Origin of the sequence: Paenibacillus tuaregi (assembly GCF_900086655.1) — a bacterium.
In the GTDB taxonomy this organism is placed as follows: Bacteria; Bacillota; Bacilli; order Paenibacillales; family Paenibacillaceae; genus Fontibacillus; species Fontibacillus tuaregi.
This window is the reverse complement of sequence record NZ_LT575476.1, coordinates 1413615-1528957: the sequence shown is the minus strand read 5'-3', so window position 1 is coordinate 1528957 and position 115343 is coordinate 1413615. Positions and strand designations below refer to the sequence as shown.

At 49.1% G+C, this 115343-nt stretch carries 103 protein-coding genes, 9 tRNA genes, 1 rRNA gene, 2 pseudogenes and 4 other annotated features (1 of these 119 only partly in view); of the genes and pseudogenes, 13 read left to right on the top strand and 102 right to left on the bottom strand.

The features are described 5' to 3' along the window. Window positions 1-189: 189 nt before the first annotated feature. The 8 genes from ptsP to BN6628_RS07045 all read right to left on the bottom strand — a co-directional run bounded on the left by ptsP (window position 190) and on the right by BN6628_RS07045 (window position 10761). Window positions 190-1902: a phosphoenolpyruvate--protein phosphotransferase gene (ptsP, locus tag BN6628_RS07080; RefSeq protein WP_068615940.1), complete on the bottom strand. Its 1713-nt coding sequence runs from the start codon at window positions 1900-1902 to the stop codon at window positions 190-192. After that, the gene (locus tag BN6628_RS07075) at window positions 1895-2170 is read right to left on the bottom strand and encodes an HPr family phosphocarrier protein (protein ID WP_068622054.1); all 276 of its coding nucleotides are present in this window, start codon (window positions 2168-2170) and stop codon (window positions 1895-1897) included. The genes ptsP and BN6628_RS07075 overlap by 8 nt, the downstream gene beginning before the upstream one ends. Before the next feature lie 72 nt (window positions 2171-2242). Beyond that, window positions 2243-4348, bottom strand: a complete 2106-nt coding sequence (gene ptsG, locus BN6628_RS07070) for a glucose-specific PTS transporter subunit IIBC (RefSeq protein ID WP_068615938.1) — start codon at window positions 4346-4348, stop codon at window positions 2243-2245. A gap of 238 nt (window positions 4349-4586) precedes the next feature. Beyond that, on the bottom strand, window positions 4587-5429 hold the full coding sequence (glcT, locus tag BN6628_RS07065; protein ID WP_068615936.1) for a glucose PTS transporter transcription antiterminator GlcT: 843 nt from the start codon (window positions 5427-5429) through the stop codon (window positions 4587-4589). A gap of 265 nt (window positions 5430-5694) precedes the next feature. Then, the gene (locus BN6628_RS07060; RefSeq protein ID WP_068615934.1) at window positions 5695-6858 is read right to left on the bottom strand and encodes an iron-containing alcohol dehydrogenase; all 1164 of its coding nucleotides are present in this window, start codon (window positions 6856-6858) and stop codon (window positions 5695-5697) included. 111 nt (window positions 6859-6969) lie between these two features. Next, a complete protein-coding gene (locus tag BN6628_RS07055) occupies window positions 6970-8580 on the bottom strand; it encodes a UDP-glucose--hexose-1-phosphate uridylyltransferase (protein WP_068615933.1) in 1611 nt (536 codons plus the stop codon). Window positions 8581-8590: 10 nt separating this feature from the next. Further along, window positions 8591-9580 (bottom strand): UDP-glucose 4-epimerase GalE, encoded by a 990-nt coding sequence (gene galE / locus BN6628_RS07050; RefSeq protein WP_068615931.1) that lies wholly within the window; start codon window positions 9578-9580, stop codon window positions 8591-8593. Window positions 9581-9582: 2 nt separating this feature from the next. Then, window positions 9583-10761: a galactokinase gene (locus tag BN6628_RS07045; RefSeq protein WP_068615929.1), complete on the bottom strand. Its 1179-nt coding sequence runs from the start codon at window positions 10759-10761 to the stop codon at window positions 9583-9585. Between the two features lie 286 nt (window positions 10762-11047). Here BN6628_RS07045 and BN6628_RS07040 point away from each other — a divergent pair, with 286 nt between their 5' ends. Beyond that, window positions 11048-11923 carry an AraC family transcriptional regulator gene (locus BN6628_RS07040; RefSeq protein WP_392397628.1) on the top strand — a complete coding sequence of 292 codons (876 nt, stop codon included), beginning with the start codon at window positions 11048-11050 and terminating at the stop codon, window positions 11921-11923. Window positions 11924-12051: 128 nt separating this feature from the next. On the opposite strand, the gene mgrA is transcribed toward BN6628_RS07040, so the two are convergent. The 4 genes and pseudogenes from mgrA to BN6628_RS07025 form a co-directional block, all read right to left on the bottom strand. Beyond that, window positions 12052-13044, bottom strand: a complete 993-nt coding sequence (gene mgrA / locus BN6628_RS07035) for an L-glyceraldehyde 3-phosphate reductase (RefSeq protein ID WP_068615925.1) — start codon at window positions 13042-13044, stop codon at window positions 12052-12054. Between the two features lie 161 nt (window positions 13045-13205). Further along, window positions 13206-13733, bottom strand: a complete 528-nt coding sequence (locus BN6628_RS27025) for a Sir2 family NAD-dependent protein deacetylase (RefSeq protein ID WP_454188889.1) — start codon at window positions 13731-13733, stop codon at window positions 13206-13208. A gap of 18 nt (window positions 13734-13751) precedes the next feature. Continuing rightward, window positions 13752-14255, bottom strand: a pseudogene (locus BN6628_RS27020) (NAD-dependent protein deacylase); the annotation flags it as partial. 57 nt (window positions 14256-14312) lie between these two features. Further along, window positions 14313-15086, bottom strand: coding sequence for an HAD family hydrolase (locus BN6628_RS07025; RefSeq protein ID WP_068615921.1), 774 nt, complete (start codon window positions 15084-15086; stop codon window positions 14313-14315). A 183-nt stretch (window positions 15087-15269) separates the two neighbouring features. Between BN6628_RS07025 and BN6628_RS07020 the strand changes: the two are divergent. Both BN6628_RS07020 and ilvD read left to right on the top strand, forming a co-directional pair. Further along, window positions 15270-15524 (top strand): annotated as a pseudogene (locus tag BN6628_RS07020) (KGG domain-containing protein); the annotation flags it as partial. Window positions 15525-15766: 242 nt separating this feature from the next. Next, complete coding sequence (gene ilvD / locus BN6628_RS07015) at window positions 15767-17437, top strand: dihydroxy-acid dehydratase (protein WP_089153598.1); 1671 nt, start codon at window positions 15767-15769, stop codon at window positions 17435-17437. Between the two features lie 183 nt (window positions 17438-17620). Here ilvD and BN6628_RS07010 read toward each other — a convergent pair whose 3' ends face one another. The 15 genes from BN6628_RS07010 to BN6628_RS06940 form a co-directional block, all read right to left on the bottom strand. Next, the gene (locus BN6628_RS07010; RefSeq protein ID WP_068615915.1) at window positions 17621-19030 is read right to left on the bottom strand and encodes a polysaccharide deacetylase family protein; all 1410 of its coding nucleotides are present in this window, start codon (window positions 19028-19030) and stop codon (window positions 17621-17623) included. A gap of 70 nt (window positions 19031-19100) precedes the next feature. After that, window positions 19101-20894 carry a peptidoglycan D,D-transpeptidase FtsI family protein gene (locus BN6628_RS07005; RefSeq protein WP_068615913.1) on the bottom strand — a complete coding sequence of 598 codons (1794 nt, stop codon included), beginning with the start codon at window positions 20892-20894 and terminating at the stop codon, window positions 19101-19103. A 136-nt stretch (window positions 20895-21030) separates the two neighbouring features. Further along, window positions 21031-23181 carry a methyl-accepting chemotaxis protein gene (locus BN6628_RS07000; RefSeq protein ID WP_068615911.1) on the bottom strand — a complete coding sequence of 717 codons (2151 nt, stop codon included), beginning with the start codon at window positions 23179-23181 and terminating at the stop codon, window positions 21031-21033. A gap of 231 nt (window positions 23182-23412) precedes the next feature. After that, window positions 23413-24747 (bottom strand): peptidase U32 family protein, encoded by a 1335-nt coding sequence (locus BN6628_RS06995; RefSeq protein WP_068615908.1) that lies wholly within the window; start codon window positions 24745-24747, stop codon window positions 23413-23415. A gap of 14 nt (window positions 24748-24761) precedes the next feature. After that, window positions 24762-25697, bottom strand: a complete 936-nt coding sequence (locus BN6628_RS06990) for a peptidase U32 family protein (RefSeq protein WP_068615907.1) — start codon at window positions 25695-25697, stop codon at window positions 24762-24764. A gap of 17 nt (window positions 25698-25714) precedes the next feature. After that, window positions 25715-26767: an endolytic transglycosylase MltG gene (gene mltG / locus BN6628_RS06985; protein WP_068615905.1), complete on the bottom strand. Its 1053-nt coding sequence runs from the start codon at window positions 26765-26767 to the stop codon at window positions 25715-25717. A 113-nt stretch (window positions 26768-26880) separates the two neighbouring features. Beyond that, window positions 26881-27183, bottom strand: coding sequence for a DUF1292 domain-containing protein (locus BN6628_RS06980; RefSeq protein ID WP_068615903.1), 303 nt, complete (start codon window positions 27181-27183; stop codon window positions 26881-26883). Next, entirely contained in the window at window positions 27176-27490 is a 315-nt protein-coding gene (locus BN6628_RS06975) for a DUF1292 domain-containing protein (RefSeq protein ID WP_068615901.1), read from the bottom strand. The genes BN6628_RS06980 and BN6628_RS06975 overlap by 8 nt, the downstream gene beginning before the upstream one ends. A gap of 12 nt (window positions 27491-27502) precedes the next feature. Then, window positions 27503-27919 (bottom strand): Holliday junction resolvase RuvX, encoded by a 417-nt coding sequence (gene ruvX / locus BN6628_RS06970; RefSeq protein ID WP_068615899.1) that lies wholly within the window; start codon window positions 27917-27919, stop codon window positions 27503-27505. A 39-nt stretch (window positions 27920-27958) separates the two neighbouring features. After that, window positions 27959-28219 (bottom strand): IreB family regulatory phosphoprotein, encoded by a 261-nt coding sequence (locus tag BN6628_RS06965; RefSeq protein WP_068615897.1) that lies wholly within the window; start codon window positions 28217-28219, stop codon window positions 27959-27961. 131 nt (window positions 28220-28350) lie between these two features. Next, window positions 28351-30978, bottom strand: coding sequence for an alanine--tRNA ligase (alaS, locus tag BN6628_RS06960; RefSeq protein WP_068615895.1), 2628 nt, complete (start codon window positions 30976-30978; stop codon window positions 28351-28353). A gap of 354 nt (window positions 30979-31332) precedes the next feature. Continuing rightward, a complete protein-coding gene (locus BN6628_RS06955) occupies window positions 31333-32400 on the bottom strand; it encodes an AI-2E family transporter (protein WP_068615892.1) in 1068 nt (355 codons plus the stop codon). 195 nt (window positions 32401-32595) lie between these two features. Next, window positions 32596-32805, bottom strand: coding sequence for a hypothetical protein (locus BN6628_RS06950; RefSeq protein WP_187386117.1), 210 nt, complete (start codon window positions 32803-32805; stop codon window positions 32596-32598). 13 nt (window positions 32806-32818) lie between these two features. Next, window positions 32819-33340 (bottom strand): PRC-barrel domain-containing protein, encoded by a 522-nt coding sequence (locus BN6628_RS06945; protein ID WP_068615888.1) that lies wholly within the window; start codon window positions 33338-33340, stop codon window positions 32819-32821. Window positions 33341-33433: 93 nt separating this feature from the next. Further along, a complete protein-coding gene (locus tag BN6628_RS06940) occupies window positions 33434-34585 on the bottom strand; it encodes a cysteine desulfurase family protein (protein ID WP_068615886.1) in 1152 nt (383 codons plus the stop codon). Window positions 34586-35115: 530 nt separating this feature from the next. Here BN6628_RS06940 and BN6628_RS26580 point away from each other — a divergent pair. Further along, window positions 35116-35220, top strand: a complete 105-nt coding sequence (locus tag BN6628_RS26580; protein WP_068615884.1) for a dihydroorotate dehydrogenase — start codon at window positions 35116-35118, stop codon at window positions 35218-35220. Between the two features lie 142 nt (window positions 35221-35362). On the opposite strand, the gene cymR is transcribed toward BN6628_RS26580, so the two are convergent. Beyond that, window positions 35363-35782 carry a cysteine metabolism transcriptional regulator CymR gene (gene cymR, locus BN6628_RS06930; RefSeq protein ID WP_068615882.1) on the bottom strand — a complete coding sequence of 140 codons (420 nt, stop codon included), beginning with the start codon at window positions 35780-35782 and terminating at the stop codon, window positions 35363-35365. A gap of 233 nt (window positions 35783-36015) precedes the next feature. On the opposite strand from cymR, the gene mnmA reads away from it, so the two are divergent. Next, the gene (mnmA, locus tag BN6628_RS06925) at window positions 36016-37155 is read left to right on the top strand and encodes a tRNA 2-thiouridine(34) synthase MnmA (protein ID WP_068615881.1); all 1140 of its coding nucleotides are present in this window, start codon (window positions 36016-36018) and stop codon (window positions 37153-37155) included. 306 nt (window positions 37156-37461) lie between these two features. Here mnmA and BN6628_RS06920 read toward each other — a convergent pair whose 3' ends face one another. After that, entirely contained in the window at window positions 37462-38790 is a 1329-nt protein-coding gene (locus BN6628_RS06920; protein ID WP_068615879.1) for a replication-associated recombination protein A, read from the bottom strand. A gap of 622 nt (window positions 38791-39412) precedes the next feature. Between BN6628_RS06920 and BN6628_RS06915 the strand changes: the two genes are divergently transcribed. Next, on the top strand, window positions 39413-39748 hold the full coding sequence (locus tag BN6628_RS06915; RefSeq protein ID WP_068615877.1) for a CD3324 family protein: 336 nt from the start codon (window positions 39413-39415) through the stop codon (window positions 39746-39748). A gap of 380 nt (window positions 39749-40128) precedes the next feature. Here BN6628_RS06915 and BN6628_RS06910 read toward each other — a convergent pair whose 3' ends face one another. From BN6628_RS06910 to BN6628_RS06850, 13 genes are all read right to left on the bottom strand, one after another. Beyond that, on the bottom strand, window positions 40129-42273 hold the full coding sequence (locus BN6628_RS06910; protein WP_068615875.1) for a HelD family protein: 2145 nt from the start codon (window positions 42271-42273) through the stop codon (window positions 40129-40131). A gap of 135 nt (window positions 42274-42408) precedes the next feature. Further along, complete coding sequence (locus BN6628_RS06905) at window positions 42409-43065, bottom strand: YdeI/OmpD-associated family protein (RefSeq protein WP_068615873.1); 657 nt, start codon at window positions 43063-43065, stop codon at window positions 42409-42411. Next, on the bottom strand, window positions 43062-43811 hold the full coding sequence (locus tag BN6628_RS06900; RefSeq protein ID WP_068615871.1) for a tRNA threonylcarbamoyladenosine dehydratase: 750 nt from the start codon (window positions 43809-43811) through the stop codon (window positions 43062-43064). The genes BN6628_RS06905 and BN6628_RS06900 overlap by 4 nt, the downstream gene beginning before the upstream one ends. Before the next feature lie 26 nt (window positions 43812-43837). Then, window positions 43838-45616 carry an aspartate--tRNA ligase gene (gene aspS, locus BN6628_RS06895; RefSeq protein ID WP_068615869.1) on the bottom strand — a complete coding sequence of 593 codons (1779 nt, stop codon included), beginning with the start codon at window positions 45614-45616 and terminating at the stop codon, window positions 43838-43840. Between the two features lie 629 nt (window positions 45617-46245). Then, complete coding sequence (gene hisS, locus BN6628_RS06890; RefSeq protein ID WP_068615867.1) at window positions 46246-47490, bottom strand: histidine--tRNA ligase; 1245 nt, start codon at window positions 47488-47490, stop codon at window positions 46246-46248. Between the two features lie 766 nt (window positions 47491-48256). After that, window positions 48257-48724, bottom strand: coding sequence for a hypothetical protein (locus BN6628_RS06885; RefSeq protein WP_068615865.1), 468 nt, complete (start codon window positions 48722-48724; stop codon window positions 48257-48259). Window positions 48725-48768: 44 nt separating this feature from the next. Further along, window positions 48769-49278, bottom strand: a complete 510-nt coding sequence (locus tag BN6628_RS06880) for a type 1 glutamine amidotransferase domain-containing protein (protein WP_068615863.1) — start codon at window positions 49276-49278, stop codon at window positions 48769-48771. A 230-nt stretch (window positions 49279-49508) separates the two neighbouring features. Then, window positions 49509-50636 carry an ROK family transcriptional regulator gene (locus BN6628_RS06875; protein ID WP_068615861.1) on the bottom strand — a complete coding sequence of 376 codons (1128 nt, stop codon included), beginning with the start codon at window positions 50634-50636 and terminating at the stop codon, window positions 49509-49511. 61 nt (window positions 50637-50697) lie between these two features. After that, window positions 50698-51912, bottom strand: coding sequence for an MFS transporter (locus BN6628_RS06870; protein ID WP_068615859.1), 1215 nt, complete (start codon window positions 51910-51912; stop codon window positions 50698-50700). Window positions 51913-51958: 46 nt separating this feature from the next. Further along, window positions 51959-53089 carry a Gfo/Idh/MocA family protein gene (locus BN6628_RS06865; protein ID WP_068615856.1) on the bottom strand — a complete coding sequence of 377 codons (1131 nt, stop codon included), beginning with the start codon at window positions 53087-53089 and terminating at the stop codon, window positions 51959-51961. Between the two features lie 36 nt (window positions 53090-53125). Further along, window positions 53126-53971, bottom strand: coding sequence for a sugar phosphate isomerase/epimerase family protein (locus tag BN6628_RS06860; RefSeq protein WP_068615854.1), 846 nt, complete (start codon window positions 53969-53971; stop codon window positions 53126-53128). Window positions 53972-54247: 276 nt separating this feature from the next. After that, on the bottom strand, window positions 54248-54697 hold the full coding sequence (dtd, locus tag BN6628_RS06855) for a D-aminoacyl-tRNA deacylase (protein ID WP_068615852.1): 450 nt from the start codon (window positions 54695-54697) through the stop codon (window positions 54248-54250). A 16-nt stretch (window positions 54698-54713) separates the two neighbouring features. Beyond that, window positions 54714-56888: a RelA/SpoT family protein gene (locus BN6628_RS06850; protein ID WP_068615850.1), complete on the bottom strand. Its 2175-nt coding sequence runs from the start codon at window positions 56886-56888 to the stop codon at window positions 54714-54716. Between the two features lie 246 nt (window positions 56889-57134). Between BN6628_RS06850 and uraA the strand changes: the two genes are divergently transcribed. Beyond that, window positions 57135-58424 carry a uracil permease gene (gene uraA, locus BN6628_RS06845; protein WP_068615848.1) on the top strand — a complete coding sequence of 430 codons (1290 nt, stop codon included), beginning with the start codon at window positions 57135-57137 and terminating at the stop codon, window positions 58422-58424. 317 nt (window positions 58425-58741) lie between these two features. Here uraA and BN6628_RS06840 read toward each other — a convergent pair whose 3' ends face one another. From BN6628_RS06840 to BN6628_RS06815, 6 genes are all read right to left on the bottom strand, one after another. Then, window positions 58742-59254: an adenine phosphoribosyltransferase gene (locus tag BN6628_RS06840; protein WP_068615847.1), complete on the bottom strand. Its 513-nt coding sequence runs from the start codon at window positions 59252-59254 to the stop codon at window positions 58742-58744. A 51-nt stretch (window positions 59255-59305) separates the two neighbouring features. Then, a complete protein-coding gene (recJ, locus tag BN6628_RS06835) occupies window positions 59306-61717 on the bottom strand; it encodes a single-stranded-DNA-specific exonuclease RecJ (protein WP_068615845.1) in 2412 nt (803 codons plus the stop codon). Window positions 61718-61854: 137 nt separating this feature from the next. Continuing rightward, the gene (locus tag BN6628_RS06830) at window positions 61855-62814 is read right to left on the bottom strand and encodes a cation diffusion facilitator family transporter (RefSeq protein ID WP_068615843.1); all 960 of its coding nucleotides are present in this window, start codon (window positions 62812-62814) and stop codon (window positions 61855-61857) included. Between the two features lie 97 nt (window positions 62815-62911). Continuing rightward, window positions 62912-63823 (bottom strand): protein translocase subunit SecF, encoded by a 912-nt coding sequence (secF, locus tag BN6628_RS06825; protein ID WP_068615841.1) that lies wholly within the window; start codon window positions 63821-63823, stop codon window positions 62912-62914. Beyond that, window positions 63813-65069: a protein translocase subunit SecD gene (gene secD / locus BN6628_RS06820; protein WP_068615839.1), complete on the bottom strand. Its 1257-nt coding sequence runs from the start codon at window positions 65067-65069 to the stop codon at window positions 63813-63815. The genes secF and secD overlap by 11 nt, the downstream gene beginning before the upstream one ends. A gap of 97 nt (window positions 65070-65166) precedes the next feature. Next, window positions 65167-65424, bottom strand: a complete 258-nt coding sequence (locus tag BN6628_RS06815; protein ID WP_068615837.1) for a post-transcriptional regulator — start codon at window positions 65422-65424, stop codon at window positions 65167-65169. A gap of 266 nt (window positions 65425-65690) precedes the next feature. On the opposite strand from BN6628_RS06815, the gene spoVB reads away from it, so the two are divergent. After that, window positions 65691-67268, top strand: coding sequence for a stage V sporulation protein B (gene spoVB, locus BN6628_RS06810; RefSeq protein WP_068615835.1), 1578 nt, complete (start codon window positions 65691-65693; stop codon window positions 67266-67268). 18 nt (window positions 67269-67286) lie between these two features. On the opposite strand, the gene BN6628_RS06805 is transcribed toward spoVB, so the two are convergent. After that, on the bottom strand, window positions 67287-67490 hold the full coding sequence (locus BN6628_RS06805; RefSeq protein WP_068615833.1) for a YetF domain-containing protein: 204 nt from the start codon (window positions 67488-67490) through the stop codon (window positions 67287-67289). Window positions 67491-67676: 186 nt separating this feature from the next. Between BN6628_RS06805 and BN6628_RS06800 the strand changes: the two genes are divergently transcribed. Both BN6628_RS06800 and BN6628_RS06795 read left to right on the top strand, forming a co-directional pair. Further along, complete coding sequence (locus tag BN6628_RS06800) at window positions 67677-68069, top strand: TIGR04086 family membrane protein (protein ID WP_068615831.1); 393 nt, start codon at window positions 67677-67679, stop codon at window positions 68067-68069. Between the two features lie 102 nt (window positions 68070-68171). Further along, window positions 68172-68999 (top strand): phosphatase PAP2 family protein, encoded by an 828-nt coding sequence (locus tag BN6628_RS06795; RefSeq protein WP_089153538.1) that lies wholly within the window; start codon window positions 68172-68174, stop codon window positions 68997-68999. Window positions 69000-69089: 90 nt separating this feature from the next. On the opposite strand, the gene yajC is transcribed toward BN6628_RS06795, so the two are convergent. The 9 genes from yajC to BN6628_RS06750 all read right to left on the bottom strand — a co-directional run bounded on the left by yajC (window position 69090) and on the right by BN6628_RS06750 (window position 77933). Beyond that, window positions 69090-69413, bottom strand: a complete 324-nt coding sequence (yajC, locus tag BN6628_RS06790; RefSeq protein WP_068615829.1) for a preprotein translocase subunit YajC — start codon at window positions 69411-69413, stop codon at window positions 69090-69092. Between the two features lie 29 nt (window positions 69414-69442). Beyond that, window positions 69443-70582 carry a tRNA guanosine(34) transglycosylase Tgt gene (gene tgt / locus BN6628_RS06785; protein ID WP_068615826.1) on the bottom strand — a complete coding sequence of 380 codons (1140 nt, stop codon included), beginning with the start codon at window positions 70580-70582 and terminating at the stop codon, window positions 69443-69445. Between the two features lie 24 nt (window positions 70583-70606). Beyond that, on the bottom strand, window positions 70607-71635 hold the full coding sequence (queA, locus tag BN6628_RS06780; protein WP_068615824.1) for a tRNA preQ1(34) S-adenosylmethionine ribosyltransferase-isomerase QueA: 1029 nt from the start codon (window positions 71633-71635) through the stop codon (window positions 70607-70609). 9 nt (window positions 71636-71644) lie between these two features. Then, on the bottom strand, window positions 71645-73750 hold the full coding sequence (locus BN6628_RS06775; RefSeq protein WP_068615822.1) for a SpoIID/LytB domain-containing protein: 2106 nt from the start codon (window positions 73748-73750) through the stop codon (window positions 71645-71647). 39 nt (window positions 73751-73789) lie between these two features. After that, complete coding sequence (ruvB, locus tag BN6628_RS06770) at window positions 73790-74791, bottom strand: Holliday junction branch migration DNA helicase RuvB (protein WP_068622050.1); 1002 nt, start codon at window positions 74789-74791, stop codon at window positions 73790-73792. A 33-nt stretch (window positions 74792-74824) separates the two neighbouring features. Beyond that, window positions 74825-75439: a Holliday junction branch migration protein RuvA gene (gene ruvA / locus BN6628_RS06765; RefSeq protein ID WP_068615820.1), complete on the bottom strand. Its 615-nt coding sequence runs from the start codon at window positions 75437-75439 to the stop codon at window positions 74825-74827. Further along, a complete protein-coding gene (ruvC, locus tag BN6628_RS06760) occupies window positions 75436-75939 on the bottom strand; it encodes a crossover junction endodeoxyribonuclease RuvC (RefSeq protein ID WP_068615818.1) in 504 nt (167 codons plus the stop codon). The genes ruvA and ruvC overlap by 4 nt, the downstream gene beginning before the upstream one ends. Before the next feature lie 146 nt (window positions 75940-76085). Next, the gene (locus BN6628_RS06755) at window positions 76086-76775 is read right to left on the bottom strand and encodes a BofC C-terminal domain-containing protein (protein WP_068615816.1); all 690 of its coding nucleotides are present in this window, start codon (window positions 76773-76775) and stop codon (window positions 76086-76088) included. Between the two features lie 96 nt (window positions 76776-76871). Beyond that, window positions 76872-77933 carry a Gfo/Idh/MocA family protein gene (locus BN6628_RS06750; protein WP_068615814.1) on the bottom strand — a complete coding sequence of 354 codons (1062 nt, stop codon included), beginning with the start codon at window positions 77931-77933 and terminating at the stop codon, window positions 76872-76874. 427 nt (window positions 77934-78360) lie between these two features. On the opposite strand from BN6628_RS06750, the gene BN6628_RS06745 reads away from it, so the two are divergent. Next, complete coding sequence (locus tag BN6628_RS06745) at window positions 78361-78879, top strand: spermidine/spermine N(1)-acetyltransferase (protein ID WP_068615812.1); 519 nt, start codon at window positions 78361-78363, stop codon at window positions 78877-78879. Window positions 78880-79586: 707 nt separating this feature from the next. Here BN6628_RS06745 and BN6628_RS25900 read toward each other — a convergent pair. The 4 genes from BN6628_RS25900 to BN6628_RS06730 all read right to left on the bottom strand — a co-directional run bounded on the left by BN6628_RS25900 (window position 79587) and on the right by BN6628_RS06730 (window position 81357). After that, window positions 79587-79730 (bottom strand): type II toxin-antitoxin system HicB family antitoxin, encoded by a 144-nt coding sequence (locus tag BN6628_RS25900; protein ID WP_187386116.1) that lies wholly within the window; start codon window positions 79728-79730, stop codon window positions 79587-79589. A 28-nt stretch (window positions 79731-79758) separates the two neighbouring features. Next, complete coding sequence (locus BN6628_RS26930) at window positions 79759-79842, bottom strand: type II toxin-antitoxin system HicA family toxin (RefSeq protein ID WP_082926821.1); 84 nt, start codon at window positions 79840-79842, stop codon at window positions 79759-79761. A 452-nt stretch (window positions 79843-80294) separates the two neighbouring features. Next, the gene (locus BN6628_RS25520; protein WP_328586955.1) at window positions 80295-80453 is read right to left on the bottom strand and encodes a helix-turn-helix domain-containing protein; all 159 of its coding nucleotides are present in this window, start codon (window positions 80451-80453) and stop codon (window positions 80295-80297) included. A 160-nt stretch (window positions 80454-80613) separates the two neighbouring features. After that, a complete protein-coding gene (locus BN6628_RS06730) occupies window positions 80614-81357 on the bottom strand; it encodes a hypothetical protein (RefSeq protein ID WP_068615807.1) in 744 nt (247 codons plus the stop codon). Between the two features lie 723 nt (window positions 81358-82080). On the opposite strand from BN6628_RS06730, the gene BN6628_RS06725 reads away from it, so the two are divergent. Together BN6628_RS06725 and BN6628_RS06720 are read left to right on the top strand one after the other, a co-directional pair. Beyond that, window positions 82081-82848 carry a hypothetical protein gene (locus tag BN6628_RS06725; RefSeq protein WP_068615806.1) on the top strand — a complete coding sequence of 256 codons (768 nt, stop codon included), beginning with the start codon at window positions 82081-82083 and terminating at the stop codon, window positions 82846-82848. Window positions 82849-82916: 68 nt separating this feature from the next. Further along, a complete protein-coding gene (locus tag BN6628_RS06720; protein ID WP_068615804.1) occupies window positions 82917-83372 on the top strand; it encodes a hypothetical protein in 456 nt (151 codons plus the stop codon). Window positions 83373-83567: 195 nt separating this feature from the next. Here BN6628_RS06720 and BN6628_RS06715 read toward each other — a convergent pair whose 3' ends face one another. The 40 genes from BN6628_RS06715 to BN6628_RS06520 form a co-directional block, all read right to left on the bottom strand. Then, window positions 83568-83912, bottom strand: coding sequence for a YolD-like family protein (locus BN6628_RS06715; RefSeq protein ID WP_068615802.1), 345 nt, complete (start codon window positions 83910-83912; stop codon window positions 83568-83570). Between the two features lie 4 nt (window positions 83913-83916). Continuing rightward, a complete protein-coding gene (locus tag BN6628_RS06710) occupies window positions 83917-84204 on the bottom strand; it encodes a hypothetical protein (RefSeq protein WP_068615800.1) in 288 nt (95 codons plus the stop codon). Window positions 84205-84261: 57 nt separating this feature from the next. Beyond that, on the bottom strand, window positions 84262-84669 hold the full coding sequence (locus tag BN6628_RS06705) for a site-specific integrase (RefSeq protein ID WP_068615798.1): 408 nt from the start codon (window positions 84667-84669) through the stop codon (window positions 84262-84264). A 187-nt stretch (window positions 84670-84856) separates the two neighbouring features. Beyond that, window positions 84857-84935: transfer RNA gene (locus BN6628_RS06700), tRNA-Leu, on the bottom strand. A gap of 19 nt (window positions 84936-84954) precedes the next feature. After that, window positions 84955-85031: transfer RNA gene (locus BN6628_RS06695), tRNA-Arg, on the bottom strand. Window positions 85032-85037: 6 nt separating this feature from the next. After that, window positions 85038-85112: transfer RNA gene (locus BN6628_RS06690), tRNA-Gly, on the bottom strand. 5 nt (window positions 85113-85117) lie between these two features. Next, window positions 85118-85201: transfer RNA gene (locus BN6628_RS06685), tRNA-Leu, on the bottom strand. A gap of 37 nt (window positions 85202-85238) precedes the next feature. After that, window positions 85239-85314: transfer RNA gene (locus tag BN6628_RS06680), tRNA-Lys, on the bottom strand. Window positions 85315-85357: 43 nt separating this feature from the next. Further along, window positions 85358-85434 (bottom strand) — tRNA-Asp (locus BN6628_RS06675). Window positions 85435-85505: 71 nt separating this feature from the next. Continuing rightward, window positions 85506-85579: transfer RNA gene (locus BN6628_RS06670), tRNA-Met, on the bottom strand. Window positions 85580-85607: 28 nt separating this feature from the next. Further along, window positions 85608-85683: transfer RNA gene (locus BN6628_RS06665), tRNA-Val, on the bottom strand. Between the two features lie 133 nt (window positions 85684-85816). Then, a tRNA-Glu gene (locus BN6628_RS06660) sits at window positions 85817-85891 on the bottom strand. 6 nt (window positions 85892-85897) lie between these two features. Beyond that, window positions 85898-87645: a sequence feature (23S ribosomal RNA rRNA prediction is too short), on the bottom strand. A gap of 352 nt (window positions 87646-87997) precedes the next feature. Further along, a 5S ribosomal RNA gene (gene rrf / locus BN6628_RS06655) occupies window positions 87998-88113 on the bottom strand. Between the two features lie 224 nt (window positions 88114-88337). After that, window positions 88338-88591 (bottom strand) — a sequence feature (23S ribosomal RNA rRNA prediction is too short). Beyond that, window positions 88532-88882, bottom strand: a sequence feature (most likely nonfunctional fraction of RNA operon). Its footprint overlaps the feature before it by 60 nt. A 470-nt stretch (window positions 88883-89352) precedes the next feature. Then, window positions 89353-90855 carry a LysM peptidoglycan-binding domain-containing protein gene (locus tag BN6628_RS06650; protein WP_068615796.1) on the bottom strand — a complete coding sequence of 501 codons (1503 nt, stop codon included), beginning with the start codon at window positions 90853-90855 and terminating at the stop codon, window positions 89353-89355. A 168-nt stretch (window positions 90856-91023) separates the two neighbouring features. Further along, window positions 91024-91905 (bottom strand): branched-chain-amino-acid transaminase, encoded by an 882-nt coding sequence (ilvE, locus tag BN6628_RS06645; protein ID WP_068615794.1) that lies wholly within the window; start codon window positions 91903-91905, stop codon window positions 91024-91026. Beyond that, window positions 91905-92795 carry a prephenate dehydratase gene (gene pheA / locus BN6628_RS06640; RefSeq protein ID WP_068615792.1) on the bottom strand — a complete coding sequence of 297 codons (891 nt, stop codon included), beginning with the start codon at window positions 92793-92795 and terminating at the stop codon, window positions 91905-91907. Before pheA ends, ilvE begins: the two co-directional genes overlap by 1 nt. After that, window positions 92792-93769 (bottom strand): homoserine kinase, encoded by a 978-nt coding sequence (thrB, locus tag BN6628_RS06635; RefSeq protein WP_068615790.1) that lies wholly within the window; start codon window positions 93767-93769, stop codon window positions 92792-92794. The genes pheA and thrB overlap by 4 nt, the downstream gene beginning before the upstream one ends. Window positions 93770-93794: 25 nt before the next feature. Then, window positions 93795-95081 carry a homoserine dehydrogenase gene (locus tag BN6628_RS06630; RefSeq protein ID WP_068615787.1) on the bottom strand — a complete coding sequence of 429 codons (1287 nt, stop codon included), beginning with the start codon at window positions 95079-95081 and terminating at the stop codon, window positions 93795-93797. A gap of 47 nt (window positions 95082-95128) precedes the next feature. Further along, the gene (locus tag BN6628_RS06625; protein WP_068615784.1) at window positions 95129-95566 is read right to left on the bottom strand and encodes an ACT domain-containing protein; all 438 of its coding nucleotides are present in this window, start codon (window positions 95564-95566) and stop codon (window positions 95129-95131) included. 139 nt (window positions 95567-95705) lie between these two features. Then, the gene (gene obgE / locus BN6628_RS06620; RefSeq protein ID WP_068615782.1) at window positions 95706-97019 is read right to left on the bottom strand and encodes a GTPase ObgE; all 1314 of its coding nucleotides are present in this window, start codon (window positions 97017-97019) and stop codon (window positions 95706-95708) included. 21 nt (window positions 97020-97040) lie between these two features. After that, complete coding sequence (locus BN6628_RS06615; RefSeq protein WP_235847592.1) at window positions 97041-97655, bottom strand: Spo0B domain-containing protein; 615 nt, start codon at window positions 97653-97655, stop codon at window positions 97041-97043. A 243-nt stretch (window positions 97656-97898) separates the two neighbouring features. Next, window positions 97899-98210 (bottom strand): 50S ribosomal protein L27, encoded by a 312-nt coding sequence (gene rpmA, locus BN6628_RS06610; protein WP_068615778.1) that lies wholly within the window; start codon window positions 98208-98210, stop codon window positions 97899-97901. Between the two features lie 18 nt (window positions 98211-98228). Then, on the bottom strand, window positions 98229-98561 hold the full coding sequence (locus BN6628_RS06605) for a ribosomal-processing cysteine protease Prp (protein ID WP_068615776.1): 333 nt from the start codon (window positions 98559-98561) through the stop codon (window positions 98229-98231). A gap of 13 nt (window positions 98562-98574) precedes the next feature. Beyond that, window positions 98575-98886 (bottom strand): 50S ribosomal protein L21, encoded by a 312-nt coding sequence (gene rplU, locus BN6628_RS06600; RefSeq protein ID WP_068615774.1) that lies wholly within the window; start codon window positions 98884-98886, stop codon window positions 98575-98577. A gap of 13 nt (window positions 98887-98899) precedes the next feature. Then, window positions 98900-98978, bottom strand: a sequence feature (ribosomal protein L21 leader region). A 79-nt stretch (window positions 98979-99057) separates the two neighbouring features. Continuing rightward, complete coding sequence (locus tag BN6628_RS06595; RefSeq protein WP_068615772.1) at window positions 99058-100287, bottom strand: Rne/Rng family ribonuclease; 1230 nt, start codon at window positions 100285-100287, stop codon at window positions 99058-99060. A 72-nt stretch (window positions 100288-100359) separates the two neighbouring features. Continuing rightward, window positions 100360-101214, bottom strand: coding sequence for a M50 family metallopeptidase (locus tag BN6628_RS06590; protein ID WP_068615770.1), 855 nt, complete (start codon window positions 101212-101214; stop codon window positions 100360-100362). After that, window positions 101207-102112 carry a M23 family metallopeptidase gene (locus tag BN6628_RS06585; RefSeq protein WP_068615768.1) on the bottom strand — a complete coding sequence of 302 codons (906 nt, stop codon included), beginning with the start codon at window positions 102110-102112 and terminating at the stop codon, window positions 101207-101209. Before BN6628_RS06585 ends, BN6628_RS06590 begins: the two co-directional genes overlap by 8 nt. A 172-nt stretch (window positions 102113-102284) precedes the next feature. After that, a complete protein-coding gene (gene minD, locus BN6628_RS06580; RefSeq protein WP_068615762.1) occupies window positions 102285-103079 on the bottom strand; it encodes a septum site-determining protein MinD in 795 nt (264 codons plus the stop codon). Between the two features lie 3 nt (window positions 103080-103082). Then, window positions 103083-103745, bottom strand: a complete 663-nt coding sequence (gene minC / locus BN6628_RS06575) for a septum site-determining protein MinC (RefSeq protein ID WP_068615760.1) — start codon at window positions 103743-103745, stop codon at window positions 103083-103085. Between the two features lie 81 nt (window positions 103746-103826). Then, window positions 103827-104354, bottom strand: coding sequence for a rod shape-determining protein MreD (gene mreD, locus BN6628_RS06570; protein WP_068615758.1), 528 nt, complete (start codon window positions 104352-104354; stop codon window positions 103827-103829). Further along, a complete protein-coding gene (gene mreC, locus BN6628_RS06565; RefSeq protein WP_068615756.1) occupies window positions 104351-105229 on the bottom strand; it encodes a rod shape-determining protein MreC in 879 nt (292 codons plus the stop codon). The genes mreD and mreC overlap by 4 nt, the downstream gene beginning before the upstream one ends. Before the next feature lie 48 nt (window positions 105230-105277). Continuing rightward, complete coding sequence (locus tag BN6628_RS06560) at window positions 105278-106312, bottom strand: rod shape-determining protein (RefSeq protein WP_068615754.1); 1035 nt, start codon at window positions 106310-106312, stop codon at window positions 105278-105280. 38 nt (window positions 106313-106350) lie between these two features. Further along, window positions 106351-107040, bottom strand: a complete 690-nt coding sequence (gene radC, locus BN6628_RS06555) for a RadC family protein (RefSeq protein ID WP_068615752.1) — start codon at window positions 107038-107040, stop codon at window positions 106351-106353. A 38-nt stretch (window positions 107041-107078) separates the two neighbouring features. Further along, a complete protein-coding gene (locus BN6628_RS06550; protein ID WP_068615750.1) occupies window positions 107079-107696 on the bottom strand; it encodes a Maf family protein in 618 nt (205 codons plus the stop codon). Between the two features lie 149 nt (window positions 107697-107845). Further along, a complete protein-coding gene (locus BN6628_RS06545; protein ID WP_068622048.1) occupies window positions 107846-109096 on the bottom strand; it encodes an SPOR domain-containing protein in 1251 nt (416 codons plus the stop codon). Window positions 109097-109165: 69 nt separating this feature from the next. Then, on the bottom strand, window positions 109166-110275 hold the full coding sequence (locus BN6628_RS06540) for a hypothetical protein (protein WP_068615748.1): 1110 nt from the start codon (window positions 110273-110275) through the stop codon (window positions 109166-109168). After that, window positions 110272-110940, bottom strand: a complete 669-nt coding sequence (locus BN6628_RS06535; protein WP_068615746.1) for a 5-bromo-4-chloroindolyl phosphate hydrolysis family protein — start codon at window positions 110938-110940, stop codon at window positions 110272-110274. The genes BN6628_RS06540 and BN6628_RS06535 overlap by 4 nt, the downstream gene beginning before the upstream one ends. Then, the gene (locus BN6628_RS06530) at window positions 110937-112562 is read right to left on the bottom strand and encodes a VWA domain-containing protein (protein WP_068615744.1); all 1626 of its coding nucleotides are present in this window, start codon (window positions 112560-112562) and stop codon (window positions 110937-110939) included. The genes BN6628_RS06535 and BN6628_RS06530 overlap by 4 nt, the downstream gene beginning before the upstream one ends. A gap of 129 nt (window positions 112563-112691) precedes the next feature. Continuing rightward, window positions 112692-114017, bottom strand: coding sequence for a UDP-N-acetylmuramate--L-alanine ligase (murC, locus tag BN6628_RS06525; protein WP_068622046.1), 1326 nt, complete (start codon window positions 114015-114017; stop codon window positions 112692-112694). A 59-nt stretch (window positions 114018-114076) separates the two neighbouring features. After that, window positions 114077-115343, bottom strand: the 3' portion of a protein-coding gene (locus tag BN6628_RS06520) for a bifunctional folylpolyglutamate synthase/dihydrofolate synthase (RefSeq protein WP_068615741.1). Its footprint extends 98 nt past the window's final position; 1267 of the gene's 1365 nt are visible here — the last part of the coding sequence; its start codon lies off the right edge, out of view; it ends in the stop codon at window positions 114077-114079.

The following is a 115343-nucleotide window of genomic DNA, read 5'->3' as shown; positions in this document are numbered from 1 at the left end:
CTCGTCCTCTCCGCTAAGACCGGTTAAGTCAAAAGTTCATTTTATATAACACTATCTTACAATATTAATACATAAATCAGCGCGCTAAAGCAAAAAAAACCGGTATCCGAAGATACCGGCCGGGTAACTACCCAGGTATATAGATGTTGGAAAAAGATAATAAACAGATACCGCCCGTTATAAACGGAATTAAGCCTGAATACTTTGAACCAATTCCACAACCTGTTCTGCGGTTTGCAGATCCAGCGCCTTAGCGGCAAGCTCCTGCATTTCCGCCTTGGAAAGCTTGGAGATCAATGAACGTGCCGGCAGGATCGAGGTTGCGCTCATGCTGAATTCGTCCAGACCCAGTCCAAGCAGAAGAGGAATCGCTGTCGTGTCGCCGGCCATCTCGCCGCACATTCCCGCCCAGCGTCCTTCTTTGTGAGCTGCATCGATCACCATCTTCACGAGACGGAGAATCGCCGGATTATATGGCTGATACAGATACGAGACACGTTCATTCATACGGTCCGCAGCCATCGTATACTGGATCAGGTCATTGGTTCCGATACTGAAGAAATCCACTTCTTTGGCAAATTGGTCAGCCAGCACGGCAGTGGAAGGAATCTCCACCATAATTCCAAGCTGGATGTTCTCCGATACTTCGATTCCTTCCGCCTTCAGCTTCTCCTTCTCTTCTAGGAGAAGGGCTTTGGCTTCACGGAATTCACCCAAAGTGGCGATCATCGGGAACATGATCCGCAAGTTTCCATACACGCTTGCCCGAAGCAGGGCGCGAAGCTGGGTACGGAAGATGTCTGTACGGTCCAGACATAGACGCACAGCACGGAAGCCCAGGAACGGATTCATTTCCTTCGGCAGATCGAGGTAAGGAAGCTCCTTGTCTCCCCCGATATCAAGCGTACGAACGACAACCGGCTTGCCTTCCATTTTCTCCAGAACAGTCTTATATGCATTAAACTGCACGTCTTCCGAAGGAAGCTTGTCACGGCCCATATACAAGAACTCCGTACGATACAAGCCGACTCCCTCACCGCCGTTATCAATGACGCCAGCGACATCGTTAGGCGTACCGATGTTGGCAGCAAGTTCCACATGAACCCCGTCTTTGGACATGGACGGCTGATCACGCAGCTTGTTCCACTCCGCACGCTGCTCTTGATACTTCGCCTGCTTGGTTCGGTACTCCGCAACAACCTCGTCTGTCGGGTTAATAATGACTGTGCCGTCAAGACCATCCACGATAACAAGATCACCTTTGTTCACCTGTTCAACCACGTCTTTGGTTCCCACTACAGCAGGAATTTCCAAGGAACGGGCCATAATCGCGGAGTGGGAAGTCCGTCCGCCGATGTTTGTTGTAAAGCCAAGCACATATTTACGGTTCAACTGTGCGGTATCCGAAGGAGTCAGGTCTTCTGCGATGACAATGACTTCTTCGCTGATCTCTGCCGGATTGACATAAGTCAACCCAAGCAGATGAGTCAGCACACGCTTTGTTACGTCGCGCATATCCGCCGCACGCTCTTGCAGATAGGCGCTCTTCATGTTCTCGAACATGGAAATGAACTGGGAAGCTGTCTCATTCAGAGCATATTCCGCATTGACCTGTTCGTCACCAATCATGGCGCGAACAGGATCAATCAGTTCAGGATCACTTAGAATCAGCAAATGGGATTCGAAGATCTCCGCTTTCTTGTCGCCTAGCTCAGCGCGGGTACGCTCTTTAATCGCCTCAAGCTCCTTTTGGGAGGTAACCAGGGCCTCGTCAAAACGGGCAACCTCTGATGCCGTGTCTGCAACAGACTTCTTGTTGATTGTAAAATCAGGGTGCTCAAGCTTGAAGGCGCGGGCGATTGCTACGCCTGCTGATGCTGCAATACCCTCAATCTTAATCATTAATTTCCCCTAGCCCTTCACTTACCATAATGTCGGACAGCGCGTTAAGAGCCGCTTCCGCTTCTTCACCTTCAGAAATCAGTGTGATGCTGTCGCCTTTTTCCAGACCCAAAGACAACACGCCCAGAATTGATTTCAAAGTTACTTTTTTGCCATTGGCTTCAGCAAAGGATTCTGCACCTTTGAATTTGTTAGCTGTATTCACCAGGGCAGTTGCCGGGCGAGCGTGGATACCATCTTCATCAGTAATTTTAAAGTTTCTTTGCATGTTCATACAACTCACTTTCTTTGTTAGAATATAATTTTATATTAAAAGATTAAATAAGCAAAAGCGAATTTGTTATTTAATCGTGATAATGTTCTCTTCCCCGCTCTTGACTGTACCGGATTTATTGAGCGTTACCGATGAGCCCTCAGGCAGGTTCGAGAAAATAATCGGCGAAATGATGGAAGGCGCATTGGCTTTCACATACTCCAGATCAACCTCCATGATCGGCTGACCCGCAGATACGAGATCCCCTTCCTTGACCAGCACATTGAAGCCCTGTCCTTTCAGCTTCACGGTATTCACACCGATATGAACGAGCACTTCCTTGCCGCCGTCAGACATGATGCCAATGGCATGCTTGCTTGGGAACACATTAAAGACTTTACCGTACACTGGAGAACAGATCGTTCCATCACTTGGCAGGATTGCAAAGCCATCACCGGTCATTTTCTCAGAGAACACCGGATCAGGAACCTTCGTAATATCCATCAATTCCCCGTTTGCCGGAGCCACGATGTCTTCCTTAATCAGCGCATCGCCATCCTGAGCCGCCTGCTGCTCGACTTGAGCCGGTTTGTCTGCCGCTGTCTTCGGTTCATCGAAGTTGGTGGCCCGTTCCCCGACACTATCGGCACTTGGCACTGAAGCAGCCGCCTTGCCGTTCATGATATCTTGAATTTGCGACTTGATGGTGTCTGAACGGGTTCCGAAGATCGCCTGTACGTTGTTCCCCACTTCCAGAACCCCGGAAGCGCCAAGCTTCTTCAGCCGATCCTTGTTCACACTGCCTTTGTCCTTGACTTCTACACGAAGACGGGTGATACAAGCGTCCAGATGTGCAATGTTCTCTTTACCGCCCAAAGCGGTCAGAATGTTGCCTGGGAGATCTCCTGATCCCACTGGCCCACTCTCTTGCACTTCTGTTTCCTCTTCCGCCGCATCCTCTCGTCCCGGTGTCTTCAGATTGAATTTCCGGATAATAAAGCGGAATCCGAAGTAGTAGATGACCGCAAATACGGCGCCCACGATAATCACCAGATACCAAGGAGTCCGGTTAGGGATTACACCAAAGATCAGGAAGTCAATCAAACCACCGGAGAACGTCATCCCGATTTTGACACCCAAAAGCTGCATCGTCATGAAGGACAGACCCGCAAATACACAGTGAACCGCAAACAGGATTGGAGCCAGGAACAGGAAGGAGAACTCGATCGGTTCCGTAATCCCTGTCAGGAACGAAGTCAATGCGGCCGAACCCATAATCCCGGCCACGTACTTCTTATGCTCTGGCTTCGCCTCGTGATACATCGCAAGCGCAGCCGCCGGAAGACCAAACATCATGAACGGGAATTTACCTGTCATGAAGGTACCCGCTGTGAACGGTACACCGTCACGCAGCTGGGACATAAAGATATGCTGGTCACCACGAATCACTTGTCCCGCCTTGTTAACGTATTCCCCGAATTCGAACCAGAACGGAGAATAGAAGATATGATGCAGACCAAACGGGATGAGTGCGCGTTCTACAACCCCGAAGATGAACGCTGCAAGTGTCCGGTTAGTGTCGATCATATTGTGGGACAGATAGTTCAAACCATGTTGGATCGGCGGCCACACAATCACCATCAGCAGGCCGATCACCAGGGATGTAGCGGCTGTCATGATTGGGACAAAGCGCTTACCTGCAAAGAATCCCAGATAAGACGGCAGTTCGATGTTGAAGAACCGCTTATACATGGCCGCTGCCAGAATCCCGACAATAATACCACCGAACACCCCGGTAGCAAGTGTCGGAATGCCGAGCACACTCGCATAGGCCTGATTATGACCGATCATTCCAGGGGTAACCCCGATCACAGTTCCCATCGTTATATTCATAACGAGGAAACCGACAATGGCCGCGAGACCTGCAACCCCTTCACCACCGGCCAGCCCGATCGCTACCCCGACAGCAAAGAGAAGGGACAGGTTATCAAATACAATTTGACCCGCGTTCATCAGAATGGTCGCTACGGCATGAACCCCTTGATTATCCAGTGCAGGAACAAGCTTAAGGAAATCCTCACTAATAAGCATGTTACCGATTCCCAGCAATAGCCCCGCCGCTGGCAGGATCGCTACCGGCAGCATGAGGGCCTTACCTACACGCTGCAGTACACCGAAGAACTTCTTAAACATTAAGTACCCTCCTTCTTAGCGCAAATAAAAAAGCATGAGCAATGAAAGTATCAAATTGTATGTACTCTCTTATAGGGTATAATACCCCGCAAAAGTCCAATACAATCAAATGACTTTCATCAACTCATGCCTGATCGAATCAGTTACACATTCTGATGATATTCGGTTTTATTTGCTGCTTACGAAAGGTATTATAGCACCGCCTATTATAGAGTGCAATACCTTACATAAACAAAATTTATAGATTTTTTGGAGCCACTCTGTGCAAATGCATGGTCAGATAAGACACTTCCGCTTGATATACTGGCTTCCGAAGGCGCTGCTCCATCATCTTGGTTAATTTCCAAGCAAGCGAATACAAATGCGGGTACTCCTGCTTGAGCAAGTCCTCAAGCTTATCCGGTTCGCTGACCTTCTCCCCCTGCCGCACCCGCTCAATCGCAAACCTCAGGTGGGTAAGCAGCCGGGAGTAATCGAGGGAGTTCCGGTTCAGGCTGATTCCAAGCTGCTGCTCAATCAGATTGACCAGATCCGATATAAGCTGGGAATGCTGCTTCACCTCAGTTATATCCTGATTTGTCATCGCACTATGAATATGCAGCGCAATGAATCCGATTTCATCTTCGCCAAGATCAATCCCCATCTTCTCACCGATGATTCTGATCGCATATTCTGCCAGTTCATATTCGAGCGGATAGATCTCTTTGGTCTCAAACAAAAAAGGATTATGAATCACAATATTCTGTTCCATCCGTTTGATCGCAAATGAAATATGATCGGTTAAAGCAATATGGATGTGTTCATTCAAAGGCTCATTGCAGCGTTTGGAAATATACAGAATCACATCATTAATAGCCTCAATCAGCTTCTCATCAACTTGCGGGACAAGCTGCTTATATTGCTCCTGCTCATGCGCATTTTTCAGAATAAACATTTTTTCAACAGACTGCAGCGGAATGAACTCTCCCGTCTTCCGGTTAAACCCGATTCCTTTGCCAATGACCACCACTTCACCATTCTCGGGGTGCCTGGCAATAATGACGTTGTTGTTTAATACTTTAGCAACTTCTAAACTGCTCACCTTCGCACCTCTTCACCAGGGGCCATTAATCAATCCAAGGAACTGCCCAATCATTAATAAGGACATTTAATTATATTATATTCCATCCAGGAGTCAAGAGCCAGCCATTCCAATCATGTTGCAAAAAGGGTAAATTAGCATCTGCATGAAGTCCCTTAGTTTCTCACAATTCCCCTAGATACTCTGCCACCGCAACAAGTCCGAGCCATTTCTGAGCAGTTAAAAACGCTCCGGTAACCGGAGCGTTCCATATCACGTTCACAATTTAGAGCGAGGCGCGATAAATTTCAAGCACGTCTTGTTTATCAAGCTTGGTAAAGTTGCCGAATGGTCCGAACTTCACCGCTTTCTCAGCCATCACATCAAGCTGGCTGTCATCGATGTCATAGTCCTTTAGACGGCTTGGCGCACCGATAGAAGACCAGAATGCACGAAGCGCCTCGATACCTTCGAGAGCGGCTTCCTCATCCGTCTTGCCCTCCGGATTCACATTAAATACATTAACTGCAAGCCGCTTGAAGCGGGACACATCCACCTTCAGATTATGTTTCATCCAATTCGGGAACAAGATCGCCAGGCCCCCGCCATGTGGAATATCATACACCGCGGATACCGCATGCTCGATATTGTGGGTTGCCCAGTCTCCCCTTGTACCCATATTCAAAATCCCGTTAAGCGCCATAGTTCCACAGTACATAATCGTCTCCCGGTGCTCATAGTTCTGGAGATCATCAACCAGCTTAGGCGCAGTTTCAATAACCGTTCTAAGCACCGTCTCACAGAATCCGTCCTGTACAGGGGAATTGGTTGGCACGTGGAAATAGTGCTCCAGGACATGTGACATCATATCAACGATTCCATAAACCGTCTGGTCCCTAGGCAGGGAGAAGGTATGCTCGGGATCAAGGATAGAGAAGGCAGGGAAGGCATACGGGCTGCCCCAGCCAAGCTTCTCCTGGGTTTGATCATTGGTAATGACCGATCCGGCATTCATCTCTGAGCCCGTAGCAGCCATGGTCAGAACCGTAGCGAGAGGAATCGCATCGGTAGCGACAGCCTTACGCTCCGCGAAGTCCCACATGTCGCCCTCGTATTTAGCTCCCACGGCGATCGCCTTGGCACAGTCAATTACACTGCCGCCGCCCACAGCCAGAATCAGCTGAATATCATTTGTCCGGCACAGGTCTACCCCTTTATGTACCGTGGACAGGCGTGGATTCGGCTCTACGCCGGCAAGCTCGGTCACTTCTGACCCAATTTCCTTCAGTATATGAATAACACGGTCATACAGCCCGCTGCGTTTGATGCTTCCACCACCATAGACCAGCAGCACTCTGCTGCCGAACTTGGGAACTTCCTTCTTCAGGCTTTCTAGTTGACCTTTTCCGAATATTAGCTTCGTCGGATTACGAAATTCAAATGCTTCCATTTCTGTAAGTCCCTCCGTCCATATTGGTAAATTGCAAATAATGAATACACTAGGATTATACTGCCTTGAAGCAGCGGAAACAAATTCGCCCGCATACAAAAAGCCGTCCTATCAGGACGACTTCTTATAACCGCAGCGGTTCAGGAACTCATGAAGTGCTTCCTGTCCCTCATCTGTCTGCTTGAATACACCCGCTTGCCCGAGGATCTCCGCAAATTTACCGCCTACCTCTTCACGCAGAATCTCTTCTACCTTCCCAGACTCAAGGCCGGTTCCATAGTTATGGACAAGCTCATCAATCCAGGCCGCATGGGTGGTCAGCTCAGGAACTGCGCCTTCCTTCACCTGTGTATATAAATTATGATCTCCAGCAAGAATCTGAGCTATTCCTGTAAGCTCCTGTTTCAGCCTTCCAGGCAGAATGGCAAGACCCATAACCTCAATCAGGCCAATATTCTCCTTCTTAAGATGATGCATTTCCCGGTGGGCATGGAAGATCCCTTCCGGATGCTCCTCGCTCGTCCGGTTGTTTCGCAGCACAATATCGATTTCATAATCCCCGTTAGGCCGGCGTCTCACCAGTGGAGTAACGGTGTTGTGGGGAATACGCTCTCCCCCTTGTCCCGTAGAGTAAGCGAGAATGTCCAATTCTGGCTTGCTATAGATTTTCCACGCTTCATACAGCTCGTTAGCAGCATCAAGGAGCTCCTCCGGGTTGCTTGAGCTCAAACGCAGAACGGACAGCGGCCATTTTACGGGACTCAGATTCACCGATGTATATCTTGGATGCTTGAACGCCTCCACCTCTGGCGCCTTCTCAAGCGGGAAGACGTGCCGTCCCGCCTGGAAATGATCATGAGTAAGAATCGATCCCCCCACAATGGGAAGATCGGCATTTGAACCGATAAAATAGTGTGGGAATTGACCCACAAAATCAAACAGGCGCTTAAACGTGCTGCGGGTCAGCTTCATAGGCACATGGTCATGATGAAAAACAATCGAATGCTCATTATAGTACACGTATGGGGAGTACTGGAAGAACCATGGCTCCCCATTCAAGGTTAGTGGGATCACCCGCAGATTCTGTCTTGCAGGATGGTTGAGCCGTCCGGCATATCCTACATTCTCCCGGCAAAGCTGGCATTTCGGGTAGATCGGCGGTGGCAGCAGCTTGGCGGCGGCAATCTCCTTCGGATTCTTCTCCGGCTTGGACAGATTAATGGTAATCTCCATCTCTCCAAATGGAGTATCCTTCCTCCAATACACATTCTCGGCAACTCTGTCCATACGGATGTAATTGGAGTCTACCGACAGCTTATAAAATGAGTCCGTTGCGGCGGAAATCCCTTGTGCCGCTTCGGTCTCCCGGAAGCTCCGGATGACCTCTGAAGGTCTTGCCAAAACCAAACCCATGATTCGCGCATCGAGCAAATCCCGGTAAGTTACCGTATTCTCAGGAATCAATCCAATCTCATAGCCGTACAAGATCAGTGTATTCAGAATGAGAGGAAGAGGAGGGATTGCCCCTTCCTCCACAGGGTCCTGGATCGCTTCATCCAGCTGGAACAGCTCGAGCAGCCGGTTACGGGTATAATCTATATCATATGGTGTAATAAGTCCCTGCTTAGTTGAGTAAAAGACAAGCTGTTCAATCGCAAGTTTCACGTTGTCCACCGTAATCTGCTGATTTTGATTGCCCGCCTGCTTATCCTGCTCCTTCATTTTCTGTCCCTCACTTTGTGTCATATCCCTGCGGATTGGCGCGATGCCAGTCCCAGGCCGACTGAATGATATGGTCAAGCTGGCTTCTGCCCGGCTTCCAGCCAAGCACGCTTTGGGCCTTCTCTGAAGAAGCGACCAGCACCGCAGGATCACCGGCACGTCTCGGATGCACCGCAACAGGGAAATCTACCCCGGTCACCTCTTTGACTTTGGCAATAACCTCTTGTACAGAGAAGCCTTGTCCATTGCCTAAGTTAAAGATATTGCTGTCTGATCCATTTCTCAGGTACTGTACAGCCAGGCAATGCGCATCGGCCAGATCACTGACATGAATATAGTCGCGGATACAGGTTCCATCAGGGGTTGGATAATCAACACCGAACACTGCGATTTCCTTGCGCTGGCCCAGAGCCGTCTGAAGGATTAGCGGAATCAGGTGGCTCTCCGGCCGGTGGTCTTCTCCAATCTTCCCGCTTTCATGAGCTCCGGCTGCATTGAAATATCTTAATGACACATATTTGATTCCTAGAACCTGATCGAACCATTTCATCATCCGCTCCATGGTGAGCTTGGTCTCCCCGTAGACATTGGTTGGCTCAGTCCGGTCCGTCTCAAGAATCGGCACCTTTTCCGGCTCCCCGTAGGTCGCAGCCGTTGAAGAGAATACGATGCGGCGGACACCCGCCTGCTCCATGGCTTCCAGGAGACAAAGTGTGCCGTATACATTGTTGTCATAATATTTCACAGGCTTCTGCATACTCTCGCCTACAAGAGAATTTGCCGCAAAATGGATGACCGCATCGATTGGATTCTCTGAAAACACTTTAGCCAGCAGTTCCTTGTCCCTAAGGTCCCCTTCATACAGCTTGCCGCCCAGCAAAGATTCCTTGTGCCCCGATTGCAGATTGTCTATCACGACTACCTCTTCGCCTCGTGCAAGGAGCTCAGCCACAGTGTGTGACCCGATATAGCCAGCCCCCCCAGTTACAAGAATTGCCATCTTCAGTTCCCCTCCTTGAGTTCATTTACTCCGTTACCTACGCCGCACACATAGAATTCTCCTTGGATCCCTGTACGCCGCTGGTACTCCTCGCCTACCTGTTTCACAAACAGGTCCACATCATCCTCGTGAACAAGCGATACGGTACAGCCTCCGAATCCGGCTCCGGTCATCCGGGAGCCTAAGGTTCCGGGAATCCGGCGGGCTTCTTCCACCATAACATCAAGCTCATCACAGCTGACTTCATACAGGTCACGCAGAGAATCGTGGGATTCGTTCATGTACTGTCCGAACGAGATAAGGTCGTTGTGGCTTAGAGCCTCAACCGATTTCAGCACGCGTGAATTCTCTTCAACTACATGTTTTGCCCTGCGGTAAAGCACATCATCCTGAAGAACAGACCCGGTTTCCGCGAACTGTTCAAGCGTCAGATCAGCCAGGAATTTCAGCTCTGGGAACTTCACTTGCAGCCCGGCCAGCGCCTGGTCACACTCGGTCCGGCGCTCGTTGTATTTCGAATCAACCAATCCTCTGCGCTTGTTTGTATTTCCAATCACTAACTTATAGGAGCCTGTCACAAAAGGCACCCGTTTATATTCGAGTGTGCCGCACATCAGCAGAATGGCATGGTCCACAGCCCCGTTAGCCACAGCGAACTGATCCATAATGCCGCTGTTCACGCCAACGTATTGGTTCTCGGCACGCTGGGACAAGAGGGCAATCTCCACAGTATCACGTTCATGCTCCTCCATAGTTAAGAGTGCGTAGGCGGTCACCACCTCAATCGAAGCGGAAGAAGACAGCCCGGCTCCGTTCGGAATTTCGCCATGAAAGAGCAGCTCATAACCTGAACTCAGGCCAGTTCCTAGCTTGGCTAGCTCTACAGCAACACCAACCGGATAATCCACCCACTCGCCTGTCTTGGAGGCTCCAAGACCAGAAAGCGCGATGGAGGACTCATAAGGAAAATTCAAGGATTTGAATACGACCAAATCATCCTCCCGGCGGCGGATTGCCAAGGTTGTTCCAAATTCCAAAGCAGCGGGAAGGACATAACCTCCGTTGTAATCAATATGTTCTCCAATCAGATTCACACGGCCAGGAGCCTGAAAATACCGAATCGGCTGCCGGCTCTCACCATAGGCAGAGATAAATGACTGTTTCAAATGCTGTAGACTCAATTGAGCTCACCCATCCTTATTCGTAATTTTATGAGCTATGTGATTGAACCAAGACGGCCCGAACAAGCTCCTGGCCTCTATTATCCAAGGCTCTAACGCAGCGTATTCCCCTGGTTCCTTTGATTCAATTATAAAAGACAGCGGCTATCTCTGATAATGCAACAATGCGTGTTTTATATGGACTTATGTGACTTTCCACGATACACTGATTGTATCAAATTCAAGGCTACCCTGCCTTAAGCTTTCGCTAATCCACGTAATGACATTTATAAGGAGGGGCTGTATCTTGACTGCAGAAACCTACATGGCTGCGGGGAACCCTGCATATTCCGGTGCGGATACGCTTCATGTCCTATTCGCAGGAGCCAGCCAGACGAGGCCTGATCACCGGCTTGGCCCCAAGGTATACGACTTTTACCTGTTTCATTTTGTGGAACAAGGCCAAGGGATCTTCCGTACGGAATTTGACACTTATGAGCTGAAGGAAGGGGACGGCTTCCTGATCCACCCGGATCAGCTGGTAAGCTACGCCTCCAACCCCTCTGAGCCTTGGCGCTACCGCTGGGTTGCTTTTACTGGTGTTGGGGCTTCCGAACTCGCCGCCTCAGCGGGCTTCCATTTAGAGAGACCCATTCTGCGTTCCTCCGTAACAAAAAGCCCCATTCCCGGACTTCTCCGCTCTATTCTTGACGTGTTCCGTGAGAACCGGACGAGCGCCCATCTGTCCTCATTGGGCAGTCTCTATATGATAATGGCGGAAGCTGAGGAGAAGCTGAGGGAGCAGTCGGGATATGCGGGAGGGAAATCCGGGGTACAGCAGGTCGTCAAACAAATGGTCCAATATATGTCGAGCCAGTACGCCTATCCTGTATCGATCGAAGAAATGTGTGCCAGCATGGGTTATAACCGGGCCTATCTATCCCGAATTTTCAAGAAACAGATTGGGATTTCACCTGTTACCTATTTATTGAGACTGCGGATCGATAAAGCCCGCGAGCTGCTGCGGGACCGCCCCGAGCTGTCGGTCGAACAGGTAGCCGCATCGGTCGGATTGCCCGATGCCCTGTATTTCTCACGCCAGTTCAGCCGTCTGCAGGGCGTATCTCCGAGCGGCTACCGCAGGTCTCTTACACAGCAGATGGACCTCTCGACTCTGGATTAGGGCAGCTCTTTAGATAGACAACTCTTTAGATAAAAAGCTGCAATAACAAAAAAACAAGCCATCTCCCGCCGCCCGGGGAATGGCTTGTGTAAGCTTGCATGGAATGCAAATATGATTCCAATTGTTATTTAGGCTTTCAGAATCGTCTCGATCCGGCTTAATTCCTCATCGGAGAAATCGAGCTGGTTCAGTGCCGCCACATTCTCTTCAATCTGGCTGACACGGCTTGCACCGATCAGCGCAGAGGTGACCTTGCCGCCGCGGAGCACCCAAGCCAGGGCGAACTGGGCAAGGCTCTGCCCCCTTGCAGCGGCAATCTGATTCAGTGCGCGGATTTTCCGCAGAACTTCAGGCGTAATTTGATCCTTCTGCAGGGACCCGGTAGGACTTGCCGCGCGGGAGCTGTCCGGAACGCCGTTCAAATACTTGCTGGTCAACAGCCCTTGGGCCAGCGGGCAAAAGGCGATGCTGCCTACTCCGTTCTCCTCCAGAACATCCTGCAGGCCATTCTCGATCCAGCGATCCAGCATCGAATAGTTCGGCTGATGGATCAGCAGCGGAGTCCCAAGCTGTCTTAGGATCGCGACCGCTTCCGCTGTCTGCTCTGCGGAGTAGCTGGAAATTCCCGCGTACAGCGCCTTGCCTGAGCGGACAATATGATCCAGCGCCATCATGGTCTCTTCAAGCGGTGTATCCGGGTCGAAGCGATGTGAATAGAAAATATCCACATAGTCGAGTCCCATCCGCTTCAGACTCTGATCGATGCTTGCAACGAGATATTTTCGCGAACCCCACTCCCCGTAAGGTCCCGGCCACATATAGTATCCGGCCTTGGAGGAGATGACCAATTCGTCACGGTAAGGACTAAGATCCTTGCGCAGCACCTGCCCAAACATCTCTTCCGCGGATCCTGGAGGCGGGCCGTAGTTATTGGCTAAGTCAAAATGTGTAATCCCGAGATCAAACGCCCTTAAAACCATCTCGCGGCCGTTCTCAAATTTATCCACGCCGCCAAAGTTATGCCAAAGACCAAGAGAAATCGCCGGAAGCTTTAGGCCCGATCGGCCTACACGGTTATATTTCATGCTCTTGTAGCGGTCTTCAGATGCAGTGTATACCATGCTTTTCTCCTACCTTTCTGTTGGTAAGCTCACTTAACAATCCTGAAAACAAATTGAATTCTTATTCATTCCTTATAAACTAGATCATAGTCCTTCACTGCCGCTTTGGCAAGAAACCGTTTTCTTAGCCCTTGAAGTTTTATTTATTCGCTGCTCCTTAATTAAATCATCAAATTCAAACGGGCGGCAACTTCAGCCATCACTGCACCGATAGGTTCGGTGACCAGCAGGCCCGCTTTGTGATCATAAGGCGTTGTAGAAATATTAATCAGCACACTGCGGCTTCCCCCGAAATAACCCACTAATCCGGCTGCCGGATGAACGGTCAGCGAGGTCCCCCCAATTATTAGAAGGTCCGACTTCTCTATGGCCTCTATGCTCTCATGAATGACTTTATCATCCAGCATCTCCCCGTAGAGGACCACATCCGGCTTGATAACCCCGCCGCAAGCCGTACACCGGGGAACCATGTCCTTACTTCCCATAATGTCCGAAAGAGCGAAGGATTTGCCGCAGTCCAGACAGTGGTTGCGGTGAATGGAACCGTGCAATTCCTGCACCCGTGTGCTGCCTGCCTGCTGATGAAGTCCGTCAATATTCTGGGTGATGATCATATCTAGTTTGCCTTCCCGCTCAAGAGCCGCCAGCAGCCGGTGTGCCGGATTCGGGGCCGCTTCTGGGTGCAGCATTTTAGATTTGTNCCCCCCGTAGAGGACCACACCCGGCTGGACACCCCCGCCGCAAGCCGTACACCGGGGAACCATGTCCTTACTTCCCATAATGTCCGAAAGAGCGAAGGATTTGCCGCAGTCCAGACAGTGGTTGCGGTGAATGGAACCGTGCAATTCCTGCACCCGTGTGCTGCCTGCCTGCTGATGAAGTCCGTCAATATTCTGGGTGATGATCATATCTAGTTTGCCTTCCCGCTCAAGAGCCGCCAGCAGCCGGTGTGCCGGATTCGGGGCCGCTTCTGGGTGCAGCATTTTAGATTTGTAGAAATCGTAGAACACTTCAGGATGACGGTCAAAGAACTGCCGGCTCAGAATCTCTTCAGGGGAATATGGAGAGTTCACTTCCATCTGATAAATCCCCGCAGCCGAGCGGAAATCCGGAATCCCACTTTCCGTGGAGATTCCCGCTCCGCCAAAGAAAACAATCTGTCTGCTGTCGTTGATCCATTCGGTTAAGGTTTCCAACTGATGCTTATTCATGCTCATCGCCTCCACTTCCAAGTTCATTTCATCGTTATATGAAGTTTTGTCCCTTATTCATGTATCCGGCTCCAAAGAGATTTGCGTATAACTTGTGATCCGGACATCGGCATCGGTAAGATAAGCGCCCTCGTCAGCGGTTTGTGAATAACCGATCGTCAGCGCGGATTTGGCGGATTTTCCCATTTGCATATCGGCATTGCTGTCTCCGATGACTACGCACTGTTCAGGCAGTACACCTAACTCCCGGCAGGCCAGTCGAACCATATCGGGTGCAGGCTTTCCTCTCCGTACCTGATCATGCCCTATGATACTGCCGAAATAGCCCTCGATGGACATGGCACGTAGGTGCTCCCTGGCATTCCCTGATCCGTCGGTGGTCACCACTCCGAGCCGGATTCCCAGCTCCCGGGCTTTCTCAAGCAGGGGAATGAGATCTGCCATAGGCTGAGCCTGCCCATCTCTTTTTGCAGCCCGCATAGCAGTCGCCGAAATCTCCCTGACCTTTACGATGGCCTCGTTCCAAGGATCTCCTGCCTGGTAGAGCTGCCAAGCAAGCAGCCCAAGCGTCTCCTCCTCTGATCCCATGGCAAGAGGGCCTGTTCTATCATACCCGGTTACCTTTCCATTCTCATCAAGACAGGTTCCGAGCAGTCCTTCGTCTCCTCCAAGAAGAGTGCCGTTCAGTTCTTGAACCCTCATTTTCATCTGCCGGGTTACCATCTCAGCCCAAATTCCCCACAGCTTCATGAAATCCAGGAGTGTACCGTCCTTATCAAATAAAATGGCTGCAATGGGCAGTTTGTGACCAGCCACACGGATTACAGGCACAACCATGCCTCCTATCAATATTGATATATCTATTTTACAGCGCTTACAGCATGAAGATAAAGATAAGATTTTCAAACTAAAATACTTTTTCCATTTTTAAGGATTTTATGTTTCAGTTACCAAAAAAGTGGTAATTAGAACATAACGCACAGTAACTAACTATATTATGAGGAGTGATTTTTGATGGCACGTAACAACAAAGGTAAGCTGAGTCGTGAAGAAGCAGGACGTCTAGGAGGCGAAGCTACAGCCAAAAATCACGGTAAAGAATTTTACCAGGAGATTGGACAAAAAGGTGGACAAGCCACCTCCAGGAATCACAGCCGTGAGTTCTATCAGGAGATTGGACAAAAAGGCGGGGAAGCTACATCCGGCTCCCACGACAAGGAGTTCTACCGGCAGATCGGTAAAAAAGGCGGAGAAGCCCGCAGCAAATCAACAAAATAAGTTTCAAGTTTCCCATATCCCATACTCGGACAAGTCAAAGCACTTTTCCAATTCAGGCTGACATTTGGACTCCCAACGGGGGAGGATGTCAGCTTTTTATATTCGGGCGCCAACCTTCCGGATTTGCTAGAAAAATCAATATACATATGATAGACTGTGATATAAAGCTTTAGCGGATTACATTCTTAAAATATATTTAGAATCAGGGGGACGACGACATCATGGCAGCCAAAATGCGTTCAGACATGATTAAAAAAGGTTTTGACCGTGCTCCTCACCGCAGCTTGCTGCGCGCTGCAGGAGTAAAGGAAGAAGATTTCAATAAACCGTTTATTGCGGTGTGCAACTCTTATATCGATATTGTACCAGGACACGTCCATCTGCAGGAATTTGGCAAAATCGTGAAGGAAGCCATTCGCGAAGCCGGCGGCGTACCTTTTGAATTCAATACAATCGGAGTCGATGATGGTATCGCAATGGGCCATATCGGCATGCGCTACTCTCTTCCAAGCCGTGAGATCATTGCTGACTCCCTGGAGACTGTTGTCTCCGCACACTGGTTCGACGGCATGGTATGCATTCCGAACTGTGACAAGATCACACCGGGAATGCTGATGGGCGCACTGCGCGTTAATATTCCAACCATCTTTGTCAGCGGCGGTCCAATGAAAGCTGGCGTGGACAGCAAAGGGAACAAATTGTCGCTTACATCCGTATTTGAAGGTGTTGGTGCGTATCAAGCCGGCAAGATTGACGACAAAGGACTTCTGGAGCTGGAACAGTTCGGCTGCCCAACCTGTGGCTCGTGCTCAGGAATGTTCACCGCCAACTCCATGAATTGTCTGGCTGAGGCGCTTGGTCTCGCTCTTCCGGGCAACGGGACAATTCTTGCCGTATCGGAAGAACGCCGCGATTTCGTTCGTGAATCTGCAAAGCAGCTTATGGAGCTGGTCAAGATGGACCTCAAACCTCGCGATATCGTGAACGAGGAAGCGATCGACAACGCTTTTGCTCTGGATATGGCTATGGGGGGGTCCACGAATACCGTTCTCCATACCCTCGCTCTCGCCCAAGAAGCAGGCATAGACTACCCGCTTGAGCGCATTAATGAAGTGGCCAACCGCGTTCCTCATATCTCAAAGCTGGCACCGGCTTCTAACCATTTCATCGAAGACGTACACCGGGCAGGCGGAGTTAGTGCGGTAATCAATGAGCTTCTGAAAAAGCCGGGCGCTATTCACGGCGACCGTATCACGGTTACAGGCAAGACGCTTCGTGAGAATGTGGAAGGCGCTGAGATCAAAGACTTTGAAGTTATTCATGCCATTGACAATCCGCATTCCGAGCGCGGCGGTCTGGCTATCCTATACGGCAACCTGGCACCGGAAGGTTCCGTTATCAAGGTTGGCGCGGTTGATCCTTCCGTTGGCGGCTACCATAAAGGCCCAGCCATCTGCTTCGATTCCCAAGAACTAGCTCTGGAAGGAATTGCGAATGGCAAGGTAAAAGAAGGCCATGTGGTTGTTATCCGCTATGAAGGACCTAAGGGCGGACCGGGTATGCCGGAAATGCTCGCTCCAACTTCCCAAATCGCAGGTATGGGACTTGGCGCCAAGGTAGGTCTTATTACCGACGGACGCTTCTCCGGCGCTTCCCGTGGCATCAGCATCGGGCATATTTCTCCGGAGGCTGCAGAAGGCGGTCCGATCGCCTTTGTTGAAGATGGGGATATCATCGAGCTGGATCTGAATAACCGCAAAATTGAACTTCACGTCAGCGAGGAAGAAATGGCAGCACGCAAAGCGAATTGGAAAGGCTTCGAGCCGAAAGTTAAAACCGGCTATCTTGCCCGCTACTCCAAACTCGTAACCAACGCAAGCAACGGTGGCGTGATGAAGATTTAATATTTGAAATCACCATAATTATGATGGAACTCAACCTCTTGGGTTCCTAACAAACGGGCGCTGCAGGTTTGATCCCTGCAGCGCCCGTTTGTTTGTTATGGGGATATTCCCTTCCCTGTTAAACAAATAACAAGAGGCCGTCTCTCGCCATTATAATGACGTTAAAGACAGCCTCTGTTTGGTTTATTTGGCCAGCACCATGTCGCTGCCTTCAATTCCAGGCTCCACCTGATTCGGTTCTGCTTCATTCATTTGACGATGGGACCCGCTGACCGCGTAACGACTGAGCAGCAGGCTAACTGGCATAACAATCAGCTTCGGTACCATCTGCTCCGAATGGCGTTTGATCCGCTGCTGACCGGCAGGATGAATAACACGCATTAATAATTTCAAATACAATGTCGATGATTTCGCAAATAAACCTTTGGGAAGATCCTTAACCGTGAATCCAAACTGTTCAGGACCCCGGTTAATCAAACTTACTCCGTATAAAGCTTTAGCATTCATCATTTCTGGATGTTCCTGAATGTATTTGGCCAGCTCAGGCAGTGTCTTCTCCACCGAGCGAATCATCTGAATGGCTATATGCATCGATGATTTGGCCCTCGAACCTATCTCGTATAACTTCTTATTATCGAAATGAAGTTCAACGATCTGGTCACCGCTCTCCAGTGTATTTCCATCCTTCATTTCTACAGGTTCCCCATGGTAAGTGCGAAGCCGGAAATGAAAAACAGGGTCTTTGCTGTTTGTTGTCTCCAACTGAAAAACCAGGTGGAAGATCTTTTCCCACAGCAGCCATAAGTAGACAATTGAACGTTTGAACCAGGATGGCTTGACTGTCTTAGCCAGAGATTTGCTCAGAGGCTGCGAGCTGACCACCTTCGCTCCACCTGACTCCGCAATCATCTCGTCAATCCGTATGCTGCTTAATCCCCGGCTCCTGGCTTCAATCAATACCCTTTCCAGAGCAATCAGCATATTCATTGGAGCCTCAGCATTGGCTCCAAGCGTTGCCCCGCAATCGTGAAGCAGGAACACTTCACCAGGCGCAAGCTTCTTAAGCATTCTTCGGGCCAGCTCATCTGCACCAAGCTTGTATCTCCAGTCACCAAACATCGAAGACCAAAGAACAATTTGGATATCATTCTTCTTGGAGAAATCAAACAGGTTGACGATTCCCCAAGGCGGCCTGTAATAATGCGTATTGAATCCCGTCACGTCATGAATAATCTTATCCGTCCGAAGAATCTGTTTCTTAACCGTGCCTGGTCGCATCAGCCAATTTGTCTTATGGATGTAGTTATGAATGCCAATCAGGTGGCCTTCCTCATACATCCTTTTAACAATTTCCGGATTCTTCTCAGCATTGGAACCTACCACGAAGAACGTTGCCTTCGCATTATATTTCTTGAGTAAGTCCAACAGCTGAGGAGTATATACCGGATCAGGCCCATCATCAAAAGTAAGAGCGAAATGATGCTCCCCCTTACCTCTTCTGAAGACACGAAATCCAAACATGCGGCTGATTATTCCCGGTATGAAAGCATACAACGTAGAAATGTAGAATAACCACAGCAGTAAAGTCTCCATGTCGCTCTCCCCACTTTTCTAATCACCACAATCCTTGCATCTAATCTATTTTATCATATGATGTTAAGATTTAGGCGAGTTTTTTTGCGAGCATCTGCATTAACTCCCGAAACAATTGTGTAGCCTCGTGACGGGCACCGGGATTCTTGCTTTGAACAAGGACAGCGGCGGCGTATTTCGGATTCTTCACGGGACCATAACCGATGAACCATTGATCATTAAGTTCCTTCCCTCCCCGCAATACCTGAGCCGTGCCTGATTTGCCTGCCAGTTCCCACCGGGCATCAAGATTAGATCTCCCGGTTCCCTCAGTTATAACCTCACGCATCCACTGAAGCAGTGTTCGGGCTGTTCGTGCGGATATGGTTCCTGCGGTCGCAGGGGAACGATGGGGTGGAAGTTCGGCAAGCAGACTTCCATCAGCATACCGAATCTCACTTACCAGCCGAGGGGCCAGAACAATCCCGTCATGAAGAAGTGTGACTACAAGATTCGCTGCCTGCAGCGGAGTCACGAGTACATCCCTCTGACCGATCGCACTCTGGGCAAGGGTGCCCTGATCGGGAATTCCCCTTTTGCCTGAAAATATTGCTCCCGCTTCCTCCTGGTCCAAGGGCCTTAAATCGTCAGCCCCCAGAAACATCTTCTCCTGCCACCCAACACGCCGGCCTATGCCCAGACTTAATGCCGCTGCTTCAATCTGTGAAGCCGTAAGGCGCTCGCCCAGAGCTGCAAACACGGTGTTACAGGAATTAGCGTAACCCTTCTCGAAGCTGATTTCACCATGTCCTCCCTCTTTCCAACATGAAAGATGATATTTCCCATAATCTCCTTTACATACGAACTTCTCATCCGGACTTGCACTTTGTGACTCCAATGCGGCAGCGGCAATCACGGTCTTAAAAATAGAACCTGGTGTGTAAGCTTTGACCGCCCGATTTCCCCACTGCTCCCCTTCTAAATTAATACGGTTTGGATCGTAAAAAGGTTTGGAAACCATGGCAACAATATCTCCATTTCGGACATCCAAGATCACCACTGCGCCTTCTTTCATCCCCATCCGTTCGGTCAAATTCTCCACCATGAACTGGATATCCGAGTCGATCGTTGTGCGGATTTGAAGAGGATAATAAGGACTTTGAGGACCAGTGATCCGGCTCCCGATCTGCTCAATCGGTCTTTTTTTCCCGTCTACTACCACATAGGCTGTTGTGGCTTCGGCTCTCCTAAGAAAAGAATCCATGGTCTTCTCAAGGCCAGCTCCCCCTACCTTCAAATTGAGGGGCAGCGGATGAGCCATGCCGTTTCGGGAGAAAATTCCCTTAATCGTGTCCGGCTGCTCGGAGACAAAGCCAAGCCATTGCCTGCCAGAAGGACCCGCCTTGTATCTTCTGACTATCGGCAGCGCTTCCAATCCGGCAATTTTTAGTCCGGACAAGGTTTGTAAATCGGCAGCTGATAAGTTAAGCGGCTCCCCGCTCTTGCTATCTTTCCATGGAACAGGTTGTTTTATGTTCGCCCACTTTCTGGTTAAGGCTGCAGGATCCGTATGAAGCAATGCGGCCAGTTTCCCAAGAGATTTAGGGTCCGGCTTGACACGCACTGGGAATAACACGGGCGTCCATATGACTTGGCCGGTCAGGAGATGGCCTTTACGATCCGTAAAGTGTCCCCTCCCCGGGTCAAGCTCAATCCCTCTTTCACGCTGACGTACTGCCATCTCGCTAAGACTGTGTCCCCCGGCTGTCCAATGTTCCCGGTTCGAGGTGAACTGGACATAAGCCAGCCGAATGGCTAACAATAAGAACACGCCGCTTAAGGCAATTAAAATATATAATATTCGCTTTTTGTGCAGCACAGTCATGCTAGAAGCCCTCCAAAGGAAATAAAAGTTCTGAATTATGCTCCGAGTACGTTTATTATTTCCTGGGACATAACCTCTCACACCTACTGCTGCAAAAACAAAAAAAACAGCTATCCATTCGGATAGCTGCCTTGTACTACTCTATTCTGAACTTAGACAAAGATTCCTTCAATCCATTGGAGACATTGCTCAGCTTATTAGACAGCAGGACAAGTTGTTCTCCCACGCTCTGCTGTTCATTACTTAGCGAAGCCACTTCCTCAGAGGTAGCCGATGATTCTTCAGCCACCGCACTTACATTGCCCATGGCATCAGAGAGAACTGCCTGCGACTCATTCAGCGTCTCGATGGATTCAGTTACCGAGCCAAGATGGTTCAAGAAGTTCTCCATTTGCTGCTGTACTGAGATAAAGATTTCATTGGTTTCCTTCACCGAGCTGATCTGCTCCGCGAATAGCGGATTGGCTGCAGCCAGAGCTTTGACAGTCTGATTCATCTCTTCCTGAATCTGATCTGTAATGTCAGCGACCATCGTGATCGACTGCCGCGACTGTTCAGCCAATTGGCGAATCTCATCCGCAACGACCATGAATCCGCGTCCGGCTGTGCCTGCTCTAGCCGCCTCAATGGTGGCGTTAAGAGAAAGTATATTAGTCTGCTTCGTAATATTCTGCATGACCTCCAGCACTTTCAGAACGGAAGACGTGCTGTTCTTCAAGGAATCTACCTTTTGACTTAATGCATGGGTAATCTCAGAGGTCGAATTGGTCTTGTTCAGCAAAGTGTTCAAGTATTCTGTACCTAAATGGCTGGACTTCTCTACCTCATGAGCGGATACCTGCATTGACTTGTTGGCCTCAATAACAATATTCATCTGGTTGAGAATATTCTCAGAAAGACTGTTGCCGCGTTCTGCCTCATTCGCCAGACTGCCTGCACCATTGGCGATTTCCTCAGTAGCAATCGCAATTTCTTTGGCTGAGAGAGCCGTCTTGTCCGAGGCAAGAGTTAGATCCTTGGCTGTATCCAGCACTTCCTGGGCTGATATATTCGTCTGCTTCACAAGCTCGGTAATCTGCTCCATCATCAGGTTGAAGCTCGCGGCAAGCTGGCCAATTTCATCCTTGGATTTATGAGCCACACGAACGCTCAGATTGCCCTTAGCTCCCTCCTGCATCAGATCTTTCATATTCCCCAGAGGTCTTGCGATCATTCTGACCATCCAAACCCCAATCAGAATGGCAATTATGGCTACGACAAAGGCCGAAATAAAGGTCGATACAAGAATGCCTTTGGCGTCCTTAGTCAAATTGCCGGTAGGCACAACGCCAAGCAGCTTCCACCCTGAAGAGGCCTGGGTGCTATAAACGGCAAGTACCGACTGGTTTGCCACGTCCTTGGTGAACAAGCTTCCCGAGTTCTCTTTTTGTACCGCGAGCGAGGTGAATTCAGTCTTCTTACTGTTGTTCTTTATATTGGATGAAGCGACTACCGTAGCATCCGGTGCTAAAATTTGAAGTTCGGCATCATCACCAAGATCAATCTTCTTCAGCTGATCCGAGAGGATTTGAGTCTTGATATCTGCAATGAGATAATAGCTTTTGCTTCCCCCTCCAATTGTGGTCATTGTCTTAATCACACGGAATACAGGTTCACCGGTTGTTAATGTGCCTGGATCCACTCTCCGCCATTTGGCTGACCCTCTCTCTTGGAAATCCTTGCTGGAGTATCTCTTACTGAAGTCAGTAAGCAGCTCCTGGTCAACTGTACCCGCACCAATGCCTTTGAAAGATCCGTCCGAAGGAATTACATATACCCCCTGCACTCCATTTGTAGAGAATGCCCAGGTTCCGAATTTCTTGGAGATGGTATTGTTAAGAGCATAACGGTCGTAATCCCCAACGGAGTCTGACCCGATGGCCATCATCGCTTTTTGAATATCCGGGTCAAGATAAGCCTGTTGAAGCCCATCTTCATACTGCTTCAGCACAATATCGAGCTTCTCAGATGTTTGAATGATCGTCTGCTGGTTTGCATTTTTTGCCGTATTCTCAATCGTATTCTTGGCCATCTGATAAGATAGAATTCCCAGAGTTAATACAAAAAACATAATAGCTACAAAGAAAATCAGAAAGAGCCTAACACCTACGGACTTAGACGGGTCTACCGCACCCAGCTTCACGTTACCTATACTCGTAACCGCTTTCTTACCAAGCCCAGTTAACTGCTCTTTCCCGAATTTTTTTGCAGTCTTTTCGTTGTTATCCTTCTTTGGAACTAAATTCATGATCGCTCCCCCGCCAGTTTCGTAATTTAAGTCATAAGATTAGGATTCCAGGCCTACCACTATTTTCTTACTGATAGTATCATAACGCTTTCTTTTTCTCAATTTAATTGTAACTATTTTCCTAAATTAAGAGAAGGCTGCAATCCACAGAATCTTATCTTTTATATCGGCAGGTTTTTGGAAAAAATAACCCCCCATCTTAAAAAGATGAAGGGTATTTTACAAAGAGGTTTACTTCTTCTTACGCATCATGTCAAAATAACGAACGGGCTGGTCCACTTTCATGCGAATCCGCTGTAAAGGATGCCGCGCAGCTGCAAGTTCTACGCCCTGTTCATCCCAAATCTGCCCTACTGTCATCTTAAACGCGGAGCCGCCTGGTCCGAAGAACTCAACTTCCTGCCCTGGCTTAAAGTGGTTGCGCTGCTGAATAAGCGCCATACCGCTCTCCTCATCGTACTCCAGAACCAGACCAGCGAAATCGTAAGGAGCGGCTTTCTCTTCCGGTTCATAGATATGATCCTCATGATCAGGAGTATCATAGAAGAAGCCCGTATTCAAAGGTCTGTTAGCAGCTTTGTTCATTTCTTCGATCCATTCTGGCTTCAGCACGTAATTCTCGGGATCAGCCATATAGGAATCAATGGCTTGCCGGTAGACATTAACAACCGTAGCCACATAGTGAATGGACTTCATTCGACCTTCGATCTTGAAGCTGTCCACCCCTACATCAATGAGGTCCGGAATATGGGCAATCATGCACAAATCCTTGGAGGACATGGTAAAGGCATTATCCCGCTCCTCAAAGAGAGGAAACTGGTTCACACCCAGGTTAAATTGCTGCAGCATTTTGCTGTCCCGCGCTTCTTCCTCGGATACCCATACCTGTTCACTCCGGCCGTCTTCAAACAGGTCATACTTCCAACGGCAGGACTGGCAGCAGCCGCCCCGGTTGGAGTCACGGTCCGTGAAATGGTTCGACAGCACACAGCGTCCCGAATAAGATGAACACATAGCCCCATGGATGAAGGCCTCGATTTCAATATCCACCTTGTTCTTGATCTCCGCGATTTCTTCAAGGCTCGCCTCACGGCCAAGCACAACACGCGGCAGCCCTTCTTCCTTCCAGAACTGCACAGCCTGCCAATTGACTGTAGACTGCTGGGTGCTTAAGTGAACCTCAAGACCCGGAGCCACCCGTTTTGCAGTCTCCACAATAATCGGATCAGCCGCAATAATCGCGGAGATTCCTACTTCCTCCAGATTGCGCAAATACTCCTCAATCCCAGCAATATCTTCATTATGGGCATAAATATTTGTTGCAACAAAAACTTTAGCCCCGTATTTCTTCGCGAATTCAACACCTTCACGCATTTCTTCAAAGCTAAAATTATCCGCATTAGAACGTAGTCCGTACTTTTGCCCCCCAATATAGACGGCATCCGCCCCGTAATGGATCGCAAATTTCAGCTTCTCCAGATTTCCCGCCGGAGCAAGCAGTTCAGGCTTGTCCAAGCGGTACCGTTTGCCTGTATATTTCGGTTTATGCTGCTGTGTTGTAGGCATATATTCGTTCCCCCTTAGTAGACCTGTTCTTTGTAAAAGAATCCAAACGACAATTCACGTTCAGGGTCCTGAACTTCCCTAATGGCATCGAGCCATTCTTCTTGGAACTCATACCCCTCTGGATCCTCGAAGTATGCATCCATGGCTGTGCGGTATATTTGAATAACCTTACAATTATAGTTCATTGGCTTAAGAAGAGTCTCAATCTTCAAGCTGTCTAATCCGGCTTCAAGCAGGATATGCAGATCCTCAAGGATGCAGATATCATCCGAGCTCATAATATGCGTGCCATTAATGTCTTCATAGATCGGGAACTTCTCTTCCTTGCGTTCGGCCTCAATCAGGAAGAGCCCCCGCTCCAGGCCAAGATTCTCACCGTCAACCGGCCGGCCTTGATGGGTCATATAACTCCGGACCAGCCTGCGTTTGGAATGGTAGATGTTCGTCATTCCGTGCACCTGAACCTGAGCCTCCACCTGCAAATGAGGTTTCATTCCAGTCAATTCATCCATGTTCAGTTCTCTCGCCAGAACAACCCGTGAAGCACCCTTGGAGCCCCAATAGTTGGCTGTGGCATAGTTGGTAGAGGTCATTTCCGCATTCCAGTGGAGTTTAATCCCTGGAGCATGCTGGTTCACTGCACGAAGCACAGCCGGGTCGCCAAATTCAACTGCATCCACACCTGCTTCGGCCAGCGCTTCTACATAGCTTGGAAGCTCTCCCAAAATCTCATTACTCATCAGGTTGTTTAGACTAACATACACCTTTGCCTGTCTGTCATGTGCGATACGCACAGCCTCTTCTATCTCGGTTAACGTCATACTTCCGGGCAATCTCATCCCGAATTTGTCCTCGCCAATCAGTACCGCAGTGGCTCCGGAGGCAATATACGCTTCAACCTCGCGAAGAGAACCGGCGGCGGCGAGAAGCTCAGGTTTGTTTCCGTTCACTTCATACACCTCAGTTATTATTTAGCTGTTGTCTTGCTTATCTTGATATTCTTCAAATGTTCAGCATAGGTCTTGGCAAACAAATGCTCATGGGAACCATCTTTCTTGGTTACGTAAAATAGATAATCCGACGTATCCGGCTCCAGTGCTGCCTCGATGGACTTAAGGCTTGGGCTCGCGATCGGACCTGGCGGAAGACCTTTATACAGGTATGTATTATAAGGGCTGTCCACTTTCCTTAAATCACTGTTAAGCAGGCGTTCCTTCGGCTTCCCAAGCAGATACTGAATGGTCGCGTCAATTTCCAGCTTCATGCCCTTCTTCAGGCGGTTATAGATGACACTAGCAACCAGCTTTCTCTCCTTGTCCACCACAACTTCCCGCTCAATCAGGGAAGCTACGGTAAGCACCTCCGTCAAAGACATCTTGCTCTTCTGCAGCTTCAGATGCCAGTCCGGGATTTCATCAAGCCTGGACTGAAGCTCCTCCAGCATCCGGGTCATGATCTCCTGCTCGCTGCTGCCCTTTTTCAGTTCATAGGTCTCCGGAAACAGAAGGCCTTCAAGCCTGTACAGCTGCTTTGGCTGCGATGGGATTTCCTTCAGCAGAGGAAGCTCAATACCCGAAGGGTCTTTAGCGAGTTTAAGGAATTGAGCCTTATCAACAATCCCTTCTCCGCTAAGCCGGTCGGCCATCTGCATAACCGTATATCCTTCAGGAATCGTGAAATGGACCATGTCCGCTTTCACGACATCGCCATGATTCAACTTCCCGATGATTTGATCATAAGTCATGCTCGGGCTTAATGCATAAGTACCGGCCTGGAACCGTGAGCCTTCTGACTTATATTTCAAGTAGACCTTGAACAATAACGCATTTTTAATAATACCCTCCCGCTGCAGCTGATCCGCAATCAGGGAAGTGCCACTGCCTTCCGGGATGTTTACCTTGATGTCTGCACCTGAAGAGCTGACAGGGCGCGTTTGAATATATGCATAGACGGCTGCTCCACCTATGATGAACACGAGTACAAGAACTATGACGGTCAACCGTCTCCAGAATTTGCTCAAGCTGTTCAACTCCCTCTATAATACCATACAAAAAGAGCGGTGAATGCCGCTCTTCTTGTAGAAATGCTATAACAAAGCAGGACCCTGATCAATCAGAAAAAGAGAACTGGAGATTACTCAGGAAAAGTCAGCTCATCATAAAGCTCCGATACGTTCTCCCACTCATCATCGTCATCAATCGTTACAAGTTCAAGATTGCCATCTTGTGACGTCATGATCTTCAGGATTTCAGGCTCAGCTGGCTTACCATCCTCATCAGGCAGAAGCACCGCATAGGCTTGACCCGCGATATCAAATTCCTTCTCAACCCGGTAATAGGAGGTGCGACCTTTCTCATCATGAAGCTCAACCACAGGTCCAAAGGCTTCCCTTACACGGGAACTCCAAACCACATGTTCAGCCGAGTACTCAGTCATGCTCTTCCTCACCACCCAGCTCGTCAAGCAGTGTGTTGAATGTTTCTTCAACAATCTCCCACTCTTCGTCGCTCTCGATTGTGAACAGCTTCAGATCATCGCCATCTTCCTCATAACGGAAAGCGTACACTTCTTCGCTGTCTTCGTCTGCCTCTTCAGAGTCAAGCGGTACGACCATCATATACTTTGCGTCAGAACCATCCACTTCGAATTTCATAATCACTTCGAATTCCTCTTCATTTCCCTCTTCATCAGGGATGTAGATAATTTCCGGTTCTTCTTCGTTATTCATGCGATCGTTAGCCATTTGCCATCACCCTCACCTTTTGCTCTTAGAATCCAAGAAATTTTGCAAAATCAGCGTCGCGGCCAGTTGATCCACGACCTGTTTGCGTTTTTTTCGGCTGACATCAGCCTCAAGCAGCGTCCGCTGTGCAGAGACGGTTGTTAGCCGCTCATCCCAAAGGTGAACCGGTAAACCTAGAACCTGCCGTAATTTCTCAGCAAACTCTATGCAAATCTCTCCACGGGGACCCACTGTGCCGTTCATGTTCTTCGGAAGTCCGACGACGATTTCCTCGGCCTCATATTCCTTCACAAGCCCGGCAATCCGCTTCAGTTCAGATTCATCGCCCCGGCGCTCAATGGTCTCAAGCCCCTGGGCCGTCCAGCCGAAAGCGTCGCTTACGGCTGCACCGATTCTGCGGTCCCCGTAGTCCAAACCTAATATCCTCATTGCTGATCTCCTATTTCTGCGGGAAACGGAGCGTTCTGCCTACTTGTGGCCGGCCAAATAATATCTGACCAGTTCCTCAATCAGTTCATCCCGCTCTTTCTTCCGAACCAAACTTCTCGCATTGTTGTGACGCGGTATATATGCGGGGTCACCCGACAATAAATAACCGACAATCTGGTTAATCGGATTATATTCCTTCTCCTGCAGTGCTTCATATACCGACAATAGAATTTCCTGTGCCGAAGCCTCATGCTCATCGCCTTTGACGTTGAACTTGACTGTTTTATCCATGGAGTCCAAGATGACACCTCACTTCTACGAACATTTGCCCGCGGGAAATTGCAAGCCGTGCAGCCTGCCTCCTTAACTATAACATATTCAGGCTCCCATAAGGAAATATTTGAGGGAAGAATCATCCTGATTATGGAATATTACTCTGCGGATGCCCGAATCAATTGTTCGGACAGCTTGAGCGCCTCGTCCAGCTTGGAAGCGTCTTTACCCCCAGCCTGAGCCATATCCGGACGGCCGCCACCGCCGCCGCCGCACAGCGCTGCCAGCTCTTTCACAAGCTTGCCGGCATGAAGCCCGCGCTTCACTTCCTGCTGTGGTACAGCAACTACGAAATTCACTTTATCCTCTACGACTGCGCCGAGCACAAGTACAGCCTCAGGCAGCTTGAGCTTTAATTCATCCGCCATTGTTCTTAGAACGTCCATACTTCCTGCCTGAACCCGGGCAGCCAGCAGCTGGGTGCTGCCAATGGTTTGCACCTGGCTGGTAAGTGCCCCGGCCTCAATACCGCTGAGCTTGGCCTGAAGTGATTCGTTCTCACGGCTCAGTTCCTTCATCTGTTGTTGAAGGCCTTCAAGACGCTTAGGCACTTCATTCACATTTGACTTCAATAAGGCAGCCGCCTGCTTAAGAAGCTCCAGTTGAGTATCCATATATTCATAAGCCTGACGGCCGGTTACCGCTTCAATCCGGCGTACACCAGACCCGATGCCACTTTCGCTAACCAGCTTGAACAGACCGATCTGGGATGTGTTCTCCACATGACATCCACCGCACAGCTCGAGACTGTAACCGCCGACTTGAACCATACGGACAATATCTCCGTATTTCTCGCCGAACAGAGCCATAGCTCCCATGGCTTTAGCCTCATCAATCGGCTTCAGCTCAATAATAACGTCAAGGCTGTTCCAGATCTGCTCATTCACCCGGCGTTCAATTTCCGTGAGCTCTTCAGGGCTGATACTGCCCAGATGGGAGAAGTCAAACCGCAGACGGCCCGGTTCTACCAGGGAGCCTGCTTGGTTCACATGCTCGCCAAGCGTCTCTTTAAGCGCTTTGTGGAGCAGGTGTGTCGCCGTATGATTCTTGATAATATCACTTCTTAATCCACGGTCCACTTCAGCGACAATGGTATCTCCGGTCCGAAGTTCTCCAGACTCCACCTTCACGATATGCACAAACTGCCCGTGCGGAGCTTTGTAGAGCCCCTCCACTTTGGCGTTTCCGGCATCGCCGCGGATGACGCCTTTATCGCTAACCTGACCGCCGCTTTCCGCATAGAACGGAGTCTTCTCAAGAATAATCTGACAGGACTCGCCCTCAGATACCACATCGGCAAAAGCATCACCGACAATAATTGCGGCGATCTTGGATTCAGCAACAAGCTCATTATAACCAACGAATTCGGTTTTAGTCGTGTAATCTGCGAGCACGCCGCCTTGAACCTTCATGCTCTCATTCTCGTGACGGGCGGCACGTGCACGGGCGCGCTGCTCCTGCATGGCAGCCTCGAATCCTTCACGGTCCACGCCAAGACCATGCTCTGAGGCATAATCTTCAGTCAGATCAAGCGGGAATCCGTAAGTGTCATACAGCTTAAATGCATCCGGACCGCTGATGACCTGCTTGCCAGCTGCTTTAGCTTCCTCGCTGATGTTCGCAAGAATGGCCAGCCCGTCGGTCAAGGTCTCATGGAACCGTTCCTCCTCGTTACGGACAACCTTCTCGATAAATTCACGTTTGGCAATGATATCCGTGTAGTAGGCACCCATGATTTCACCCACCACTTCGACGAGAGTGAACATGAACGGCCGGTCAAGGCCGAGCATTTTGCCATAGCGGACTGCCCGGCGAAGCAGACGGCGGATAACATATCCGCGGCCTTCGTTAGATGGAAGCACCCCGTCAGCCACCGCAAAAGAAACGGTCCGGATATGGTCAGCGATAACCTTCATCGCCACGTCATGGTCATTGTTAACCCCGTATGGAACACCAGCGATCTGGCTAGTTTTAGCGATAATCGGCTGGAACAGATCGGTATCGAAGTTGGAATTCACGTTCTGCAGAATTGATGCAAAGCGCTCAAGCCCTGCGCCTGTATCGATATTCTTATTAGGAAGCGGGGTATAGGAGCCATCCTTGTTATGGTTGAACTCCGAGAATACTACGTTCCATACTTCCAGGAAGCGCTCATTCTCTCCGCCTGGATAACACTCAGGATCGGACAGATCCCCATAAGCCTCTCCCCGGTCATAGAAAATTTCCGTACAAGGTCCGCATGGGCCTTCACCGATATCCCAGAAGTTATCCTCAAGCTTCACGATCCGTTCAGCCGGAAGACCGATCTTCTCGTTCCACAGCCTGTAAGCCTCTGTATCCTCCGGATATACGGTAACAGACAGGCGCTCCGGATCGAAGCCGATCCAGTCCTTTCCAGTCAAAAACTCCCATGCCCAGGTTACCGCTTCTTCCTTGAAATAATCGCCGATGGAGAAGTTGCCCAGCATTTCGAAGAACGTGTGGTGGCGGCGGGTTTTGCCGACATTCTCGATATCATTGGTACGAATACATTTCTGAGAGTTGGCAAGCCGTGGATTCTCCGGCTTCACACGCCCGTCAAAATAAGGCTTAAGCGGTGCCATTCCCGCATTAATCCACAAAAGGGATGGATCGTTATGCGGAACGAGGGACGCACTCGGTTCAATTTTATGCCCCTTAGAAGAGAAGAATTGCAGCCATTTGGAGCGGATTTCACTAGCTTTCATAAGGAATAGCCTCCTAAACATTAAATAAAAACAAAAAACGCCCCTGAATATCAGGGACGATGAGCTCGCGGTACCACCCTGGTTATCTCTTCCCTTGGCCTTAAGGCCCCGGAAAAAGATCTCCTTGGACGGCTGTAACGGAGCCACCGGCGGGTTTGGCCCGCTCTCTGAGATCAGCTTTCCGCACAACCGGAATTAAGGCTCTCACACCCATTGCCTGTCCATAATAATGAAGCTTGAACAGCAAAGGAACCTTTTCTCTGAACAATCCGGGACTGAACGTACTTTATCTCATCAACGATTTGACATATACATTCAAGTATATAAGTCAATGCCCAAAGCTGTCAATGTGCCTTATACCGGCTTTCGCCGCACGTAATAAGCGTAGAAATGCTGGATAATGACTTTCAGAACGGCAAAGCAGGGAACCGCCAAGATCAGTCCCGGAATACCTGCGATTTCACCGCCTGCCAGCAGCGCAAATATAATCAGCATCGGATGCATATTCAGCGTTCTTCCCACCACCTGAGGAGAAATCACATTGCTCTCCAGCATCTGGCAGATAAAATTCACCACAATGACCATAAGCACCATTTTCCATGACACGACCGAGGCCATAAGCACTGCTGGAGCGGCCCCAAGAAACGGCCCAAGATAAGGAATGATGTTGCATACGGCCACCACACTCGCCAGCAGCAGTGCATAAGGCATGCCAATAATCATGTAACCGATGTAAGCAAAGGTCCCAATAATTACACATACCAGAAGCTGACCCCGGATATAGCTGCCCAGTGCATCGTCAATTTCCTTCATCAGCAATACAATCGATTTGCGCCGTGTATGAGGCAGGAAGGTAATAACCATACGTTCCATGACTTCAAAATCCTTGAGCATATAGAAAATCAGAAACGGAATGATGAACGCATTGAAGATCACTCCGATGGTTGCGCCTATGTTGTTCATGAAATCGGAAATACCGGCCGCAAGCTTCTGCTCCAATTGAAAGAACCAGTTGTTCATTCCGAGCCGGACACCGCTTGGCAGAAACGAAGTATCCCAACTGTTCATAATTTGCTGTGTATGCAGGGTCAGTTCAGGCAGATGCTCACTCAGCTCGCCTAGCTGATTCATGAACATCGGAATCATATTTGCAAGAATAACCGCAAGGCTGGTGAGGAATACCGCATAGATGAGCAGAACAGCCGCTGTGCGCGGAACTTTCCGTTCCCCAAGCAGCTTGACTACCGGATTGAGAATGTAAGAAATAATCAGTGCGATAACAAACGGTGCAAAAATAACTCTCAAGAAACTAAAAATTGAACCAATGACGGGTCTCAGCAGCCACAGGAAATACACAATGATCAGTCCCAGCAGCACCCAGAGCCCGTAACGGAACACCTTGCTGTTCCAGAATGGTTCCATATGTATCCCCTCCTTACGCGGACTGGCTGTACGTAAAGAGTATATGCTGACCCGATGGAAAATAATCGGATGACTAAGACAAGTTGGCAGAAAATAAAACGATGCAAAAAGCCGTCTGACGGAAAAGCTCCTAAGTCAAGGAGTTTTCCCGCCTGACGGCGTCAGGGATTCCATATGTATGCAATCCGTAATTTATTAAGAGGACGCATGAATCTGAGGGAAGTCCTGAACCATTTCCTCCCCGAAAAACAGATCATCGAGTGAGCTGAGAGTTCCATCCTCTTCGACCTGGTATACCGACATTTTCTCTCCATTAACGGTCAATTCAATAAAGCAGCCCCAGCAATAGAACTGATGGGAGCCAATCTTGCCGATATCTTTCGAGCTGCAATTTGGACATTTCATCATCATATCACACCTATTCGTTAGCAGTATAAATCCCTTTTTCGAGCCTCTCTTCGCTTAGCGGAGGCACGATGACGGCATTCTCGCCCTTCGTCATATCTGAAGTATAGGGCAGCCATTTGCGGCCTTCCATCAAATCGGAAATAAATCCGTCACTTATTTCCAATCCTACTATTGTATTTCCCACTTCCTGGTCAAAATAAACATCACTGATATGCCCAATCATAACACCGTCACTCGTAAGCACAGGAAGTTCCCTGAGTTTACTGCTGCCTTGGACAAACGTTAGCTGTATATTCTCGGCTTCCAACTTGCGGACAGCCTGCTGGTTGCGGATCATAACGGCGTCTTCGCCATAAGCGGCGATATCTTCCCACAGGACACCCTTAACACTGGTTGAGAACAGGCCTTTGCTCTCCAGTTCAATGGCCTCAATCTTCCAGTCGTTGCTAAGGATAATATCCAGGACTTTCCCGATTTGCTTGCCGTTCTCAACATCAAATACTGATAGTCCAATCAACTCTTGAAGTTTCATGTCCCGGAGCCCTCCTGCCAAACTTTATGGTATCTAAACAAAGAAACAGATACACAGCTTGCAGTATGCAGCCAAAAAGCCGAGCCGAAGATCCTATCTCCTATTACGTATACGGCTTAAAATGGTTCCAATTTTTTCGGCGGTGTATTCCATTTCTTCATTAGTATTACCCAAACCAAAGCTGAATCGAATCGCACTCCGCAAAACCTGTTCAGGGATGTTCATAGCCTCCAGAACATGGGACGGTTCCAGCGACCCCGAGGTGCATGCTGACCCGCTAGCAGCGGCGATTCCCTCCATATCCAGATTCATAAGCATGGTCTCGGTTCCTACCTCAGGAAAGCTGATATTAAGGATGTGAGCGAGCCTTGAAGTAGGATGTCCGTTTATAACATAACGGTCCTTGCCAATGTGCTGGTCAAGCGCCGTAAGAAAAGTCCGGCGCAGCCCTTCATCGTAAGCCTGCTTCGCTGGAATATCAGCTGTGGCCAGCTGCGCAGCACGGGCGAATCCTGCGGCACCCGCCAGATTCTCCGTTCCCGCGCGGCGCTTCCTCTCCTGCAGTCCGCCATGCAGCAGCGGCTCCAGTCTCGTATTGTGTTGCACATACAGGGCTCCTATGCCTTGGGGACCGTTTATCTTGTGAGCAGAGAAGCTCATGAGATCAACCGGAAGGTCGGAACATGAAATATCAAGAGAACCCAGAGCCTGTACTGCGTCAACATGAAACACAATCCCCCGCTCCCTAGCCAGGGTACCAATCTCCTGAATCGGCTGCACGGTGCCGACCTCATTATTGGCATACATGACACTAATCAGAATCGTGTCATCCGTGATGGCTTCCTTAACTTGATCAGCATACACCATTCCTTGAGAATCAACCGGAAGGTAAGTCACATGGTACCCTCTCTTCTCAAGCTCATGACAAGAATGAAGAACAGCATGATGCTCCACGGCTGTTGTGATAATATGTTTTCCTTCTGTATGGCTCGTGGCAACCGAGCCAAAGAGAGCTAGATTATCACTTTCCGTACCGCCAGCTGTAAAGACGACTTCATCCGGCCGGCAGCCCAAAGAGGCAGCGAGAGAATCCCGTGCCCCATTCACTGTTCTTTTGGCTGCCCGTCCAAAAGCATGTATGCTGGATGCGTTGCCGTACTGGCCCTGCATCACCCGAAGCATTTCAGCCGCCACTTCAGGATGAACTGGTGTAGAGGCTGCATGGTCCAAATAAATGTTTCTCATTTTTGAACGCCACCTTATTTTAATGAAGAATATCCAGCCCGGAATTCTTACATATTGTTTATGATTTCACAAAATCCTATTGTATCCACATTATAAAGGATAAATCAATACTTTATAAGAAAGAACCAACTTGGAAGATTATTCAGGTGTTATCCTTAATAAATACACGGTTAAAGGTGGTCCGATAAATTATGAAAAAGACCGTTCGAAAACACAGAGACCCTTTCTACACGTGGCTCATTATTCTTGGATGTTTGGCGCTGCTTTACCTGGCAGCGGGCTTTTATGGAATGGTATCGTGGGGAAGATGATGTAAAAAGGCACCAGAGCCAATTCTCCCTGGGAGTCTTGGTGTCTATGCCTGAACTTTTCCCGTTGAAATCACTCCTAGTATCGGCCAAATATCGACCAAAAGTCTGATCATTACGACAGAGTTGAGATTGAGCCTTAAAATTGGGGATTTAACTGTGTCGAAACCAGGACATAGAAACGTATGATACTTCTGAAGATGAATAAAGGAGGTGTCGGTCATGGGAGAAGTAGCAGGAGGTTATGGTGGAGGAATGTTTACTTCTGTAGGCACTATTTTGGTTCTCTTTATTCTTCTGGTCATCGTTTCTAGAACCTTTGTGTAACCTTAAAAAAGCCCTCTAATGGATAACAGAGGGCTCGTTCACCTAAATAATGACCTGAGATAAAATTGTTTACCCGGGCTGGTTCCTGATACATAGGTGACACTTGCAACCATCGGTAGTTCAATCCAGCGCAGGATTCCTGCTAGATATAGAACATGTAGTTCTCTTTCGCGCCCTGCTCTTCAAAATTGACCAGGTTATCCAGTGTTGTAGAATCCAGAACCTCGGCAATGCTGTCGCGAATGCGCAGCCACAGATCACGTTTGGCCGGATCATCTTCCTCCGTGAAATCCACCGGAGAGATCGGCCCCTCAAGCACGCGAATAATATCCCCTGCTGTAATTTCAGAAGCTTCGCGAGACAATATGTATCCCCCATAAGCACCCCGAATACTCTTAACCAGTCCAGCATTGCGGAGCGGAGCAATCAATTGCTCAAGGTAATGTTCGGATAGCTGGTTCTTCTCGGCAATACTCTTCAGGGAGGTTGGTCCTTCACCAAATTTGGCTGCAAGTTCCATCATAATTGTTAATCCATAGCGTCCTTTAGTTGAAATCTTCAAAGAAGCCACCTCTTTCAATTTTCGCATAATCTTTATATAATAGATCTTTGAACCTGTAAAAGTTAGAAACAGGGTACACTATAAGCAAAGTGTTTGCTCAAGAAGCTTATTTACGCCCTATTCCGATCTTTAACCTCAGCTTATCGTAACATATCTCCAGCGATTTTGGAAAACAATCGCTATTTACATTTTTGTTATTTTTACATTTTTTACGAACTTAAGGAGTGATCAGCATGTCCAAACCAAACAGCGAGACCCGCGTAGTCGTCGGTATGTCAGGAGGGGTGGATTCCTCGGTAACGGCGCTCCTGCTCAAACAACAGGGCTATGACGTGGTAGGCATATTTATGAAGAACTGGGATGATACAGATGAATTCGGCCACTGTACGGCTGAGGCCGATTCCGAAGATGTGCGCCGAGTATGCGAACAGATCGATATTCCGTATTATTCCGTTAACTTTGAGAAGGAATACTATGATAAAGTATTCACTTATTTCTTGGAAGAATACAAGCGCGGCCGGACGCCGAATCCCGACGTCATGTGCAACCGTGAGATTAAATTCGGTGAATTCCTCAATAAGGCCCTGGATTTGGGAGCCGATTATGTGGCAACTGGGCATTATGCGCGGGTTGTGGAGAAAGATGGCAGCTTCCAGCTTCTAAGAGGGGTAGACTCCAACAAAGACCAGACTTATTTCCTGAATGCCCTGAATCAGGACCAGCTCTCCAAAGCTATGTTCCCTATAGGTCACCTGCCTAAACCTGAAGTCCGCCGGATTGCGGAAGAGGCAGATCTCTACACGGCCAAGAAAAAAGACAGCACTGGCGTATGCTTCATCGGGGAACGCAACTTCCGCGAGTTCTTAAGCCAATATCTGCCGGCCAAATCCGGCGACATGGTGGATATTGCCTCAGGCGAAGTGAAGGGGCGGCACGATGGGTTAATGTACTACACACTCGGACAGCGCCAGGGGCTCGGCATCGGCGGAACGGGGTCCGGCAACGGAGAACCGTGGTTCGTAGCCGACAAGGATTTGGAGCGCAACATTCTGTATGTTGTACAAGGGGATAAGCATCCGAGCCTATACTCAACCGGGCTGATTGCCTCCGGGGTCAGCTGGATCGATGGGAGCACCCTACAGCCCGGGGACACCAAAACCTGCATGGCAAAGTTCAGATACCGCCAGCCAGATCAAGGCGTTACCGTCAGTGCACGCGAGGACGGCACGTTACATGTAGCCTTCGACCAACAGCAAAAAGCCGTCACTCCTGGACAAGCCGTTGTATTCTATGATGGGGAAGTATGTCTTGGCGGAGGCACAATTGATGTTGTGGAGAAGGTCCCTTATTCCCAGCCTGAGCATGTAAAATAAAATAACTATTAAGTTGAACAATGATTGTACGGATGAAGGCATCCAGGTGTAATGTTCTTCCGATCGCTGTTGTTCACGGATTTCTTGATCTAAGCATTTCAATACGGCAGAAATCCGTTAACAAAGGCGAACGCTTCGCTTCTCCAGAATCATTTTACCCTTCTGCCTATTCCCTGATCTTCCGTTAGTTCAACTTTTATAACAAGAAAGCCATCCCGCTCAGGCAATAATCCTGAAAGCCGGATGGCTTTTTTGGTGTGACAGATTAGCTGTTGCATTGACGTTAGTCGGATGGAATTCTGAGCACTAGCGCTGTCTTCCCCGCCCGTCCTGCTGGCTGCGCAGCTGCTGGTTATGTTTGATCTTGCTTTCATTGCCCTGTTCCGTCGCTTCGTAGAAGACGGCTCCCTTAAGCTCCTCCGGCAGATAGTCCTGCTTCACATAATGCCCCGGATAATCATGCGGGTACTTGTAGCCGGTATGCCCGAGCTTAACAGCCCCGGCATAGTGGCCATCCCGCAGATGCAGCGGAACCTCTGCCGACTGCATCCGGTCCATCGCTCCCATCGCCTTGGAGATGGCGGTGTACACTGCGTTCGACTTCGGACTCTCCACCGCAAACAGAATCGCCTGCGCAATATTGAGCTTGGCCTCCGGCCATCCGTTGTTGCGGTAGGCGTCAAGTGCGCTCACCGCCTGCACCATGGCCTGAGGATTGGCCAGGCCAATGTCTTCGCTGCTGGCTGCGATCAGCCGCCGCAGGAACACCATGGGGTCCATGCCGAGCTTCTCGACGGCATAGAGGAACCAGAAGAGCGCCGCGTCACTGGAACCGCGGATGCTCTTGTGGAAGGCCGACAAGACATCGTACTGGGTCGATTCGTCGGCTTTGACAATCGGGCGGCGGATGGACTCCTCCGCCACCTCCAGGGTCAGGTGCACGGTCCCGTCCGCCAAAGGCGGTGTCGTGAGTGCAGCCAGCTCCAGCGCGTTGAGCGCCCTGCGGATGTCCCCGTTGGACACCCAGGCAATGTGCTCCAGCGCATCCTCATCGGCCTGGAGCTTCATATAGCCCAGGCCCTTGTCCGCATCCGCAAGCGCGCGCCGCATCGCGATCAGCGAATGCTCCTTCGTCAGCGGCTCCAGCTGGAACAGTGTCGAGCGGCTCAGTAAGGCCCCGTTCACATAGTGGAACGGGTTCTCTGTGGTCGCCCCGATAAAGATGATCGTTCCCTTCTCCACCGCTGGAAGCAGGGCATCCTGCCTTGAGCTGTTGAAACGGTGCACCTCGTCGAGAAACAGGATCGTTTTGATACCGTACATGTTCTTGTCATTCTGGGCCTTCTCTATAACCGCCCTCACGTCTTTAACCGAAGCATCCACAGCGTTAAGGCGCACGAACTCCCCCTGCGTCTGATTGGAAATTATATGTGCAAGCGTGGTCTTGCCGCATCCAGGTGGGCCATATAACAAAATGGAGGATACCTGGTCCGCCTCAATCGCTCTCCGCAGCAGCTTCCCCTTGCCGACAATATGCTCCTGGCCAATATATTCATCTAGTGTGGTTGGACGCATCCGGTCGGCTAACAGCCGCATTCCCGGAGTCGATTCCTGCCCATAAGAGAATAAATCCATAATTTACACATCCTTACCTGACGTCCAAATCTATCGTTCACCTCTCATTTTATCACATGAATCCCTATTTTCCGAACTGATGTTTGTCCTTATCCACGGCGTAAAGAACGTTTATAATTATTCTTTCACTTTCTTCCCGGTGCAGAATATGAGTTAATATAGTTGTCGGGCCGACAAAAACAGCTGGGAAAGGGGGCTGATCGAATTGATCACAGTGAACGAGGTGGCTTCCGCGTAAGCGGAGCTGAACCTAATGTCGGGGGGCCGCAAGGCCTCCCTTTTAATTTACGGGGTATTTCTATTGTGTGGGTTAGGAAGGAAATGGAATGAAAAAGTTGAATCTCGGATGGATAATAAGCTATTCTTAATATAGATTACACTACATAACGCTAAGAAAAGAGGTGCTGAGAATGATCAAGTATATGATCGACGTCAGAAGGTTTCCGGTGGGTCAACAATAATTTGTTTTTCTCAAGCGGCCGTTTTATTTTTGACATAAGCAAGACCTTGTACCATTATTTAAAAATCCAAAATCCAAAAATCGAAAGGAGGATCACGACAATGAACACTTTTATCGCATTGGCAGTAACGGACGGACAACGATTTAAGGAGGAATTTGAACGTGAATTACAGAAACGGGAAGGATGTGCTTCCCCCTAGACTGCTGAAGGAACTGCAGCATTATATCCAGGGTGAACTGGTGTATGTGCCCAAGCTTGAGAGCAAGCGGGCCCCATGGGGTGAAGTGAGCGGATCACGCAAACTGATTGCACGCCGTAACGAGGAGATATTCAGATCTTACTGCGGGGGCTTGTCTGCAACAGAGCTCGCCGTGACCTATCATCTGTCTATTGACAGCATCCGTAAAATTATTACCAAAATGCGTTCTGCGGCCCGGATGTCTGAACAGAAGCAAGCTGTGAGTGCCGGCTCGGTTCAGACCGCTTACCGCTCTTGAGCGCATGTAACAGCTATAACTTTTATGAATTTGAGAAGGGTTCAAACAGCTCTCCAATTCATTCTATACGTAAGGGGCCTTCTTGGCGGGAAGATGATCTTCCTCTCAAGAAGGCCCCTTATTTGGTCTAAGCCCACAGGGGGCAATCTTAAAGAATAAGGCAGCCGGCAATGTACCGACCGCCTTATTCCCTGCTTGAGCCTTAGCTTTTATCATCTGATCTGATACGAACATCTCTTATGCGCACGGTACAACGGGCTCTTGGCATGCCCGGATAGTCTTCGGGATATTTGTCAACTCTCGGTCGTTAGTTAATTATAGAGTTTCAGTTCGGTTGACAGCCGTCAAGCAAAGCACACCGCGTTCTGGGCCTCGCCAGCTTAAGGCCACACCGTTTCAGCCAGCTCCGGGTCATTCGTTACATATGCCGGAAGCTCCCCGTCATGAAGCAGCCACAGCTCGTGCAGCGCCCGTGTACAGCCCACGTACAGGAGCTTGGCATCCATATCCCCGTAATGCTTCGCATCCGCATCCACCACAATAACGGCGTCAAACTCTAACCCTTTAGAGAGATAAACGGGAAGCACCGAAATTCCGCCCTCGTATTCACTCTTGCGGCCATCGATCAGATTGATTTCATAGCCCTTCCTTGCCAGATCCTCATAAAGCTCCTGAGCCTCACTTAAAGTCCGGGTGAGCAGTGCTGCTGTCCGGTAGGGTCCGGCTTGAATGTGGCCGAGCGCCTTCGCTATAACTTCGAGACGCTCTTGACCCCTTGCAGAAATGACCCTTACCGGGTCTGCACTGCGGAATACCGGTACAGCCATGAGATCTGTTCCTACACCTTGTCTTAAAATTTCATTAGCGAACGTAATAATTTCCATCGTGGACCTGTAGCTTCGCGTCAAGGCGAAGTAAGCCGTCTCGTCAGGCTGGAACAGCGTCTGCATTTCTTCCCAAGAACGAATTCCCTTGTAATAATGGATGCCTTGGGACAAGTCCCCAAGAATCGTAAAGGAATGCCCTTTGCAGAAGCGGTCGAGAACCGCGATCTGGAACGGAGAGAAATCCTGGGCCTCATCGATGACGATATGGTCAAACCGGTGATTGCCCTCGATCTCGTCAACTAGAGTATACAAGTACAGTAGAGCAGGAAGATCCTCTTCGCGGATTTCATTTTTCTTAAGATAGGCCCGGGTTTCTTTGAGAATATGTTCAGGAATTCCCCCCGCAGCCGCACTCTCCCCCAACTGGCCTGACAATTTTTTAACACCTAGAAACGCCTTATACAGAGTCATAGGGGTAAGCTCCGGCCACTTCTTGGCATAAGCCTTTTCTCTTTTGGATGCCATAGATTTACGCTCTTTCAAAGCTGCAGCCGAAGGCGCCTTCTTCAGCTCCATCTCCACCCAGCGGTGAATTCGGGCCAGTACCCTTTCCTTACGTCTTGCAAGAGGATAGGGTTTATATTCTTCTTCATACCACATCTTAATGGTGGCGAGCGGCAGCTTCTTCCCGTCCCATGGGCAGAAATCCTCTTCCGGGAGGCATGCCGGTTCAAGCTCATGTATAAATTCATCCAACATATCGCGGAATTTCAGAGATCCTTTTAATCTTCCCGGCAGCTCATCTTCTTCGTGAGTTCTGCTGCCAGCTTCACGATCGAACCACCTGGTTAATGCATCCGGTCCGTCTGTAGGCGCTTCATCAAGGTTTAACACAGCAGCTGCCCAATCACTGAACGTATTTTGTTGGATATCCCCAACACCAAGTTCAGGCAGCACCTCCGAAATATAATTGATAAACATGCGGTTAGGCGCAAAAATGACCATTTTCTCCGCAGATATCTGCTCCTTGTACTGATACAACAGATATGCAAGACGGTGCAGAGCTACCGTAGTCTTCCCACTTCCTGCAACCCCTTGAATGATCAAGGCGGTGTTCTTGCCAGCCCGAATAATCTGGTCCTGCTCCGCTTGAATTGTAGAAACAATATCGCGCAGCTTGTTATCTTTGTTCTCCCCGAGACGGTAGAGAAGGAACTCATCCGAGACAGCCGGTCCGTCCGCTTCGGAGTTATATGTATCCACCACTCGCTCAAGAATCTGCTTGCGGATAACCACGTTCCGCTTGAGGTAGACCAAGCCCTCGATCAGGCCTTCTGGAGCTTCGTAGGACGCCGAGTCTCCCCCTGTAAAGGAGTAAAACAAGCTTGCCACAGGCGCCCGCCAATCGATAACCAGCGGCTGTGCGGTGTCCCCTCCCACTCCGACTTTGCCAATATAGAGTGGGTGTCTTACCCCGCCGCGTTCTTCAAAATCAAGCCTGCCAAAATAAGGCTCCTGAAGAGATTGGGCAAGCTGCCTCCGCTGGGTGTCCCTTCCGGCCTCAAGCACCTGCTCTGTATAATCATGCCCCGTATACACGGGAATCCCGTGCAGCCGCTCAAGCTCTTTGTCTATCGTGATCAAGGTGCGGTCCAGCCGCTCCTTCTCTTCTTGATAGGCACTTTGAAAATCGTCCATTTCAGTTACCTCCTAAGAATAAAATTTAATGAAAAGGATTTTAAGTATACCATTGTTCCGTGTAAAAAAGCGAATAGAAAAAGACCTCACCGGAAAAATCCGGTGTGGTCCATTTGCGGTCATTCTATTCAAAGCTTAGGCTTCCTTGTCTGAAGGCCTCTTAAGGTTAAGTGCCAGCTTCTCCACGGTCTTCACTATTCTGGCTTCGCGCGTTTCTGGCCGCTTGGCTTCCTCAATCCACTGCAGATAGGCCTTCCGGTGGGAAGGAGCGAGCGCTGCAAAAAATCCAGCTGCCTTCGGTGATTCATTGAGCCGCTGCTGGAGATCCTCAGGGACGGGCAGGGCAGCTGTTCCGCTATCAGAACGTCCAGTCTTCGGCCGCGCCCCTGATCTGCGGGGAGCCGAATCCTTCTCCCGGGCCGGACGGTATCGCATTGCAGACCACCGCTCATCGATAGAGACAAGCGATACACCCTCATAGCCGGAGCCGGTTACCACATCCCAGCCTTTATCGCGATTCAGATCGGTTCCCGCCTTTGCTCCGCCCTTCATATAGCAGAACCACAGAAGGCCATCTTCCTTGACCCCCCGTATCGCAGTGGGAGCCAGTTCCTCCACTTCTTGAATGGATCTGACAAACACCTGAACGAAGTCATACACAGCAGGTTCTTCCTGAACCCGGGTCACTTCATTTGAAAGACCCAGCTCCTGCAAATACTGGTCAGGCGGGTTAAGAATCAGCACCGCTCCCGATTCAGGGAGGCGGAGCTTCCGCGCAAGCTGCTCGTTCATGCTTTTGCACTCTCCAGCAGATCACGGACAGCAACACTCACCATAAACAAACCAACTACCGGGGGCACGAAGGAAATACTCGCTGGCGGCTGCTTGGCCTTACGGCGGTCAGGCGCATTCTCGGGCACGATCTTCTGGGTCACGTCTTCGCGCGGCTTAACCGGAGGTTCGGTGGAGAATACAACTTTAACCCCTTTTTTGATCCCAATCTCACGCAGTTTGCTGCGGACCACCCTAGCCATAGGGTCCATATGGGTCTTGGATATGTCTGCGACCTGAAATTTGGTCGGGTCCATCCGGTTGGCAGCACCCATGCTTGAAACAATCGGAATGCCGCGTTCACGGCATTCCCTGATTAGATGAACTTTGTAAATAATTGTATCCGAAGCATCCAAAACATAACTGAGATCATACTTAAACAGCTCTTCATATGTTTCTTCGGTATAGAACATGTTCAACGCAATTGTCTCACACTCCGGATTGATGAGTTTCACGCGCTCACACATCAGATCCACTTTACTCTGGCCTACGGTTGAGGTCAGCGCATGAATTTGCCGGTTCACATTTGTTATATCAACTACATCTTTATCAATCAGCACAATCCGGCCGACACCTGCGCGTGCGAGGGACTCCACAGCAATGGAACCTACCCCGCCGATGCCGAGTACCGCTACTGTGCTGTTCTTGAGAACTTCCAGTCCTTCAGCACCAATCGCCAGCTCGGTCCGGGAAAATTGATTAAGCATGTAAAGGCCCTCCTGACTTGCGGACTTTATTTTTTGTCTTCAACCGGTTTCTTCGCAACCTTGATATGAAGCTGTTCCAACTGATTGATGTCGACCTCTGCAGGAGCGTTCATCAGCGGATCGGTAGCACTGGCCGTTTTCGGGAATGCGATCGTCTCACGCAGGTTCGTACGGCCTGCCAACAGCATAACCACACGGTCGAAGCCAAACGCCATACCGCCATGAGGAGGAGTACCATATTCGAAAGCGTCTAGCAGATAGCCGAATTTGTCCTGAACTTCTTCAGGCGGCAATCCCAGTGCCTTAAACATTTTCTCCTGTACTTCACGCTTGTAAATCCGCATGGAGCCGCCGCCGACTTCATAACCGTTAAGTACAAGGTCATACGCTTGAGCGCGGATTTGGCCCGGATCAGTGTCGAACAGGGCAATATCTTCCTCACGTGGACGAGTGAACGGATGGTGCTCCGCCACATAACGCTTCTGATCCTCATCCCATCCGAGAAGCGGAAAGTCAACCACCCATGCAAATTTGAACACACTGTCATCAATCAGCCCAAGCTGACGGCCGATTTTCAGACGAAGATTTCCAAGCACATCCGCAACAACCTTCTTGGTGTCTGCGGAGAACAGCAGCAGGTCACCCTCTTCTGCCCCGGTGCGTTCCTTAACCGCTTCGATTTCTTCTGGGGTAAAGAACTTCACGATTGGCCCCTTGAATTCGCCATCCTTGACTTGAATCCACGCAAGACCTTTGGCACCATAGCGCGCGGCGAACGGTCCCAGATCGTCGATCTCTTTACGGCTCCAGGTTCCGCAGCCTTTTGCGTTAAGTACTTTAACCTCTCCGCCTTTTTCAATAACCGAAGCAAACACCTTAACCCCGCTGGATGCCACAATATCGCTGACTTGGATCAGTTCCATGCCAAAACGGAGATCGGGCTTGTCCGAACCGTATTTGTCCATGGCATCCGCATAACTAAGACGCTGGAACGGTGCTGGGATATCCACATTAACTGTTTCTTTGAACAGGCGCACAACCAACTCTTCCATCATTCCAAGCAGCTCATCCTGGCTGAGAAAGGAAGTCTCAATGTCGACTTGAGTAAATTCAGGCTGACGGTCCGCACGGAGGTCTTCGTCACGGAAGCAGCGTGCGATTTGATAGTAGCGTTCCAAACCGCCCACCATTAGAAGCTGCTTATACAGCTGTGGGGATTGCGGCAGGGCGAAGAACTCACCGGCATGCACACGGCTTGGCACCAAGTAGTCTCTGGCTCCTTCAGGGGAGCTCTTAGTCAGGATTGGAGTCTCTACTTCGATGAACTGCTCGTTATCCAAGAAATCGCGGAACACTTTAGCCGCTTTGGAACGGAGCCACAGCGTCTTTTGCATTTCCGGACGGCGCAGATCCAGGTAACGGTATTTCAGACGAAGATTTTCATCCACTTCAATTCCATCCTCGATGAAGAAAGGAGGGGTCTTGGCTGCATTCAACACTTCAATCTCAGTGATCTGAACTTCGATCTCCCCGGTAGGCAGGTTCGGGTTCACCGTCTCGGCATCACGCTGTACCACTTTCCCCTGAACTGCAATTACATACTCACTGCGTACTTTGTCAGCAGTCTGAAGAGCTTCTCCAGAGTATGCAGGGTTAAAAACTACCTGTACGATTCCGCTGCGGTCCCTTAGATCGATAAAGAGGACCCCTCCTAGATCGCGGCGGGTCTGTACCCAGCCGTTCAGTGTTACCGTTTCTCCAATGTTCGCGGTGCTAAGCGCGCCGCAGTGATGTGTTCTGTTCAATGTTTATTCCTCCTAGTTGGTGTGACCCTCCCAAACCCTCCCTGGAAGGGAGGGCCCCAAGGGCTTCGCCCTCTGGACACCCGAAATTTTGGCGGATGAGAAGGGTTGGCGTGCTCTTGGCGGGTGGGTGCTTGGATTCGCTTGTCGTCCCTTTGGGACCCGCTTGGTTTTGGTTGTACCTGGGTATGGGAAACCATCTGCGGTTGGTGCTGCTTAAGGGAGTTTGATGCTTTATGTTGACGTAAAAGCCGCTTGCCGTCCCTTTGGGACCCGCTCCACGGTTGTGCGGCTGCATTGTGGCCTACTTCGTGCTTACAGCGCTCTCCCTGCGGGATTCGCTTTACAGTTGTGCGGTGCTCGGTTGCGCTACTTCATGCTTACAGCGCTCTCCCTTACGGGATTCGCTTTACAGTTGTGCGACGCTTGGTTGCGCTACTTCGTGCTTGCAGCGCTCTCCCTACGGGATTTGCTTTACAGTTGTGCGGTGCTTGATTGCGCTACTTCGTGCTCGGAGCGCTCTCCCTTACGGGATTCGCTTTACAGTTGTGCGGCGCTCGGTTGCGCTACTTCGTGCTCGGAGCGCTCTCCCTTACGGGATTCGCTTTACAGTCGTGCGGTGCTTGTTTGGGCTACTTCAACTCGGCGGCAAGGTCTTCCAGCTTGACTGTGCGTTGTTCGCCGGTCTCCATCAGCTTAACCGCGATTTCTCCACGGGCCAGTTCGTCATCGCCGAGGATGGCCGTATAGCGTGCCTGCATGCGGTCAGCGGATTTGAGCTGGGCCTTCATCTTGCGGCCGAGATAATCGCGCTCCGCCGAGATTCCAGCCTTACGCAGCTTGAACAGCTGTTTCGTAATTTCCTTGTCGGCCGCTTCACCTAATCCCACCAGATATACGTCTAGTGGCCGATAGCCTTGAACCTCGATATTCTGATTTTCAAGAATCAGATGGATCCGCTCAAGTCCGATTGCAAGTCCAACTCCCGGCTGGTCAGGGCCGCCTACTTCGGCAACAAGCTTGTTGTAGCGTCCGCCGCCGCCAACGGTATCGATGGCTCCAATGCCCTGCGCCTTATATTCGAAAGCGGTCAACGTGTAATAATCCAACCCGCGTACCAGCCTGTGATTGATCGTGTAGTCCACATTCATATCCGTGAGATAAGACTTAACCTGTTCGAAATGTGTCAGGCTCTCTTCGTCCAGACTGTCCAGAATAGAGGGAGCTCCGGTAAATTTGTCCTGATCCACCTTGCAGTCAAGCACCCGCATCGGGTTCCGTTCCATTCTGGATTGGCAATCTTTGCACAAGCTGTCTTTCATCGGGGTCAGGAACGCGAGCAGCTTCTCGCGGTAATCAGCCCGGCTCTGCGGGTTGCCGACAGAGTTCACTTCCACGGTCACTCCATGCAAACCAAGCTCCTTGCACAGCTCATACCCGAGGGAGATCACTTCGGCATCGATCGCCGGATCAATCGCACCGATGGCCTCTATCCCGAACTGATGGAACTGGCGCTGGCGTCCCGCCTGCGGACGCTCATACCGGAACATAGGTCCGATATAATAGAGCTTGCTGACATCAGGCTCGCCATACAGCTTGTTCTCAACGTAAGAGCGAACCACCCCCGCCGTCCCTTCCGGGCGGAGGGTCATACTGCGCTCGCCTTTATCAAGGAAGGTGTACATTTCTTTTTCCACGATATCCGTTGTCTCACCCACCCCGCGCTCAAACAAGGATGTCTGTTCAAAAATTGGTGTGCGGATCTCCCGGTAATTAAACCGGCGGCAGAGATCTCTCGCCTTCTCTTCAATGAACTGCCACCGTTCTACAACACCCGGCAGCAGATCTTGGGTTCCTGTTGGTTTCTGAAAGCCCATTCTCTAGTCACCCTCCTCATTAGCTTTAAATCACGAATCAGCTTCCTGATCCTGATAAATAAAAAAGCCCCTCATCCCTGTTGTATCAACAGGGACGAGAGACTAAGATATCCTAATCGCTCGTGGTGCCACCCACATTCCGGATACACGCCTGTCAGAAACCTGCCAATGCTGCTCATTACCAGGATTCTGCCTTAACCGGCATCCGCTTTAATACGGTTAACGCCCGTCCTACGCCATCAGCTACTGCGGAATGGTTACCTGTTCGCTGATGATTCTCTGGGAGGTCTTTCATGCAGTCATCACCGGAATTCTTCCAGCCTGGCCATCTCCGGTATAGTATTCACCGCAAGTGGCATCGGAATTCCTCTCTGAGGGTGTGGAGCTGAATTACTTTGTCCCGTCATTGAAGTTCATGATATAGAACTGTTAGTCCCACATACAAGTTTTTTTCATTGTAAGTAACCACACTGACAAAGTCAAGACATTAACCCAAGAAAAAAACCTGCCAGCCGAAGCTGCAGGTCCAAAATGGTATATTAAAAGGGGGTCATGCTGTTATTATAAACAGGTTATGTTAAAGAACCATGAAACTAATATTACGGTTATATTACAAAAGTGAAAGCGGTTGAAATCCGCTGCATATGTTGAGCTTAAGATTTGCCAATAGGAATTCCTACTCTACCTTACCTGTAACTCAACAATTCAACTTTTATGGAGTAAAATTTAAAAGCCGCCCGCCCTTTGGGGACGGCTTCCAGCTGGTTTAGTCCAGAACTTCCACATATGCTCCCTGGGAGCGGAGTTTTGACACAATCTGATCAATTTCCGACTCCTTGACAGAAGCACTGAGCACATACCTCAATTTATTATAATCATAACTTGATGAAGCCTCCGCGTCTTCACGGCGGTCACGCTGATGCTCATCACTCTCTAAGTTAACCTCGTCGTTGTTCAGGCTGCCGTTGGCATCACGGTCCATAGCAACCAGGGGAACAACAGTCTGAGGGCCTGTGGTGCCCGTAAATCCGCTTGTTCCAAAGGCGGCCCCTCCGAAGACCGGAGCTCCTCCCGCCGGATTGGCCACAATCGGTCCAAATAGATCTCTGTCACTCGAAAGGGTATGTTCAAGGGAACCTGTCTCCAAATGCTCCGTTTCGAAAGAGAGCAAACTTGTTTTGGCCCCTTCTGCCTGGCTTTCCGTTTCGAAGTATGCTTGAATATGTTTACTCATAATAAAATCTCTCCTTTACCACATTTGGATTCAGGTATCCCTTATTAAGCCAGTTTCTTCAGGATCTCACGGACAAAAGCCGGTTCATCTTTAGGTGTCCGCGATGAGATAAAGTTGTCATCCACTACAACTTCCTTATCCTCAAATCTTGCCCCGGCATTTACTACATCATCCTGAAGAGGAGGATAGGAGGTTAAGGTCCGTCCCTTGGCAAGGCCAGCACTGATCAAAATTTGAGGACCGTGACAGATCGCAGCGATCGGTTTCTTCGCCTCATTGACTTTCTTCACGAAGTCCAGAACGCCGCTGTCCAAGCGAAGGTTCTCTGGCGATGAGCCTCCGGGAATCACAACCGCATCGTAATCTTCGGCCTTAACCTCAGAAACCGCCTTATCTGTGGTGTATTCGGCTTTTCCCTGCTTGCCCTTTAGCGTCTCTCCTGCTTTCAAGCCTATAACTTCAACCTCATGTCCGGCTTTCTTAATCTCGTCATAAGGAACCTGCATTTCGGAATCTTCAAATTGATTTGCCAGCAAAAAAGCAACCTTACTCATGGTATTCCTGTCTCCTTTCCGTAACTATCCTTCGCTTGTTATTACCCGGATAACATGGATTTATAACAGAGCCAGACGGGTTGCCCGGCTTATCTTCATTTGATAGTCCTATCGGTGCACAGTCATAACGGGGCGTTCACCCACCCTAAGGGATACCTTATTCATCGATGCGTACAACAAAAAACCACCGGACTTCATTTCGTCCGGCAGTCTTTGTGAGCTTGAGATTATTAATCCACCATTTTCATTTTGAAAATATGGTGCAGTCCTAGCGTGGCGGCTCCCACCGCAGCCCCAAGCTCCTTCCAGCTTGCCGGCTTGATCGGAGTAGGGCGTTCAAATATGTTGGCCTCGTGCTCCCGGATCTTTGCCGTTAGCCTATCAAAGAAAGCCTGGTTCTCGGTAATCCATCCGTTCAGGATTAGCTGCTCCGGATTAATAAACTGCAGTATTGCCCCACAATAGGCGGACAAATGATCAACCAGAGCCCCAAGCTCCTTGTGGAGAGGTCCCTCTGTCCGCATTCCGTCCTCCATGAATTTGTGAAGCACTTCTTTGGACGTAAGTCCCTGATCTGAGAAAACCTCCGGGTGTTCCTGCCGCAGCCGAAGCGCCAGTCTCTCCGTGCAATAAGGAGAAAAAACACGTATTCGTCCGGCTCCTCCCGAGCTGCCCCGGTAAATTTTATCGTTAATGACAATACCCGCACCCACCCCATAATCGATCAGAATATAGACGAGGGTGCTGAGTCCCTGGGCCACTCCATTAAACCGCTCGGCAAATCCGGCCGCGTCCAAATCATTAAACAGGCTCACCGGAACTTGGTAGGTCATTTCGAGAAAACCTCCCAAATTCATCTCCTCAAGCTGAAGCGGGATTGCACGAAGAACCTTCTGCGAGGTCTCATCGACCCTCCCGGGCACCGATACACCGATTCTTCGCAGCTGATCCCTGGAGATTGGACAGCTATCCAGAAAATCATCCACGATGCCCACGAGCTCCTGCCGTATCGCAGTCTCCCCAATCAACCTCGGTATTGTATGGGAGGATTTAATCTCTCCACGCATATTGAGCAGCACACACTGGGCTCCGGCAAGGTCCAGCCCAAGCACATAACCACTGTCTGCTTTTATATTAAGCAGGGTTACTCTCCGGCCTACACCAGACCCGGAAGTCCCCGTCTCATAAATGATCCCTTCCCTGAGGGCCTCCTCTACCAAAATCGACACGGTTGACGGGCTCAGCTTGGTCTGCCGGGATAACTCAATCCGGGATACAGGGCCATGCTGATATATAAGATGCAGCAGCAAGGATTTATTGATCTCGCGAAGCATTTGCTGATTTCCGATTTTGCCCATGTTTTCGATATATCTCCTCGTAAGCAAGTCTAGTTCAATCCATACAGTATACCACTGCTGTTTAGTCTTCGGATATAGAAAAAGCCTGTGCAGATGCGGAAGAGGACGGCGTTTTCATCATCTTGAACATCACCAGAAAAGCCACCATGCCAAGCAGAGTTACGCCTGCACTGATCTGGTACAAGGTTCTGGTCCCTAGTTCCTGGAACATCCAGCCGCCCAAGGTCCCGGCAATAATGCCCGACGCTCCACTCCAGCTCAAGCCATACACGGCCTGCCCGGTTGACAAATACTCATGCGGAATCAGGCGTGTGGTCAAGCGGGTGCCGATGTAATAATACGCTCCAAAGGTGACACAGTGCATCAACTGGATTGCAATAATTCCAAGCGGGTTGCCGGTCAGGCTCATCAGCAGCCAGCGGACGGAATACAGGAGACTGACAACCGCCATCCAGACCACCATAGGTTTCGTGTCATTTTTCAAATACCGGTCAAGCAGCAGGAATACCGGGGCTTCCAGAATGGCGGTGGCAAAGACGGACCACCCGACAGCGGAATCAGAGCCGCCTAAATCCTTAATATGAAGACCAACAAACGTCTGGTTAATAATGTTAGGCACAGATACAAGAATACCAATCAACAGCAGTGCCAGAAACTGGGGGTTCATGAACACCCTTCTGTAGCCCGCATTAGAGAAGCTATCCTGCTTACGGCTCCCGCTTCCCCGAGGCAGCGTAAAGGCGAACAGTATGGACAGAATCATCACTACGTCAAATATAATCCACAGTTGACCGATACCGATCTTCCCGATAACTGGTCCCGCCGCCGCGGCGCTTACCGCCCAGCCAAGTGAACCCCACTGCCGGAAGGAGCCGAATTTGTAACCTGTGCCAGCAATTACACTTAGAATCAAGCTGTTGCTCTGAATAAACAGCGGGCTCTGAAATATGAAGAACACAAGCATGGCTCCGTATATGAGGGACTCGGATTGAATCAGGAATATCCCCTGCATCACCGCAAATGCCCCGATGGAAGCTATAATCAGGATCAGCCTATTATTATTGAGCCGGTCCGACCAGTAAGCCCAAATCGGATTGGCGATTAACGAAACTACGGGTCCTCCCGAGAGAAGTGCTCCAATCTCAATCGTTGTTAATCCGATATGCTTTAGATAAAGGGCAAAGAAAGTGGAGTAGATGCCAATCGCACCATACATTAAAAAGTTAAAAGCTTTCAGCTTAACGAATCCAGCCTGCTGTACGGTGTCACCGCTCATGGACTTAGCAACCCTCCTTTCCTCCGGACACCTCAAATGGTGAGATTCAGATATGAACTGACCTGGACACCGACAGCTCCCTTACTTCATCGGCAGTCACCTCACGCCCCAGTTCATTGGACAAATAGATGCCTTCGCTGATTAGCATCGTATTGAGTGCGATCTCCGCGGTAGGCAGTAGAGGAACCTGATCAAGCAGTGCGGCAATCCAATGGTGCTGTGACGAATCGTAAGCCTCCGGGTACTTGGCTAACCGGTGCTGCCGGATATCATACAAGTCAAGATTCACGGTGCAATCCATATCAAGATCTGCAATAGTTGTATGGAAGCTGAAGCGGTTCGGCTCGGTATCGGATACCGCACCTGTGAACCGGATTCCGCCTTCGGAGCCAACAATGGAGCTGCCCTCCAATCCTCCCAGGTGAACGGCCCAGGTTTCAATAATATCCAGGGTTACCCCATTCTCAAATTTGACAAAACCTGCCCCGAACTCCTCCACATCAAACGCGCTGAGCTTACGGCGTTCCTCATTCATCGCCACCTCCTGATACAGTTGGCCAGAAATCCGGGAGACCTTGGGATTCCCAAGCAGATAGAGCATTTGGGAAATATGGTACACGCCCATATCAAACAGCGCGCCCCCGCCGGCTGTTTCCTTTCGGGTGAAGGTTGCTGTTCCATATCCATCAACAAAGGGGCGGTTCCGCCTGCGGAACCCGGTTGAGCGGGCATGAAACAGCTTGCCAAGCTTGCCGTTGTCAATGAGCTGCTTCGCAGCCTTGGTCTCGACGGTATAGAGTTGCCCGAGCTGAATATGGAGCTTTTGGCCGGACCGTTCAGCTGTTTCAACCATCTTCCGTCCATCCGCATAAGAACCCGCGATCGGTTTCTCGCAATATACATGCTTGCCTGCCTCCAGCGCGTATACCGTAACAGGCTCATGAAAATTATTATGCAGGCAGACATCCACCGCATCTAGGTCATCCCGTGCAATCAGTTCACGATAGTCGCTGTACACGTGGGGAATGCCATACTGCTTGGCGACCCTCATCGCCTCATCCGCATTCACATCACAGACTGCAATAATCTGAACCCCGGATACCGCCTGGTACTTCTCAATGTGCATTTTTCCAATTTGTCCTACACCAATAATTCCAATCTTAATAAGTGCGCTCATAGATACATGTCCTCTCTGGCTAGTTTGGTCAAATAACTAATTCTGCCCTGTTCTGATATACGAATCCAGCCTGTCGGCTGCCGATTCTGCTTCCTTCAGGCGTTTGGCCGCCTGACATAGCAGGTATTCAACCTCCAGATACTGATTCTCTGGAGCGTTATATTCAACGGCCCAATAGCCGTCATAACCTGCTGCCTGAATGGCCTTGATATGGCTCAGGATTTCTTCTTTAGCCGCAGATTTGTTGTCAAAGTGAATGTGATAAGCCCAAGGCGCCACAAGCTGGTCTCCCGTCTCTTTATCCCGCGACCACCGATCCATATGCAGCAGTACACCAAACGCAGGGTCATTCACCGCCTCGGCGATACGAACCAGTTCATCCGGGACGAGGGAAGCCCCCATATGATTCTCCGGACCAATCCGGAAGCCGTGATCCCTTGCAAATTGACAATATTCACGGTATCCGTTCACAATCCATTCAAACGCCTCATCCGTATAGCTGTCATCCTCCGCCCGGTAGCTTCCTCCGGTGTCAATCCGGACCGTCTCAGCGCCCAGGATAACAGCGGCTTGCAGATGTTTGAGGGCATTCTGCCGCAGAGCCTCGCGAATCTCTGGGTCCGGGTCCCACAAATGCGCTGTGTCCACAGCCAGATTAACCAGTCTAAGCCCCTTCTCATCCAAAGCCTCACGTACTTTAACTAAATAGCTCTCATCCGCCAAGATGAGCATCGAGTTCGTTCTCTGCGCAATCTGGGCATTCCAGAGATCCACCGCATCAAGATGGTACCTGTATTTTACGGTTTCGAGATAACCGAACACGTCCATTTTGCCCTCCTGGAACAGATTGTAAAAAGAATAGCCGCCTACAGATAATTTCATAGTGATCCTCCCATTAATTAATTCTTTCGATGGATAAAATAATTAATCAAAAAAAGCTTGGTATGGATGGAAAGCTAAGCTAAATCTAATATGATGCATGTGCAATACGATGTCAAGCGCTTTCATATTATTTTTTTGATGCTCGAAATAATTATTTAATCCTCCCTCTTCCCAGCATATATGCTCTGTTAAACTGTTTTATACACTCAACAAGAAAAAAGCCCCCTGCTCCCATGGATGGCAGCACGAGGCCTTACTAAATCGGGGTTTATATAACTAACTGGACGGGCTTTCCAAAATTATCGTGACCGGCCCCCAGTTGGTCAGCTCGACATCCATGTCGGCACCGAACTGGCCTGTCTCCACATGCAGGCCCGTATCCGCAAGCAGCTCATTAAACCGGTTATACAGAAGAGTGGCTTCCTCGGGACGTGCGGCAGCCATGAAGTTAGGGCGTCTCCCCTTGCGGCAGTCGCCGTACAGTGTGAACTGGGATACGGACAGAACCGCTCCTCCTCCTATATCCTGAACACTCAGATTCATTTTGCCGGCTTCGTCTTCAAAAATCCGGAGACCGGCTATCTTATCGGCAAGATAGGCCGCATCCTTCTCCGTGTCCTCATGGGTGAAGCCTACCAGCAGCATCAACCCCGGACCAATCGAGCCCACAGTCTCCCCGGCCACAGTCACCTTGGCCATCTTGCATCTCTGTAATACCACTCTCATTGTTCAAGCTGCCCCTTTATTGCATAATCCGATGAACGGTGTAAACGTCCTTAATCCGCTTGATCTTATCCACGACGGATTGGAGGTGCTCCGTATTGCGGATCAGGATAGTCATATGGATCAAATCCATCTTATTCTTGTCCGACCGCCCGGAAACCGCGGACATATTCGTCTTGCTCTCTGAAACTGCCTGCAGCACCTCGTTTAACAGGCCTCTGCGGCTGTGGCCGGTAATTTCAATATCCACGCTGTAATTCGCTTCGATGGATTCCTCCCACTCGACCTCAATGACCCGTGCAGCTTCCTCCCCATCATCCGCTGAAGGAATATTCGGACAGTCCGAGCGATGAACCGATACCCCGCGCCCGCGTGTAATATATCCGACTATGTCATCCCCAGGCACCGGATTGCAGCAGCGGGCAAACCGTACTAACAGGTTGTCGATTCCCTTCACGGTAACTCCATTGGTCGGCCGCTTCTTGTCCGCAGGGGGGGCCTTAACCTCTTTCACTTCAGAAGTCAATTGGATGATTCCGGCCTCTTCCTGCTCCTTCCGCAGCTTCTCAGTTACCTTCGTACATACCTGGGCTGCGGTAAGACCTCCGAATCCAACTGCAGAGAGCATATCCTCGATATCGTTAAAAGCAAACTTCTTAGCCGCTTCCATCAGCTTGTCATCCGACATGAACTGGGACGGCTCCAGGCCAGCACGCTTAAGCTCACGCTCAATCGCTTCACGGCCCTTCTCCACGTTCTCTTCCCGCTTCTCTTTCTTGAACCACTGTTTGATCTTGCTTCGCGCATGGGAAGATTGGGCGATCTTCAGCCAGTCCTGGCTTGGTCCGTACGAATGCTTGGATGTCAAAATCTCAACAATATCCCCAGTCTTCAGCTTATGATCAAGCGGAACAATCCGGCTGTTCACCTTGGCCCCGATCGTCCGGTTGCCTACTTCGGTATGGATGCGGTATGCGAAATCCAGCGGGACCGATCCAGCCGGAAGCTCAATCACTTCGCCCTGCGGGGTGAACACAAACACCAGGTCCGAGAAGAAATCCATCTTCAGGGACTCTACGAATTCCGAAGCATCCTTGGCTTCATGCTGCAGCTCCAGAATCTCCCGGAAGAAAGGCATCTTGTTCTGAGGCCCCGCGCCCTCCGTACCTTCCTTGTAAGCCCAGTGAGCCGCAATCCCGTACTCTGCAGTGCGGTGCATCTCATAGGTCCGGATCTGGACCTCCGTTGGCTCGCCTGTAGGACCAACCACTGTCGTATGAAGCGACTGGTACATGTTGGCCTTAGGCATGGCAATGTAATCCTTAAATCTGCCTGGCATCGGCTTCCACAACGTATGAATAATTCCAAGAGTCGCGTAACAATCTTTAATATTATCAACAATGATTCGAATCGCCAGCAGATCATAAATTTCGTTAAACTGCTTGTTCTTCGTGGACATTTTTTTATAGACACTATATAAATGTTTCGGCCGCCCGGACAGATCCGCGGAAATCCCCATCTCCTCAAGCTTCTCACGAATTCTGGAGATGACATTCTCAATATATTCCTCACGTTCCGCACGCTTCTTATGCATCAGGTTGGCAATCCGGTAGTACTGCTGCGGGTTCAGATATCTAAGTGCAATATCCTCCATCTCCCACTTGATCGCCGAGATACCCAGCCTATGGGCAATCGGGCAAAAGATCTCCAGCGTCTCATACGCAATTCTGCGCTGGCTCTCCTCGGATTGATATTTAAGGGTCCGCATATTGTGCAGCCGGTCCGCAAGCTTAATAACGATGACCCGGATATCCTGTGCCATCGCAATGAACATTTTACGATAATTCTCGTTCTGCTGCTCTTCCTTGGATTGAAATCTGATCCGCTCAAGCTTCGTCAATCCGTCAACCAGCATAGCACAATCATTGCCGAACTTCTCCCTGATTTCCTTCAAGGATACCGTGGTATCCTCAACCACATCATGGAGCAGAGCTGCAATAATAGACAGGGAGTCCATCTGCATGCCCACAACAATTTCTGCAACCGCAAGCGGATGCAGAATATAAGGTTCACCGGATTTACGCACTTGTCCGTGATGGGCTTGTTCAGCGAAATCATAGGCTTCCCTGATACAAATGATATCCTGTTCTTTGATATAGGCAGATGCCTTTTCAAGTAATCGCTCAATGCCCATTGAATCTATTTCGTGTCCTTTCTTGGTAACAAGGCCTACTCACCTGAGGGTGAAGTACCCCTATTTTTATTTTCTATAATTATGACGCTTGGGGAGAAGCACGTCAACTCTTGGCGCGTTTGGTTTACAGGGAATTTGCTTGAATAAAGGGATTTTTTTGAACTTTCCTGTTGTCAAATGCCGTCGATGTCTTTAATCTAGGTAAGATGCACAGAATAAGCTATAAAAAAAGGAGTGGCTTTAATTTTGCAACGTGAAATCCAGGTCAACGAAAAAGTTCCCTTTGGACCGGGGATCCTGCTGAGTCTTCAGCATCTGTTCGCCATGTTCGGAAGCACTGTTCTAGTTCCGAATTTGTTCGGCGTAGACCCCGGCATGATTCTGCTGATGAATGGAATCGGCACCCTGCTCTATATTGTGATCTGTAGAGCAAGGATTCCCGCTTATCTTGGCTCCAGCTTTGCCTTCATTTCGCCGGTGCTTGTGGTTCTGACTACCCATCCGGGCAATGGCTACAACCTCGCACTAGGCGCCTTTGTTATTACTGGAATTATCTTCGTACTGGTTGCCCTGCTGGTCAAGTACGCAGGCACCGGCTGGATCAATGTTGTCTTCCCGCCTGCTGCGATGGGATCGATTGTTGCCATTATCGGTCTCGAACTTGTGCCGGTGGCCGCAGGCATGGCCGGTATTATCAACGACAATCCCGCCAAGCCGTGGACTCCTGATCCCACCTCCATCCTTCTGGCCTTGGTCACCCTTGGAGTAACTATTATTGGTGCTGTGATGTTCAGAGGTTTTCCGAAGATCATACACATTCTGATCGGGATCGTATCCGGTTATCTGCTTGCTTACGCATTAGGAGAGGTGAATACAACAGCTATTGCTCATGCAAAGTGGTTTTCCCTCCCACACTATGCAACTCCGCAGTGGGATATCTCGGCCATCATCACCATTATCCCCGTTGCGCTCGTTGTCATCGTAGAACATATCGGGCACCTGCTCGTAACCGGCAACATCGTTGGCAAGAACCTGTCCAAAGATCCCGGCCTGCACCGTTCCCTGCTGGGCAACGGCATATCCACCATTCTGTCCGGCTTCGTTGGCTCCACGCCAAACACGACCTATGGGGAGAATATCGGGGTTATGGCACTTACCCGTGTATACTCCATCTACGTCATTGGCGGAGCCTCCATCTTCGCGATACTGCTGTCCTTCTCAGGCAAATTCTCCGCCATTGTGGCCAATATTCCGGTCCCTGTCATGGGAGGGGTATCTCTGCTTCTGTTCGGAGTAATAGCGGCATCAGGACTTCGGATATTCGTCGAGCAGAAGGTTGATTTCTCGAAAGCCACCAACATGATTCTTGCAACGGTCATTCTTGTCATTGGAATCAGTGGAACCAAGCTCACCCTCGGTACGGTTGAGCTGAAGGGAATGGCGCTCGCTACAGTTGTTGGCATCCTCTTTGCACTATTCTTCAAGCTGATTGAAGTTCTCGGACTGTCCAACGATAAGGAAGAGTCTGCACATTAATTTAAAATAGAATCGACAAAAAGCCAGGTAGCTCAGGGCAGATTAACTGCCGCCACCTGGCTTTTGTTATGTTCTCCAAATATTTCCCGGGAAAGTCACTTGAAAGGGGTTATATAAAATGAACATTAAAAATTAACAGATCTCAGCGGAGAGGCGAGTGATTCTGAAGAAACGGAGCGTCCGCCTTTGTCTCCGTAATGCCTCTACTTGGTATCTAGTTCAAGCATTTCGGAGACAATAGCGGCCTTAAAGAACACTCGGCATCGCAGTGCTCGAATAGGGTAACCTTCATAAGTTCATTTTATATAGTTAGCCTCTTAATAAGTTACCAATGATACGATGTCTACGCCTGGAAGCTTCGCCCGTCCGTTCAAATCCGCAAGCTCAATCAGGAACGCAGCCCCTGCGATGTTACCCCCGAGCTGTTTGACCAGCTGCACAGAGGTGGAGATGGTACCTCCTGTAGCCAGCAGGTCATCTGCAATCAGTACGTTCTGCCCTGGCTTGATGGCATCACTGTGCATGGCAAGACGGTCCTTGCCGTACTCCAAGTCGTACTCGATTTCAATCGTGTCCGATGGCAGCTTGCCGCTCTTGCGGATCGGTACAAAGCCAACGCCAAGCGCATACGCAAGCGGAGCGCCTACCACAAATCCGCGTGCCTCCGGCCCGGCAATCAGATCAATTTTCATATGGGAGACCATCTCCTTCAGTTCATCAATTGCTTGACGGTATTTCTCGCCATCATTCAACAGAGTGGTAATATCCTTGAAACTGATACCAGGCTGCGGGAAATCGGGGATTACGCGGATGTAGTCTTTGAAATTCATTATAAAATCGCTCCTTCAATGTCTATACAATCTAATAGTTATATTGCTCTTCTAAGAAACAGCGGCAGTTCTGGATCTCATCCATTCTGCAACCTGAACGGCTTTCCCGCGGAGCATCACCTGCTCCATTTCAGCCAATGCTCCAAGCTGCAGGTAACGGGCAGAGGTCTCGAGCGGCTGTTTCGAAGGGGACGGGTTCAGCCTTAACCGGCCGTTATCTCTGATGATGAACTCCAGCTCCTCAAATACCTCCAGAGTCAACCGCATCATCCTTTTGGTAAACCCGGTCTGGCGGACCAGCTGATTCAGCATCTGTTCCTCCGTTAGCTCCTTGTCTGAATAATGCCGAATCCAAGCATAGACCGTTTTAAAACTATCCCGGGATGGAATCTCCACCCGCTCATATCTGTCCTGCTGTCCATGAACCAGTATAATACGTTCCAGATTCGGAATGGAAGTCAAAACAGAATCCAGCTGAGCCGAATACTCCGGCAATTCAAGAATAAATAAGCTGGTGATTTGAGACAGGTCATCTACAGCTAAACCCGGTCTCATTCCAGATTCATGCAATCCGGCTTCTTCATCATATACCCAAAGGAGGGAATCTACCAAATCCGGGCGGTAGCGCTCAGCCGAAGATTGTCGGCATACCACTGCCGTCCTGGCCGTTTGTCCTGATGGAAGCTGCCGCAGCTTCGTTGCAAAGTCGTCCATTATTTTAAATGGGGACGGGCAAGACCTGAAGTCAAATACCTGCAAATGAGATACGGAGAGATCCTGGATCATTAGCTGGGGCTTCACAGAGCCATTCCATTCATTAATGGATGCCTCAACGACAAGATCTACCCTAGCCCCTTCGGTGATGAAGGTTCCCAGGACCCCTTTTCCAAAAGCCACTGCTTCAACAACCGCCCCATTCTGACGCAGAGTTAGCTTAAGATGATTGCCTTCCCGGCCCATCGTTCGGGTCTCCACCAATTCCGCACCGCGGATCAACAGGCGGGGACAGCTGTTCTCCATGCCGAATGGGGAGAGCAGCTCCAGCTCTTGAATCAACGGAATGGTGATCTCATTTAATGAACATTCCAAATCGGCTGAGAGCACGGGCACGAAATGCTCCGGCTCAAGAACCTGGGCAGCGTATTCGTTCAGCCTCTCTTCAAAAGCGGCAAGATTATCCTTATGAAGCGACATGCCCGCAGCTGCAGTATGCCCCCCATAATGGTGCATAAGGTCTGCACACCCCGTCAAAGCTTCATACATATCAAAGCCGGGAATTGACCTGGCCGACCCTTTGCACTCACCTGTCTCCGGATTGACGGCTAGGATGATCGTGGGGCGGTAGTACCGCTCAAGAATTTTCGAAGCCACAATGCCCACGACCCCTACGTTCCAACCTTCCCCAGCGATCACTATAACACTTGGAATTTGCTTTCCCTCCGATGAGGCAGCCTCCAGCCGGCTAACTGCCTGCTGAACGATATCTTCAACCATCTGCTGCCGCTCCCTGTTAAGCAGGTCCAGCTCAGAGGCAATCTCGTCCGCTTCATCCAGATCTTCCGTTGTAAGCAGGCTTACAGCCCTGCTGGCATGGCTCAGACGCCCGCTGGCGTTGATTCTCGGAGCCATGCTGAAACCGATCGTTGTTGAATTTACGCCTTTATCCGAACCACCCGCAATCCGCAGCAGAGCTGCGGCACCAATGAGCGCTTCTTTGTCCATCGATTTGAGTCCCCTGCTAACGAGCACCCGGTTCTCATCCATTAGAGGCATAAGATCAGCTATCGTTCCCAAAGCCACCAGCTGAAGCCATTCCTCCGGTACTTCGCCAATCAGAGCACTGGCAAGCTTATAGGCTACCCCCACACCGGCGAGTCCTTTAAATGGATACGGGCAGTGGGAGAGCTTTGGGTTAATAAGTGCATAAGCCTGTGGAAGCTCGGATGGGGGTTCATGGTGATCAGTTACAATGACATCCATTCCAAGCTCGTTCGCATAGGCAATTTGACTAACCGCGCTAATCCCTGTATCCACAGTGATAATCAGCGAGGTCCCTTTCTCCCGGGCAAGGTCCAACGCATGATTATGCAGACCGTAGCCCTCTTTGGAGCGGTGTGGAATATAATAGTCGAAATCAGCGCCTAGATGGCGCATCAAACGGATCATTAAGGATGTCGAGGATACACCGTCCGCATCATAATCCCCATAAATTAGTATGCGTTCACCCGCGGCTATAGCATGCAAAATACGCGGAACCGCTTCCTGCATCCCGCTTAACAGAAACGGATCATGGAGCTCACCTGAGCCGCCACGCATGAACTTCTCCGCGAATTCGGCATCCGCCATTCCCCGGTTGATGAGTAAAGAGGCAAGGATGACGGAAATATTCATCTGCCCCGCAAGCTCCTCCGCCTTCTGGCGGTCTGGCTGCTGACATTTCCAATTGTACTTGGACTTTATCATTCCATTGCTCCCCCTTCTTAACTGCATGGAATGAACTTGTTTGACTTCTTTCGTTACATAACAGCAATGCTCCCGCCTGAAGCAGCAGCAATTCGCTCATTCCCCGCAGCCATCAATGTAAGTGCTCTTCGAATATTCTATTGAAGCAGGGTCGTTGTGTCGCTGCTTGAGCTTTCGTGATTGGACTTGTATGGATACACCGGATCATACGGGATAACCTCAATATGGACATCGCTGACATGAGAGAATCTGTGCATCAGCAGAACCTTGGCCCTGTTCGCAATATCCCTGGCCTCCAGTACCGTACTCCTTGGATTCACACAGATAGTAGCCTCGACAGCCACATAGTGCCCCTGCTCGTGAGCCCGGAGTTCCTCAACCATAATCACTCCGTGGACACGCTGTACCGTCTCAATAAAGCTAGCCGCATCCTCTTCCCGAAGCTCCTGTACCAAGGTTCCATAAATGCTGCCCGTTACCATCCGGTAACCCCTCCATAAGACGAGGCAAGCGATCAGCAAGGCCGCAGCAGGGTCGAGATAGAGCAAAGCTTCAATATTAAGCGCTCCTCCCGCCATTGAGCCAAAAACACCAAGCAGAACTGCGATGGATGAATACAGGGAGAAGCGCCGGCTTTCCAGATATGCAGGTCTCTTGTCCTCTCCCGTTTTCCTGTATTGGCGGTATTGGTATTGGAACACAGCTTCTTTCAGTGCAACCGCAATGACAACGGTGACCCCCGCCAAATAAGTCGGGGCCGTCACCTCCCCGAGAGACATTTCTTTGATCGAGGAAATTGCCATCTGCAAAGCTCCCATTAACAGAAAAACCGTAAACATGATCGTAACGAGCGGCTCGCCTTCTCTTTGGGGCTGCGCGCTGCGTCCCACCGAACTACGCCGTCCCTGGGTGCCCTGAAGCTGAATTTTCTCAGCCAGGCCGCCTGCGGCTTCCGATGCGGAATAGAGCGCGTCCCCAAGAAGCGATTTACTGTCGCAGAGCAGGCCGACTGTTCCTTTAAAGACAGCCAAGATAAAGTTATTAATAATACCGGTCCACGCAGCAGCTTCGGAATGAGCGGCAGGTCTGCTAGTCATTGAATCTCCTCCTCAATCACTGACAAGACCGAGAGCGAACAGAAAGCCGCGTCACCTTCAGACGCGGCTCCCCCTTTAGCTCTGGCGGATCTCTAAATTAGGTCGTTGTTTTGGACGGTTTGGTTTTCACATTCTTTTGCAAGCCTTTAAGCCCATACCAGAGCGGACTCGCGATAAAGATGGAAGAATACGCACCACACAAAAGCCCGATGACCATAGCGAGTGAGAACATGCGGATGGACTCACTTCCGAAAATCAGCAAACATACTGAAGCGATAAATACAGTGAAGACCGTATTGATCGAACGGGTCATCGTTTGAGAGATACTCTTATTCACGACATCATGCAGATCGGCATGTGACTTGATTTTGGCGAAACGCATATTTTCACGTACCCGGTCAAAGATAACGACCGTATCATTAATTGAGTAACCGACAATCGTCAGCACCGCGATAATGAAGGTCAGGTTCACTTCCAGACGCAGGATGGAGAAAATTGTTATAACCAGGAAAGCGTCGTGCAGCAATGCGATGATCGCAGCTACCGCAAAACGCCATTCGAACCGGATGGTTACATAAACAATGATACCAAGGCTTGCCAGCAGGACTGCATAGATGGCATTTTGCTGAAGCTCACGGGCCATTTCCGGATCAACCGTATTTACTTCTGCAGAGGCACTCTTGTCGACATTCTTCGCAAGAGTGTCTTTCAGCGTAGCCTCCTGGGCTGGCGACAGAACTTCAGGGAAACGGATGTTGACCCGTCCTGTACCCGGAGTAATTAATACATCCTTCTGATACAGTTTGGCATCCACCAGCACTTTCTCAATTTCCTGCTTGGATACGTTCTTGGTAACCTTCACATCGACATTGGAACCGGCACTGAAATCCACGCCATAATTCAACTTGAAGACAGCCAAACTGATAATCCCTGCAATGGTCAGGGCAATAGAAAATATATAAAAATACTTACTAGCTTTGACGAAGTCATAATCCCACTTAAAGCGCACGGATTTCACTCTCCTTTACACCAAGCATTTTCGGGCTCTTGATAATGTTCCCCTTAACCAGAAGATGCAGGAGATAACGGGAGAAGAAAATGTTAGTAATAATACTGACAATAAGGTCAAGCATCAGGACGAAGGCAAAGCCTTTAACTGCACCTGTACCGAGACCGAACATGACCGCAGCAGCGATAAAGGTGGTTACGTGCGCGTCCATAACGGTACGGAAGGACACTTTACTACCTGCTTTAACCGCAGAGAGAATGCTCTTGCCGCTCCGGATTTCTTCCTTAATCCGCTCATCAGTAATGATGTTGGCATCGACCGCCATACCGATACCTAGAATGAACGCCGCAATACCCGGCAGGGTCAGTGTCACACCGGCAAAGTAGAAGAATGCAATCAGCAGCCAGGTGTAAACAATCAGCGTAAAGCTCGCAATCAATCCCGGAATCCGGTATACAAGAATCATAAAGAGCAAAATAATCAGTGAACCGATAATCCCTGCTCTGAGGGTCTGTTCAAGAGACAGCTGGCCCAAAGTCGCTCCGACGCTTTGTGAGTATTTCTCAGTCAGCTTCAGCGGCAGTGCGCCCAGATTGATCTTGTCGCTCAGATCTTTAGCCTGCTCCTTCGTGTATCCACCGCTGATGGAAGCCGTTCCATCAGATAGTACTGCTCGCACTACCGGAGCATACAGCAGTGTATCATCCATAAAGATCGCCAATTCCTTATTCAGCAGGCGCTTGGTGATATCCGCCAATTTCGACTTATCTTTCACTTTAATGCTAACTTCATAGAATTGGTTCAATTGGTCAGGATGGTAGGAGGCTCCGCCCTCGGCGAACTCATTTCCGTACAATTCAATTTTATTGTATTGATCCGCTTTTTTCTCTGTTCCGTCTTTACTGCGGAACGTTAGAGTTGCCGGTTCTTTCATTTTCTGACGCACCACATTCTCGTCTGTTACACCCGGCATCTTAAGGCGTATGCGGTTTGTACCTTCCGTCGTTACATCAGGCTCGCTGGTTCCCAGCACATTGGCCCGTTTCTCAATACTTTTTGCTGTTTGCTGAAGAGCATCCTTCGTGATCTTGCCACCTGCTTCGATAGGCTGGGCTTCATACAGGATCTCAAAGCCCCCCTTTAAATCCAGGCCAAGATTAATGTCTTTCAGCAGGCTGGGGGTTGTCCCTACCATAACCGCAGTGGTTACGACCACCACGACCAGGAATGTGATGATTCTTTTCATCCCGTTCTTTGTTCCCCTTTCATTCTCAATATTCCTATTATATCTACGTGCGAAATGACCGTCAATTTATCAAATATTCCCGACAAAAAAAATCCCATTAATCAAAACGGGATCCACGATAAGCGGAAAGCGTTAAATAATTCATAAATTGGGTCGCTTTCAAAGACATAATATCATTCACCAGCTGATAAAGAGGCGGGATACCTGCTTTCTCATACTTGGAACTGACGCAGTCCCAGATGTCGGAATGGGTAACGTGCTCGTAACCGATTAATTGGAATTCCTCCGCTTTGCTGCGGCACAGCTGTTCGATCGACTCAAGGAGCTGGGCCTCGGTGATTGCTTCCTCGTCCATGGGAGTCCTCCTTCTTTTCCAAGCATCTGAATTTCCTCTTTAATTACTTCCCTCTCATCTTACTAAATTCCTGCCCAACAAGTCCAGGCATTTCAAGGCAAAACTTGTCAGAGCCCCCCCGCGGTCATCGGGGTTTCGCCTCATGCTCTCCTAAGGTAGACAATAAAACAAATGGCATGAACACGGACAGGTCCTGCATATGGTTAAAACAGGCATGTCTATATTCATGCCCTTCGATAATGACACATGGGGGAAGAGGGAGAAATGTGAACAAGCAATCTTTTATCCAGGGAACGATGATCCTGCTCGCCGCAAGTCTAATTAACCGGATTCTGGGCTTCATCCCCCGCATTATGCTTCCCCGCATTATTGGCGCCGAGGGTGTGGGTCTATACCAGCTTGGATATCCGTTCTTCCTGGTCATCGTTACGATTATATCAGGCGGCATTCCGCTTGCTGTCAGCAAGCTGGTCGCCGAGGCTGAATCCTCAGGGCAACCTCAGCGCTCCAAGGTTATACTCCGCACCAGTCTCGCCGTATCCATGGGCGCGGGATTTTTGTTTACCTTCCTATGCCTGTTCGGGGCGACTTGGATCACCCGGAATCTGCTTCCTGACAGCCGGGTCTATCATACCTTTATCAGCATGAGTCCTATGATTGTTATTGTGGCCGTATCCTCTGTCTACCGGGGGTACTTCCAAGGGAAGCAGGATATGATCCCGTCAGCCACTTCATCGATAATGGAGACCCTAACCCGCATCTTGTGTGTGCTCTGGTTCTCCTATCTTATGCTTCCTATGGGGATCGAATACGGTGCAGCTGGTGCCATGCTCGGGGTGGTTGCAGGTGAGATTGTCGGTATGTTAGTGCTGCTGATTCAGCTGAGGAGGCTTAAGCCTTCCCCGGAAAACCATCTCTCTCCGTCATCCGGCAATCCAGACGCTGACTTATCCAATCAGCCCTCCCCTAAAAGCCTGCTTAAGCGGATTCTGGGTATTTCTCTTCCCGTTACTGGCGGCAGATTGGTGGGGTCCTTATCCTATCTGCTGGAGTCTATTACTACGGCTCAGAGTCTTGCGTTAGCAGGGATCGCCACGGCAGTAGCCACAGCCCAGTATGGTGCCCTGCAAGGAATGATCATCCCCGTACTGCTGCTGCCTGGCGCTCTGACGTCCTCTCTGGCTGTCTCCTTGGTTCCTTCGCTGGCCGAGGCCCAAGCCCGGGGAGATATGCGTACCATTCACAAGAGACTGCACCAATCTATAAAGCTGGCCCTGGTATCGGGAGCACCTTTTGCCGTGATTATGTATGTCATGGCCGAACCGTTATGTAATCTGCTCTATAAAAATACCGAAATCGCCGGCATGCTTAAGCTAATGGCTCCATTCGCGATTTTAATTTATCTGCAAGGGCCCCTTCAAGCAACTCTGCAGGCCTTGGATCAGCCAGGAAAAGCGCTTACCAATACTCTAATCGGAGCTGTCGTTAAAATCGGCTTGATCCTATACCTTGCCTCAAACCCGGCACTTGGCATTTATGGAGCGGTTATTGCCATCATTGCCAACATTGTGATCGTTACCCTTCTGCATGCTATCACCGTAGCCGTCGCGCTGAAGTATAAATTCCCTTGGCTGGATTTCTTAAAAATCATGGCAGGAATGACCATTATGGCCGGGGCGGTTACCCTGCTTTACAACAAAGTAACCTCAAACTCCCCGACCTGGCTTCAATTCGCAGCTTCCTGTGCTGCCGGAGGGATTTTGTATATTATTCTGATTACCGCGCTTAAGCTTGTTGACCGTAGTGATATGCAGCGGGTCCCATTTATCGGAAGGTGGTTTTAACTAAAAGGGTGGCTAGAGTCATTTCTCTGTATGAATGTACAGTTTTCCTTTATGATCCACCGTACAGACTAGAACTTCCTTGAATCGGGTTACCCCTTTAGTCTGAATCTGATTCTTTAACCAGAAACGGTTCTGCCTGATCCTCTCCAAATTCTGGTCTTGTACCTGTCCTTTTACAATGAGGGGCAAGGGCAAAGGTGCATAGCTGATTGGTGCAGACACGCCATCTCCTCCTTATGACCGAATCAAAGTACATGTATTCTTCACCGCTAAGGGGTAGCCCATGCAGCCAGCGTCCTTTTAAATTGCGGATGTATTTACAAAATAATCATGTATCCCAAGATGACTTGTACTAACAGCACAAGCTTGGCCATAAAATGGAGTATCTTACAAATGAGGAGGACAAATATGGAACAAAAACGCGGCCTGCTTCCATTTCATATCACCCACCCCCTTGTCTCAGGACTGTGGTACGGGTTCCTATGGATGATGATTGGTGCTTTGATCTTATCCCTGTTTCTTCAGGCAAGCGGTTTGTCGGAGGAGAATCTGTCCGTATACACCTATTTAGTACACGCCGTGTCTCTCTTTATAGGAGGACTTGTCGCAGGCAAAAGATCAGGCCGGAAAGGGTGGTATCAAGGAGGACTTGTAGGCGTGCTGTACGGCATTATCGTGCTGCTTATCAGCTTTCTCGCCCTCGACTCTCACCTCCTTATCCAGGATATGGCTTTAGTGATTCCAGCCTTCATTTTTGGTGCCATCGGCGGCGCTCTGGGAGTAAATTTACACAAGTCTTGATCAATAATGCGAAACGGTTGGATATTTAAGGAATATTTCTGATTATGCTGAAATGTGTTAAACTGGTGTAATCTGAGATAAATTAAGGGGGAAAAACCGGTTTTGCTCTATCATTCCATGACAACCGTTTCGTTGTTCACAGCAGGTGTAACCATTTTATTCATCTGGTTTGCCTCAAGGAAGAATCCCTTTGTGGCAGCCTATTCCTTTATCCGTGAGCTTTTTATTTCCAGAAAATTCCTCATTTTGTTTGCTATGATGGTCGGAATACTCCTGGTCAACAGCGTGGAGCTGAAATGGGAAACTGCCTTAAACCTTAAGGCGGATTATACGCATTGGTTCCTCGCCATCGAAGGAGATTTTGTGAAGAATTTCCAACAATTTTTCCACGCGCATTGGGTGACGGAGGTAACAGCCTTTTTCTATGTCATAGTGTTTCAGGCACTTATGATTGCTTCGCTTGGCATCTATGCCAGCGGGAAGAATATGGTATACGTCCATGCTGTTTGTTATACGGTCATTCTGAACTACCTGGTGGCGATCCCGTTTTATTTATTCTTTCCTATTAACGAAGTTTGGTCATATGCACCGTCAGGCGTTAGCTTCTACATGTACGAGGTGTTCCCTAATTTTGATGCCGCCTACCGTCCGTTATCAGGTATCAATAACTGCTTCCCAAGCCTCCATACCTCGATTTCGGTATCGATGGCCATTCTCGCTTTCCGCTCGGGCAACCACCGCTGGGCAGCTGCAGCAGGAATCAGTGCTTTTATCATCGTATTTGCCATCTTCTACATGGGAATTCATTGGCTGATCGATATGCTTGGCGGACTTGTGCTCGCTACCGTAGCAACGACTCTTGCCGTAAGATGGGCGCAGCGCTCCGCTTATCGGAACGAACTGCCGCTTAAGGTGGAATCCACCATTTAAAACCTTACGATTTATAAGAAAAACCTCAGCTCTGTTCATGGAACAAACTCCATAAACCTGCTGAGGTTTTCTTTATTGGCATGCTAAATTTTAAGACTCCGCTTTTTCAGGTTCGGCTGCGGAAGTTGCGATACTGTGACTGATGGCACTGCGCTCGAAAGTAAGCTTAGTCACATCATTGACCTTCAGAACAACTGTGTCGTTCGTAAGCTCTGTAATCGTGCCATGAAGCCCTCCGATGGTCACGATTTTGTCCCCCTTCTTAAGGGCGCTGAGCATCGTATTCCGCGTCTGCTGCTTCTTCTTCTGCGGACGAATAAGCAGGAAATAGAATACAACGAACATCAGAACAAACGGAATGATGATGCCGAGGATATCCTGTCCTCCCGCTCCAGCTGCTGCATATTGAAACATTTTAAATCCCCCTTTCTTCTCTAATGAGTTTAGAACCCTTTGTCATTGTTAAACAGACCATACTGTTCGAAGAATTCATCCCGGAAATCAAGCAACCGGTCATCCATGATCGCTTGACGTACGTTCTTCATAAGATCAAGCAGGAAGTGCAGATTATGATACGTCGTTAACCGGAGTCCGAAAGTCTCGTCAGCCTTGATCAAATGACGCAAGTAAGCCCGTGAATAGTTCCGGCATGTATAACAGCCGCAATTCGGATCCAATGGACCGAAGTCGTTGGCATACTTCGCATTACGGACAACAAGCCGGCCTTGGCTTGTCATCGTGGTCCCGTTGCGGGCAATTCTCGTTGGAAGCACACAATCGAACATATCTATTCCCCGGATGGAGCCTTCGATCAGCGCATCGGGCGAACCCACACCCATTAAATACCTTGGCTTATTCGAAGGAAGCAGGGGCACTGTATAATCCAGCACCTCATACATCAGGTGTTTGGGCTCACCTACACTCAGTCCACCAATAGCATACCCCGGAAAATCCAGGGAAGTCAAATCAGCCGCGCTCTGTCTGCGAAGTTCCTCATACATCCCGCCCTGAACAATGGCGAACAAGGCCTGATCGTGCGGCCGGGTATGGCTTTCTAGACAGCGCTCCGCCCATCTGGTTGTCCGCTCCAACGACTTCTTGACATAATCAAAGTCTGCTGGATATGGAGCACATTCATCAAATGCCATCATAATATCCGAGCCTAGAGCATTCTGAATTTCCATGGCAACCTCAGGAGACAGGAACAGCTTATCCCCGCTTAGATGAGAATGAAAATGTACCCCCTCTTCCGTAATCTTGCGCATTTCGCTAAGGGAGAAGACCTGAAATCCGCCGCTGTCCGTGAGGATCGCACGATCCCAGTTCATAAATTTGTGGAGTCCGCCAGCTTCACGGATCACCTCATGACCCGGACGAAGAAAGAGATGGTAAGTATTACTCAAAATAATTTTGGCGTCCATTTCCTTCAGTTCTTCCGGACTCATCGTCTTCACCGTGGCTTGAGTACCTACAGGCATAAAGGTAGGGGTTTCAATAATCCCGTGAGGGGTATGCACCCGGCCTAATCTGGCGCCGGATTGCTTACATGTTTTGATATGTTCGTACGTTACTGCTGCTGTCAAATTTATCAACCATCCTCTAAAGCTTTAATAAATAAACATGGCGTCACCGAAGCTGAAGAATCTGTACTCCTTCTCAATCGCTTCCTGATAGGCCGATAAAATATGTTCTCTTCCCGCCAAGGCACTCACCAGCATAACGAGCGTGGATTTAGGAAGATGGAAATTCGTGATGAGCGCGTCAACAATACCGAATTGATAACCCGGATAGATGAAAATTTGTGTCCATCCGCTGCTCTTTACGATCGGCCCATCCCCGCACTTCTGGCTGACCGTCTCCAGGGTCCTTGCTGAGGTTGTCCCCACTGCAATGACTCTGCCGCCACGCACTCTGGTCTCATTGAGGATGTCCGCTGTCTCCTGCGGAAGGACGTAATACTCCTCATGCATCACATGGTCCTCAATCCGGTCCACGGACATCGGTCTGAATGTGCCAAGTCCGACGTGAAGCGTTACAAAGGCAATCGTAACCCCCTTGGCACGAATCCGGTCCAATAATTCCTCGGTAAAATGCAATCCCGCCGTCGGAGCCGCCGCCGAACCTTCATTACGTGCATATACGGTCTGGTACCGTTCCTTGTCTTCCAGCTTCTCCTTAATATAAGGGGGAAGAGGCATCTGCCCAAGCCGGTCCAGAATCTCGTTAAATATCCCTTGATAAGCGAACTTCAGCACACGGCCGCCAAGCTCGCCTTCTTCCATAATCGTTGCCTTAAGCTCGTCACCAAATACGATCACCGCACCGGTTCTAAGCTTTTTCCCTGGCTTAACCAGAACCTCCCATTGATCCTCACCCAGGTTCTTAAGCAGCAGAACCTCGGCCTTGGCGCCGGTATCTTCCTTAACGCCAAACAATCTTGCGGGCAGAACCCGCGTATCATTAAGTACGAGGGTGTCTCCGGGATTCAAGTAATCAATAATATCCGAGAAAATATGATGCTGGGTCTTCCCGTCCTTCTTATTCAGCGTCAACAGGCGGGAGGATGTTCTCTCTAAAAGCGGCGTCTGGGCGATTAAGCGCTCAGGCAGCTCGAAATCATACAAGTCCACATTCATGATGCTGCTTCATTCCTTCTCTATAGTCACATTTTGATAGTAATGCTGCAAAATGGTTTTGTAATCCTTGCCAGCGTCGGCCATGCCCTTAGCGCCCCATTGGGACATCCCGATGCCATGGCCATTCCCTTGTCCAGTGATAAAGAACATGTTGGAGTCATCCACTACCCTGGCTTCATTCGAACCGTTCAGGACAACCATGTTCCCGCCGTTCAAGGTCTGGGTGCCGGATGCGGACAGAACCTTGGTTCCAGCCTTCGCTGTACCCGAAGCCGTCTGATCCCCTGCACCTAGTACAGTATACCTCCCGGTTGGGGTAATATCAAACAGCGTGCTTGGCAGGCCGCCTAGCGCGGACCGGAACATATCCGGGTATTTCACATCCAGCACCTGTCCGTTCGCCTTCACTTCAATCGCACGGCCCGACGGACCTCTCTTCGTCACATCCAAGGACACAATGGGGGAACTCACGGCCGTTGCTGTCTTCCCTTTTAAGGACTTGCTAAGCTGATCGGAGGTGAACGGTCCCCGGACCCAGGCGTATTCGTTAGATTGGCTGACCTTCTCAAGCACCACGGCCTGATCCCCAGGATTGAGCTTGCCAACCGGAGTCTCACCCGATTGAATCATTGGCAGAGTACGAACATTGGTATCCTTCGCCGTAGCTGTCAGGTAAGAAAGTCCGGCCGGGTTCTTGTCTCCGGTAAGCTTGGCATTGTCTTCGCGGACATATCCGCTCTTCCCATTGGACAGAAGAACATGGTACCACATTTTAAGCCCAGCTTGAGCCGCCTTATCTTCCTCGCTCTTAACGGCTTGATAAGTGCTGTCGGTGTCCTTCCAGACCTCTGAAGAATCCGCTGCCATACCGCCGCTGTTCGAGGAGAACAATCCTTCAATCAGCTTCCCGTTCTTCTTGATCACCTCTCCTGAAGTACTATCCACCGCCTGAATAATGCTTGCGGCTTCCTTCTCAATCCCGTTGTAGGCCTGGCTCAGCGTGGTATCAACAAGTCCGGCCACCTTAAACTTGGTAGCCCCCTGATATAAGGCATAAGTTCTTGCAGCTACCGCCTGTGCTTTCAGCGCTTCCTGCGGCCAGCTGGAATATACCTCGCCGCCTACCACAGAATACAGATATTGATCCATAGGCAGTTCATTCACCACGGCAAGCTGTCCAGCCACCTTGCTCAGTTCAAAACCGCCTCTATATTTGCGTGAGGAACGCTCAACCAATTGAATATTTCCGGAATCTCCCGCGGTTCCTTGAATCCAGAGCGGCGAGCCCGTTCCATTCAATGAATAGTGTTTAACCGGCGAGGGTGTATTCAGGTTCAGTGTTACATCACTTCGCACAATCAAGGCAATACCTGATTGGCCTGCCGGGGTCAGATTCTGTCCTGGCAGTTGGCTGGTAAGCTGTGATTCCACCTGGTCGAGCTCATCCCCAGTGGAGGCATCCCCTACCCAGACTTCATATGAGGCTTGCCCGGTAATGGCAATCACCGCGTCCACACTGAGGGAAGCAATTTTGGCTCTAAGCGTCTCGGCCTCCTGCTGAGTCTTAAATGAGCCTGCGGACAAATATAAGCCTCCCTTAGCTTCTGGCGCATCCCCACCGCTTAAGCCCAGCGTCTGTCCTGTACGGACAGCGGCTTTTTGAGCTTCTGCAGCGCTCAGGTAAGGGCCGGTGTATACTTGGTACAATGTGCTGCCGGATTGATTAACTGAAAATATGAAGGGCTTGTCCGAGCCTGCTTGAAGCTTCTTGGCTGCGGCAGACGCCTTGGACCAGTCCGGCGTCTCCAAGACTTTGACTTTAAATGTATCCAAACTGAACCTGATCTTGTCCCCAGCGGCAAGATTGACCCAGGCTTCCCCTCCTACCCCTGAATTTCTTGGACCAGCCGTCCAGGCGGTGGAGGAGACAAGGGTTACCGCAGGTACCGTTGATTTATATGCACTTCCCGCGTCGACAAACAGGGCAACTCTCACTTGATCCGAGTTCGCCGAAGCCGCCGGGGTCTGAAATTGAACCAGACCCATCAGCAGTACACCCGCAAGAAGACTTTTTCCAACCTTAAGCATGTTGCTCTTTAATCCTGATCTCTTCATGATATCCTCCTCAGAGATGATTTGTTTCACGTACATATTTTATTTCTCAGGCATGGGAAGGCCTAAGTGATTGTAAGCGGCCGGAGTCACCATGCGTCCGCGCGGAGTCCGCTGCAGAAACCCGATCTGCAGAAGATACGGCTCATACACATCCTCGATGGTCTGGCTCTCTTCCCCGATCGTTGCGGCAATGGTATCCAACCCTACAGGCCCACCGCGAAAGTTCGTAATCATGGCTCTCAGCATCTTATGGTCAATCAGATCAAGTCCCATCGGGTCGACCTGAAGCATCTTCAAGGCTTCCTTGGCGATTTCCGCCGTAATGATTCCGTCTCCACGCACCTGTGCGTAATCCCGTACGCGCTTAAGCAGCCTGTTAGCAATACGCGGGGTTCCTCGCGACCTCAAGGCAACCTCTTCAGCCGCATTTCCGAGAATCTCAATGCTCAGAATGTCGGCCCCCCTGCTCACGATATAACTCAGCTGATCCACAGTGTAGAACTCCAGCCTGCTCACCACACCGAATCGGTCCCGGAGCGGCGCGGAGAGAAGTCCTGCTCTTGTTGTAGCACCCACCAGCGTGAACGGTGGAAGGTCCAGCCTTACGGACCGGGCACTTGGCCCCTTGCCAATCATAATATCCAGCGCAAAATCCTCCATTGCCGGATAAAGCACCTCTTCCACCGTCCGGTGCAAGCGGTGAATCTCGTCAATGAACAGCACATCGCCTTCCTGCAGGTTCGTCAGCAGGGCAGCCAGGTCACCAGGTCGTTCAATCGCAGGACCGGAGGTAGTCCGCAGATTCACTCCAAGCTCATTGGCGATAATATTGGCCAGAGTTGTCTTGCCAAGTCCTGGGGGGCCATAGAGCAGCACATGATCCAAGGCCTCTTTTCTCATTTTGGCTGCTTCAATATAGATCTTCAGATTCTCTTTGATTTGGTCCTGACCAATATATTCTGATAAATAGCGGGGGCGAAGACTTAGTTCGACCGCCTGGTCTTCCATCATTAAGTTTGCCGATATTATCCGGTCATCCATCATCACTGTACTCCCCCTCTCAGATTGTTAATATCATGCCGTGTACAGCATTCTAAGAGCCTTCTTCATAACAGAATCCACCGACTCATCCGGAGTAACGCCGTCCTTCAAGCTCTGCCATACTTTATCGAGCTCCGCATCCGTATAGCCAAGTGCCCGCAGCCCCTCTTTGGCCTCATGCCAGCCCGTGAATACCGGATTGAATAGATCGTGAGCGGAAGATTCCTGCACAAACACCGGCGTGCTTGCAATGCCGTCCAGCTTATCCTTCAGATCGAGAATAATCCGCTGAGCCGTCTTCTTCCCGATGCCCGGCAGCTTGGTTAAAAAAGTGATGTTCTCCTGATAAATCGCCGCAACAACGCTATCCGGCGTGCCTCCGGCCAGAATTCCGAGAGCCACACGCGGACCGATTCCGGTTACATCGATCAATTTGCGGAACAGCTTCTGCTCCTCCCGGGTCGGAAATCCGAACAGCAGAATCGCATCCTCCCGAACGTGGTGGTGAATATAAGCGGTAACCACATCATTACTCTTGGCAAAAGCATACGGATTCGGACAAAATACACGGTAGCCCACATTGTGGACATCCAATACAATATATTCGGTTTCGTAATGAACAACCTGTCCCTTTAAATAATCGATCATGAACGAAGTACCTCATTTATCTTGGAATTTAATGTGCTCGAGTGAGCATGACATATCGCAATAGCCAAAGCATCTGCAACATCATCCGGCTTAGGCACAGCTTGAAGCTTCAGGAAGATTCTGGTCATCTCCTGCACCTGCTTCTTCTCCGCCTTGCCATAACCCACAATCGCCTGCTTGACCTGCATCGGGGTATATTCCGCTATGGGCAGACCACGCTGAATAGCCGCCAGAACAAGTACCCCTCTGGCTTGACTGACCGACATGGCTGTAGTGACATTCCGGTTGAAGAAAAGCTTCTCAAGCGCAACCGCATCCGGTTTATATTTATCTATCAAGAGCCCGATGTCCTCATAGACATGCAGCAATCTCTCAGGCTCCGGAGTATCCTTGTGAGTCTGAATGCATCCATATTGAACAGGTACACACTTGCTGCCCTGCTTATCAATAAAACCAAAGCCAACAATGGCAATTCCGGGGTCTATCCCTAAAATACGCAAACTTGATCTCTCCTATAGTTCACAAAGCGAACATATGTATTCACTCTATTATAACAAAAGAAAGCCGGGTAGAGAGGAAAAAGTTCATGTTCCATCAATTAAACGCAAAAAAGAGACGTATTCCACGTCTCTTAGAGCTCTTTCGACTAATGTTTATTCTGCTGCATGACCTTTTGCGAGGCTTCCACCGCATAATCGCTAAAGGTCGAAAGAACACTGTTATACTCCTCAACATCCTGAATCCGAATTCCCTGCTTAACCTGGCGGATTACATCCTCCGGAAGCGCACTTTCCATAAACTCGATGTCCATCTGGAAAAAAGTGCGCATGACCTTCTCCTCCTTCGGAGGTCCTTCGAATAAGCTTAAGTTCCCGTTGCGGTCGAGACCAATATAACCCGAGCGCTTGCAAATGTCCGAAAGATCATCAATATGATGATCGAGCCACACCGTGCCCTCGGCATCCACCCGGCCCTTCCACTCCGGATGCTTGTTCAGCAGATCGATAATCTCAGCACTTTCCATTCGGCCAAGGATCTGGCTCTCTTCCCCGCAGGTATATATTTTATTCAAATGAACCGTTCTGGAGCCCTTCATCTCCGTCAAAGCCCGTTCAAAGTCAGGTGAGGTCGTCTCCATGCTTATAGTGCTCAGATTGCCCAACGTGGCAAGAGCGGCAGGTTCTTCCCTGGTCATCGCCTGCTCCAGCTTATCCGAAAGCAGCATACCCAGCCAAGCCAGACAGGCTACAAGACAGCAGGCGGACACGGTCCAGATTGCCCTCCTCCATCTTTTCCATCGTCTTTTAAAAATTCGCTTTATTCTAAAGATGCTCACGGCAATCCCCTTCTTACTTGCGGTCTTTGATACCTATTGTGACCTTGGGATTGCCGTATTATACAAGTCGGCCTGTTCTTGAATCAGCTGATTACACTACAAGTCTAATTGAACTACGCTTTGGGTCTCAGCAGCTTCAAATATCGCTTCAATCAGCTGCATAACACGGAACACTTCCTCATTCCGAATAAACGGCTCAGCTGCTCCTTCAATTACATCTATAAAATTCAAGTAAAAGCCCTGAGGTTTGATCTCCGGCTTCTCTAGAGGCAGCCTAAGCGTTGATTCTTCTGATGGAGGGGCCATCGTCTTCGTAAGCCCGTTTCCGGCCTGAATCGGCAGCGGCTCCATCTTCACCGAGTTAGAGTTAGTTTTTACAATTTCCCCGCTCAAGTCCCAATCCCTTATGATTGCTGTTCCTTCTGTGCCTTTAACATACCATCGCGGCAGTTTGATATAGTTGGTGGTTCCTACTTCAATCAATGCCGTGAGTCCATTGCGGAACCGGATATGAGTACTGAACCCATCATCTACCTCATTCCCCAGAACTGTACTCAAACTCGCGGCTACATGAGATGTTTTGCTATCTGTAAGCTGAAGCAGCTGATCTAACAGATGCACCCCCCAGTCCAGCAGCATACCACCACCATTGGCTTTAAGCTGACGCCAGTCTCCCGGGATTCCGTTGGCTCCGTGAACTCTGGATTCGAGATGGAAAACCTCACCGATGACCTTCTTGTTTATGAGTCCTTTGACAATCAGGTAATCTTCATCCCAGCGGCGGTTCTGATGCACCATAAAAATCCTATTTTCTTCACGGGCTACCTGCATAATTTCAGTAAGATCACTACTTGTAATGGTCACCGGCTTTTCGCAAATAACATGCTTGCCAGCCCGAAGCGCCTTGATGGACAGTTCTTTATGTACCTCATTAGGAGTTGCAATCAACACGATATCTACCGAGGCGTCAGACAATACTGCCTCCATGCTTTCATAAGTGTGATACCCACGGGACCGGGCCAGATCCATTCTATAATTCACAATATCATAGACTCCAGATAGTTGAATCCGTTCAACCTCTTCTATTAACTGCCCATGATAACTGCCCATACCGCCATATCCTATAATAACCAGTTGGTAATTCTTATCTGTACTCATTTCTAATCCCTCCGCATCATTATCGGTGCCCTAAATATGATACCATAGGTCATCTGCACTGCGCTGTGCTTATTTTCATGAGAAGACTAAACTAATTGGAGGAGAGCAAATAGTACAATTCAAATGCACAAATGTCATATTCTTTTCTCTGTCTCTCCTCTCGTTTTTGTTGCAAATGCAATAAATTTAGGTTAAATTATATTTACGAACTTTGTTGCATTTACAACAAAGATGTTTTGAGGAGTTAGTTATGAAGGAAATTCTTCGAGAAATCGGAATGATAGTGCTATCCCAAAACTCAAAATTAATGGTTTTATCTCTGTTCGATCTTCCTCAGAAAGTAAGAAAGAATATAGAAGAAGACTAGGAGTTTTAAAGAAGGGAAATAAGCGAAATTATTGAGATTATAAAGGAGCGATACTATTCAATGAGTATAACTATCAAAAAATGCACCCTTGAGGATTCACGCAAGCTTCAAGAAATTAGTTATGAAACATTTAATGATACATTCAAGCATCAGAATTCCGCTGAAAATATGCGTGCCTATCTGGAAAGGGCATTTAATTTGAACCAATTAGAACAAGAATTATCCAATAGTTCTTCGCAGTTCTTTTTTGCTTATGTTAATGATGAACTCGCAGGATATTTAAAGGTTAACACCGATGAGGCCCAATCTGAAGCAATGGGTGATGAATCACTCGAAATCGAGAGGATTTATATAAAGAACGAATTTCAAAAGAATGGGCTTGGTAAATATCTGCTGAATAAAGCTATAGACATGGCGAGAGAACACCATAAAAAGAAAGTCTGGCTAGGCGTATGGGAGAAAAACGAAAATGCAATCGCTTTTTATAATAAAATGGGGTTCGTTCAGGTGGGAACCCACTTTTTTTATATGGGCGATGAAGAACAAACGGACTATATTATGAGCAAAACACTCATTTAATTTTTCAGAGGAATGAGTTATTACCTAATTTAAGTTTCCACCGGAAAGCGAAAACTAAAATGGATTCTCACTGGGCTTAAAGTGAAGGAAAATAAAAAACTGACGCTTTTTGCTAGAAACCAGGAGAAATTATGTCGAGGAATTTGAACAGGATGATTTAGAAGTACTTGAAATATGAATGTTATCTGTATAAGACAAACTTATCAGTTATGTAGTAGCTTTCTTTATTTAAATCGACATTTTCCCTTCTGGTCCTGCCGACCCTGTGCTCGCCCCTTTTACGGCCTTACTTTAATACAGTGTTTTGAAGCGTAGTAAGCGCAGAATCTAAGCCATCAATCTTAGAAGTAGTTAATCCTAGTACGGCCGCTCCTGAAAAGTCGACGTAACCGCCTGATCCAATGTAGAGCCTTCCACCGTTTAATGCGCCAATAACATATCTCCATAGGAATACACCTAGAATACAGTATCTCCTCCGTTAATCGTTCCGGTTCCACCGCCGTTCGACTTGGCAAATGATATCGCGTTCATCCCGTACGAGTCGTTAGCATTAATGGAAATCCTCTCGCGCCAAGCGGAGTCGTAAGTTCGCCACCCGTTTCTGTCTATCTCAATCCGCGCCCCACTTGTAGACAGTACGATGTCGGATGCTCGCGTTGGTTCCGGTATGATGTCGCCGTCTTCCTCCATTCCGAAGAGGACAATCCTTAGCCATATATAGCGCCTCCTTCGTCTGTATCACCGCAGGTTAGTGCGCCAGGTAAATCCGGAAACTCGATCGAGATACCGTCGTCTCCGTAATCGAAAACGGCAGGGAATACGTACCGGTCTTTTAACTGTTTATCGTTCATTTATAATATAAACCTCCTTAGGGAGGGGCTATTTCAGCCCCGCCTGTTTGAGTATACTTGCTATTGTCTTCTTTGGTAAGTCTTTGTTGGGGTGAGGGATCGGCCATTTCATATACTCAAAAGAGCGCCGTTTAATCGCGGCGCTTTTGTATACCTAATTCTACGATATCCGATGAGCGGAACCACTCGCCGTCTACCATAAAGCGGCCGCCTTCCGAGTCTATACGTTCGATTACTCCAATAACGCGGGTATCAGAGTGTTCATCAAACATCCGTAGATTGACAGTCGTTCTCGACCGGTATGTAACCGCGATGAACCGAAGGACTTGTAACCGTTCCTGTGCACTTTGTTCGCGGCGTGTTTTTAGTTTATTCGTTACCACCCGTAATCACCTCTACGGATATTATATAACGAACAAACGTTCTTATCTAGTGGAAGTTTACCCAGCTACGGTAAGTAGCGCTTCAATACTCACGCCGAGTGCCCATGCGATCGCGAATAAATGGGCGGAAGAGAGGGGGCAAGGAATAAGGTTACGGTGGAAAGAGCGGAGAAGGCTCCGCTTACTCTTTCGGCTGCAGCGTAAGGAGTTCGCCAATGCCAACGTTAAAATAAACGCAAAGTTTTGCTAAGAGTTCGCGCGGATAGCGCTCCGTTTCGTCATTGTACATTGAGCGTACACTTTCGAATCGGTAGTCGATATCACGCGCGATTTCTCGTATAGATAGGCCGCGAGATTCTTCTAAAGCAGGAAATATTGAGAATAACTTTAATAATTCACCATATGATAATTATACACTGACCAGTGGTCAGAGGGTGTCTGCTACATTAAGACTAATAGGCCTGCCAGTGTATGGCAAGCCTATTTCGAGGATAATATGCCTAATTTTGCATTGCTGAAGGATAGGCGCTAAATGATTCTGTATAACTTCCAAAATTAAGATTTGTGTTTACTGGGAGGTTTCCAATCCCCACTGACATGACTGCTCTCATATCATAGCTACCAACAAATGAAGCTTTATAACCAGAGTAAGAATTAGAAGTTCTTACATTATCTATTGCTGGAGAAAACATTGCACCAAAAGGAGCATAAGTAAGTCTTACAGATGGGCCGCTCGCAGAAGTAACTTGAAAATTATTCGTATATGAAAAAGTACCGGAGAGAGCCACTTTCCATTCTTTTGAGAATCTTCCTGTTGAATCTTGAGCTACGTGATAAAACTCTTTTGTTACGGATTCGCCACTGACAGTAGCAATAGCTGCTGAATTTTTATTAAGACCGTCATGGTTCTCAATTTGAGTTCTCACAGTGTTCGAGAGAGTTAAATTTTGATCTTGAACAACCTTTTTAATGGTCTTGTAGTCTCCTATGTAATAGGGGCCTTTAACACTTTCGATAAATTTTTCAGTAACATCCAATCCGTTGGAATCTTTTACTTCAAACCCTTTTGGGTTATTAAAACCTTCATTAATAAAGTCTATAAAAACATTACTAACCTCAATATCAGAGTTGATACTAACTTCTTGCGCTGGTACATCTGTCGACCCAGCAGCAAAGATAGGTGTGGCACTGAGAGATAAGATTAGGGCTGACGCTGATAGAAAACTTAGAATTTGCTTTTTCATGTTAATGTTCTCTCCTTATAATTGAATTTTATCCTTACTTTTGTTTTTATGGTAGAATCTTTTTGAAAGAGGTGAATAAAATGGGATGGATCTGGTTTTTAGTCGTTCTTGCAATATACACTCCAGTATTCTATCGCTTACATAAGCGAATAAATCATCTTGAGGACGAAGTAACAAAGCTCAAAAAATCCGAAAAACAATGATTACTACCAACACTTACCGCCTCTATGTGTAGTAGCCTCGCGCTATAATCGTATAGAGGTGTTTATGTTTATATCCCCAATGTTGCTCGAAACGCCCCTTTGTTTCCCACGTCTCGATAATACGATGAGATAAGCCCGGAAGACCGTCAAAAATCACCCTTGATTTATTCCTAACTTTTATAGTTCTGAAGTGTTTTATATAATGTATGACCAAAATAAATGAGGGGGAACTTTCGAGTTTGCATCTCTGTCCACATTTTGGTTGCGACAATGCAAGAAAGATATAACAGACTGCCTCGTATACATTACCAAGAGTTCCTTTGGTATAAAATAAAATTATTGTAAAAAGATATCACTTAATACTAGCAATGATTGTAAAAATTGTAGTTTATATAACCCTAACGACTCTAGCCTAAAAGCACAATATATAGTAAAATAAATACAAATGAGGGAAAATATATAAATTAATGGATAAAATTGAGAATTGGAGTACGATAACTTAAAAAAAGGAGAATAGAGTATGAAAATTAAATCTAAGATCTTTTTGACAATTGTTATGTTATTTACTTTAATTCCTGCAGGCGCATTTGCATCAGAAAATGATGTTACTGCGACTAAAGATTTTGACCAGATTTTATTGAAAAATGGTACTCCTCTAGAAATAGTTAAAGAAATGGACAATGATCTCAAACAAATGATTTACCAAAATTCTGGTACTGACTTCACATACGTTAATGTTACTGAGGATGAAAGCACAGTTAGACCTTTCGCCTCCTCTGGTTATGAAATTCCTAAATCAGATTTAAACATTAGCGTGGTAGCGTTCAAAGTTTCTGGCCAAAGCAAAGTTGATATTTATCCTTCCTACGAATGGAAGAAAGCAGTCAAGCCACGTGGTAAGGATTACTTTGGTTATTCAACCCATGATAGCTTCAGTGTTGTACCAAATAAAAGAAGTAACTTAATTCATTATAAATTAAATGCTAGTGATAACTGGACAACTGGAGACCCTGCCACTTACACCAGTTCAAGCTTAACTGGTTATGAACACAAAGGAAGTACTCTAGGAACTCCTGATTTCCCTATTTATATTAAAGGTAATTTTTATTTCCAAGCTGACATAGACGGTTCAAGTCCAGTGAAAAAAATCGCTATATCTTATGTTCATGATACCTCTTCAGGTGGCAGTTATAGCTATGGAATTGGATTCGGTCCTGCTAGCATTTCTGTCACACCAAATTCCTCCAATGTAGGCTATAATACCAACGTTTATACTTTGAGTTACTAATACAGACTATTATAAACATTGACCATTCAAATGAATGGTCAATGTTTTACTAATTAGGAGTGAATATTATGAAACGAAGTTATGTAATACTCATGTCCATAATCTTGTTACTGTTGATTATATTTACTCCTATAATTGTATCTTCTGTACAAGAGAAACAATATTATAAAAATAATATTGTTTCCTATACTGGATTCGCTGATATTACCATTCTGGAGAAATACGTCGAAAAAGATAAAAACTATCTTAAACTCACATTAGATAGCAAATACTATATTGATAGGTATAATATTAAAGATAATGTTCGAGTTTTTGAGGTGCCCAGCAAAGAACTATTTGATAGTATTAACCCTAATAAACCTAAGAATTATATAGGAATTACTATTCAAGCTACTGTAAGTAAGAATGATATTTTGGAGGAAGAATTCAATTGGTTAAAATCAGATCCCTTTGCTATTATTGCGAAGGAAGAGTATAGCAAATATATAAAAGTAGTTGGAATTTCAAAGACTGAAAGTAACTAAAAAAGGGTAATTTCACAAAAGCTAGTGCCCTCCTTTTGGTTTGACTGAATGGAACCCACTGCTCCAGCATATTAAGTACTGTTGCTTATGGGAACTTCTCTTTCTCATTCTCGATCTCCTTCACCACATACAAATGTGATTTTTCAAAAATCAAGTAACCGAGTATTAGTTCCGTATAAATAAAGACCGCAGAAGCTACTCGCCAAAGCGGTCTATTTTTGCGTCCAAAACGTCATCCAGTGCAATCCACGTCAATTCTCCGTTACTCACCAGTTTCACCTCGCGCCGATACGTCAACACCGTCTTAACCACACCAGCCACCCAGCAATCTTCAATCATGTCGAATAACCGCAACTTCACCGGCACCTGCAGCGTTAGTGACCGGCTGATCGCAGCCTCGATCAGCTCGGACTCCTGCAGAATTAACTCAGGTTTGGTTCGCCGGGCCTGTGCTAGTTGCAGCCGGATTTCCGCCTCGCGGTGTTCTGGCATGATCATCCGTGAATTCAATATACCGTTCCCTTTGAGTTTATCCTCCATCGTGCTAGTACTCCGTCCAATAATCGGAGCTACTCTGTTGGGAGGTCACCGTTGCCCTCGACTGTCCCGACAGACTGCGCTCCCACGCTTCCAGGATAACGATCGTGTCAATTGCCGGCTTATCGGGCCAGTATATGTACTCCTCCAGCATCAATTCGTTTAACGCTGTCACAATGTCAGCTGGGCTACGGCCGGTCAGCCGCTCAAGTTCCTTTTCCGTCGGCATCCTGCGCTGTTGCGAAATGTAATTGTAGAGAATCCGTAGTGTCTTACGTCCAAAATCGGATAGCATCCTTAACAACTCCTTTGAACGTAATTATACGGGAACACTAGTTCTGTTAAGACCCAATTATCGAATTATTAGGTATATATAACTTATAAGCGTCATTTTATGCATAGGGCTTTGTAGCAAGTAGCCTTCCCGTACAAGGAAATTGAACAGCGCTCGGAGCGCTCTAAGAACACAGTTAATTGACGTCTCTTTCTGTCCGTTCTCCATCATGTGCAGAATAACGTTCTCTTTTATGATATCTTCCGTTATCTTGCCTGGATCAGTTGAGATACCCTGCGCCTCAAGCGCCTTCCTAAACACGTTAAACTCACGCACATAAAACGCCTGCGTATGCTTACTTATGTTGCGTATCTTCCCGTCCCGTAAAAACAAGTGCGCAGCACTATCGAAGTCATCAACGATATAAAGCGGTTGTGCTTGCGGTGTTAAATCCTCAAATGTTAGAGCGTTTTTTCTACGTGCCATCCTCATACAACTCCATCCGATTTGTTATCGTTGTGGCTGCCGAATCGACTCGCGTAATCGACCTTAGTCGAGCGCGGTTCCTGTGGATAAGCGCGTAAAACTGGCGCGTATTATTAAAACGCAAAAAGCCGATCAGACATTGCGTCCAATCAGCGTTTAAATCCCCGTCAATCTTGCGTTTTTAGTATACCGGCGAGAGGACTCGAACCTCCACGGTTTCCCACTCGATTTTGAGTCGAGCGCGTCTGCCATTCCGCCACGCCGGCATATGCAACTATAAGAAAATGGCGCGCCCTAAGAGATTCGAACTCCTGACCTTTTGATTCGTAGTCAAACGCTCTATCCAGCTGAGCTAAGGGCGCACATTATGGAGCGGACGACGGGAATCGAACCCGCGACCCTCGCCTTGGCAAGGCGATGCTCTACCGCTGAGCCACGTCCGCATATTTGGTGCGCGTGGAGGGACTTGAACCCCCACGTCAAAGACGCTAGATCCTAAGTCTAGTGCGTCTGCCAATTCCGCCACACGCGCACATGTCCTTACATACTACCCTTTAATACAGGGTAAATGGTGAGCCATGAAGGACTCGAACCTTCGACACCCTGATTAAAAGTCAGGTGCTCTACCAACTGAGCTAATGGCTCTCAATAAAGAGAAATGAATCATCTTATTATCAAGAATGTTAAATGGCGGAGCCGACGGGATTCGAACCCGCGGTCTCCTGCGTGACAGGCAGGCATGTTAGGCCTCTACACCACGGCTCCACACTAGGTAAAGATGATCCCCGGAAAGAATTAAAATAGGCTTCAAAGCTTCTCATCACTTTTGGGGATTATTGCGGGGGCAGGATTTGAACCTGCGGCCTTCGGGTTATGAGCCCGACGAGCTACCGGGCTGCTCCACCCCGCGTCAGTAAAATATATTCACTTGGAATAAATGGTGGAGGCTGAGGGGATCGAACCCCCGACCCTCTGCTTGTAAGGCAGATGCTCTCCCAGCTGAGCTAAGCCTCCATAAAGGTTAATGAAATATTGACTCCTAGGGGATACTCGCTCTTCGAACGAGACTGCGATATATTCCTACCGAAGCGAATGCTCCGACGAAGCCTGATGGGTTCTCATCCCCATTTGAAGCTATTAATGAAAGTGGTGACCCGTAGGGGATTCGAACCCCTGTTACCTCCGTGAAAGGGAGGTGTCTTAACCCCTTGACCAACGGGCCATAATAAAGTCCAAGCTGATGGTAAAGATCAGCCTGGACTAATCTGTATAANCCGCGCGCCTTAGAATTCTCTTCTCGCCTACCTGTGTCGGTTTGCGGTACGGGCACCTTCTCCTGACTAGAGGCTTTTCTTGGCAGTGTGAGATCATGACCTTCGCTACTGTAATTTTCACTCCCCATCACAGCCCAGCCTTATGGTATGCGGATTTGCCTACATACCAGCCTCACTGCTTGGACGGACATCCATCAGTCCGCGTCACTACCCTGCTGCGTCACCCCATCGCTCATAACGGATTACGGTGGTACAGGAATTTCAACCTGTTGTCCTTCGACTACGCCTTTCGGCCTCGCCTTAGGTCCCGACTTACCCTGAGCGGACGAACCTTCCTCAGGAACCCTTAGGCTTTCGGCGGATCAGATTCTCACTGATCTTTTCGTTACTCATACCGGCATTCTCACTTGTGTACGCTCCAGCGCTCCTTACGGTACACCTTCAATGTATACACAACGCTCCCCTACCCCTGATGCAAAGCATCAAGCCATAGCTTCGGTGGTGTGTTTAGCCCCGTTACATTTTCGGCGCAGAGTCACTCGACCAGTGAGCTATTACGCACTCTTTAAATGGTGGCTGCTTCTAAGCCAACATCCTGGTTGTCTGTGCAACTCCACATCCTTTCCCACTTAACACACACTTGGGGACCTTAGCTGATGGTCTGGGCTGTTTCCCTTTTGACAATGGATCTTAGCACTCACTGTCTGACTCCCGGATACAAGTCTGTGGCATTCGGAGTTTGACTGAGCTTGGTAACCCTTGGCGGGCCCCGCACCCAATCAGTGCTCTACCTCCACGACTCTTCTTCCGAGGCTAGCCCTAAAGCTATTTCGGGGAGAACCAGCTATCTCCGAGTTCGATTGGAATTTCTCCGCTACCCCCACCTCATCCCCGCATTTTTCAACATACGTGGGTTCGGGCCTCCAGTGCGTGTTACCGCACCTTCACCCTGGACAGGGGTAGATCACCCGGTTTCGGGTCTACGTCCACGTACTATAACTCGCCCTATTCAGACTCGCTTTCGCTGCGGCTACGGCTCTTCACCTTAACCTTGCACGGGAACGTAACTCGCCGGTTCATTCTACAAAAGGCACGCCATCACCCTTAAGAATCGGGCTCTGACTTCTTGTAAGCACACGGTTTCAGGATCTATTTCACTCCCCTTCCGGGGTGCTTTTCACCTTTCCCTCACGGTACTGCTTCACTATCGGTCGCTAGGGAGTATTTAGCCTTGGCAGATGGTCCTGCCGGATTCATACGGGGTTTCACGTGCCCCGCACTACTCGGGATCCGTCTCGGAGGGATTAGACTTTCGGGTACAGGGCTTTTACCTCTTCTAGCGGGCCTTTCCAGACCTCTTCGCCTACCCTAATCCTTGGTAACTCCATGTGAGACGTCCCACAACCCCAGAGAGCAAGCTCTCTGGTTTAGGCTGTTCCGCGTTCGCTCGCCGCTACTGACGGAATCACTGTTGTTTTCTCTTCCTCAGGGTACTTAGATGTTTCAGTTCCCCTGGTCTGCCTCTTCATACCCTATGAATTCAGGTATGAGTGACTACCTATTACAGTAGCCGGGTTTCCCCATTCGGACACCCCCGGATCAAAGCTTGCTTACAGCTCCCCGAGGCAGTTTCGTTGTTCGCCACGTCCTTCTTCGGCTCCTAGCGCCTAGGCATCCTCCGTGTGCTCTTAGTAGCTTAACCATTGCTCCGGTTTGTGGACTGTCGGCTCTGTTGTCCGTTCGTTTCCTGATCTTATAGAACCTCTACAAAGAGGAAACGAACTCCCAAAGGATCCGTCATCCCACAAACCTTCGCGCTACCTTAGATACTTCACTTGTTTGCACAAGTTCAGTTTAAAGGAATTCTAATTTACGCAATTTCGTTTCGTTATCTAGTTTTCAAGGATCAATTCCAACCTTGCGGCCGGAAGAATATCATATCAAATCCTCATTCGCTTGTCACCAAGCAAGTTCTGGAAGCGATACATGAGAGTTGAACTCTCAAAACCGAACAACGAGTGAGATGGTGCTTTGCTACGCAAAGCCAGTCGGCTGCCTTACGGCAGACCGTGTATCNGGACCCTGCGGTCCAAGTACCATCGGCGCTGGAGGGCTTAACGGTCGTGTTCGGGATGGGTACGCGTGGAACCCCTCCGCCATCGCCACCAAACGGGATTTTCCGAGTCATTGCTCTCTGAGTTATCTCAGGTGAATCTCTGACTTCAGAAAAACTAATTCAGGTTTCAGCATCGCCAAATGCTGAAAGCTAGTTCCTTCTAACCGAAGGCTTGCTTCGGAATAGAAATGAGGTTTGCTTTCTGAAAACTAGATACGAAACGAACTTGCGCACCCTTCTAGGAACTGCGTCCTTCGGGTATTTTTTTGGATAAGCCCTCGACCGATTAGTACTGGTCAGCTCCATGCATTGCTGCACTTCCACCCCCAGCCTATCTACCTCGTCGTCTTCAAGGGGTCTTACATACTGGGAAATCTCATCTTGAGGGGGGCTTCACGCTTAGATGCTTTCAGCGCTTATCCCTTCCGCACTTAGCTACCCAGCTGTGCTCCTGGCGGAACAACTGGTGCACCAGCGGTGCGTCCATCCCGGTCCTCTCGTACTAAGGACAGCTCCTCTCAAATTTCCTACGCCCACGACAGATAGGGACCGAACTGTCTCACGACGTTCTGAACCCAGCTCGCGTACCGCTTTAATGGGCGAACAGCCCAACCCTTGGGACCTACTTCAGCCCCAGGATGCGATGAGCCGACATCGNTCCCTCATGCGAGAAACTTGCGTATCCGGTATTAGCTACCGTTTCCGGTAGTTATCCCAGTCTTACAGGCAGGTTACCTACGTGTTACTCACCCGTCCGCCGCTAACCATCAGGAGAGCAAGCTCTCCATCAAGTCCGCTCGACTTGCATGTATTAGGCACGCCGCCAGCGTTCGTCCTGAGCCAGGATCAAACTCTCCATTAAAGAATGAAATGTTCTTCTGACCTAAAGGCAGAAGGTCTTTCATTCAGGTGTTTGACTTGCTCATTTTGAAACTGACGAGAATTTCACTTCTCATTTGACTAAAGAATCGAAGTTCTTCAATCTTGTATCTCACTCGTTGTTCAGTTTTCAAAGATCAATTTCTCAGTTGGTCAACCGCTTCACCATCGACTTAGTTAGCATTCGGTGTCTCAGCAGCAACTCTTATAATATATCACATTCGCATTCTAGATGCAAGAACTTTTTTTCGAAGAATTTAATTCATATAAAATCGCTCAGTTCTTACCCCCAACCTCGCGGCCGGATTTATAATATAACATCTTTCGACTAATTGTACAAGCAATTTATATAGTATAAATTATGGAAACAGATACAAAGCGGAAGACTCCTCGCGAGCCTCCCGCATTCTTTATTTATTCATTAATCCAAGGATTTTGTCTGGTGTCTTTATTTTTAGTTGCTGGCTTCGAACTGGCTTTCTCCCTTTCCTTTTTTGCAGGACTACTGTTTGAAGTCCGGGCCTTCTTCCCCTCTTTTCTTGTTTCCCGTTTCGCTCCTTCTTGTATATCAGCTTCACTATCCTGTCCCTCAAACCCTTGGATGACAGGAGTATCTTCTGAGGCAATATCTTCACGTTCTTCTCTTATCACATCCGATACACCGAACCCACCAAGTGGATAATGGGGCACTGAAGGCTGCGGCGGCAGCTCATAGCCTCCATAAGGCTCAACCGGAGTGGAATATCCGTATGGTTGTGGTTGAACAGAGTGGAAAGCGCCGTAAGGAGCACACGGATATGGATGCTGGTAAGGAGTCTGTGAATACTCCATTCCCCATGGAGAGCCTTGAGGAGAATATTGGGCTCCTCCTATGTTCTGTTCCGGGCCGTAACCATATGGAGCATGGTGCATGCCATGATGATAAGGCCAAGCTGGTGGGCAGGGCTCAACAGGCGGATAGACCTGAGGCCATTCATAAATCGGAGCAGCCGAGATTCCTGGATACTCACCTAGAAAAGACGGATTTTCCGCTTGATAATGACCTTGCGGTTGGTATGATTGGAATGGCTGTTCTGTCATCGGAGCATAATCATAAAGTCCCGAGACTTTCTCTGCTTCGACTGGATATTGTTTAAATAAATGGTGGGAGCTTGAGCCACAGCCGCAGGGCGATTCTTTAATCGGCTCAGGTTTATACTCAGGGACATAAGGCTCAGGCTGTGGCTGATACTCAGGCACATACTGATATACCGGTGGCTGCTGGAACTCAAAGACATAGTTAGGTGCGCTAATCTCAGAGTACTCCACCTCAATATTATACTGAGGAATTATAGGTTGGGGGGCTGGGGGAGCTGGCTGAATCTCGATGACCGGCGGTACAACTGGCGCTGGTGCTGGTGCTGGGAGCGGTGTTGGAACTTCAGGCACAGGTACCTGCTCAATCGGAGCTGTGTTCTTTTTACCGCCTTCAATAGGAGCGGTACTCTTCTTCCCCTCCGAAATTATCGGAGCTGTATGGGCTTTATCCCCAGTTCCCATAGAACCGCTGCCTGCCTGAGGCGCTGTCGTATTAGCTTTCCCCGCAGACGGGATATTCACGATATCACCAACCTTGAGGTCATCGGGATTGGCAAGCTGCGGATTCGCACTGATAATGGAATCCAGCGGGATTCCCCAGGCTTTGGACAATTTCCAAAGCGTATCCCCTTCCTTCACCTCGTGCTTATAGATTACATTGCTCCCGCCTTGATTCCCTATAGGCACCCCAACCGTTGGCACTTTGACCTTGTCCCCAATATTCAATTGATCCGGATTCGCGAGCTGCGGATTAGCATCGATCAGCTTCTGAAGCGGAACATCATATTTCTTGGACAACTCAAACAGGGTATCTCCCTGCTGCACAATGTGTATTTTCACCTGACACAGACCTCCTAAATTCTTCTTAGGGCCGTGATATTCGCCCCTTGCCCATTTAATACATCCTATGCAAGAGCCCGGGTTTTGACATCCTCGAAAATAAAAAAATCCTTTCTACCTACTGAAAGGCAGAAAGGATTTGAAACTTTAGAATCAGCTATTCCGTTGTTACTCCCACACTTTAACACCATCTTGATCCACTATACTTCTAAATTCCTCAAGCAGACGAAGTGTGATCGGACCAGCCTGGCCCTCACCGATGATCCGGCCATCTACTTCACGAACCGCAATAACCTCGGCGGCCGTACCCGTTAGGAACACCTCATCCGCAATATAAACATCATGAAGCGTGAAAGGCTCTTCTTTCAGCTTCAAGCCTATCCGCTCGCAAATTTCGATGATCGCTTGACGTGTAATGCCTTCTAACGCTCCCAGATAACAAGGGGGAGTGGTGATAACTCCTTTTTTTACGATAAAAATGTTATCTCCCGATCCCTCTGTAACATACCCTTGCGCATTCAGCATAATTGCCTCGCCGGCTCCAGCCAGATTGGACTGGATTTTGACCAGGATGTTATTTAAGTAATTCAATGACTTAATCTTAGGATTCAAAGCATCAGGAATATTCCGGCGGGTCGATACCGAAACCGTCTTCAGCCCCGTCTTGTACGCTTCCTCAGAGTAGATTGCAAGCTGCTCCGCAATAATAATAACAGAAGCCTTAGGACAGCGGTTGGGATCAAGCCCTAGATTCCCTACGCCCCTGGAAACGACAAGGCGAATATATCCATTGCGAAGCTCATTACGGCGAAGGGTCTCAACAAGCGCATCTTCCATCTCCTGATAAGAGAGAGGAATATTCAACTGAATGGATTTAGCTGAATCATATAGGCGCTCCAAATGCTCCTTGCATTTAAAAATATTCCCATTGTATATGCGGATACCTTCAAATATGCCATCCCCATAAAGGAAACCGTGATCGAATACAGATACAGTAGCTTTTTCCTTCGTTACAAACTCTCCATCCAAGTAAATCCACTGTTCAGCCATCAGTTCTGTACCTCCGTCATTGTATTCTCATAAGAATAACTTAAATACGAACCCAGAATGCGGACCTGGCACCCTAGCGCTTCAATCTCGGCAATTGCTGCAGGGAGCAGTACGGAGTCTAAACCATGGAGTACATCGATATAGAAATAGTAACTGCCCAACTTTTTCTTCGTTGGTCTTGATTCAATACGGGACAAGTTCAGCTTACGCCATGAGAATGCAGAAAGCACCTGATGCAGCGCCCCCGGAAAATCAGAAGGCAGCGTAACCAGAATACTGGTTTTGTCCTCACCGGATGCTTTGAGCACCTTGGGTTTGGATGGTCCAATCAAAATAAAGCGGGTGAAATTGTTATCGTGATCAGTCACCTTCTCAGCCAATACATCCAGTCCATGGCGTCTGGCTCCAAGCAGAGTGCCAATCGCAAGCCAACCCTTGCCGGGATTGTTTTTAACCGTCTCAATAGCTTCGGAGGTGCTTCCTACATGCTCAAGCTCAGCCTGCGGCATATGAGAGCGAATAAATTGCAGACACTGAGCCATAGCGACAGGATGAGAGATAACCTTGGTCACTTTGGACCAATCCGGTTTTCCCTCTGAAGACTCAACTTCATCTCTTCTTCCCACCAGGTTTTGGATCGACGGATACACCCATTCCGCCTGCATAGGAATGTCAACCTCATGCACAAGCCAATCCATATGCAGCGACACGGAACCTTCGATCGTATTCTCGATCGGAATTACACTATAGTCGGTATCTCCATTCGCGGTAGACAAAAACACATCCGAGATTTGCTTATAATGAACCAGCTCAACGGGTTCTTCACCAAATAAATAGAGCGCCGCTTCGTGGGAAACCGTCCCATCTGGCAGTAGAGCAATTCTTTTCATGCTGTGTATTCCCCTTTAATAGAATCCATGAACGACACTTCCTCTGAAGCACCGGCTACAACAACAACTCCGTCCTTGTCAGGCTCCAGCCATAACGTTCTAGCGCTAATGCCCTGCTCTCCAAGAACATCTTCAAGAAATTGCTCCAGCTGAGCACCAGTTCCTGCTTCTTTGTCCACTAGAGCAAGCAGCGTAGGACCCGCACCACTTAGCGCCGCGCCAAGTGCGCCATGCGACGGAGCCTCCTCCAGAATTCTGGACATTCCAGGAATCATCGAAGCTCTATAAGGTTGATGCAGCCGGTCACGCATGGCAGATGCAATCAGATCAAGTCGTCCAGCCGACAGGGCGGCAGTCAATAATGAAGAGCGGCTGATGTTGTACACCGCATCGGATAAAGTCACCTGTTCAGGCAGCACTCCCCGGGCTTTTGAAGTAGACAGCTGAAAATCAGGAATAGCAACAAGTACCCCCATCCCAGTTGGCGGTTCAATACGGATATAATCCGCATGCTGTCCATTCCAGCTGGCGGCAATGATGCCTCCGAACAAGGAGGCCCCCACGTTGTCTGGGTGCTTCTCGAGTGCTGTAGCCATATCAAACAGCTTATCTTTTGTTAAAGGTACCCCTATTAATTCATTGGCCGCTGCAAGCGCTCCAATAATAGCGGATGCGCTGCTCCCTAGCCCCCTGGTTAAAGGAATATCAGAATACATTGAAATTTCAAGCTCAGGCAGGTCCACTCCGGCTTCTTGAAATACGGATTGGGCCACCTGGTAGATGAGGTTGGTCTTATCGGTCGGGATTCCGTTCATCTCATCACCATAAAGATGGAACTTGGTTTGATGCGCCGGCTTCATCTCAATCCATGCATACAACGATAGAGCCATTCCTAAGGTATCGAAGCCTGGACCTAAATTCGCGGTACTCGCGGGAACCTTCACCCGGACACCGTTTAATACTGGAGAACTCATGACTTAAACTCCTTTGCCTAAGTGATTAGCCTTCAACACGATACACACTCTTAATCCGGCGGATCACACTTAAGGACTCAAAATGACGAAGCACCTTATTCATACTCGCTTGGCTCGCGTCATGTGTGACAATCATGATTTCAACATCAGAGTGCTGTTCATTAGGTGACTGAACCACCGATTCCAGACTGACTTCATATTCTGCGAACACTTGTGTGATTTGGGCCAGAACCCCGGCTTTGTCCTCAACGTGGAGAAGCAGAAAGTTCTTATAAGCAATCTCTTCATCGCTCTTGAGCTTCTTAGGTTTATAAGGGACAATTGCTTTCAAGCCGTTAACGCCCAACTTCAAATTCTTCACCACAGCCACCAAATCAGCAACAACCGAAGTAGCCGTCGGCATTTCACCGGCCCCAGGGCCGTAGAACATGGTCTCCCCGACAGCTTCACCGTACACATAGACAGCATTAAAGACACCATTCACCGAAGCAATCGGGTGAGATTTCTTAACCATCGTTGGCTGTACCGTAATACTGAACTGATCGTCCTGTCTGTCCGCAATCCCGAGCAGCTTCATTTCATAACCAAGCTGTTTGGCATACAAAATATCTTCCTTGGAGACACTGGAAATGCCTCGCACACTCACATCACTTAGCTCAACATTCGTCCGGAATCCCAAAGTGCCCAAAATCGCCATCTTGCGGGCGGCATCCAGACCTTCCACATCGGAGGTTGGATCTGATTCTGCATACCCGAGCTCCTGGGCTTCTTTAAGAACATCCTCATAAGAAGCGCCCTCTTGGCTCATTTTGGTCAAAATATAGTTGGTCGTTCCATTCACGATCCCCATGATCTTCATAATCCGGTCGGAAGAGAATCCTTCGATCAGCGTTCGGATTATCGGGATTCCTCCAGCCACGCTGGCCTCATAAAACACATCACACTGTTTCTCCATGGCCTTGGCCAGAATCTCGGAGCCGTACAGAGCCATCAGATCCTTGTTTGCAGTTACAATATGCTTTCCGCGTTCCAATGCTTCCAAAATGTATTCCTTGGTCCCTTCAACTCCGCCCATTACTTCGACGATTACATCGATCTCCGGGTCTCTAATTACATCCAGCGGATTATCCGTAAGCTTGCTGGCATCAATTGCAATATTTCTTGCTTTATCCATACTCTTGACCGCAATCTTCTCAATCACAATCGGAGAACCAACCTGACTGCTCAGATCCTCCTGATGACCTTCCACAATACGGACCACACCCGTCCCCACGGTCCCTAGTCCCAATAATCCAACTCTAACAGGTTTCATCCGTTACTCCTCCTATTTAATAAAACTATTAATCTATATACATCCGCCTAACCTTGGCCAATGATATGAACTCTCCGCACTCCAGGAGTCTCCTGAAGGGATGCTGTGAGATCATCCAGCTCTTCTGTCAGATTTGAGGTTTCAACGGAAATAACCACATTCGCCCTTCCTTGAAGCGGGATGCTTTGATTAATCGTAAGAACATTGCCTCCGAAGCCCGCAACAAGAGCAAGCACCTCTGATAGTATTCCTGAACGGTGTTCGAGATCGAATGATACCGTCACAATCCGGTCCCGCTCCAGCTGATTAAGCACATGAATCCCATCTTTATACTTATAAAAAGCGCTGCGGCTGATGCCCACCTGCTCTACAGCCTCATGAACCGTCTTCACCTCGCCACTGGCTAGCAGCTGTTTGGCTTGAAGGGCTTTGACCACACCTTCCGGCAGAATATCCTCCCGCACCAGATAATAACGTTCTTTCACAAACGTCCTCCTAATAAAGACTATTGTTTTCCCATAGTGGACATTATAAAGGATAGAGCTCGTCCGGGCAATAGATAGAGGACCTTTTAATAAAAAAGCCGTCTGCTGTCCCTATTCCAGACAACAGACGGCATTAGTGTTAGTAATAGTAACTGCTGCCTTCCACAAATTCAAATTCAAAGTCACCGATACGGACAATCGTCCCGTCTTCCGCGCCTCTTTTACGAAGCTCATCATCGATCCCCATGTGGCGCATCGTGCGCGCAAGTTTCAGAATCGCCTCATGACTGTTAAGCTGCATCCGCTTCATCATCCGTTCAATCGCCGGACTTTCCACAACAAAAGCTTCATTCTCACGCTTAATGACAAAGCTGTTATCTTCCTTCTTATCCAGTTTGTAGATCTTGCGTTCATTCAGCTCTGTCACTTCTTCAATGGCAGGTGCTTCCGGTATTTCGTCCAGCAGGTCAGCCGCACGGTACAGCAGTTCCTGCACACCTTCCCGGGTCAGCGAGGAGATTGGATAAATTTCTAAATCCGGACGAACCTCAGCAACCTTCGCACGGAAGGCCTCCAGGTTCTCTGAGGACTCCGGCATGTCCATCTTGTTCGCCGCCACAATCTGAGGCCGATTCTCCAGGTCCGCATTGTACAGCTTCAGTTCCCCATTAATCTTCTGCCAATCCTCAAAGGGATCCCGGCCTTCGGAACCAGCCATATCCACGACATGAATAATTACTCTTGTCCTCTCAACGTGTCTGAGAAATTCATGACCAAGTCCCACGCCCTCATGTGCACCTTCGATCAGACCCGGCAGATCGGCCATTACAAAGCTTCTTCCCTCGCCCACATCAACTACCCCAAGATTCGGTGTGATGGTAGTGAAATGATAAGCTCCAATCTTCGGCTTCGCGGCGGAGACTACGGATAACAAGGTGGACTTTCCGACACTTGGAAATCCAACAAGCCCTACATCAGCCATCACTTTCAACTCAAGAATAATATAACGCTCCTGACCCTCTTCCCCATTCTCTGCAAGCTCTGGAGCCGGGTTGTTTGGAGTTGCAAAACGGATGTTGCCGCGTCCGCCACGTCCGCCGCGGGCTACGACCACCTGCTGTCCATGACGGGTCAGATCCGCCAGAACCTCCTGGGTATCCTCATCGATAATTACCGTTCCTGGCGGAATCCGGACGATCATATCATCAGCACCAGCACCATGCTGGCTTTTATTGCGGCCCTTCTCCCCACGCTGGGCTTTGAAGTGACGCTGATAACGGAAGTCCATCAACGTACGCAGACCTTCATCCACGCGAAAAATCACATCACCGCCGCGTCCGCCATCACCACCGGCAGGGCCTCCCTCCGGCACATATTTTTCACGTCGGAAGGAGACAATTCCATCGCCTCCGTCACCGCCTTTTACATAGATCTTCGCTTTATCTACAAACATGGTTTCACCTCATTATATAATTCAACATGGTATGCGCAGCTCCAAAGAGGATTGAGGAGACCCCGTAAGACCGGCTTTGATCCGCTTGCCTTGGACCGTCTCCTCAATACGCTGTCTCAGCATCTCTGCATTCCCACAATTCCCATCCTGCTCAAACATAACTACAACTTCCCGGTTTTCTGTATACATGGACATCTTAAGTTCCAGAATCTCTCCCCAGGAAGAACGTCCAGTAAATTGATACGCACGAATCGTATCCATAATGGCATCGGTCAATTCCTCCGCTTGCCCATCGTCCAGCAGATCCCCGAGCTGCAGCCCTTCCTCAATTTCAACATCCAGATGAACAGACCCGTTAACCTCACGGAACGACTGCAGATAGAACACCAATGCAGGGATGCCGAGTTTGGATATACTGCTCTCTGTATTCATCCGTTCCTTTATTCTTTCCACACAATGCACAAGTTTATCATGCTTGCCAAGCTGAATATAACCATACAAAATTTGCAAATCATTCATCCAGTCGTGCCGATGATGTCCAAGTGTAGCAGTAGCCGTCCTCTGAAACGAATCCAGCAGCCGCTTCCTCTCTTTCTCGTTCTGACGCTTCATATACTGATAATAGAGCAGACCCACGAGTAACCCCCATATGCATGCCAATAGATGCAAAATCAAAGAATGTGCAAAGTATACTGATATCATAGGGGCTAGAGCCAACAAGACAGCCGCATACGGCGCCATTTTACGATATTTCATATTATTCCATTCCTTTTCGAGGTGACATCATTAACCAGTATATCATAAATGAATTCCCGGCGCGCCTGACGGACGGCTACAAAAAAAGCCCCCGGCATAACTGCCGGAGGCTTAATCAAATTCTTACGCTTCTACTGCAGCCGCTACCGGAGCGACTTGAGCAGGGTAGACGCTCACTTTTTTGCGATCGCGACCCCAACGTTCGAATTTCACTACACCATCAACTTTAGCGAAGAGAGTGTCGTCTTTGCCGATTCCCACATTGGTACCTGGGTGAATCTTCGTACCGCGTTGGCGAACGAGGATGCTTCCACCAGTAACCGTTTGTCCGTCAGCACGCTTAACGCCAAGGCGTTTCGCTTCACTGTCACGTCCGTTCTTTGTGGAACCTACACCTTTTTTCGATGCGAATAACTGGAGATCCAATTTCAACATTGTTATCTACCTCCTTCTTCAAATATTAACGTACTTTATCTTAATATACTTGTCGTATGACTGTTCGATACTCTTCAACATGACGACCAGAGACGATAATAACAGCTGTGCCTGTTCAAGTGCCGGAGATGGAGACATGTCGGGAAGCGACGCATTCAAGAATCCGTTCTTCATTTCCGTATCCATAACGATACCGGTAAGTGCTTCAACCGAGTTGACAGTACCTACAGTGACAGCGGAGACCCCTGCACACACAATATCTTCGCCAGCCTTGGCATAGTTGGCATGTCCTATAATCTTGAATCCCTGAATAGCCTTGTCGTTACGGCGCAATATGGAGACAGTAATCAATTACCGCACCTTCTTACGCTTGGATTTTCTCGATGGTCACTTTCGTGTATGGTTGACGATGACCTTGTTTCTTGTGGTAGTTCTTCTTAGCTTTATACTTGAAAACAACCACTTTCTCACCTTTGCCGTGTTTCTCAACTTTCGCTGTTACACTAGCGCCGGATACCAGTGGAGCTCCTGCTACCAAGCCGTCACCTTTAGAAACTGCCAAAACACGATCGAAAGTAACACTCTCGCCGTCACCAGCATTCAATTTCTCGATGTAAAGAACATCACCTTCTTGAACACGGTATTGCTTGCCACCTGTTTCAATAATTGCGTACATTTGTCTGCACCTCCTCATTTCTCAGACTCGCCTGATTCAGGTGATGCCGGATGGCATACTTGCAGACCCGATCGGAGCGGTTACAGCATGTGCAGAAGAGTTCACTTAAGACACATACTAAATTATATTAGCATGAGCATCCTAAAAAATCAACATCAATTCCCTGTTTCATTAAACCTTAATTCTCCCAGTTCCATGGCAGGCTTTGCATGTGCCTGGATAACTTCCACTGCCTTCTCTCATTTTCTTCCGAGTAAGCTCTAGTAAGCCAAGCTTCGTCCATCCCAGAATATGATGCTGGGTGCGGTCAGGCCTCATCGCCATCTCCAGCCTGTCCAGCACACGGTCCCGGTGCTCCTCAAGCACCATATCAATGAAATCGATAATGACAATTCCGCCCGTATCCCGGAGACGAAGCAATCGTGCAATCTCACTGGCCGCTTCCAGGTTGGTCTGGAATACGGTATTCTCCAAATTATCCGTTCCGGTGAACTTGCCGGTATTCACATCAATCACCGTCAAGGCCTCCGTCCGGTCCCAGATTAAATATCCGCCTCCAGGCAGCCACAACTTCCGCTGAAAATCCTTATCCAGCTGCTCCTGGATACCGTAAGCCTCAAATATCGGTCTCTCTTCCTGATAATTGTAAACCTTCGGAAAATCTCCTTGAAGCATCCCTTCGAGGAAAAGGGCAGCTTCCTCCGCCTGCTCCTTACTGTCCAGAATCAGTTCACCGGTCTGCGGAATGTAGACGTCCCGCATAAGCCGCTGCACCATACTCAGATCCTGGTGAAGAAGGACCGGGGCATGTGCGCGGGCGCCTTCTTCTTCAATTGACTTCCATAAACCACGCAGTAACCTGAGATCCTCCGCAATGGCTTCGGGATGCTCATGCTCGGCTACCGTTCGGATAATCAAGCCTTCCTCCTCAGCCCGGAGCTCCTCCCCAAGCTGCTTAAGCCGGGTTCGTTCCCATTCTCTATCTATCCTCTTGGATACGGCTACATAACCGGATATTGGCATATATACGATCCACCGGCCTGGAAGGGAATAATGGGTCGTCACCCGCGCACCCTTCGTGCCTGAAGCATCCTTAACAACTTGAACAAGCAACTCCTGCCCGACCCGGAGAAGCTCCGTAATCGACGGCTTTTGTTTGGGCTGCTTCTCCAGGTGGGGATGCAGTACGTCGTCTATGTACAGGAAAGCGTTCTTCTTTTGCCCGATATCCACAAAAGCAGCCTGCATTCCTGGAATCACATTAACCACGCGGCCTTTAAAAATACTTCCGACAGCACCGCTCTCCTCGGAACATTCTACCGCATATTCCACCAGCTTGCCCTGTTCAAGCAGTGCAAGTTGTGTAGACCCTGGCTCGCAGTGAACAACCATCTGCTTCATCTATTCTCACCTCTGCTAACGCTCTGACAAAACATTTATAAAGCGAACCTAATTATAACACGAACCAACGGCTTATTGACCTGAGCCCCCTGTCAAATAAGACGCAATCACCTTTTGTTCCGGCACTACTGCCACAATCTGACCTTCATGATTCATCACATAGATGAAATGATACTTTTCCCGCCTTAATAGACGCAGAATCCGGTCCAAAGGTTTCGCGGTCTCGGCAATAATCGGCTGGACCAGACTGCCTTGAATCAGATGGTGGGAGAAGGATTTGTCCCGGTTCATCAAGAATCGGAGAAACCGGAAATGAACGTTCCGGTAATCGGTCATATTGGTATACAGCAGGAAGCTTCCAATCAACAGCAGATTTAGCTGAAGCGCTCCCCCTGCCAGCCAGGGAACAATCGCATATACAATAACGAGAGCACTAAAAACCATGCTCAGCCGCGTACACCACACCAGAGTTGAATGAAATGACATGGACAGGCTGCATAGCGCCTGACAGATCCTTCCCCCATCCAGCGGCAGAATAGGCAGCAGGTTAAATAGCGCAATCAACAGATTACACTCTATAAAATAGACCGGAAATGCCCCTTCCCAAACTCCGAAATGCTGGAGCAGGACGGTTACAAAGATCAAAACAAGATTCTGAAATGGGCCCGCCAGGGCGATAATAAGCTCCTTTCCGGCAGTGAAGTCCCCGCGGTCCTCTAGGACCGCATGTCCTCCGAAGGGAAGCATCATAACCGATAGCACAGGCACCCCAAGCCACCTGGCGGCCGCGACATGTCCAAGCTCATGAACAAAGACGATCCCGAACAGGGCGATCAGCTCCAGAAATCGTCCGGTAAACACCGAGGCCAGCATCACCAGGACAAAGAGGGGATGAACGGAGAACGGAATGCCGAGAACCTTAATCAAAAGGCACCACGGCCGATGGGTCTATATATTGGCCATCTTTTTTAAGGGCAAAATACAAGGAGACCTGCTCCGCTTCAGATGAGCTCTTCAACGTTCCGATCGGCTCCCCACCTTCAATCCAATCGCCCTTCTGCACATTGGCCCCGCCTAGATGTCCATAAATGGAGTAATATCCGTCCGCATGCTGAATCTGGACTGTCAGCCCGGTGATCACATCCTGATTAACTTCAGTTACACGCCCCGTCTCCACACTTCTCACCGGCAGCTGGCTTCCCCCCGAAGGCGCAGTGGATATGATCTCAATTCCTTTAAAACTAAGAGCAAACGGAGAAGAAACTGTTCCTTGAACCGGCGCTGAGAAAATGCGCTGCCCCTGTACTTTCTGCCCCTTGTCCTCGCTTTGACCGAATATAGGAATAAACGAAGGGGCACCCCCAAAGTGCTGTTCATACCAAACCTGAGCCGCTTTAAAGTCGAGCTCCTCTGTCAGCGCCTTGGCCACAAAGGCTCGTATAGGCAGCGACCACTCCGGCTGGTAGCGATGAATTCCCCAAAGAGCTCCAAACAATAAGGTGCTTACAAACGCCCTCATCATGAACATTTTCCAAAAAGAAGCTCTGGACCGACCCACAGGCACATACGGCCCTCCTGGATACACACTGGAATCACCCGGCCACCGTGAACTCCTCATCTTCCAGGCCTGCTCCGGGTCAGCCTCCACCGGCCCTGGTTCCTCCCGGTATATATGCTCGCTATGATGATACATTTTATCGTCCTGAAACTCAGGCGCCGCCGTGTCCCACAATGGTTTATTTGAGGCAACATGATCCGCAGGCGCGGCCAACAGCTGTCGGATTCGCTCTTCTCTGCGCTTTTTCACGTTAGACTTCATGTCCATAGCGCTAATTTCCCCTTTACTGCTTCATTTGGTTTATAGCTTGTTTCACTATATGAGGCAGCAAGGACAAATATGAACGAGCCTGCAAGCATAAAAAAACGGAGCATGCAGAGAGAACACTCCTATTAGTGTCATGTCTGCATACTCCGTTTAGTTCGTTACTTAGGCTGCGTTAGCCCATCCCAAAAAACTTCTTGAAGCGGGTAAAGGCACCCTTCTTCTGATCCAACTGCATTAAAGGCACGGTATCCCCGAGAATACGGCGTGCTATATTGCGGTAAGCTATAGCTGCCCTGGAATCCGGATTCATCACTGTTGGCTCTCCGGTATTCGCCGCTTTAATAACCAGTTCGTCATCAGGAACAATTCCGATCAGGTCAATATTAAGCACCTGCAGGATTCCGTCGATATCCAGCATATCCCCGGACTTCACCATATTCACACGGATCCGGTTAACCACGAGCTTGGGAGACTTGATATGGGAGTTCTCAAGCAGGCCGATTATGCGGTCCGCATCTCTTACAGCTGCATGCTCCGGCGTAGTCACCACAATCGCCTGGTCGGCACCAGCAATGGCATTCTTGAAGCCCTGCTCAATACCGGCGGGACAGTCAATAATCACATATTCATATTCCTTCTTCAGTTCGAGAATAATATCCCTAACCTGCTCTGGCGAAACGGCATTCTTATCCTTGGTCTGTGCAGCGGGAAGCATATATAGTTCTTCAAAACGCTTATCCTTCACAAGCGCTTGATTAAGCCGGCATCTCCCTTCCGCCACATCACACAGATCGTAGATAATGCGATTCTCCAGCCCCATGACCACATCCAGGTTCCGAAGCCCAATGTCCGTATCAACCAGGCATACTTTTTTGCCAAGCAGCGCAAGCGCTGTTCCTATATTGGCAGACGTGGTTGTCTTTCCGACGCCGCCCTTACCTGAAGTGACGACAATAGCCTCTCCCATAATCTACACCCCTTTAAATGAGCTTAAATCCGGCCGGATTCGGACAATATTCGTAATCTTATCAATTTGCATGACTCCATCTTTCAGGAAAGCAAACTCCATGCTTGTCTCCCTGTTCTCCCACTCATCCGGCGGTCGGCTGATCACTTCCGCAATTCGGAGCTGGGTAGGGGCCAGGTATGAAGCTGCAATGACAGCTTCCATGTTCCCGTTAACCCCCGCATGAGCCATCCCCCTTAAAGCTCCCATTATAAAAATATCTCCCGTGCATTCCAAAGTCCCCCCTGGATTGACATCGCCGAGAAATAAAATATTGCCTTCATGATGAAGTACTTGCCCGGAACGGATCATGCCAGTATGAATCGTTAGTTGGTTCTGATCCACCTCCAACATGCTTTGGGCAGGTGTATCTATAGACCTGATCAGCAGATTCCCTTTCTGCTTGAGGGTGTCCAATAGCTCCGTCTTTTGACCCTCTGTCACTTCTCTCATGCCCAGCTTCACATCAACGTGAATGATAGGTCCTGTGAGGATGTTTTGATGGCTGTGTTCCAGTTTATATCTAAGATCTTCAAGAAGCTCCGAGAACTCACACTGATCGTCAAGCAGGAAAATCAGGCCGTCTTTGGTGCCTTTGATGGTTACATGATTTGATTTTACAGTCATAAGCCTGTCCCTCCCCCTACAACAATTCGTGAATGAGCCTCCTGTTTCCTCCTTCACCAGGCAAATTGGCGGCCTGGAAAGTTAGGCGGTCTCCTCTTTGGGGCGCCGTTTCACCAGCTTCTCGATCTGACGGCGAAGAGGAACATAAATCGCGAGCGCAAAGACAAGCTGTACGATCATGGTCGGAACAATATGATCTACCAGCGCGTATGTGTAAGGCAGCGTATAAATTTTAAATATCGAATAGATGCCAAAAACCATAGAGTCCATTAGAATACTGCCGATCAGCACCACGATCATCATCACTACAATGGAAGCATGACGGGACCTGAATATCAGGCCCATCAAATATCCGGATAATCCCATCGAGAATGAATATACCCCAACCATAACTCCGTAGAATACCACATCATGAAGCATACCAAAGGCTAGACCAAGCATCAATCCAATATAACGGTGGTCATAGACTGCAGCGAACAGGATCACCACGTATACCAAGTGTGGAATAATCCGGGTCTGCCACGCCCCAGGAATCAACAATGGCACGATGGTCCCCTCTACAATAAACAGAAGGAACAACAGCAGCGTCAGAATATAACGACGCTTCATTGCCCTGGTACCTCCTTGGTCATAACCACAAACAGGCTCTTCCAATTCTCAAAGTCAGCTGCCGGTTTGATTCGGGCCGTATCCGTCAGTCCGGTCCCCGGATCACGGCTGACGACCGTACCGATAATCATATTCTTAGGAAAAGCGCCGCCAGCCCCGGAGGTTACAACAGTATCACCCTTGGCCAGCTTATCCTTTTGATGATCAATCTTGGTCATAATGAAAGTTCCCGACTGCTGATCGTAATCTTCGATGATCCCAAAAGAAGTGTCTTCTTTGCCCTGCGCGGTAACTGCGATACCGGCCGAGTTGATGTCCCTGGAATCCAGTGAAGTCAGCAGTTTGACTGTTGATGTGAAGTTGCTGACCTCACTGACGACGCCAACCATTCCTTTGTCCGAGATGACCGTAAGCCCTTTTCTGACCTTGTCATTGCTGCCCCGGTTAATGACCAGGGTCCGGTTAGCCGGGTCGTTATTTACACTGACGACATCGACAATGGCCAGCTCCGTTTTATTCGTTTCTAACTGATACTGTGTGAAGTTAAGATTTTTTTTGAGCTCATCGTTTTGTTTCTGCAGTGAATTAAGCAGCGGCTTCTCCCGCGTATAATGCGCCATCATAATCTTAAGTTCCTTGTTCTCTTCCTGAAGAGACCGGAGATTCCCAATATCTTCAAAGAAGCCCGCTACAGCGCGAGCGGGCTTGTAGAATACCGATTGAACGAAACCAACCGTATCCTTGATGAATTTCTCGGGCCAGGTCAAGCCTGCCCGTGGTCCAAGAGTGAATCCCATTACAGCTACGAACAGGATAAGTCCTATCAGCAGTATAAACAATCTTTTGTTACCGAGCAGCTTAAACAGTTCCAACACCCTCTTATCTTACTTTTTCTCTCCCATGGCAAGGGCTGTCTTCACAGACTATCTTCTAGATTTGATCGCTGAACTGCTTCTGGATTTAAAGAGATGAATGTTATCAAGTGCGCGGCCCGTACCAACAGCTACACAATCCAGCGGATTCTCAGCCACAATAACAGGCATGCCTGTCTCATTTGCCAGCAATTTATCCAGATTGCGAAGCAGAGCCCCGCCACCTGTCAGCACAATTCCCCGGTCCATGATGTCTGCCGCAAGCTCCGGCGGGCATTTCTCCAAAGTAACTTTAACCGCATCCACAATAGCATTCACCGTATCGCCCAAAGCCTCCGAAACCTCATCCGAAGTAATGGTTATCGTCTTAGGCAGGCCTGTCACCAAATCGCGACCCCTGATTTCCATCGTCTCTACCTGCTCCAGCGGCATAGCCGAACCGATATCCATCTTCAACTGTTCAGCCGTTCTCTCCCCGATCATGAGATTATATTGGCGCTTGATATATTGAATGATAGATTCGTCAGCTTCGTCTCCCGCCACACGGACGGAACGGCTGGTTACAATACCTCCAAGAGAAATAACGGCCACCTCGGTCGTTCCACCGCCGATATCCACGACCATGCTGCCCGTAGGCTCCCATACCGGAAGGTCGGCGCCAATCGCTGCCGCAAATGGCTCTTCAATCGTATAGGCTTCACGTGCACCTGCCTGCTTAGTCGCATCTTCGACCGCACGCTGCTCCACCGCTGTAATGCCGGAAGGAACGCAGACCATCACATTCGGATGGCGCTGGAACAAAGAGCGCTGCTTCTGTGCCTGACGGATGAAATATTTGATCATCGTTGCTGTTGTATCAAAGTCGGCAATAACCCCGTCTTTCATTGGACGGATTGCCCGGATGTTGCCCGGCGTTCTGCCGATCATTTTCTTGGCGGATTCACCAACAGCCACAATGGCTTTCGTATCAGTATTAAGAGCTACCACGGAAGGCTCACGAACAATAATTCCTTTTCCACGGATATAAACAAGTGTATTCGCTGTTCCCAAGTCAATTCCCAAATCTTTAGTAAAACCACCTAGCATGATGTAACTCCCTTTCCTTTTGTGTCTAAGCTATTATATTACATGAGACCTTGCTCCTTCAAACTAACGAAGTCCCCGTCTCCAATTACAATATGATCCAGAACATCTATTCCCACTATCTGTCCCGCTTCACAAAGTCTCTGTGTAATTTGAATATCCTCCGGGCTCGGGGTTGGATCGCCGCTGGGGTGATTATGCGCGCAGACGACCGAAGCGCTGCTGCATTTGATGGCTGCCCGGAATACTTCGCGCGGATGAACAATCGAGGCATTAAGGCTGCCCATGGAGAGTGTCTCTTGAGCTATGATATGATTTTTTGTATTGAGAAATAAACAGACAAAATGTTCCTTTTGCAAATAACGCAGCTGTTCCATAAGAAAATTCGCCGCGTCCCGTGGAGAGCGGATCACGATCCGATCCGGCATCCGTGTTGCAGCCATTCGCACACCAAGCTCCAGCCCCGCCTTCAGCTGTACCGCTTTGGCTGTGCCGATTCCTTTCGTCTGGATAAGCTCTTCCACGCTGAGGTCCATCAAATTCCGAAGGCCTCCCGCACGATTTAATATCCGCTGGGCGACGTGGAGCGCAGACTCCTGCTTCGTTCCCGTCCTAAGTAGTATGGCTAGCAATTCGGCATGGCTGAGCGCACCTGCCCCATATTGCATCATGCGTTCTCGTGGGCGTTCATCATGGGGAATGTCGCGCAGCATATAATTAGCTGGCTCCATCGTAATCTATCTCTCCTTTGTTCATCACGGCAAATTCCTTAACTGGAACGGGACTTCAGTACTAACAAATTAAAAGACTTCAGCATTTCACTTAGAAGAGATAGCGGAAGTCCAACAACATTGAAGTAACACCCTTCTATTCCGGTAACCAATGTGGCTCCAAGCCCCTGAATGGCATAAGCGCCCGCCTTATCGAGTCCTTCCCCGCTGTCTGCATAGGCCCTAACTTCGTCTTCAGTCAACGCCCGCATGGTCACCCTTGTAGACTTATAATCTACAAGGGTGCTGCCTGTGCCGCCATCTATACAAGCAACTCCAGTATAGACAAGATGCGTGCGTCCCTGCAGCGATCTCAGCATGGAAGCGGCCTCTTCCCGGGACGATGGCTTTCCGAGCACCTGCCCGTCCAAAACCACAATCGTGTCGCTTCCGACAATAACTGCGTCCTCTCTTGCAGGTACCAGTTCCCCATAAACAGCCGAGGCTTTGCGAAGCGACAGCTCCTTGACGATTTGCTCTGGCGTCCATCCTTCCGGTGTGGACTCATCTGCGTGGCTGGGTACAACTTCATACGGAATATGTAAGCCTGCTATCAAGTCCCTTCTTCTCGGGGACGTTGAGGCTAATATAATAGTTCGTGATCGATTCTTGTCCAAAAAAAATGAATCCTCCCTCTGTAGATTCGGATTCCTCGCCATTTTTTGACACTTCCTTATTATAAGGTTAAATGCAAAGCAATACAAACAAAAATCCGGCAGGGGAAGTATTTCCATCTCCGCCTGCCGGTAGTATGAGCTTATTCAAGTTAGTTAATTCCAAGGAGTTCCTTCTGGAGCATAATATACTCCATCATAGCCGTCTGGACTTCCCATAAATGCGTCTTTGAGCCGTTATTGTTGTACTCATCCAAAGCCTTAACCGCGCTGCTCATTGACTTCTCCATCATTGCAGCAGTCTGCCTGGTATCCTCAGGCAGACTGCTCTTAACAGCAGCCGCATGCTCCGTCCATCCCCGGTGTTTCTGTTTAAGATTAGCGATTTCCCCTGCACTCTGCTTCTTGCCCTCCTTGGACTCCAGCAGACCCGCCGAAGTAACGCTCAGCAGCTTCACAAGATCGGCACTGTCCTCCAGGTATTGATCCAATATCCCCGCATCCCCGCTGTACTTAATCTCTGCCGATGCCGGGTAGATCACCTCGTGCACAATCAGGTTAACCCCGCTGGATTTCAACTGGCTGCTTAACAGCTTGGCCTGCTCCCTTTCCGGAGATACACCGGCATATACCCGCTTATTATCCTGGGTGTCCATCGCCGCGGCAACGCCTGATTGCAGGAGTTCCTCTTGAGCCTGCTTCACCCCTTGTGAAGAGCTGAATACCCCGTATTGGAGGAAGTAATAAGACTGCTCAGGCAGTACCGCTTTTACAACCGGGGCTGCGCCGCCCGGGTCTCCCACATTATCCGGAGAACCCAGAACAGAGATTGCGGATGGGTTTCCCGAATGGCTTGAGCTCGTCAGCCCGGGTATGGAGAGGGAGATGTCCTTGTTAAAAAGCGACAAAACCACAAATCCGAACAGCACCCCCGTTACAGTAGCCGCGGCAATTGATCCAAACAGCTTCCATTTTGAAGGGCGCTTTGGGGATATATAATACACGTTATCACCCGGGACCAGAGCATCTTTCATGATGCTGTCGATATCTTCATTTTCATAGAGAAAGCCTCGATCCCTGTCTCCAGAAGTCACCGGCAAAGCCATTTGACTGTGGGATTGGAACGGCTCCCCCCAACTCTCCAGCGGGTCCATGACAAGGGAGGGAGTCCGCTGCGCTTGATCTGTAACTTGATCTGTAACTTGATCTGTAACTTGATCTACAGCTTGAACTGTATCCCGATCGGCATTCTGCTCTATGCCCCGGTTAATGCTGCGCTCTGGCTTACGATCCAGTTCATCATTTACGCCTGCTGTACGGACTTTATGTTCGCTCTGCCGGCCCGGCGAGAGCGGATGTGTCTCCTGCTCATCAAACCGAAATGTCATTCTGGCCTTGTTCACCTGATACACTCTCCTTGTCCCCTCTTATACCTAAGCTATATGACAAGGTTGGCCAGGTTATGCAGCCTGTTATTTTAGTCCGTTCACAATTTCATCCATCGTCTCGACATCAGGCATGCTCATTACATTTGTAATCTCTTTAGGGACTCCTTCAGCGGCCAGATGAGTAAAATCATTATTTTCACCCAGGACTCCGGAACGGAACCCGTATTTCTCCCAGGCAAGCTTCTGAATGCGCGGATCCTTGAGCAGAGCAGTCATCTTCTTCGCTTCCGGGGTCAACGCCACATAATCATGGGTGCTCCATACCGTAGGCTCCGGATATAGAATAACCGGCTTGGCCGTCTTCATCAGCTTCTTGTAAATCGCGGTGTTGGTGCTCGCAAAAGCAATCATGTCACTTTCATAACCCGCGATCATAGGGCTGGCTCCGATACCTTTGCTCAAATAATCGTTAAACACGTCTGAAGTAGAGCTTTTCTTGAACCCAAGCTTGGTGAACACTTTGCGGATTTGGGGCACCAAAGACGTGATGTTATCCTTGGTCGGCATATTTCCCTGATTCAGACTCACCGCAATCATGGCCGCAAATGAATTTCCCGAATTGGACTTCACTGGATCACTTGTAATCACTGCCACGGTTCCATATAAACTCTTCAGCTCGGGAGCCAGTTCCGCCCACTTCTTATCATGAATAATCATGCTTACAAGTCTGTTGAAATCTACTACGTAGTAAGACTGGTTCACTTTCTTGACAATGCCCTCAGAAATCAGCGGCTGTGTAATCATATCCCAACTGTACAATACAATGGGTGTTCTAAAAATGGGCTCAACCTGAAGAGGAGAAAGTTTGAGCTTAATCCGGTCTACGACCCCTTCACTTGCCGGGAATATGAAATCCTTGCCCTGAATTAAAGCCGGATTCGTCATTTCAAGTGAGCCTGCCTTCATAGCTTCAACCTGCAGCTTATAATCCTTAAGCGCGATCGCTTGAAAATCAGGATCATTAAATAAGGCCTCTTTCTCAGAACCGATTAATCCGGTTAATGTCTGGATATTCCCTTGTGCCGTGGGTGCCCCTCCTTGAGTTGAGGAACCCGGGGAGGGAAGCAGCTTATACACCACAGCCGCCGCCACAATAACTAATGCTGCAATCAGAAACCACACCCGAGACTTCAACCCGCATTCCCTCCTGTTCTGTGATTGCCCAGCTTGGCGAACTCATCATCGAGATCGGACAGCCCTAGCTGGGAACGCTGAAGTTCCATCATGGATTCCAGCTCCAGGGAGACCGAGGCCAGATCCCCAAATTCATGGCGCAAAATCTTGTTATACTGAGCGGAGAAAATATCCCTTACCTCCTGGATCACCTCTCCGATATGAGCCGTCATTCCCTTCGTCGCTTCATCGGCGTAACGATCCTTCTCCAGCTTGGAGTAATTGTCCACAAGATGGAGAAAGCGGGATAAATAATATGCCAGAAAGTGATCCAGCTCCGGGTCCACTTTCTTCTGCTCCTGAGTCATCTTTACAATGCCCGAAGCCATCCCGGCGATATCGAGCACGGCTTGACGCTGAAGGGAAGCTGTTAGTGAGGCACCGGCCGCATTCAAGCTACGGATATCCAGCGCGGTCCGCTTGAGAAACCTGCTTAGGCTCAGCTGCTCTCTCTCCGCAGCATCTCTAGGAAGTCCGAGGAACACACATATTCCAATGAACAGAGATATGACCAAAGAGGACAGCAGACCGAAATCCAGCGGCAAAAACAGCAGGGTGAACGCTGCGGTAAAAGCGGTAATCCCCCCGTAGTACCGCAGCCCAGGTATACTTTGCCATCTCCTCAATTGTAACCCCTCACCTTCTTGAACGCTTCGGCCAGGCCCTTCCTGCTGTCGAAGAGCTCCGCGTTCGTCAGCTTTTTGATAAACGTCAGCTGTGTATTCCCGTCTGTTCCGTTCGATGCGGCTTCACCAAATGCAATGGAGAAGACCGGGATATCTCTGCCGGACTGACGGTAGTAAGCGGCCAATCCGTCGACGGAGCCCGAAGACTCCCCGTCGGTCATCAGTACAGCTGAAGCAATGTACTTGTCCTTATCCACCTGGCTTAGCTCCTTCACGGCCTCAAGCGAGCAGCTGTAGATATCAGTTCCCCCATCTGGAGCCAGCTGGTTCACCTGGTCCAGCAGCGTTTTGAAATTACCGGCGCCTTCCGCATGATACCGCTCAGTGACTTCACTTGAGAACGGAAGTATCGTAATCACATCCTGGGCTGAACCTTGCAGCAGACTGTCACGCGCCTTGTTCTGATCGAGCAGCATTTCCATGGCGGATTTGAGCTCATGCTCCCTGTCCCCCTGCATACTGCCGGAGAAGTCCAGGCAATATACGGTATAGGAAGGCTTTCTGAACTCACTTTGATACAGATTGAGCGCTTCTAAAATAACGTTCGCATCCGGAAATTTAATCGGAGTCAGAATTCTCGTGGTATCAATCCCCCAGTCTGGATTGAATACAGCCGGATTCGCTTCTGCAACCATACCGCCTAATCCCACTCTCCGGCCTGTTTCCTGAATGCGTGCCTGAACAGGTTCGCTAAGCAGATACCCCTGCAAGTCCTGAAAGAACTTCTCCTTCTCTTTATTCGAATCATTCTGGATAAACCCGAATGAATAGTCTGCTAAAGTTAACCCGTCTTTGGGATAAACAACATACAAAGGCTCCCGTCCCCGCTTGATCAGCTCCTGATTCGTCTCGATAATAACAGACTCATAATTCACCATGGCCGGGTAGTCCTTCTCCAGAAACATATCCTTCAAGAAGCCTGAGCTGCCTGAGGAGCGTTCGACACCAGCCAGCAGTTTAACCAGCTTGGTACGAAGATTTGGATTCTTCAACATATCCCCCGTAATCATCTCCGGACTGCCGGAGAAGGCGCTGATCATTCCGATATACGCCGAGGCGCCTGAATTGGACTGGGAAGCTGAAGTCATGCTGAATCTTAGTCGTCCCTGCTGCACCGCGGACAGAATTTCATTCACGCCCACCTCCCTGCCTATGAATCCAAGCTCCTTGGCTTTGCTTTTGCGGATTCCCCATACCACTGGCGAGGTCATTACCGATTTCAGGTTTCGGACTTTCTTCTGCGTATCCCCCATGGAGATCCAGAGCGAGCTGGCCAGCCATACCCCGTCATAATTCTGTGGGGAACGCTGCAGCTGATACATGCTGTCTACCGAGCCCTCATAGACCATCTCCAGCTTATATCCCTTCTGATCCGCATAATCCTTAAGCAGCGGTTCCAACGACTTATTCTCGGAGCTCGACAAAATGCGGAAGACCCCTTCTCCCGGCGGTGCCATCACGCCCGAATTATCCGGATTCTCCACAGCCTGCCGGCTCCCTGAGGTGCACGCACTCAGCAGCAGCACGGCGGCTGTTAGAATCACCATCCACTTATGCTTCATTCATATCCCCCTTTACGAATGCAGCCTCTTCACATTCGGTTTACATACTCATTCATTCCATCTATTTAAGCATTCAATTGTTAGGAGAAAATAAAAAAACCGCCAGGATTTACCTGGCGGTGATATGACCTATTCAGCTTTTAGCTGGCTGGCTAACGCATAACCTACCTTATAGATATCTCCGGCCCCCATCGTGAGGACCAAATCTCCCGGCTGGAGCCTATCCTGCAGATCAGAGATCACTTCCTGCTTGGTCGGGATATATCTGGCACTGGCATTACTGTTTGTCTTAATGAGCTCCACGAGCTTGGAAGAATGAACCCCTTCGATCTGCTTCTCCCCCGCAGGTGAATAAATATCCGTAATAATCACTTCGTCCGCCTCCGAAAAGGCGCGGCTGAACGCATCCAGGAGGAAGAAGGTCCGTGTGTAGCGCTGCGGCTGGAACACGGCAATGATTCTTTTGCCTGTAGCTTTGGCCGCATTGATCGTTGCTTCGATCTCCGTTGGATGATGGGCATAATCATCAATGACAAGAATGTCGCGGACTTCCCCAAGCACCTGGAAACGCCGCTTGGCCCCGGTGAACAAGGTGATCGCTTTGACGATATCCGCAAAAGGAATCCCTGCCTCCAGACAAACAATGATCGTCGCCATTGCATTGTAAACATTATGCTGTCCTGGGACGGACAGCTCGACCTGGCCAAGCTTCTCCCCATAGGCGTGAAGCGTGAAGCTCACTTTACGGTCTCCAAGTTCAATGTCCGAAGCCATATAATCACAAGGCTGGTCAATACCGTAGGTAATGACCTGGCCTGACAGATTAGGAAGCAGCTCGCGGATGTTCTTGTCATCCCCGCAGACGACGGCTTTACCGTCTGGTCTAATCTGATTCAGGAACTGTACATAGGCTTCTTTGAGCCTGTCAAAGTTCCCTTCATAGTTCTCCAGATGATCAGCCTCAATGTTCGTCACTACCCCTACTGACGGATAATACTGGAGGAAGGAGCCATCGCTCTCATCCGCTTCAGCTACGACATACGGGCCTTGGCCCGCCTTGGCATTGGTGCCGATATTCATAATTTCCCCGCCGATGATATAGGTTGGGTCTGTCCCGCATCGCTCCATTACAAGAGCGATCATCGAAGATGTTGTCGTCTTGCCATGAGCTCCTGCTACGGCTACCCCCTTGCGTTCATTCAGCAGTCTGGCGAGCATTTGGGCCCGGTGAATGACCGGAATTCCCTGCTGCTCGGCTTCGACTCTCTCCACATTGTCCTTAGGGAGAGCTGTGGAGTATACGACCAGGTCGGCTCCCTGAACCTGTGATGCGGTATGTCCGATATATATTTTGGCTCCCTTGGCGGCAAGCTTCTCTGTCAGCTCCTGCGAAGCTACATCCGACCCGGTGACTCGGTATCCCATCTCCAGCATAACGCGGGCGATTGCGCTCATTCCATAGCCGCCGATGCCGATAAAGTGTACGTGTTCTAATGTTGTATTGGACAAAATGTTCACCAACCTTTTTCAGAATCGGTTTGATGCAAAAGGGCCGCGCGCACGTCGGAAATCAAATAAAGCGTGCCTGACACCACCCCAAGATCTTCCCGTTCCGTCCGCGACTTGAGCAGCTCAAGCGCTGCTTTCCAGTCACGTTCTACTATAACTTCCAAATTCGGCTTCGCCACCTCATTCCGCAGCTGCTGCACCAGATCATATAAACTCTGCGCGTCCATAGACCTGCGGAAATCAGGCTCGGTAAGGATAAGCGTATCCACTATTGGTAATATATGCTCTAAGTAGGCGCGATGATGCTTATTGCTAAGCATCCCCATCATCAAATTCAGTTTTTTGTAGCGGTAATTCTCCTGGATGCTCTTCGCGAGAGACTCGGCGCCCTCAGGATTATGAGCCCCATCCAGTATCAGCAGCGGATCTTCCGAGATCTGCTCCATTCTTCCTGCCCAGAATGTATCTTTAAATCCTGCGGCAACCTCATCGTCCTCCAGGACAAAAGCCATGTACTGCCGTAATACTTCAAGCACCATCATAACGCCCGCGGCGTTCTTGCTTTGGTGCTCTCCCTGTAGAGATACAGTTAGCTCCATGCTGCGGAAAGGCCCTCTAAAGACGATGTTCTGCTGCTTAGAAGTAACCTCCCTGCGTTCATAACTGAACTGCTCATTCAGCAGGTACAGCGTGCTTTTGCGGGCAGCTGCGGTTTCCTTCAGCACAGCGATAGCTTCCGGCTGCTCCACGCAGCTGACCACGGGCACCCCCGGCTTAATAATACCCGCTTTCTCGCGGGCGATCTGCTCAAGGGTATCTCCCAGAATATCTGTGTGATCAAATCCAATATTCGTAATCAAGGAGACAATGGGGGTCACAATATTGGTAACATCCATTCTGCCTCCAAGCCCGGTCTCCCAAACCACCACATCAGGATAACAGACTTCACCAAAATACAAAATGGCCAGCGCCGTACTTACCTCAAACATGGTCGGGGACCCCAGCTCGGTTGCAGCCAGTTCCTGAACGTGCGGATGAAGGCGGTTAGCCAGCTCCAGCAGGGTCTCGTCCGGAATATTCCCGCCATTATATTGAAAACGGTCTGTAAACTTTGTGATATACGGTGAGGTATATGTCCCTACCGAATATCCGCATGTAAGCAGTGTCTTCGTCAAAAAGGCACATGAGGAGCCCTTTCCATTCGTTCCTGCCACATGTATGAATTTCAGTTTCCGGTGCGGATTGTCAAGGCGCTCCATGAGAGCCTCAATC

Excerpts from the sequence above, each read along its gene's own strand:
- ptsP (WP_068615940.1), bottom strand. The coding sequence starts at position 1,902 with ATGATTAAGATTGAGGGTATTGCAGCATCAGCAGGCGTAGCAATCGCC.
- BN6628_RS07075 (WP_068622054.1), bottom strand. The coding sequence starts at position 2,170 with ATGCAAAGAAACTTTAAAATTACTGATGAAGATGGTATCCACGCTCGC.
- ptsG (WP_068615938.1), bottom strand. The coding sequence starts at position 4,348 with ATGTTTAAGAAGTTCTTCGGTGTACTGCAGCGTGTAGGTAAGGCCCTC.
- BN6628_RS07060 (WP_068615934.1), bottom strand. The coding sequence starts at position 6,858 with ATGGAAGCATTTGAATTTCGTAATCCGACGAAGCTAATATTCGGAAAA.
- BN6628_RS07055 (WP_068615933.1), bottom strand. The coding sequence starts at position 8,580 with ATGAAGGAGCAGGATAAGCAGGCGGGCAATCAAAATCAGCAGATTACG.
- galE (WP_068615931.1), bottom strand. The coding sequence starts at position 9,580 with ATGGCAATTCTTGTAACTGGGGGGGCTGGCTATATCGGGTCACACACT.
- mgrA (WP_068615925.1), bottom strand. The coding sequence starts at position 13,044 with ATGGTATACACTGCATCTGAAGACCGCTACAAGAGCATGAAATATAAC.
- BN6628_RS27025 (WP_454188889.1), bottom strand. The coding sequence starts at position 13,733 with ATGCTGCACCCAGAAGCGGCCCCGAATCCGGCACACCGGCTGCTGGCG.
- ilvD (WP_089153598.1), top strand. The coding sequence starts at position 15,767 with ATGCGTTCAGACATGATTAAAAAAGGTTTTGACCGTGCTCCTCACCGC.
- BN6628_RS07010 (WP_068615915.1), bottom strand. The coding sequence starts at position 19,030 with ATGGAGACTTTACTGCTGTGGTTATTCTACATTTCTACGTTGTATGCT.
- BN6628_RS07005 (WP_068615913.1), bottom strand. The coding sequence starts at position 20,894 with ATGACTGTGCTGCACAAAAAGCGAATATTATATATTTTAATTGCCTTA.
- BN6628_RS07000 (WP_068615911.1), bottom strand. The coding sequence starts at position 23,181 with ATGAATTTAGTTCCAAAGAAGGATAACAACGAAAAGACTGCAAAAAAA.
- BN6628_RS06995 (WP_068615908.1), bottom strand. The coding sequence starts at position 24,747 with ATGCCTACAACACAGCAGCATAAACCGAAATATACAGGCAAACGGTAC.
- BN6628_RS06980 (WP_068615903.1), bottom strand. The coding sequence starts at position 27,183 with ATGACTGAGTACTCGGCTGAACATGTGGTTTGGAGTTCCCGTGTAAGG.
- BN6628_RS06975 (WP_068615901.1), bottom strand. The coding sequence starts at position 27,490 with ATGGCTAACGATCGCATGAATAACGAAGAAGAACCGGAAATTATCTAC.
- ruvX (WP_068615899.1), bottom strand. The coding sequence starts at position 27,919 with ATGAGGATATTAGGTTTGGACTACGGGGACCGCAGAATCGGTGCAGCC.
- alaS (WP_068615895.1), bottom strand. The coding sequence starts at position 30,978 with ATGAAAGCTAGTGAAATCCGCTCCAAATGGCTGCAATTCTTCTCTTCT.
- BN6628_RS06955 (WP_068615892.1), bottom strand. The coding sequence starts at position 32,400 with ATGGAACCATTCTGGAACAGCAAGGTGTTCCGTTACGGGCTCTGGGTG.
- BN6628_RS06950 (WP_187386117.1), bottom strand. The coding sequence starts at position 32,805 with ATGAAATGTCCAAATTGCAGCTCGAAAGATATCGGCAAGATTGGCTCC.
- BN6628_RS06945 (WP_068615888.1), bottom strand. The coding sequence starts at position 33,340 with ATGAAACTTCAAGAGTTGATTGGACTATCAGTATTTGATGTTGAGAAC.
- BN6628_RS06940 (WP_068615886.1), bottom strand. The coding sequence starts at position 34,585 with ATGAGAAACATTTATTTGGACCATGCAGCCTCTACACCAGTTCATCCT.
- BN6628_RS26580 (WP_068615884.1), top strand. The coding sequence starts at position 35,116 with ATGGGAGAAGTAGCAGGAGGTTATGGTGGAGGAATGTTTACTTCTGTA.
- mnmA (WP_068615881.1), top strand. The coding sequence starts at position 36,016 with ATGTCCAAACCAAACAGCGAGACCCGCGTAGTCGTCGGTATGTCAGGA.
- BN6628_RS06920 (WP_068615879.1), bottom strand. The coding sequence starts at position 38,790 with ATGGATTTATTCTCTTATGGGCAGGAATCGACTCCGGGAATGCGGCTG.
- BN6628_RS06910 (WP_068615875.1), bottom strand. The coding sequence starts at position 42,273 with ATGGACGATTTTCAAAGTGCCTATCAAGAAGAGAAGGAGCGGCTGGAC.
- BN6628_RS06905 (WP_068615873.1), bottom strand. The coding sequence starts at position 43,065 with ATGAACGAGCAGCTTGCGCGGAAGCTCCGCCTCCCTGAATCGGGAGCG.
- BN6628_RS06900 (WP_068615871.1), bottom strand. The coding sequence starts at position 43,811 with ATGCTTAATCAATTTTCCCGGACCGAGCTGGCGATTGGTGCTGAAGGA.
- hisS (WP_068615867.1), bottom strand. The coding sequence starts at position 47,490 with ATGGGCTTTCAGAAACCAACAGGAACCCAAGATCTGCTGCCGGGTGTT.
- BN6628_RS06885 (WP_068615865.1), bottom strand. The coding sequence starts at position 48,724 with ATGAGTAAACATATTCAAGCATACTTCGAAACGGAAAGCCAGGCAGAA.
- BN6628_RS06880 (WP_068615863.1), bottom strand. The coding sequence starts at position 49,278 with ATGAGTAAGGTTGCTTTTTTGCTGGCAAATCAATTTGAAGATTCCGAA.
- BN6628_RS06875 (WP_068615861.1), bottom strand. The coding sequence starts at position 50,636 with ATGGGCAAAATCGGAAATCAGCAAATGCTTCGCGAGATCAATAAATCC.
- BN6628_RS06870 (WP_068615859.1), bottom strand. The coding sequence starts at position 51,912 with ATGAGCGGTGACACCGTACAGCAGGCTGGATTCGTTAAGCTGAAAGCT.
- BN6628_RS06865 (WP_068615856.1), bottom strand. The coding sequence starts at position 53,089 with ATGAGCGCACTTATTAAGATTGGAATTATTGGTGTAGGACAAATTGGA.
- BN6628_RS06860 (WP_068615854.1), bottom strand. The coding sequence starts at position 53,971 with ATGAAATTATCTGTAGGCGGCTATTCTTTTTACAATCTGTTCCAGGAG.
- dtd (WP_068615852.1), bottom strand. The coding sequence starts at position 54,697 with ATGAGAGTGGTATTACAGAGATGCAAGATGGCCAAGGTGACTGTGGCC.
- BN6628_RS06850 (WP_068615850.1), bottom strand. The coding sequence starts at position 56,888 with ATGGGCATTGAGCGATTACTTGAAAAGGCATCTGCCTATATCAAAGAA.
- BN6628_RS06840 (WP_068615847.1), bottom strand. The coding sequence starts at position 59,254 with ATGAATTTCAAAGACTACATCCGCGTAATCCCCGATTTCCCGCAGCCT.
- recJ (WP_068615845.1), bottom strand. The coding sequence starts at position 61,717 with ATGATAAAGTCCAAGTACAATTGGAAATGTCAGCAGCCAGACCGCCAG.
- BN6628_RS06830 (WP_068615843.1), bottom strand. The coding sequence starts at position 62,814 with ATGACTAGCAGACCTGCCGCTCATTCCGAAGCTGCTGCGTGGACCGGT.
- secD (WP_068615839.1), bottom strand. The coding sequence starts at position 65,069 with ATGAAAAGAATCATCACATTCCTGGTCGTGGTGGTCGTAACCACTGCG.
- BN6628_RS06815 (WP_068615837.1), bottom strand. The coding sequence starts at position 65,424 with ATGGACGAGGAAGCAATCACCGAGGCCCAGCTCCTTGAGTCGATCGAA.
- BN6628_RS06800 (WP_068615831.1), top strand. The coding sequence starts at position 67,677 with ATGGAACAAAAACGCGGCCTGCTTCCATTTCATATCACCCACCCCCTT.
- yajC (WP_068615829.1), bottom strand. The coding sequence starts at position 69,413 with ATGTTTCAATATGCAGCAGCTGGAGCGGGAGGACAGGATATCCTCGGC.
- queA (WP_068615824.1), bottom strand. The coding sequence starts at position 71,635 with ATGAATGTGGACTTGTATGATTTCGAGCTGCCTGAGCGCTTAATCGCC.
- BN6628_RS06775 (WP_068615822.1), bottom strand. The coding sequence starts at position 73,750 with ATGAAGAGATCAGGATTAAAGAGCAACATGCTTAAGGTTGGAAAAAGT.
- ruvB (WP_068622050.1), bottom strand. The coding sequence starts at position 74,791 with ATGGATGACCGGATAATATCGGCAAACTTAATGATGGAAGACCAGGCG.
- ruvA (WP_068615820.1), bottom strand. The coding sequence starts at position 75,439 with ATGATCGATTATTTAAAGGGACAGGTTGTTCATTACGAAACCGAATAT.
- BN6628_RS06750 (WP_068615814.1), bottom strand. The coding sequence starts at position 77,933 with ATGAGTACAGATAAGAATTACCAACTGGTTATTATAGGATATGGCGGT.
- BN6628_RS06745 (WP_068615812.1), top strand. The coding sequence starts at position 78,361 with ATGAGTATAACTATCAAAAAATGCACCCTTGAGGATTCACGCAAGCTT.
- BN6628_RS25900 (WP_187386116.1), bottom strand. The coding sequence starts at position 79,730 with ATGAACGATAAACAGTTAAAAGACCGGTACGTATTCCCTGCCGTTTTC.
- BN6628_RS26930 (WP_082926821.1), bottom strand. The coding sequence starts at position 79,842 with ATGAAATGGCCGATCCCTCACCCCAACAAAGACTTACCAAAGAAGACA.
- BN6628_RS06730 (WP_068615807.1), bottom strand. The coding sequence starts at position 81,357 with ATGAAAAAGCAAATTCTAAGTTTTCTATCAGCGTCAGCCCTAATCTTA.
- BN6628_RS06725 (WP_068615806.1), top strand. The coding sequence starts at position 82,081 with ATGAAAATTAAATCTAAGATCTTTTTGACAATTGTTATGTTATTTACT.
- BN6628_RS06720 (WP_068615804.1), top strand. The coding sequence starts at position 82,917 with ATGAAACGAAGTTATGTAATACTCATGTCCATAATCTTGTTACTGTTG.
- BN6628_RS06715 (WP_068615802.1), bottom strand. The coding sequence starts at position 83,912 with ATGGAGGATAAACTCAAAGGGAACGGTATATTGAATTCACGGATGATC.
- BN6628_RS06710 (WP_068615800.1), bottom strand. The coding sequence starts at position 84,204 with ATGCTATCCGATTTTGGACGTAAGACACTACGGATTCTCTACAATTAC.
- BN6628_RS06705 (WP_068615798.1), bottom strand. The coding sequence starts at position 84,669 with ATGGCACGTAGAAAAAACGCTCTAACATTTGAGGATTTAACACCGCAA.
- ilvE (WP_068615794.1), bottom strand. The coding sequence starts at position 91,905 with ATGGCTGAACAGTGGATTTACTTGGATGGAGAGTTTGTAACGAAGGAA.
- pheA (WP_068615792.1), bottom strand. The coding sequence starts at position 92,795 with ATGAAAAGAATTGCTCTACTGCCAGATGGGACGGTTTCCCACGAAGCG.
- thrB (WP_068615790.1), bottom strand. The coding sequence starts at position 93,769 with ATGAGTTCTCCAGTATTAAACGGTGTCCGGGTGAAGGTTCCCGCGAGT.
- BN6628_RS06630 (WP_068615787.1), bottom strand. The coding sequence starts at position 95,081 with ATGAAACCTGTTAGAGTTGGATTATTGGGACTAGGGACCGTGGGGACG.
- obgE (WP_068615782.1), bottom strand. The coding sequence starts at position 97,019 with ATGTTTGTAGATAAAGCGAAGATCTATGTAAAAGGCGGTGACGGAGGC.
- rpmA (WP_068615778.1), bottom strand. The coding sequence starts at position 98,210 with ATGTTGAAATTGGATCTCCAGTTATTCGCATCGAAAAAAGGTGTAGGT.
- rplU (WP_068615774.1), bottom strand. The coding sequence starts at position 98,886 with ATGTACGCAATTATTGAAACAGGTGGCAAGCAATACCGTGTTCAAGAA.
- BN6628_RS06595 (WP_068615772.1), bottom strand. The coding sequence starts at position 100,287 with ATGAAGCAGATGGTTGTTCACTGCGAGCCAGGGTCTACACAACTTGCA.
- BN6628_RS06585 (WP_068615768.1), bottom strand. The coding sequence starts at position 102,112 with ATGGACATGAAGTCTAACGTGAAAAAGCGCAGAGAAGAGCGAATCCGA.
- minD (WP_068615762.1), bottom strand. The coding sequence starts at position 103,079 with ATGGGAGAGGCTATTGTCGTCACTTCAGGTAAGGGCGGCGTCGGAAAG.
- minC (WP_068615760.1), bottom strand. The coding sequence starts at position 103,745 with ATGACTGTAAAATCAAATCATGTAACCATCAAAGGCACCAAAGACGGC.
- mreD (WP_068615758.1), bottom strand. The coding sequence starts at position 104,354 with ATGAAGCGTCGTTATATTCTGACGCTGCTGTTGTTCCTTCTGTTTATT.
- BN6628_RS06560 (WP_068615754.1), bottom strand. The coding sequence starts at position 106,312 with ATGCTAGGTGGTTTTACTAAAGATTTGGGAATTGACTTGGGAACAGCG.
- radC (WP_068615752.1), bottom strand. The coding sequence starts at position 107,040 with ATGGAGCCAGCTAATTATATGCTGCGCGACATTCCCCATGATGAACGC.
- BN6628_RS06530 (WP_068615744.1), bottom strand. The coding sequence starts at position 112,562 with ATGAAGCATAAGTGGATGGTGATTCTAACAGCCGCCGTGCTGCTGCTG.
- murC (WP_068622046.1), bottom strand. The coding sequence starts at position 114,017 with ATGAGCGCAATCGCCCGCGTTATGCTGGAGATGGGATACCGAGTCACC.